General features: G+C 63.3%; 111 protein-coding genes, 4 tRNA genes, 2 pseudogenes and 1 riboswitch (2 of these 118 running past the window's edge). Of the genes and pseudogenes, 39 read left to right on the forward strand and 78 right to left on the reverse strand.

Translation table 11 applies throughout. The annotated features are described in order from the left end of the window. Positions 1-49, forward strand: partial view of an MIT C-terminal domain-containing protein gene (locus VDQ28_RS18150; protein ID WP_323037264.1) — the 3' portion only. It extends 500 nt beyond the left edge of the window; 49 of the gene's 549 nt are visible here — the last part of the coding sequence; its start codon lies beyond the left edge, outside the window; the stop codon is at positions 47-49. Positions 50-198: 149 nt separating this feature from the next. Here the strand turns inward: VDQ28_RS18150 and VDQ28_RS18155 are convergent, their stop codons facing one another. The 4 genes from VDQ28_RS18155 to VDQ28_RS18170 all read right to left on the reverse strand — a co-directional run bounded on the left by VDQ28_RS18155 (position 199) and on the right by VDQ28_RS18170 (position 4827). Next, positions 199-1068 carry an OST-HTH/LOTUS domain-containing protein gene (locus tag VDQ28_RS18155; RefSeq protein ID WP_323037265.1) on the reverse strand — a complete coding sequence of 290 codons (870 nt, stop codon included), beginning with the start codon at positions 1066-1068 and terminating at the stop codon, positions 199-201. Positions 1069-1241: 173 nt separating this feature from the next. Then, on the reverse strand, positions 1242-2060 hold the full coding sequence (locus tag VDQ28_RS18160; RefSeq protein ID WP_323037266.1) for a GH25 family lysozyme: 819 nt from the start codon (positions 2058-2060) through the stop codon (positions 1242-1244). Between the two features lie 715 nt (positions 2061-2775). Next, the gene (locus VDQ28_RS18165; RefSeq protein WP_323037267.1) at positions 2776-3858 is read right to left on the reverse strand and encodes an NAD(P)/FAD-dependent oxidoreductase; all 1083 of its coding nucleotides are present in this window, start codon (positions 3856-3858) and stop codon (positions 2776-2778) included. A gap of 87 nt (positions 3859-3945) precedes the next feature. Continuing rightward, positions 3946-4827 carry a pirin family protein gene (locus tag VDQ28_RS18170; protein ID WP_323037268.1) on the reverse strand — a complete coding sequence of 294 codons (882 nt, stop codon included), beginning with the start codon at positions 4825-4827 and terminating at the stop codon, positions 3946-3948. A 104-nt stretch (positions 4828-4931) separates the two neighbouring features. On the opposite strand from VDQ28_RS18170, the gene VDQ28_RS18175 reads away from it, so the two are divergent. Further along, on the forward strand, positions 4932-5885 hold the full coding sequence (locus VDQ28_RS18175) for a LysR family transcriptional regulator (protein ID WP_323037269.1): 954 nt from the start codon (positions 4932-4934) through the stop codon (positions 5883-5885). A 382-nt stretch (positions 5886-6267) separates the two neighbouring features. Here VDQ28_RS18175 and VDQ28_RS18180 read toward each other — a convergent pair whose 3' ends face one another. The 5 genes from VDQ28_RS18180 to VDQ28_RS18200 form a co-directional block, all read right to left on the reverse strand. Further along, positions 6268-6681, reverse strand: coding sequence for a response regulator (locus VDQ28_RS18180; protein ID WP_323037270.1), 414 nt, complete (start codon positions 6679-6681; stop codon positions 6268-6270). Between the two features lie 18 nt (positions 6682-6699). Beyond that, positions 6700-6930 (reverse strand): hypothetical protein, encoded by a 231-nt coding sequence (locus VDQ28_RS18185; RefSeq protein WP_323037271.1) that lies wholly within the window; start codon positions 6928-6930, stop codon positions 6700-6702. 83 nt (positions 6931-7013) lie between these two features. Continuing rightward, positions 7014-7397, reverse strand: coding sequence for a response regulator (locus tag VDQ28_RS18190; RefSeq protein ID WP_323037272.1), 384 nt, complete (start codon positions 7395-7397; stop codon positions 7014-7016). Continuing rightward, on the reverse strand, positions 7384-7797 hold the full coding sequence (locus VDQ28_RS18195) for a MarR family winged helix-turn-helix transcriptional regulator (protein WP_323037273.1): 414 nt from the start codon (positions 7795-7797) through the stop codon (positions 7384-7386). The genes VDQ28_RS18190 and VDQ28_RS18195 overlap by 14 nt, the downstream gene beginning before the upstream one ends. A 128-nt stretch (positions 7798-7925) precedes the next feature. After that, positions 7926-9872 (reverse strand): hybrid sensor histidine kinase/response regulator, encoded by a 1947-nt coding sequence (locus VDQ28_RS18200; RefSeq protein WP_323037274.1) that lies wholly within the window; start codon positions 9870-9872, stop codon positions 7926-7928. A gap of 135 nt (positions 9873-10007) precedes the next feature. Between VDQ28_RS18200 and VDQ28_RS18205 the strand changes: the two genes are divergently transcribed. Next, positions 10008-10412: a hypothetical protein gene (locus VDQ28_RS18205; protein WP_323037275.1), complete on the forward strand. Its 405-nt coding sequence runs from the start codon at positions 10008-10010 to the stop codon at positions 10410-10412. Positions 10413-10840: 428 nt separating this feature from the next. Here the strand turns inward: VDQ28_RS18205 and VDQ28_RS22680 are convergent, their stop codons facing one another. After that, the gene (locus VDQ28_RS22680) at positions 10841-11389 is read right to left on the reverse strand and encodes a hypothetical protein (RefSeq protein WP_416349401.1); all 549 of its coding nucleotides are present in this window, start codon (positions 11387-11389) and stop codon (positions 10841-10843) included. Beyond that, the gene (locus VDQ28_RS18210) at positions 11296-13182 is read right to left on the reverse strand and encodes an adenosylcobalamin-dependent ribonucleoside-diphosphate reductase (protein ID WP_416349402.1); all 1887 of its coding nucleotides are present in this window, start codon (positions 13180-13182) and stop codon (positions 11296-11298) included. Before VDQ28_RS18210 ends, VDQ28_RS22680 begins: the two co-directional genes overlap by 94 nt. A gap of 123 nt (positions 13183-13305) precedes the next feature. On the opposite strand from VDQ28_RS18210, the gene VDQ28_RS18215 reads away from it, so the two are divergent. Together VDQ28_RS18215 and VDQ28_RS18220 are read left to right on the forward strand one after the other, a co-directional pair. Then, entirely contained in the window at positions 13306-13731 is a 426-nt protein-coding gene (locus VDQ28_RS18215; protein ID WP_323037276.1) for a DUF1489 domain-containing protein, read from the forward strand. A gap of 77 nt (positions 13732-13808) precedes the next feature. Next, the gene (locus VDQ28_RS18220) at positions 13809-14555 is read left to right on the forward strand and encodes an SDR family oxidoreductase (RefSeq protein ID WP_323037277.1); all 747 of its coding nucleotides are present in this window, start codon (positions 13809-13811) and stop codon (positions 14553-14555) included. 120 nt (positions 14556-14675) lie between these two features. Here VDQ28_RS18220 and VDQ28_RS18225 read toward each other — a convergent pair whose 3' ends face one another. The 4 genes from VDQ28_RS18225 to hisS are packed head-to-tail and all read right to left on the reverse strand — an operon-like array spanning position 14676 to position 18651. Further along, entirely contained in the window at positions 14676-15338 is a 663-nt protein-coding gene (locus tag VDQ28_RS18225; protein WP_323037278.1) for an HAD-IA family hydrolase, read from the reverse strand. Next, positions 15339-16034: an ATP phosphoribosyltransferase gene (gene hisG, locus VDQ28_RS18230; RefSeq protein WP_323037279.1), complete on the reverse strand. Its 696-nt coding sequence runs from the start codon at positions 16032-16034 to the stop codon at positions 15339-15341. It abuts the gene before it with no gap. Then, a complete protein-coding gene (locus tag VDQ28_RS18235) occupies positions 16031-17158 on the reverse strand; it encodes an ATP phosphoribosyltransferase regulatory subunit (RefSeq protein WP_323037280.1) in 1128 nt (375 codons plus the stop codon). Before VDQ28_RS18235 ends, hisG begins: the two co-directional genes overlap by 4 nt. After that, positions 17158-18651 carry a histidine--tRNA ligase gene (gene hisS / locus VDQ28_RS18240; protein WP_323037281.1) on the reverse strand — a complete coding sequence of 498 codons (1494 nt, stop codon included), beginning with the start codon at positions 18649-18651 and terminating at the stop codon, positions 17158-17160. Before hisS ends, VDQ28_RS18235 begins: the two co-directional genes overlap by 1 nt. 188 nt (positions 18652-18839) lie before the next feature. On the opposite strand from hisS, the gene VDQ28_RS18245 reads away from it, so the two are divergent. Next, positions 18840-18971 carry a hypothetical protein gene (locus tag VDQ28_RS18245; protein ID WP_323037282.1) on the forward strand — a complete coding sequence of 44 codons (132 nt, stop codon included), beginning with the start codon at positions 18840-18842 and terminating at the stop codon, positions 18969-18971. 425 nt (positions 18972-19396) lie between these two features. Beyond that, complete coding sequence (locus VDQ28_RS18250; RefSeq protein WP_323037283.1) at positions 19397-19711, forward strand: DUF6455 family protein; 315 nt, start codon at positions 19397-19399, stop codon at positions 19709-19711. 108 nt (positions 19712-19819) lie between these two features. Here the strand turns inward: VDQ28_RS18250 and groL are convergent, their stop codons facing one another. Both groL and VDQ28_RS18260 read right to left on the reverse strand, forming a co-directional pair. After that, entirely contained in the window at positions 19820-21469 is a 1650-nt protein-coding gene (gene groL / locus VDQ28_RS18255; RefSeq protein WP_323037284.1) for a chaperonin GroEL, read from the reverse strand. Between the two features lie 51 nt (positions 21470-21520). After that, positions 21521-21808 (reverse strand): co-chaperone GroES, encoded by a 288-nt coding sequence (locus VDQ28_RS18260; RefSeq protein WP_323037285.1) that lies wholly within the window; start codon positions 21806-21808, stop codon positions 21521-21523. Positions 21809-22024: 216 nt separating this feature from the next. Between VDQ28_RS18260 and VDQ28_RS18265 the strand changes: the two genes are divergently transcribed. From VDQ28_RS18265 to VDQ28_RS18280, 4 genes are all read left to right on the forward strand, one after another. Further along, positions 22025-22486, forward strand: coding sequence for a hypothetical protein (locus tag VDQ28_RS18265; protein WP_323037286.1), 462 nt, complete (start codon positions 22025-22027; stop codon positions 22484-22486). 177 nt (positions 22487-22663) lie between these two features. Further along, positions 22664-23158, forward strand: a complete 495-nt coding sequence (locus tag VDQ28_RS18270) for a protein-tyrosine phosphatase family protein (protein WP_323037287.1) — start codon at positions 22664-22666, stop codon at positions 23156-23158. After that, positions 23155-23448, forward strand: coding sequence for a hypothetical protein (locus VDQ28_RS18275; protein ID WP_323037288.1), 294 nt, complete (start codon positions 23155-23157; stop codon positions 23446-23448). The genes VDQ28_RS18270 and VDQ28_RS18275 overlap by 4 nt, the downstream gene beginning before the upstream one ends. Beyond that, a complete protein-coding gene (locus tag VDQ28_RS18280; protein WP_323037289.1) occupies positions 23429-24292 on the forward strand; it encodes an amidohydrolase in 864 nt (287 codons plus the stop codon). Before VDQ28_RS18275 ends, VDQ28_RS18280 begins: the two co-directional genes overlap by 20 nt. Positions 24293-24416: 124 nt before the next feature. On the opposite strand, the gene VDQ28_RS18285 is transcribed toward VDQ28_RS18280, so the two are convergent. Then, a complete protein-coding gene (locus VDQ28_RS18285; protein ID WP_323037290.1) occupies positions 24417-25088 on the reverse strand; it encodes a DUF2161 domain-containing phosphodiesterase in 672 nt (223 codons plus the stop codon). 119 nt (positions 25089-25207) lie between these two features. Here VDQ28_RS18285 and VDQ28_RS18290 point away from each other — a divergent pair, with 119 nt between their 5' ends. After that, positions 25208-26128: a manganese-dependent inorganic pyrophosphatase gene (locus tag VDQ28_RS18290; protein ID WP_323037291.1), complete on the forward strand. Its 921-nt coding sequence runs from the start codon at positions 25208-25210 to the stop codon at positions 26126-26128. A gap of 119 nt (positions 26129-26247) precedes the next feature. Here the strand turns inward: VDQ28_RS18290 and VDQ28_RS18295 are convergent, their stop codons facing one another. Next, complete coding sequence (locus tag VDQ28_RS18295; protein ID WP_323037292.1) at positions 26248-27486, reverse strand: aminopeptidase; 1239 nt, start codon at positions 27484-27486, stop codon at positions 26248-26250. A 107-nt stretch (positions 27487-27593) separates the two neighbouring features. Between VDQ28_RS18295 and VDQ28_RS18300 the strand changes: the two genes are divergently transcribed. Continuing rightward, positions 27594-28475 (forward strand): TIGR01459 family HAD-type hydrolase, encoded by an 882-nt coding sequence (locus tag VDQ28_RS18300; RefSeq protein WP_323037293.1) that lies wholly within the window; start codon positions 27594-27596, stop codon positions 28473-28475. Positions 28476-28727: 252 nt separating this feature from the next. Then, positions 28728-28862: a hypothetical protein gene (locus tag VDQ28_RS18305; RefSeq protein WP_323037294.1), complete on the forward strand. Its 135-nt coding sequence runs from the start codon at positions 28728-28730 to the stop codon at positions 28860-28862. A 268-nt stretch (positions 28863-29130) separates the two neighbouring features. Here VDQ28_RS18305 and VDQ28_RS18310 read toward each other — a convergent pair. Beyond that, a tRNA-Leu gene (locus tag VDQ28_RS18310) sits at positions 29131-29214 on the reverse strand. A gap of 131 nt (positions 29215-29345) precedes the next feature. Here VDQ28_RS18310 and VDQ28_RS18315 point away from each other — a divergent pair. After that, positions 29346-29864 carry a Hint domain-containing protein gene (locus VDQ28_RS18315; RefSeq protein ID WP_323037295.1) on the forward strand — a complete coding sequence of 173 codons (519 nt, stop codon included), beginning with the start codon at positions 29346-29348 and terminating at the stop codon, positions 29862-29864. Here the strand turns inward: VDQ28_RS18315 and VDQ28_RS18320 are convergent. Then, the gene (locus tag VDQ28_RS18320) at positions 29861-31426 is read right to left on the reverse strand and encodes an NAD(P)H-hydrate dehydratase (RefSeq protein ID WP_323037296.1); all 1566 of its coding nucleotides are present in this window, start codon (positions 31424-31426) and stop codon (positions 29861-29863) included. The genes VDQ28_RS18315 and VDQ28_RS18320 overlap by 4 nt on opposite strands. A gap of 191 nt (positions 31427-31617) precedes the next feature. Between VDQ28_RS18320 and VDQ28_RS18325 the strand changes: the two genes are divergently transcribed. The 4 genes from VDQ28_RS18325 to VDQ28_RS18340 all read left to right on the forward strand — a co-directional run bounded on the left by VDQ28_RS18325 (position 31618) and on the right by VDQ28_RS18340 (position 34924). After that, complete coding sequence (locus VDQ28_RS18325; RefSeq protein WP_323037297.1) at positions 31618-31956, forward strand: P-II family nitrogen regulator; 339 nt, start codon at positions 31618-31620, stop codon at positions 31954-31956. Between the two features lie 38 nt (positions 31957-31994). Beyond that, entirely contained in the window at positions 31995-33401 is a 1407-nt protein-coding gene (glnA, locus tag VDQ28_RS18330; protein WP_323037298.1) for a type I glutamate--ammonia ligase, read from the forward strand. Between the two features lie 139 nt (positions 33402-33540). Continuing rightward, the gene (locus VDQ28_RS18335) at positions 33541-33951 is read left to right on the forward strand and encodes a hypothetical protein (RefSeq protein ID WP_323037299.1); all 411 of its coding nucleotides are present in this window, start codon (positions 33541-33543) and stop codon (positions 33949-33951) included. 124 nt (positions 33952-34075) lie between these two features. Then, complete coding sequence (locus tag VDQ28_RS18340; RefSeq protein ID WP_323037300.1) at positions 34076-34924, forward strand: hypothetical protein; 849 nt, start codon at positions 34076-34078, stop codon at positions 34922-34924. Between the two features lie 63 nt (positions 34925-34987). Here the strand turns inward: VDQ28_RS18340 and VDQ28_RS18345 are convergent. Together VDQ28_RS18345 and VDQ28_RS18350 are read right to left on the reverse strand one after the other, a co-directional pair. After that, positions 34988-38715 (reverse strand): annotated as a pseudogene (locus tag VDQ28_RS18345) (efflux RND transporter permease subunit). A gap of 4 nt (positions 38716-38719) precedes the next feature. Then, complete coding sequence (locus VDQ28_RS18350) at positions 38720-39856, reverse strand: efflux RND transporter periplasmic adaptor subunit (protein WP_323037301.1); 1137 nt, start codon at positions 39854-39856, stop codon at positions 38720-38722. Positions 39857-40252: 396 nt separating this feature from the next. On the opposite strand from VDQ28_RS18350, the gene VDQ28_RS18355 reads away from it, so the two are divergent. From VDQ28_RS18355 to VDQ28_RS18370, 4 genes are all read left to right on the forward strand, one after another. Continuing rightward, positions 40253-40912 (forward strand): hypothetical protein, encoded by a 660-nt coding sequence (locus tag VDQ28_RS18355; RefSeq protein WP_323037302.1) that lies wholly within the window; start codon positions 40253-40255, stop codon positions 40910-40912. Positions 40913-40950: 38 nt separating this feature from the next. Continuing rightward, positions 40951-42255 carry a PQQ-binding-like beta-propeller repeat protein gene (locus VDQ28_RS18360; protein WP_323037303.1) on the forward strand — a complete coding sequence of 435 codons (1305 nt, stop codon included), beginning with the start codon at positions 40951-40953 and terminating at the stop codon, positions 42253-42255. Positions 42256-42339: 84 nt separating this feature from the next. After that, the gene (gene der / locus VDQ28_RS18365) at positions 42340-43815 is read left to right on the forward strand and encodes a ribosome biogenesis GTPase Der (protein ID WP_323037304.1); all 1476 of its coding nucleotides are present in this window, start codon (positions 42340-42342) and stop codon (positions 43813-43815) included. Between the two features lie 131 nt (positions 43816-43946). After that, entirely contained in the window at positions 43947-44201 is a 255-nt protein-coding gene (locus VDQ28_RS18370) for a DUF6455 family protein (protein WP_323037305.1), read from the forward strand. On the opposite strand, the gene lpxB is transcribed toward VDQ28_RS18370, so the two are convergent. The 13 genes from lpxB to pyrH form a co-directional block, all read right to left on the reverse strand. Beyond that, positions 44198-45403 carry a lipid-A-disaccharide synthase gene (gene lpxB / locus VDQ28_RS18375; RefSeq protein WP_323037306.1) on the reverse strand — a complete coding sequence of 402 codons (1206 nt, stop codon included), beginning with the start codon at positions 45401-45403 and terminating at the stop codon, positions 44198-44200. The two genes, VDQ28_RS18370 and lpxB, sit on opposite strands and share 4 nt — an antisense overlap. Further along, on the reverse strand, positions 45400-46212 hold the full coding sequence (locus VDQ28_RS18380; protein ID WP_323037307.1) for an LpxI family protein: 813 nt from the start codon (positions 46210-46212) through the stop codon (positions 45400-45402). The genes lpxB and VDQ28_RS18380 overlap by 4 nt, the downstream gene beginning before the upstream one ends. Next, complete coding sequence (lpxA, locus tag VDQ28_RS18385) at positions 46209-47006, reverse strand: acyl-ACP--UDP-N-acetylglucosamine O-acyltransferase (RefSeq protein WP_323037308.1); 798 nt, start codon at positions 47004-47006, stop codon at positions 46209-46211. Before lpxA ends, VDQ28_RS18380 begins: the two co-directional genes overlap by 4 nt. A gap of 3 nt (positions 47007-47009) precedes the next feature. Next, positions 47010-47495, reverse strand: coding sequence for a 3-hydroxyacyl-ACP dehydratase FabZ (gene fabZ / locus VDQ28_RS18390; protein ID WP_323037309.1), 486 nt, complete (start codon positions 47493-47495; stop codon positions 47010-47012). A 90-nt stretch (positions 47496-47585) separates the two neighbouring features. Next, positions 47586-48182 carry an OmpH family outer membrane protein gene (locus VDQ28_RS18395; protein WP_323037310.1) on the reverse strand — a complete coding sequence of 199 codons (597 nt, stop codon included), beginning with the start codon at positions 48180-48182 and terminating at the stop codon, positions 47586-47588. Next, on the reverse strand, positions 48182-50428 hold the full coding sequence (gene bamA, locus VDQ28_RS18400; RefSeq protein ID WP_323037311.1) for an outer membrane protein assembly factor BamA: 2247 nt from the start codon (positions 50426-50428) through the stop codon (positions 48182-48184). Before bamA ends, VDQ28_RS18395 begins: the two co-directional genes overlap by 1 nt. Positions 50429-50715: 287 nt before the next feature. Further along, on the reverse strand, positions 50716-50886 hold the full coding sequence (locus tag VDQ28_RS18405) for a hypothetical protein (RefSeq protein WP_323037312.1): 171 nt from the start codon (positions 50884-50886) through the stop codon (positions 50716-50718). Positions 50887-51003: 117 nt separating this feature from the next. Next, positions 51004-52329, reverse strand: a complete 1326-nt coding sequence (gene rseP, locus VDQ28_RS18410) for an RIP metalloprotease RseP (protein WP_323037313.1) — start codon at positions 52327-52329, stop codon at positions 51004-51006. A 19-nt stretch (positions 52330-52348) separates the two neighbouring features. Then, entirely contained in the window at positions 52349-53527 is a 1179-nt protein-coding gene (gene dxr, locus VDQ28_RS18415; RefSeq protein WP_323037314.1) for a 1-deoxy-D-xylulose-5-phosphate reductoisomerase, read from the reverse strand. Further along, on the reverse strand, positions 53527-54321 hold the full coding sequence (locus VDQ28_RS18420) for a phosphatidate cytidylyltransferase (RefSeq protein WP_323037315.1): 795 nt from the start codon (positions 54319-54321) through the stop codon (positions 53527-53529). The genes dxr and VDQ28_RS18420 overlap by 1 nt, the downstream gene beginning before the upstream one ends. 2 nt (positions 54322-54323) lie before the next feature. Then, the gene (uppS, locus tag VDQ28_RS18425; RefSeq protein ID WP_323037316.1) at positions 54324-55034 is read right to left on the reverse strand and encodes a polyprenyl diphosphate synthase; all 711 of its coding nucleotides are present in this window, start codon (positions 55032-55034) and stop codon (positions 54324-54326) included. A gap of 51 nt (positions 55035-55085) precedes the next feature. Continuing rightward, positions 55086-55649, reverse strand: coding sequence for a ribosome recycling factor (gene frr, locus VDQ28_RS18430; protein WP_323037317.1), 564 nt, complete (start codon positions 55647-55649; stop codon positions 55086-55088). A 168-nt stretch (positions 55650-55817) separates the two neighbouring features. Beyond that, complete coding sequence (pyrH, locus tag VDQ28_RS18435; RefSeq protein WP_323037318.1) at positions 55818-56543, reverse strand: UMP kinase; 726 nt, start codon at positions 56541-56543, stop codon at positions 55818-55820. 139 nt (positions 56544-56682) lie between these two features. Between pyrH and miaA the strand changes: the two genes are divergently transcribed. Both miaA and VDQ28_RS18445 read left to right on the forward strand, forming a co-directional pair. After that, a complete protein-coding gene (miaA, locus tag VDQ28_RS18440) occupies positions 56683-57582 on the forward strand; it encodes a tRNA (adenosine(37)-N6)-dimethylallyltransferase MiaA (protein ID WP_323037319.1) in 900 nt (299 codons plus the stop codon). Positions 57583-57717: 135 nt separating this feature from the next. After that, a complete protein-coding gene (locus VDQ28_RS18445; protein ID WP_323037320.1) occupies positions 57718-58551 on the forward strand; it encodes an AraC family transcriptional regulator in 834 nt (277 codons plus the stop codon). Between the two features lie 9 nt (positions 58552-58560). Here VDQ28_RS18445 and VDQ28_RS18450 read toward each other — a convergent pair whose 3' ends face one another. Beyond that, complete coding sequence (locus tag VDQ28_RS18450; protein ID WP_323037321.1) at positions 58561-59151, reverse strand: lytic transglycosylase domain-containing protein; 591 nt, start codon at positions 59149-59151, stop codon at positions 58561-58563. A 202-nt stretch (positions 59152-59353) separates the two neighbouring features. Here VDQ28_RS18450 and ssb point away from each other — a divergent pair, with 202 nt between their 5' ends. Both ssb and VDQ28_RS18460 read left to right on the forward strand, forming a co-directional pair. After that, positions 59354-59872, forward strand: a complete 519-nt coding sequence (gene ssb, locus VDQ28_RS18455) for a single-stranded DNA-binding protein (RefSeq protein WP_323037322.1) — start codon at positions 59354-59356, stop codon at positions 59870-59872. Positions 59873-59951: 79 nt separating this feature from the next. Further along, positions 59952-60025, forward strand: a tRNA-Gly gene (locus VDQ28_RS18460). An 82-nt stretch (positions 60026-60107) separates the two neighbouring features. On the opposite strand, the gene VDQ28_RS18465 is transcribed toward VDQ28_RS18460, so the two are convergent. From VDQ28_RS18465 to VDQ28_RS18585, 25 genes are all read right to left on the reverse strand, one after another. After that, entirely contained in the window at positions 60108-60515 is a 408-nt protein-coding gene (locus VDQ28_RS18465) for an acyl-CoA thioesterase (RefSeq protein WP_323037323.1), read from the reverse strand. Then, entirely contained in the window at positions 60512-60895 is a 384-nt protein-coding gene (locus VDQ28_RS18470) for a hypothetical protein (protein ID WP_323037324.1), read from the reverse strand. The genes VDQ28_RS18465 and VDQ28_RS18470 overlap by 4 nt, the downstream gene beginning before the upstream one ends. Positions 60896-60941: 46 nt before the next feature. Beyond that, complete coding sequence (gene recN, locus VDQ28_RS18475) at positions 60942-62591, reverse strand: DNA repair protein RecN (protein ID WP_323037325.1); 1650 nt, start codon at positions 62589-62591, stop codon at positions 60942-60944. A 24-nt stretch (positions 62592-62615) separates the two neighbouring features. Next, a complete protein-coding gene (locus tag VDQ28_RS18480; RefSeq protein ID WP_416349434.1) occupies positions 62616-63461 on the reverse strand; it encodes an outer membrane protein assembly factor BamD in 846 nt (281 codons plus the stop codon). Positions 63462-63652: 191 nt separating this feature from the next. After that, positions 63653-64588, reverse strand: a complete 936-nt coding sequence (gene lpxC, locus VDQ28_RS18485) for a UDP-3-O-acyl-N-acetylglucosamine deacetylase (protein ID WP_323037326.1) — start codon at positions 64586-64588, stop codon at positions 63653-63655. Between the two features lie 235 nt (positions 64589-64823). Continuing rightward, on the reverse strand, positions 64824-66611 hold the full coding sequence (gene ftsZ, locus VDQ28_RS18490) for a cell division protein FtsZ (RefSeq protein ID WP_323037327.1): 1788 nt from the start codon (positions 66609-66611) through the stop codon (positions 64824-64826). 211 nt (positions 66612-66822) lie between these two features. After that, on the reverse strand, positions 66823-68157 hold the full coding sequence (gene ftsA / locus VDQ28_RS18495) for a cell division protein FtsA (RefSeq protein WP_323037328.1): 1335 nt from the start codon (positions 68155-68157) through the stop codon (positions 66823-66825). Beyond that, the gene (locus VDQ28_RS18500; protein ID WP_323037329.1) at positions 68154-69533 is read right to left on the reverse strand and encodes a cell division protein FtsQ/DivIB; all 1380 of its coding nucleotides are present in this window, start codon (positions 69531-69533) and stop codon (positions 68154-68156) included. Before VDQ28_RS18500 ends, ftsA begins: the two co-directional genes overlap by 4 nt. After that, complete coding sequence (locus tag VDQ28_RS18505) at positions 69521-70399, reverse strand: D-alanine--D-alanine ligase (protein ID WP_323037330.1); 879 nt, start codon at positions 70397-70399, stop codon at positions 69521-69523. The genes VDQ28_RS18500 and VDQ28_RS18505 overlap by 13 nt, the downstream gene beginning before the upstream one ends. Positions 70400-70535: 136 nt before the next feature. Continuing rightward, complete coding sequence (murB, locus tag VDQ28_RS18510; protein WP_323037331.1) at positions 70536-71474, reverse strand: UDP-N-acetylmuramate dehydrogenase; 939 nt, start codon at positions 71472-71474, stop codon at positions 70536-70538. A gap of 42 nt (positions 71475-71516) precedes the next feature. Continuing rightward, complete coding sequence (locus VDQ28_RS18515) at positions 71517-71801, reverse strand: hypothetical protein (RefSeq protein WP_323037332.1); 285 nt, start codon at positions 71799-71801, stop codon at positions 71517-71519. Positions 71802-71861: 60 nt separating this feature from the next. Further along, positions 71862-72131, reverse strand: a complete 270-nt coding sequence (locus VDQ28_RS18520; protein WP_323037333.1) for a hypothetical protein — start codon at positions 72129-72131, stop codon at positions 71862-71864. Beyond that, the gene (gene murC, locus VDQ28_RS18525) at positions 72128-73540 is read right to left on the reverse strand and encodes a UDP-N-acetylmuramate--L-alanine ligase (RefSeq protein WP_323037334.1); all 1413 of its coding nucleotides are present in this window, start codon (positions 73538-73540) and stop codon (positions 72128-72130) included. Before murC ends, VDQ28_RS18520 begins: the two co-directional genes overlap by 4 nt. A gap of 12 nt (positions 73541-73552) precedes the next feature. Next, positions 73553-74668 (reverse strand): UDP-N-acetylglucosamine--N-acetylmuramyl-(pentapeptide) pyrophosphoryl-undecaprenol N-acetylglucosamine transferase, encoded by a 1116-nt coding sequence (locus VDQ28_RS18530; RefSeq protein WP_323037335.1) that lies wholly within the window; start codon positions 74666-74668, stop codon positions 73553-73555. Then, the gene (locus tag VDQ28_RS18535) at positions 74668-75834 is read right to left on the reverse strand and encodes a putative peptidoglycan glycosyltransferase FtsW (RefSeq protein WP_323037336.1); all 1167 of its coding nucleotides are present in this window, start codon (positions 75832-75834) and stop codon (positions 74668-74670) included. The genes VDQ28_RS18530 and VDQ28_RS18535 overlap by 1 nt, the downstream gene beginning before the upstream one ends. Positions 75835-75941: 107 nt before the next feature. Next, a complete protein-coding gene (gene rarD, locus VDQ28_RS18540) occupies positions 75942-76850 on the reverse strand; it encodes an EamA family transporter RarD (RefSeq protein WP_323037337.1) in 909 nt (302 codons plus the stop codon). 119 nt (positions 76851-76969) lie between these two features. Beyond that, positions 76970-78358, reverse strand: a complete 1389-nt coding sequence (gene murD, locus VDQ28_RS18545; protein WP_323037338.1) for a UDP-N-acetylmuramoyl-L-alanine--D-glutamate ligase — start codon at positions 78356-78358, stop codon at positions 76970-76972. Between the two features lie 84 nt (positions 78359-78442). Continuing rightward, a tRNA-Asp gene (locus VDQ28_RS18550) sits at positions 78443-78519 on the reverse strand. 559 nt (positions 78520-79078) lie between these two features. Continuing rightward, a tRNA-Asp gene (locus VDQ28_RS18555) sits at positions 79079-79155 on the reverse strand. 65 nt (positions 79156-79220) lie between these two features. Beyond that, positions 79221-79988 (reverse strand): CDP-diacylglycerol--serine O-phosphatidyltransferase, encoded by a 768-nt coding sequence (gene pssA / locus VDQ28_RS18560; protein WP_323037339.1) that lies wholly within the window; start codon positions 79986-79988, stop codon positions 79221-79223. Between the two features lie 3 nt (positions 79989-79991). Then, positions 79992-80690 carry a phosphatidylserine decarboxylase gene (locus VDQ28_RS18565; protein WP_323037340.1) on the reverse strand — a complete coding sequence of 233 codons (699 nt, stop codon included), beginning with the start codon at positions 80688-80690 and terminating at the stop codon, positions 79992-79994. Positions 80691-80808: 118 nt separating this feature from the next. Continuing rightward, positions 80809-81396, reverse strand: a complete 588-nt coding sequence (locus VDQ28_RS18570; protein WP_323037341.1) for a d(CMP) kinase — start codon at positions 81394-81396, stop codon at positions 80809-80811. 220 nt (positions 81397-81616) lie between these two features. Then, complete coding sequence (locus VDQ28_RS18575; RefSeq protein ID WP_323037342.1) at positions 81617-82117, reverse strand: hypothetical protein; 501 nt, start codon at positions 82115-82117, stop codon at positions 81617-81619. Further along, on the reverse strand, positions 82117-83463 hold the full coding sequence (gene aroA / locus VDQ28_RS18580; protein WP_323038155.1) for a 3-phosphoshikimate 1-carboxyvinyltransferase: 1347 nt from the start codon (positions 83461-83463) through the stop codon (positions 82117-82119). The genes VDQ28_RS18575 and aroA overlap by 1 nt, the downstream gene beginning before the upstream one ends. An 81-nt stretch (positions 83464-83544) precedes the next feature. Continuing rightward, positions 83545-84399, reverse strand: coding sequence for a 2-oxo acid dehydrogenase subunit E2 (locus VDQ28_RS18585; RefSeq protein ID WP_323037343.1), 855 nt, complete (start codon positions 84397-84399; stop codon positions 83545-83547). A 274-nt stretch (positions 84400-84673) separates the two neighbouring features. Here VDQ28_RS18585 and VDQ28_RS18590 point away from each other — a divergent pair, with 274 nt between their 5' ends. Next, on the forward strand, positions 84674-85276 hold the full coding sequence (locus VDQ28_RS18590; protein WP_323038156.1) for a LysE family translocator: 603 nt from the start codon (positions 84674-84676) through the stop codon (positions 85274-85276). Between the two features lie 51 nt (positions 85277-85327). Here the strand turns inward: VDQ28_RS18590 and rpoH are convergent. After that, positions 85328-86218: pseudogene (gene rpoH / locus VDQ28_RS18595) on the reverse strand (RNA polymerase sigma factor RpoH). Between the two features lie 149 nt (positions 86219-86367). Next, the gene (locus VDQ28_RS18600) at positions 86368-87588 is read right to left on the reverse strand and encodes a cupin domain-containing protein (protein WP_323037344.1); all 1221 of its coding nucleotides are present in this window, start codon (positions 87586-87588) and stop codon (positions 86368-86370) included. Positions 87589-88034: 446 nt separating this feature from the next. Between VDQ28_RS18600 and VDQ28_RS18605 the strand changes: the two genes are divergently transcribed. After that, positions 88035-89360, forward strand: a complete 1326-nt coding sequence (locus tag VDQ28_RS18605; RefSeq protein WP_323037345.1) for a hypothetical protein — start codon at positions 88035-88037, stop codon at positions 89358-89360. 164 nt (positions 89361-89524) lie between these two features. Then, positions 89525-89905 carry a hypothetical protein gene (locus VDQ28_RS18610; RefSeq protein WP_323037346.1) on the forward strand — a complete coding sequence of 127 codons (381 nt, stop codon included), beginning with the start codon at positions 89525-89527 and terminating at the stop codon, positions 89903-89905. A gap of 96 nt (positions 89906-90001) precedes the next feature. Here VDQ28_RS18610 and VDQ28_RS18615 read toward each other — a convergent pair whose 3' ends face one another. Continuing rightward, a complete protein-coding gene (locus VDQ28_RS18615; RefSeq protein ID WP_323038157.1) occupies positions 90002-91042 on the reverse strand; it encodes an RluA family pseudouridine synthase in 1041 nt (346 codons plus the stop codon). Here VDQ28_RS18615 and VDQ28_RS18620 point away from each other — a divergent pair. After that, complete coding sequence (locus VDQ28_RS18620) at positions 91041-91340, forward strand: DUF6476 family protein (protein WP_323037347.1); 300 nt, start codon at positions 91041-91043, stop codon at positions 91338-91340. The two genes, VDQ28_RS18615 and VDQ28_RS18620, sit on opposite strands and share 2 nt — an antisense overlap. Before the next feature lie 140 nt (positions 91341-91480). Beyond that, positions 91481-92227, forward strand: coding sequence for a helix-turn-helix transcriptional regulator (locus tag VDQ28_RS18625; protein ID WP_323037348.1), 747 nt, complete (start codon positions 91481-91483; stop codon positions 92225-92227). A 326-nt stretch (positions 92228-92553) separates the two neighbouring features. On the opposite strand, the gene trmB is transcribed toward VDQ28_RS18625, so the two are convergent. Continuing rightward, complete coding sequence (gene trmB / locus VDQ28_RS18630) at positions 92554-93282, reverse strand: tRNA (guanine(46)-N(7))-methyltransferase TrmB (RefSeq protein WP_323037349.1); 729 nt, start codon at positions 93280-93282, stop codon at positions 92554-92556. Between the two features lie 46 nt (positions 93283-93328). Beyond that, positions 93329-93775 carry a DMT family transporter gene (locus VDQ28_RS18635; protein ID WP_323037350.1) on the reverse strand — a complete coding sequence of 149 codons (447 nt, stop codon included), beginning with the start codon at positions 93773-93775 and terminating at the stop codon, positions 93329-93331. A 131-nt stretch (positions 93776-93906) separates the two neighbouring features. Between VDQ28_RS18635 and VDQ28_RS18640 the strand changes: the two genes are divergently transcribed. After that, positions 93907-94206: a DUF6958 family protein gene (locus VDQ28_RS18640; protein ID WP_323037351.1), complete on the forward strand. Its 300-nt coding sequence runs from the start codon at positions 93907-93909 to the stop codon at positions 94204-94206. Positions 94207-94299: 93 nt separating this feature from the next. Here the strand turns inward: VDQ28_RS18640 and metK are convergent, their stop codons facing one another. The 4 genes from metK to ybeY all read right to left on the reverse strand — a co-directional run bounded on the left by metK (position 94300) and on the right by ybeY (position 98600). Next, a complete protein-coding gene (gene metK / locus VDQ28_RS18645) occupies positions 94300-95481 on the reverse strand; it encodes a methionine adenosyltransferase (protein ID WP_323037352.1) in 1182 nt (393 codons plus the stop codon). Between the two features lie 8 nt (positions 95482-95489). Further along, positions 95490-95537: riboswitch (SAM-SAH riboswitch) on the reverse strand. A gap of 48 nt (positions 95538-95585) precedes the next feature. Continuing rightward, positions 95586-97127 carry an apolipoprotein N-acyltransferase gene (gene lnt, locus VDQ28_RS18650; RefSeq protein ID WP_323037353.1) on the reverse strand — a complete coding sequence of 514 codons (1542 nt, stop codon included), beginning with the start codon at positions 97125-97127 and terminating at the stop codon, positions 95586-95588. Positions 97128-97129: 2 nt separating this feature from the next. Next, the gene (locus tag VDQ28_RS18655; RefSeq protein WP_323037354.1) at positions 97130-98038 is read right to left on the reverse strand and encodes a transporter associated domain-containing protein; all 909 of its coding nucleotides are present in this window, start codon (positions 98036-98038) and stop codon (positions 97130-97132) included. Between the two features lie 19 nt (positions 98039-98057). Then, positions 98058-98600 (reverse strand): rRNA maturation RNase YbeY, encoded by a 543-nt coding sequence (gene ybeY, locus VDQ28_RS18660; RefSeq protein WP_323037355.1) that lies wholly within the window; start codon positions 98598-98600, stop codon positions 98058-98060. A 101-nt stretch (positions 98601-98701) separates the two neighbouring features. Between ybeY and VDQ28_RS18665 the strand changes: the two genes are divergently transcribed. Beyond that, on the forward strand, positions 98702-99523 hold the full coding sequence (locus VDQ28_RS18665; protein ID WP_323037356.1) for a hypothetical protein: 822 nt from the start codon (positions 98702-98704) through the stop codon (positions 99521-99523). Then, positions 99523-100167 (forward strand): Fe2+-dependent dioxygenase, encoded by a 645-nt coding sequence (locus VDQ28_RS18670; protein ID WP_323037357.1) that lies wholly within the window; start codon positions 99523-99525, stop codon positions 100165-100167. Before VDQ28_RS18665 ends, VDQ28_RS18670 begins: the two co-directional genes overlap by 1 nt. A gap of 137 nt (positions 100168-100304) precedes the next feature. On the opposite strand, the gene VDQ28_RS18675 is transcribed toward VDQ28_RS18670, so the two are convergent. The 6 genes from VDQ28_RS18675 to irrA all read right to left on the reverse strand — a co-directional run bounded on the left by VDQ28_RS18675 (position 100305) and on the right by irrA (position 105415). Next, positions 100305-101312, reverse strand: a complete 1008-nt coding sequence (locus VDQ28_RS18675) for a PhoH family protein (RefSeq protein WP_416349403.1) — start codon at positions 101310-101312, stop codon at positions 100305-100307. 185 nt (positions 101313-101497) lie between these two features. After that, entirely contained in the window at positions 101498-101839 is a 342-nt protein-coding gene (locus tag VDQ28_RS18680; RefSeq protein WP_323037359.1) for a hypothetical protein, read from the reverse strand. Between the two features lie 20 nt (positions 101840-101859). Further along, complete coding sequence (locus tag VDQ28_RS18685) at positions 101860-102444, reverse strand: OmpA family protein (RefSeq protein WP_323037360.1); 585 nt, start codon at positions 102442-102444, stop codon at positions 101860-101862. 229 nt (positions 102445-102673) lie between these two features. Next, complete coding sequence (miaB, locus tag VDQ28_RS18690) at positions 102674-103996, reverse strand: tRNA (N6-isopentenyl adenosine(37)-C2)-methylthiotransferase MiaB (RefSeq protein ID WP_323037361.1); 1323 nt, start codon at positions 103994-103996, stop codon at positions 102674-102676. Between the two features lie 185 nt (positions 103997-104181). Then, on the reverse strand, positions 104182-104961 hold the full coding sequence (locus tag VDQ28_RS18695; protein ID WP_323037362.1) for a 23S rRNA (adenine(2030)-N(6))-methyltransferase RlmJ: 780 nt from the start codon (positions 104959-104961) through the stop codon (positions 104182-104184). A 13-nt stretch (positions 104962-104974) separates the two neighbouring features. Continuing rightward, entirely contained in the window at positions 104975-105415 is a 441-nt protein-coding gene (gene irrA, locus VDQ28_RS18700) for an iron response transcriptional regulator IrrA (protein WP_323037363.1), read from the reverse strand. A gap of 146 nt (positions 105416-105561) precedes the next feature. On the opposite strand from irrA, the gene fabA reads away from it, so the two are divergent. From fabA to VDQ28_RS18715, 3 genes are all read left to right on the forward strand, one after another. Then, the gene (gene fabA, locus VDQ28_RS18705; protein ID WP_323037364.1) at positions 105562-106071 is read left to right on the forward strand and encodes a bifunctional 3-hydroxydecanoyl-ACP dehydratase/trans-2-decenoyl-ACP isomerase; all 510 of its coding nucleotides are present in this window, start codon (positions 105562-105564) and stop codon (positions 106069-106071) included. 505 nt (positions 106072-106576) lie between these two features. Then, entirely contained in the window at positions 106577-107806 is a 1230-nt protein-coding gene (fabB, locus tag VDQ28_RS18710) for a beta-ketoacyl-ACP synthase I (RefSeq protein WP_323037365.1), read from the forward strand. Between the two features lie 12 nt (positions 107807-107818). Then, positions 107819-108607 (forward strand): enoyl-ACP reductase FabI, encoded by a 789-nt coding sequence (locus VDQ28_RS18715; RefSeq protein ID WP_323037366.1) that lies wholly within the window; start codon positions 107819-107821, stop codon positions 108605-108607. Positions 108608-108947: 340 nt separating this feature from the next. Here the strand turns inward: VDQ28_RS18715 and VDQ28_RS18720 are convergent, their stop codons facing one another. Beyond that, positions 108948-110183 carry a hypothetical protein gene (locus VDQ28_RS18720; RefSeq protein WP_323037367.1) on the reverse strand — a complete coding sequence of 412 codons (1236 nt, stop codon included), beginning with the start codon at positions 110181-110183 and terminating at the stop codon, positions 108948-108950. 379 nt (positions 110184-110562) lie between these two features. Between VDQ28_RS18720 and mbfA the strand changes: the two genes are divergently transcribed. Beyond that, positions 110563-111047: the beginning of an iron exporter MbfA gene (gene mbfA / locus VDQ28_RS18725; protein WP_323037368.1), read on the forward strand. The gene runs 493 nt beyond the window's last position; only the first 485 of its 978 coding nucleotides appear in the window; the start codon lies at positions 110563-110565; its stop codon lies beyond the right edge, outside the window.

The raw sequence follows: 111047 nt of genomic DNA on the forward strand, positions 1-111047 counted from the left end.
GGACCATCGCATGTTGAAGGGTTTCTATGTGACGTATGTGAGGCAGTAGGCGACCCACAGCGAACCTTGGCCGTCACATCAAACGCTGCAGCGCAGCGTCTTCAAAGCGGACTTTCGTGGAATGATCCGTCGCCACGCTGCAGCCTCCCATTGGCGGCCGTGGGATGACGCATAGCAATTAGGCGACGCCAGCGTAATTTAAGGCGACTTCGCGGGACGCTCCTTCTCCCGATAACAGGCAGTGCGTCGTCCATCCATTTCAAAGTACCGAAGTTCTAAAATATGCGTCTCATGCACGACCTGCCGCCAACTTGCGCATTCATACTTGGCAGGTAGTTCCTCGGGGTACCGCTTGGCTACCCATCTTCCCGCCTCAGCGACAGATGCCCACCCATCGACCGCCAGTGCATCGAAGGCTTCTCGCAAGGCGTTTACGATGCCCGAGGCATCGCAATTTACGTTTCCATCGCGGGAAATACCGTTGACGACTAAGTCTATGACCTCATCGGACTGCAAGGCCTCAGACATCGCCTGCCGCGTTTTCACCAGTGTTACCGCCCATTCCCGAAGTTGTCCAAGATGTTGGTCGATGTGGGCGTATGCGGTGATCAATGTTTCTTGCGCGCCACGGCATCCATCCGAGCTCGCAATGTCATGTTGATCGATAAAGTGGTGAACCAGAGTGTTCCGCAGACGCACCAATTCTTTCAATTCACTCTCGACCCGGACGAACTCTGCGGCCGGTAAGCCAAGCTTAATCTGCATGGCGAACCAATTGACGTTCTCAGGGGAGTTGGTTTCCGTCCCTTCGTTGGGGTCGATTTCACCCGCAACGAAATACGATCCAAGGAGTTCGCCAACCAAGGTGCCCAGTGTCTTAAGGGCTGTGCCGTCGATCTGCGTGGACCGTGCCTGTTCCAAGCTATTCATCGGCCCCGAGAGCTTATGATCCACGACCATGGCTTTGATCAGCCGCTCAACCTGTTGCAGCCGTAACATGCATCGCCCCAGCAAACGCTGAACGTCGCGCTGAAGTGTCCGCAGTTCATCGTCGTTTGACATCGTCATCGTACAATCCGGTCTCAGGCCCACTAACATCAACCATATTCCGACCCGAGATGCGATGCAGCTTGTCATTCTGCCATTCGTGCAGAGCGCAGCGTTTTCGGCGCTCGGAGGTTGGCCGGCGGCGGGAACATAGCCAAAGCCAACCACGTCGCGGGGTTAGCCCGTAGGTCAGTTCAGCGCTGCCGACGGGCCGCCAGCCAGAGGTCCCACGCCGCCATATCGCCCGCGAAAGCATTGAGGTCGCTCTGACCCGCCACACCAGGGACGACACCGGTTCCACTGTATTGCCAGAAGCTCCAGTGTTCACCGGGATACCGTGTCGAGGGATGGTCGGCGACCGCGCGCAGCCAGAACTCGACAGTCTCAAGGGTGCCGAGATCGTTGTCTTGGTAGAAATCCGGCGTGACATAGACAACTGGCGCTGTGCCGTAATGCGCTGTAATCATGCGGGCAAAGGTCTCGATGTCGGCGCGGATCTGCGACGGTGGGGGCCGCAGCCGGCAGGTGGGCGAGTGGTTGTTCCATTCCATGTCCAACACCGGCGGCAGATCACCGGGAACGCGCGGCACGTTGGCAATGAACCAGCGCGCCTGCTCGGCGATGTCACGACACGGGTAATAGAAATGATAGGCGCCCACTGGCACGCCTGCCTCCCGCGCGCTTCGCGCGTTGAGCCCATATCCCGGGTCGAGCCGGTCGCCGCCCTCGGTCGCCTTCAGCCAGGCAAACCGCACACCGGCAGCCCGGGCGGCGACGAAGTCGATCAGCCCGTTATACCGCGCGGCGTCGATGCCGTGGACCGCGTAGTGGGCCGGTGTGAGGCCGGTCCAGTCGTGCGGATCCGTGTCGCCAAACTGCGCGGGAATCCCCGGTGCGCGATAATCACCGGCGTTGAGCACCCGCGGTGCAAGAAGGCCCGGCACCGAGGATTGCCCGCCGCCGCAGCCCACAAGCGCCAACACCAAGGCTAAAAGTGTGAAGATCTTCGTCATCCGCGTCACCAACCCCGTCTGCATGCCCGGGCCACAATCGCATGATGGCCCCGAATTGGATCGTCGAGCATGCCGCCGCCGATTGCAACCAGATCGGCCCTCCCGTCAGCGAGGATTGTCTCGGCCTGTGATCCGGTCAGGATCATGCCGACAACAGCGATCGTCACACCGTCCTCCCTCCAAACATCGGCCGAGACCCCAGTCCCACATCCCGGTGCCACGGGCGGTGGCGAGGTGATGGGCGAAACTTTGGCGAGGGCGTTGCAAACACCAATCACAGGTGAACGGCAGGGGTTTGTGGCGTCAGAACTGTTGGCTGCCGCAAACCCGACGTTGTATCGTCACCGCCCGTTGCGGCCTTTCATCACCGCCTCAAGATGCTGCGATGCGGCCCGTCGAAGCGGCCATTGGTGCGCGGTGCAGCATTTTGTCGGCCAGAACGTCGGTCTGGCGGGACGACGCTGACACCGATGTTCTGGGCGCGAAGGACCGCTTTTATAACTATGTGACTACGGCAAAAATTCGGGCGGTGAAATGCCGCCATTTGAAGCGCACTTCCCTGCTTCTCAGCGAAAAGTCGAGGTGAATGGCGTCGGAGTTCGTGTTTATGACAGTCGTCATTCCTCATGGGCATGGGAAGAATCGAAGGATCCAAGCGACCTTGTCCAGATCGCGACGTGGTCGCTTGGGCTTCGGCGTCATGGTTCGCAGCCGCTCAGGAACGGTTCAGCAGCTTGTTGTATTTCTTCACGAACAGGTCCTCGCCCTTCATTTTGCGCGTCAGGAAGTCCCCGGCGGTGAATAGCCCGAGGAAGGAAGCGCCGCGCTTGGGTCCGAGCGGCACGAGGATCGGTGCTTTCGGCCCCCATGGCTTGTAGGGCTTCATGTCTTCAATCTGCTTGCCCGCGATCAGCCCCTTCAACGTCGCCTTGAGCCACGGCGTCTGACGGCTGGCCGCGACAATGGTCATGGCGTCGCCGGCATCGACCACGTCACCGGCAGCGAATACATTGGGCAGCGACGAGGGGCGCAGCCAGCGATCGACCTTGATCCGGTTCGCGGTGCTTTTCTGTGCCGCGGGCAGAGCCGCCAGCACTTCGGAACTGGCGCGAGAGCCGAGGACGGGGAAGATGAGGTCGAAGGTGTGCTCTGATCCATCCGACAGCGTCAGGCTTCCGGCGTAAGGCTCGGTCAGGCTTTGCAAATTCTCCGCCCTCTTGCCAAGGATCAGCGTCACGCCCGCATCGCGCAGTTTTCGGGCCAGCCCGTCGCCCAGGCTGTGCGGCATGGTGGGGAACAGGCGGTCCAGATCGGAAATCAGCGTGATTTTCTTGCCGGGCATGGCATGGGCGATTTCGCCCGCCAGTTCGGTGCCCACGGCCCCGGCACCGACGATGCCGATGCTGCGCGCCGCCTTCAGTTGGTCGTAAATCCGCCGGTTGGCTTGGCGCAGCCCCTTGATGTCGTCGCCGACGGGTTTGAACGGCATGGCGTTCGACGATCCGGTGGCGACCACGATATGATCCGCCTCGACCCGCTGGCCGTTGTCCAGCGTCACGCCGCCGCCGTCGATGCCACTCGCGCGGGCGCGGATGACGCGGCCGTTTTTCAACAGCTTGTCATAGGGGATCAAACCCTGGTCCAGCAGCGCGGGATCGACAGCGGCGCGGATCATTGCGGGTGCATGCACGAAATGACTGCGCGGCTCGATCAGCGTGATGTCGGCGTCATCGTCGAGCGATTTTGCCAATTGGACGCCAATATAGCCGCCTCCGATGATGGCGATGCGGTTGGACATGAGGGTGTTCCTTGTTATGTGCCCGTCGACGGATGATCCGCTTTGCGGGAAAATTGGTTTGGGTGCGCAGGGACGCGGTGTTGCCGGTCAGCCGGCTGCTGCCGGATAGTTGATCTGGCCGTATGTGCCCGCGCGGAATTCGCGGAAGGCGTCGGTCAGTTCGGCCTCGGTGTTCATCACAAAGGGGCCACGGACCGCCACCGGTTCGCCAATCGGCCTGCCACCGAACAGCAGCACGTCAAGTGGCTCGGCACTTGAGTTGACGAGGTCGATTTCGGTGCCTTCGTCCGCCAGCATGAACGACCGGTGTGCGGCGATTTCCGTGCCACTTACGACAGCGCCCTGGACGGGCAGAAACCCTGCAACGGGCAAACCCTTTGGCAGCGCCACCGTTGCCGACCCCGTGGGTTCGATGCGCACATGCCAGATGAATTCGCTCGAAAAGATTGGGATCGGCGCGGTGCTGCCATTGTAGCTGCCCAACAGCACCTTGAGGTGGCCCCGACCGCCCGGCAAGGCCGCAACCGGCAAGTCTTCGGCGCGGACCGGCAAATATTGGGCAGGTTCCGCCTTGTGTTTGGCGGGCAGGTTGACCCAGAACTGAAAGCTGTGCAGCGTGCCGCCGTTTGTGCGAAGATCCGTGGCGATCATCTCGTCATGCACGATGCCGTTGCCCGCCTTCATCCATTGCACGCCACCGGCGTTGACGGTGCCGTGTCCGCCGGTGCTGTCTGCATGGGTAAGCGCACCTTCGAGAACATAGGTAAAGGTTGCGATGCCCCGGTGCGGATGCGCAAAGGACCCGTCAGGATCGCGCAACTCGCCGGGCGCGATGTCGCGCGGCGGCAAGTGATCGAGCAACATGATCGGCCCCACAAACCGCGTCGCCGCATTGGGCAGGGCACGGGCGATGATGAAGGGCCCGGCCTGATCGGGCTGGACGTCGTGTTGTGAAATAACCTGTTTCATCGGGTGTGTCCTTTTGTTGAGCCTGTTTTAGTCCTTCAAAAGATGAATTAATAATTATATGTTTTGCGGCTCTATATAAGAACTGCTTAACATGTGGGTTGCCTATGAAACTGGATCAACTGAAGGTGCTGCGCGCGGTGGTCGAAACAGGAACGGTCAAACTGGCGGCCGAGGCCCTGAACCGCACGCAGCCTGCGATAAGTCAGGCGCTGAAGGCGCTGGAGCTGCAAACCGGGACCGAACTGTTCGACCGCTCTGGCTATCGGCTGGAACTCACACCGGTTGGCAAGCGGGTCTATCTGCAATCCTTGCGGGTTCTGTCCGAAGCAGAGGATCTGACCGCGTTGATCAAGCATTTCGAGAAAGGCCAGGAGGAGACGATCACCATCGCCCTCGACGCCGCCGCCGATCCGGATATCCTGACGCCCGTGTTGATCGGCGTCCAGGAACGCTTTCCTGACACGCGCGTGATCCTGCAGGCCGAGGTTCTGTCTGGCGCGATTCAGGCGGTGCAATCGGGGGCGGCCGCGCTTGCCGTGGCCCCCGCGATCCAGGTCATGCTGGAAGAGGCAGGTTTCGACTACAGGCCCGTGGGCACATCGGTCATGCGCAACGTCGCGGCGCCGTCGCTTGTCGACGCGATGGGCGCCAGTCGGACACTGACCGACCTTCGGCGGTTCCATCAGATCATCGCGCGCGACAGTGGCCAAGCCTCTGGTTTGCTCGACCGCGAGTTTGGTGTCCAGAAGGGGCAAAGGCGGTGGTATGTCAGTGACCTGCACATGAAAAAACACTTGCTTGCAAGTGGTCTTGGCTGGGGGCGCCTGCCCGAACATTTGATTTCGCAAGAACTGGCGCAGGGCACGCTGCAAGAGATCAAGCTTCCTGATACCCATCTCAGCTTTGACATCGAAATCTTTGCCTTCCGTCAACGCAAGCCCATCACCGGGCCGGTCGCCGCCTTCATCTGGGAGGTTTTCGGGGCAACGTCCCTGTCATTCGACAAACGCGATGGAAAAAAAAGGGCTGACGCAGCATCAGTCCGCGACCAAAACTGACCCTATCGAGGGATGAGACGATGCAGATCGAGCACGAGATCGGCGAAACCAAGGGGCGGTATTCCGTTTCAGGACCGTCGCATGAAGTTCTCGCCGAGCTTTAACGATCATTTTCATGTCTGGTTATGCGAGCGAAGCAACGGTCCATGGCAACGGTTTGCGTCAAGAGGCGATCCGATTGATGACGCCAGTCAGGCAGTCGGAACTGATTGCCGCCGTTGAAAACGCGCTCTCAATTTCGAACGAAATTGAACACAAGCACACGAAGTAGATTTATTCGGCACGCAACGGATCATATAAATTGAGAAGCCATGCGTCGGACCGGAAATTTCTCTACGTTTTCTATCAGTTAAACACCTGATATCCCAAGTTCTTGCCTTTTTTAGCGCGCTATCAGACCAATATCGTCAGAAATCGCATCGACAAAGGCTTGCCGAGGGAATGGTTTGTAGAGCGTCTCACCAACATTGATGCTTCGTGCCTTTGCAATCAGTTCTGCAGTATCCGCCAGAGATCTTGCACCACCCGTAATGAAACGCAGCCGGATTCTCTGATTATAAGGCTGCAATCTCGTGATGGTCGCAATGCCGTTTTCACGTTCCATATGAAGATCGAGGAAGACGATTGCGTTGCTGTCGGAATTGACCAAGGCATCGACCAATTCGTCGCTGCTCGCGAATATCTGAAACTTGTATTCCGTACCGTCGAGAATTTTTCCGATAGTTGATCGGAACTCGGGGTCGTCATCCGTTACGTAAACAGTTGTTTGCACTTGCTTGACCTTTTCAGCCAACATTTTTCATCAGGTGAAATGTCAAGAATGCTGCGCATGCGCAAGGAATGGCGCCGCATCAAGGCACTGCTGACTGTCCCGCTGATTTATGGCGGCAATTTGATCGGAAATACGTGTCAGGCTGATCTCAATGGCTTTGAGGTCAGCGCTTGCATCCGAACGCGTCGCTCTGCCAACCGCACCGAGGAAATGACTGAGACCATTCAGCACATCACGGGTTTCAGCGAGGGCATCTCGTGCAGTTTTATCCATGCGATCTTCTCCAAAGCGTCAACATTCCTTGCTACTAGCAACAATATTGGCGTTAAGCAAGGTTTCTCCGTTATTTTTCCACTTCAAGTTGCTAGAGCTGTCGCTACCGCCTTCAGGAAAGTGGCTTTCCGAAAGGGCTTTTGCAGGAATACGACAGCCCCGCTGATATCCGCGATGGCGGCGGTTGCTTCCAGATCCATGCCGCGCTTGCCGCCCGATATCATGATAATCGGAATCGAATATTCTTGCGACGTAATCGCATCCATGATCGACACAGCGTGATCCTGACCCAACCAGAAATCAATGATGGCGAGGTCGAAGGACCCTCCCTCCGACAGGTTTTGTGTCGCGACCTTTGCGTCATCGGCCTCGGTTACATCGAAGTTGTCAGGCGATAGAAACGCGGCGATGACCGCTCGCATTTCGGGATCGTCTTCGACGAGCAAAACTCGTTTACGGTCGGTCAACGCTACGGCCCCCGAAATTCAAGGTAAGGGAGCGAACAGAGTTGATGAACTGGGTTTGATCGTCAAGAGGAAGGGCACGAATACGCTCTGCGGCACCCAAAATCGGGTCCTTTGCCAGGGTTGCGATGCCCTGTTTCGTCAACGCGATCGTGTTGGTGCGCGCGTCCTCGCGGCTGGTTTTTTGGCTCACCAGATTGCGGTTTTCCAGCGTTGCGACGGCGCGGGTCACCGGCGCGCGCGTCAACCCCAGATACTGAGCAATCCAGCGAACCTCGCAGCGGTCGTCGGGCATCCGCGCCAAATAGCGCAGGATTGACCATTGCAACGGCTGAATGGCCGACGAGTTCTTTTCCGGGTAAATATCGCGGACAAACCGTTCGAGCAAAACGATTGCAGCCATCAGTCGTTTGTCATCTACGTCTTGTTGCATGCCACCAAGCTGCGAAACCCAAGTCAAGCACCATAGGCACACGAATTCGGGCTTGGTGCAAGTTCATTGTTACTAGCAAGGAAACACCCCCCCGGTCATCAATCGGGTTCGCCTGTTCCAACCAGCACTTTGGACAGCGCATTGAGCAAGTCTGCGCGTCTGACGGGCTTCATCAAATGGATATCGGACGGCGCAAATTCATGGTCTTGTTCCGTCTCCTGTCGCGTGTAGCCCGTCAGGCAAATGCACGGCAGGTCTGCATCTATGCGCCGAAGGGCCGTGATCAAGGCGGGCCCCTGAAGATTGCCGGGCATCACCACATCGGTCAAAACGAGGTCAAATGGCCTATTATCCTTGAACACCTGCAAGGCCTCGTCGCCATTCCGGGCGGTCGTGACCAAATACCCGGCACTTTCCAGAATACGTTTCACAATACGCATGACCTCCGCTTCATCTTCGACATAGAGGATCCTGTTGCGCGCCATGGCAGGATGAACCGGCACAGCGTCATCAGCTTTGATGGCAACCGCGCCTTGATCCACGGCTTTGAAATAGAGTTTGAACGTGGTTCCGACACCGATTTCAGACGTGACGCGGATCGCACCGCCAGACTGGGCGATAAAGCCCTGCACCATGGAAAGCCCCAGACCAGACCCCTGGCCCGCAGGTTTCTCGGTGTAGAATGGCTCGAAGATCACGTCGAACTTGCCCTCTGGAATGCCGTGACCGGTATCGCTGACGGCCAGCACGACATACTGACCCGCCGCGACCCCCTCCATCGCCACAGAACCGGGATCGTCTCCAACACGGATGTTGCTGGTTTCTATGGTGATTTTGCCGCCGTCCGGCATCGCATCGCGGGCATTGAGGAGGAGGTTGATCAGCGCGTTCTCAAGGGATGTCGCATCCAGTTCAACATCCCACAGCCCCTCGGCAGATATATTCTCGATGGTGATCGTCTCGGGAAGAACGCGGGCGGCCCAGTCCATTGTGTGTTGAATGCGCTCGCTCAAATTGAGGCGTTTTGGCTCAAGATGGGCTTGCTGGGAAAAGCTGAGCAGGCTTCGCGTCAGATCGGCCCCCCGCAAGGTCGCCTTGATCGCCGCTTGCACCAGCCCGCGCATGTCGTCCTTGCGACTGTCCTCAAGGCTCAATTCGAGATTGCCAAGGATGATGGCCAGCAAGTTGTTGAAATCATGCGCCACCCCGCCGGTCAACGTGCCGATGGCCTCGATCCGTTGTGATTGACGCAGGCGCATCTCGGCCAGCCGCAGGTCCGTCAGGTCAATGCTGGTGCCAACATTCTCAATGTGCTTGCCGTTTTCATCCAGGTTGGGTTCTTCGATGACGCGGATATACCGGATCTCGCCATCGGGGCGCACCCCGCGGAATTCGAAGATCTGGGGCTGACCCGTGGCCAGCCGCTGAATTGCCTCCAGAACGAGCGGCTGATCGTCGCGGTGTATGTAGAACAGGTTCGGCGTGAACCCTGCTGTCCGCGCTCGGAATTCGTCGGGGGTCAGGCCGAAATGTGCGGCGTGCTGATCGGAACAATAGGTGCAATTGCCAGTCGCGACATCAAAGGTGAAGTGGCCAAGGCCCGCAATGCGAACCGCCGTATTCAGCCGCTTTTCGCTTTCGGCAACCTTGATCGCCTTTTTTTCATTCTCTGACAGCTCTTTTTGCAGCGATGTTTCAAGGCCTCTCTCAATCTCGCGAAGCGCCTTGATACTGGAATCGCGCTGATCTCTCAATCGCCCGAGCCAGACACCAATCAGCATGAAGAACACCGACGCCAAGACAACCTGCCTCAAATCCGTCGACAACAATTGCGACCCCAGCACGGCAACATGTGCGTGAACCAGAACGGCCACAGTTATCATTCCGGCAAGAAAGCCGGCGTATGTTCCGCCCATGGAACCCGCAATGGCAACCGCTATGCCGAGGAGTAAAAACGGAATGGGTATCCAAAATTCCCAAGCATATCCGGCCTCGATGACAAGAGCCGTGATGACGGCGGGCAGGACCCAGGCAATGTTCTTCATCAAAGTGCTATCCGCACAAAACAACCCATTCAAACGCAACTCCCAACTGACGTCACCAAGGTTCGTTTAGATAGTTGAAACGAGAGTGCCACAACTACGATGTGCAGCAGATATCGTGAAACACGATGGCCCGAAATGCAACCGATCAGAGAAGCGGCCTTGCGATTCGTGCATGCTGACGTTGAAGAAAACGAAGCAAACTTATCGGCCTCAGATAGTGCAACTTTGACCACAGCCATTGTCATTTTGCGAAGTGATGGCCCGGTTTCGGAGACTGCGCCCCAACAGATAGGGCGCATTCAAGAACTCCTCGACACCCTTCTGGCTCAGGAAACGCTCGGAGAACGCGGCGTTTTTGATCGGATCAATGATCCCGATCTCGGCGCAATCGGCAAAGTTAAAACGGTTCCAATTCTGTGGGAAAGCGGCGCTTGTATCAATCAGATCCGGCAGCATTTCCAGAAGGTTCTCATCATGCGGGACCTGCTGCTCGCGCGCCTGGATGCAGAAGATCAAATCGCCTGGACGAAAGTCGCATGACGCCCTGAACCCATCGGCAAGGCCGGGCCGTCAGGTAGAGCAACCACCGGGACCAAGTTTCGGCCAAATTCCCCAGAACAAGAGCAAGCAAACCCCGCAGGTATTCCTGTGGGGTTTATTTTTGCAAAAAATGCCAAAATCCTACGAACCGAAGGCGGAGTTTCCTGAGAAAGGAACGGAAAAATCCATTGCTTCGAATAACCTGATGAAGCTTCCCCAACAAACGTCACCAATAATTTGTCCTGCACCCACTTGCGGGCCTATATTGCAAGGCAAGGCATATCAGGAACCATACCTGAGAACGGCGGACAAAATCCGCCGCGATAAGTGCTTTTTGCCAAATAGCCGCCGTTAAGTTGTGAAATGGCCGCTCTTAGCCTGTGATGGCCAAACTTAGGTTGTCAACACACACACCCGCTCGAACCTACTCACCCGCATTTTGAATGCCCGCAGGCGCGGCAGGTCATGCAGCCTTCGATCATCACCAATTCATACGCCCCACACGACGGACAGGCCGCCGCCCGCGACCCGCCGGTCGAGGCCTTGGGGTCTGATTTCAACCCCAATCCGGCCCCTTCGATGAAGCCGATCGCCACCAGATGTTCCTCGATCACGCCGCCAATCGCGGCCAGGATCGAGGGTATGTATTTGCCCTGCATCCAGGCTCCGCCGCGCGGGTCGAACACGGCCTTCAACTCCTCGACGACAAACGACACATCGCCGCCGCGCCGGAACACCGCCGAAATCATCCGCGTCAGCGCCACGGTCCAGGCGTAATGCTCCATGTTTTTCGAGTTGATGAACACCTCGAACGGCTGCCGCCGCCCGCCGACCACCACGTCATTCACCGTGATATAAATCGCGTGCTCGCTGACCGGCCATTTCAGCTTATAGGTCTGCCCCTCCAGCGCCTCGGGCCGCGCAAGGGGTTCCGAGAGATAGATGACGTCGCCATGGGGTTGATTGGGGGCCGACATGTCTTTGGCGATGACGTCCGGGGCGGCGCTTTGGATCCGCTCTGAAACCGAACTCCCGGTGAACTTCGGCTTTTCGCCGAAACCGTCAACACACTCCCCGTCACCGCATTCGGCCGGTAGGTCGTGCAGCCCTTGCAGCCCATATCCCAGGCCGCCAGATAGACGTCCTTGAACGCCTCGAAGGAGATATCCTCGGGGCAGTTGATGGTCTTGGAGATCGACGAATCCACCCATTTCTGCGCCGCCGCCTGCATTTTCACATGGTCCAGCGGGTCCAGCGATTGCGCCGAGACAAAGTAGTCCGGCAGCGGCGCGTCCCCGAATTTCTGCCGCCACAGGGCCACGGCATAATCCACGACCTCCTCCTCGGTGCGCGAGCCATCCTTTTGCAAAACCTTGCGTTTATAGGCGTAGGCAAACACCGGCTCGATCCCCGAACTGACGTTGCCGGCATAAAGGCTGATGGTGCCCGTCGGCGCAATCGAGGTCAGCAAGGCGTTGCGGATGCCATGCTCGCGCACCAGATCGCGCACATCGCCATCCATGCCCAGCATGGTGCCCGAGGCCAGATAGTTCTCGGCGTCAAACAGCGGAAACGCGCCCTTTTCGCGCGCCAGATCGACCGAGGCCAGATAGGCCGCGCGTGCAATCGCCTTCATCCAGACCTCGGTCTGCGCCACGGCCTCGTCCGAGCCATAGCGCAGGCCCACCATCAGCAGCGCATCCGCCAGACCCGTTACGCCCAGCCCGATGCGCCGCTTGGCCTGCGCCTCGGCTTCTTGTTGCGGCAGCGGGAAACGGCTGGCATCAACCACATTGTCCATCATCCGCACGGCGGTGGCGACCAGCTCGGTCAGCTCGGTTTCATCAACCTGCGCGCCGGTCTCGAACGCGTTTTGCACCAGCCGCGACAGGTTGATCGACCCCAGCAGACACGCGCCGTAAGGGGGCAACGGCTGCTCGCCGCAGGGGTTGGTCGCGGCGATGGTTTCCACATAGGCAAGGTTGTTCGCGGCATTGATCCGGTCGATGAAAATCACGCCGGGTTCAGCAAAATCATAGGTCGCCTGCATGATCCGGTTCCACAGATCGCGCGCCTGAACCGTGCGATAAATCCGCCCCTCGAACACCAGATCCCAGGCGGCGTTGGTCTTGACGGCCTCCATGAACGGATCGGTGATCAGCACCGACAGGTTGAACATGCGCAGCCGCGCGCTGTCCTGTTTCGCGGCGATGAACGCCTCGACATCCGGGTGATCGCAACGCATCGTTGCCATCATCGCCCCGCGCCGCGACCCCGCCGACATGATCGTGCGGCACATCGCGTCCCAGACATCCATGAAGCTCAACGGCCCCGAGGCATCGGCGGCAACCCCGGAAACCGGCGCACCCTTGGGGCGTATCGTGCTGAAATCATAGCCAATTCCACCGCCCTGCTGCATCGTCAGCGCGGCCTCCTTGAGCATCTCGAAAATGCCGCCCATGCTGTCGGGGATCGTGCCCATGACGAAACAGTTGAACAGGGTGACCGAGCGCCCGGTGCCCGCCCCGGCCAGGATGCGTCCGGCCGGCAGAAAGCGAAAATCCTCGAGCGCGCCATAGAACCGGTCTTCCCAGACCTGCGGCTCCCCCTCGACCGAGGCCAGCGCCCGCGCCACGCGCCGCCAGCTGTCTTGCAGGGTTGCATCCAGCGGCTGGCCGTCGGCATTCTTGAACCGGTATTTCATGTCCCAGATTTGTTCGGCGATCGGGGCGGCAAAACGGCTCGCGGTATCGCGCACACTGGGGCTCATGGCGGTGTTCCTGACTGACCTGCGGAAAGAAGAACAAACATAGTCCAGCGGTCGCGCCGGGTCAACGGAGCGGAAACAACATTGCCCCTTGATCCCGCGGCCCGGCGCATCACATAAGGCGGCATGAGCGTGAACATCATCAAACTCTGCGTCGGCGCGGACGGTGTCGAGGATTTGCTCGACTGGCAGGCCTCGGCGCGGGCCAAAGGCGCCGATGGTTTGCCGCGCCACATCACCCGCATGACGCCCAAACGCCGCGACGAAGTGCTGGACGGCGGCTCGCTCTATTGGGTGTTCAAGGGTCAGGTTCTGGCCCGGCAACGCATCCTGCGGCTCGATCCGGTGACCGGCGAGGATGGGATCAACCGCTGCGCCATCGTGCTGGACCCCGAGGTTCACCGCACCGAACCCGCACCCCGCCGCCCGTTCCAGGGCTGGCGCTACCTGAACGACGCCGACACGCCGCGCGACCTGCCGAAAAAGCGCGCGGGCGACGATACCCTGCCCCCCGGCATGGCCGAGGCCTTGGCGGAATTCGGCCTGCATTAGGCGGCCATTGCTCCAGATCAACGCCGCACCCTGCCATTTGTGATGCTCTACAGGCAGAGCAAAACAGGAGACAGGCCATGCACCGGATCGACCCCAAAGACCTCAAACTCATCGTCACCGGCGGTGCCCAGGGCATTGGCGCGGCGACTGTTCGCATGCTCGCCGCCCAAGGGGCCAAGGTGTTGATTGCCGACATTCTGGACGACAAGGGCGAAGCCCTCGCCGCCGAGACCGGCGCGCTGTATTGCCACCTCGATGTCACCAAAGCCAGCGACTGGACCCGTGCCGTGGCCGAGGCCGAGCACGCCTTTGGCGGCGTCAACGCCTTGTTCAACAACGCCGGCATCCTCGGTCTGGGCACCGTCCTCAGCACAACGCCCAAAGATTTCGCCCGCGTCCTCGACATCAACCTGACCGGCGCGTTTCTGGGCATCCATATCACCGCACCGGCCATTGCCAAGGCCGGCGGCGGCGCGATCGTCAACACCTCCTCCACCGCCGGCCTGATGGGCTACGGCGGGCTTGCGGCCTATACCGCCTCGAAATGGGGCCTGCGCGGCCTCACCAAAGCCGCCGCCCTCGACCTGGCACCGCAGGGCATTCGCATCGCCTCGATCCATCCCGGTGGCGTGCGCACGCCGATGACCGAAGGGTTCGGCGATGAGACAACCCAGAACCAGCCGATCCCCCGCTTTGCCGAGCCCGAAGAAATCGCCCGCATGGTGCGCTTCATCCTGTGCGAAGCGAGCTTCTCGACCGGTAGCGAATTCGTGGCCGACGGCGGCACGGTCACCGGCCAGATCCTGACCGCACCAGACGCCTGACCAGCCCCAAGCCTACGATGGGGTGATTGACAAACCCTAAATCGCCCCCCTCATCTTGCCAAAAATACTCTGGGGGGTGAATTCGGCATCGCCGAAGAGGGGGGCAAAGCCCCCCTAACCTCAGGGCTGCCCGCGCAGCAACAGCGGCATCAGCGCCTGTGCCAGCGCCATCGCCCCGCCGGGCTGGTACTGCCACGCGAGCCAACCGCGCCTCTCGGCGGCATCGGTGTTGCGCGCCTGATCGTCAATCAGCAGGATTTCCGCCGCCTCCAGCCCCAGCGCCGCCTCGATCCGGGCGTAGAAATCGACGTCCGGCTTCATCACCCCCATCTCCCCCGAGGCAAAGATCGCGTCCACCGTGTCGGCCCAGCCGCCCTCGGTCGCGATAAACCGCAAGCGGCGCGGGTCGTTATTGGTCGCCATGACCTGCGTCACGCCCACGCGGTCCACCTGATCAATCAGCCGTTTCAGGTCGTCATCGGGCTCATGCTCGGCGACAAACCACATCTCCAGCAGATCCTCGGCATCGCCCTCAAAGCCCGTCTCGCGCACCCAGGCCTCCAGCCGGTCCAGAATATCCTCTGTGCCGGTCATCAGCGCGCGCGGATCATGGCCGAACACGCGCTGCGCCAGATCCGCCGTCTCGATGCCGAATTCCGCCGCCATCCGGTGCTGCCAGCGAAACAGCCCATCCGCCCCCGCAACCCCGGCGCGGTTCAGCACCCCGTCGAAATCCCAGGCAATCGCTCGGATGTTCTCGATCCCCTCCAACGGCTCCGCCATTCAGACCCCCAACCCGGCCCGCAGGCGCGACAAAATGCGCAGCGCCTCGGCATCCCAGTCGGCGGCCAGCGCCCGGAACAGCGTGGCCTGCGAGCGTAAAATCGGCTCGATATCCAATATTTTCAAATGGTTCGCCCGCAGAGTTTCCCCGGTCGAGGTGATATCCGCCACCGCTTCGGCGGTCAGGTTGCGGATCGTGCCCTCGGTCGCGCCCTGACTGTCCACCAGTTGATAATCCGCCACCCCCTGCTTGCGCAAAAAGTCACGCACCAGCCGGTGATATTTCGTGGCAATCCGCAGCCGGAACCCGTGATCGGCGCGAAACGCCGCCGCCACCGCGTCCAGATCGTCCAGGGTTTCCACATCGACCCACGCCTCGGGCACCGCAAGGATCAGATCAGCCTGACCAAAACCCATTTCCGCCAGAACCTCGACCTGGGCCGCCGGGTCGGCCAGTTTTTCCTGCACCAGATCGGTGCCGGTGACCCCCAGATGCAGCCGCCCCGCCGCCATCTCGCGCGGAATTTCCGAGGCCGACAGCAGCACCAGATCGACCCCCTCGACCCCGTCCACGGCGCCCGAATATTCCCGCTCGGCCCCGGTGCGGCGCATGGTGATGCCGCGCGCCGCGAACCAGTCGAAACTCTGCTCCATCAGACGGCCTTTCGACGGCACGCCGATCTTCACCCGGCTCATGCGCGCCCCTCCAGATCCACCAAAAGGGCCGGACGGATCACGCCGCCCACCGCCGGGATCGAGCGCCCCTGCCCCAGCACCGCGGTCAGCGCATCATAGCGCCCGCCACTGGCCACCGGCGGCAGGTCCGCACGGTTCTCGGCCGAGAAGCCAAACACAAACCCGTCATAATATTCCAGCGTGGTGCGCCCGTAACTGGCCTCGAAATCCAGCGCGCCCAGGTCCACAGCATGCGCCGACAGCGCGGTCAGACGCTGCTCGAACAGGTCCAGCGACGGCGTGATCCACGGCATTTCGGCGGCAAATCCCCGCATCTGCGCCAGTGCCTTGGGCGCTTTGTCGGCGACGCTCAACAGCGCCTCCAGCCCGTCCACCAGATCGCCCGGAATCGCCATCGTCGCCGCATCCTCGGCCAATCGCGCCATGCGCGCCTCAACCTCGTCGCGGCTGCGCAGGCCGATCTGCGGCAGATCGCAGCCCACCGCCTCACCGGCCGCCAGACGCGCCAGCAAATCCGCGCGGCCCTTTGGCATCGGCGCGCGCCCCGCGAACCGCTCCAGCAAGGCGCGAAACCGCGCAGGCCGCCACAGATGCCGCATCAAGGCCGCCTTGCGCGTGTCCGAGGTCGGCAGACCCGCCACCGCCGCCCGCAAGATGCCGATGTCGCCCGTCGAGGCCCGCAATCCGCGCCCCGCCAACAGCCGCGCGAACAGCGCGAACACCTCGGCATCGGCGCGCAACGGCTGCTCGCGGTCGAACACCTCGTAGCCGACCTGCAAATATTCCGAGGCCCGCGCCCCGCCCAGCCCCTCCTGCTTGCGAAACACCTCGCCCAGATAGCAATAGCGCGCCGGCTCCGCACCCTGCGCCATATGCGCCTGCACCACCGGCACGGTAAAATCCGGGCGCAGCATCATCTCGCCCAGGCTGGGGTCCTGCGTGACATAGGCCCGCGCGCGAATATCCTCGCCATACAGATCCAGCAGCGTCTCGGCGGGCTGCAAGATCGCCGCCTCGACCGGCACCGCGCCCCAGGTCTGGAACGCGCCAAACAGCCGCTGCCCCTCGGCCCGCGCCGCCTGCACCGCCCCGTTCGTCGACACCGCCATCACAGGGGCCGCCATCACAGAGGATCGTCCAGCATCGCCTGCACCGTCTTGACCAGATCAGCGCGCGCCACCTCGACCTGCGCGGGCCGCGCCTTCCATTCCTCAAGACTGGCGCTCTCGGCAATCTTCGCGCCCAGAATCAGGTTCTTGACCTGAATGACCCCCGCGGCCGCCTCATCCGAGCCCTGGATGATCGCCACCGGCGAGCCGCGTTTATCCGCGTATTTCAACTGGTTGCCAAAGTTCTTCGGGTTGCCCAGATAGACCTCGGCCCGAATGCCCGCGCGCCGCAACTCGCCGACCATCGCCTGATATTCGGCCATGCGCGCCTTATCCATCACCGTCACCACCACCGGGCCTTGCACAGTTTCCGCGCCGCGCCCCTTGGCGGTCAGCGCCGCCAGCAAGCGATCCACACCAATGGACACCCCGGTCGCCGGCACCACCTGCCCGGTAAAGCGCTTGACCAGATCGTCATAGCGCCCACCCCCGGCAACCGAGCCAAACTGCTTTTTGCGCCCCTTCTCGTCGAGGATTTCGAACGTCAATTCCGCCTCATACACCGGCCCGGTATAATAGCCCAAACCGCGCACCACCGAGGGGTCAATGACGATCCGGTCGGGCCCGTATCCCTGCGCCTCCAGCAACCGCGCCATCTCCTCCAACTCCGCGACACCCTCAGCGCCGATCACCGAGGCCCCGACCAACCCGCGCAACACCGCGCAGGTTTCGGCCCCGCTGTCACGCCGCGCCGCGGTGAACGCCAGCACGATATCCGCCGCCGCATCCGGCAACCCCGCGCCCTTGGTGAAATCGCCGCTCTCATCCTTGCGCCCCGCGCCCAGCAAGGCCCGCACGCCCTCCTCGCCCAGCCGGTCCAGCTTGTCGATGGCGCGCAACACGATGCCGCGCTCCTCCGCGAACCGCTCTGGCTCGGACGGGTCCAACACCCCCGCCGCCTCCATCACCCCGTTGAGCACCTTGCGGTTGTTGATCCGCACGACATAGTCGCCGCCGAGCCCCAGATCCTCGAACACATCCGACAGCATCGCGCAAATCTCGGCATCCGCCGCGACCGTCGAGGCCCCCACCGTATCCGCATCACACTGATAAAACTGCCGAAACCGCCCCGGCCCCGGCTTTTCATTGCGCCACACCGGCCCCATCGCATAACGACGGTAAGGCGAGGGCAGATCATTGCGATACTGCGCCGCCACCCGCGCCAAAGGCGCCGTCAGGTCATAGCGCAGCGCCAGCCAATCCTTGTCATCCTCCTCTTGCCAGGCAAAAACCCCGGCATTCGGGCGATCCACATCCGGCAGGAATTTGCCAAGCGCCTCAACGGTTTCCACGGCGCTGGTCTCCAGCGGATCAAAGCCATAGCGATGATACACCGCCGCGATCCGCGCCAACATCTCGTTGCGCGCAGTGACCTCGGGGCCAAAATAATCGCGAAACCCCTTGGGGGTCTCGGCACGGGTGCGGCGGGGGGCTTTGGCTTTGCTCATGGATCCGGTCCTGAAACTGTCGCGCGTGGTCTAGCCCAAGCGCCCCGAAGGGGCAAGAACCCGCCGTAAAACCCAGATTGACGCCTTGCTTTTGCCGCGCCATTGTACCCCGATGACCGACCGCATCGCCCAGCTCGAAGAAAAAAATCGCCCACCTCACCCGCACGGTCGAGGATCTGTCCGATATCGTGCGCGACCAAGGCACCCTCCTTGACGCCATCACCCGCCGCACCCGCGCCCTGATGGAGCGCGAGGCCGAACGCGAGGCCGACAGCGGCACCGCCGTCCCCCTCGCCGATCAACGCCCACCCCACTGGTAGCGCCCCGTCTTCATCTTGCCAAAAATACTCATCTTTCTGGCCACCCGCCGAACGCTGGGGCTGGATGGCTGCGCGATGAAAGCGTGCCGGAACGACGGCAAGACGGCAAGACGCGCAGCGCCATGCGTCTGGTCCGGGGCCAATACCAGCGGCGAAACCATCGAGACCCAAGCCCAGGGCCGCACCCTGACGCCGCCTGCCCGGATGCCCACCCAATCGCATCTCTTACGGCACAAAAAGCGATCTTGCGACAAAAAAACTCGCGCCAAACGAGCGCTCGGCGGGGAACACAGACTGACGGCATTTTAATGCTTACTTTAAATTCATCTTTATTTGTGGTACGATCGACTCCCGTGAGTCACCAGTAGCTCGGCCAGTCTCAAAGCCAGTCGCAAAGCCAGACACCCGCTATGAAAATTGCAGACATGTCCCGCAAAACCTCTCCGCCGCCCAAGGGCAAATTCTTCGCACCTGATCCTGAGTCAAAATTGCTGATGTGGGACATGGTGCGCGCGATGGATATCGACCTCGCCGCCGCTCTGCGCACCAACACGTTGCCAGTCGCAACACTCAGCGCAATGATGCAGGCCTGTAACAGCTGCCCAGAGCCCAAGCTCTGCGCCGTGTTTCTGGACCGTCGCGACGGTCACACCGACCAGGCGCCATCCTTCTGCCCCAACGGCACACGGCTAGCCGCGCTGCGCGGGTCAACTGCAAAGACAGAGATTTCCACCGAATAGACGACGCGGCAAACCGCAGCCGGCGCGTGAGCGCCCCTCGTGGCATAAGCGCATGAAAAAAGGGGCAGCCAACCGGCTGCCCCTTTCCCTGTGCCTTATGGCGCATGATTACATCATGCCGCCCATGCCGCCCATGCCGCCCATGTCCGGCATACCGCCGCCGCCGCCCTGGCCCTTCGGCTCTGGCTTGTCGGCGATCATGGCTTCGGTCGTGACCAACAGGCCGGCGATCGAGGCTGCATCTTCCAGCGCGTGACGCGTCACTTTGGCCGGGTCGATCACACCAAAGGCAAACATGTCGCCATATTCTTCGGTCTGCGCGTTGAAGCCAAAGTTCAGGTCGGTCGACTCACGGACCTTGCCCGCAACAACCGCACCGTCAACGCCTGCGTTATCGGCGATCTGACGCAGCGGCGCTTCAAGCGCGCGGCGCACGATGGTGATACCTGCGGTCTGGTCGCTGTTGTCGCCGGTCAGGCCGATCAGACCTTTTGCCGCCTGAACCAGAGCCACGCCACCGCCAACGATCACGCCTTCCTGCACGGCCGCACGGGTCGCGTTCAGGGCGTCATCAACGCGGTCCTTGCGCTCTTTCACTTCGGTTTCGGTCATGCCACCGACGCGGATCACCGCAACACCGCCAGCCAGCTTGGCCAGACGCTCTTGCAGCTTTTCCTTGTCGTAGTCGGACGTGGTCTCTTCGATCTGCTGACGGATCTGCGAAACACGCGACTCGATCTCGGCCTTTTCGCCAGCGCCATCAATGATGGTGGTGGTGTCCTTGTTGATCGAGATCTTCTTGGCGGTGCCAAGCATGTCCAGCGTCACCGACTCCAGCTTCATGCCCAGATCTTCCGAGATCACCTGACCACCGGTCAGGATCGCGATGTCCTGCAACATCGCCTTGCGACGGTCGCCAAAGCCCGGCGCCTTGACGGCCGCGATCTTCAGACCACCGCGCAGCTTGTTGACCACGAGGGTCGCCAGCGCTTCGCCTTCGACATCTTCAGCAATGATCAGCAGCGGCTTTTGCGACTGGATGACAGCCTCGAGCAGCGGCACCATCGCCTGCAGCGACGACAGCTTCTTTTCGTGCAGCAGGATGTAGCAATCTTCCAGATCCGCAACCATCTTGTCCGGGTTGGTCACGAAGTAAGGCGACAGGTAGCCACGGTCGAACTGCATGCCCTCGACGACTTCGACCTCGGTATCCATGCCTTTGTTTTCTTCGACGGTGATCACACCCTCGTTGCCGACCTTCTGCATCGCATCCGCGATGAAACGGCCGATCTGCGCCTCACCGTTGGCCGAGATGGTGCCAACCTGAGCCACTTCGTCGCTGTCCTTGACCGGACGCGACATCTTGCGGATCGCCGCGACGACATTGGCGGTCGCCGTGTCGATGCCGCGCTTGAGGTCCATCGGGTTCATGCCCGCCGCGACGGCTTTCATGCCCTCGCGCACGATGGCCTGCGCCAGAACCGTGGCGGTCGTGGTGCCGTCGCCGGCTTCGTCATTGGTGCGGCTGGCCACTTCCTTGACCATCTGCGCGCCCATGTTCTCGAACTTGTCGGACAGCTCGATCTCCTTGGCAACGGTCACGCCGTCCTTGGTGATGCGCGGTGCGCCGAACGATTTGTCGATGACCACGTTGCGGCCCTTGGGGCCCAGGGTCACCTTGACGGCATCCGCCAGAATGTTGACGCCCTTGAGCATCTTGTTGCGGGCTTCGGTGCCGAATTTTACTTCTTTAGCCATGTTGGAGGCTCCTTGAATTTTGTGTCAGAAAGGAAAGGCAGTCCGGTCGGATCAGGAGATCACGCCCAGAATGTCGCTTTCTTTCATGATCAGCAGCTCTTCACCCTCGAGGGTGATTTCGGTGCCGGACCATTTGCCGAACAGGACGCGGTTGCCAACGGCAACGTCCATCGCAATGCGATCGCCGTCCTCGTCACGCAGGCCGGTGCCAACGGCAACGATTTCGCCCTCGGCGGGCTTTTCCTTGGCCAACTCAGGGATGATCAAACCACCCTTGGTTTTCTCATCGCTTGCGACGCGGCGGACCAGAACACGGTCTTGAAGGGGCTGAAAGGCCATCTGTGAACACTCCCTAGTTTCCAGAGCAAAATTTCTTAGCACTCGCCTTGGGTGAGTGCTAACGAGCCTGAAATAGGCAGCCCTCCGGCGCGTGTCAACAGCCCTTGCGGCTATTATTTTTTCGCCATCGCCACAGAACAGTCTCACTTTTGTCACGAAGTGGCACGATTACGACGAAAAACCCAACTCAACTCGGGAAAAAGCCGGAGGGTGGCCATGTTTGCCTCACATATTTTATCGTTCTGGCGTCGTGACAGCGGCGCTGTCACCGTTGATTGGGTGGTCCTGACGGCCGCGGTCGTCGGGATTGGCCTTGCCAGCGCGGCGGCAGTGCGCACCGGGACCACGGCACTGGGCAATGACATCCAGACCAGCCTTGACAGCGCCTCGGTCGCCACCCTGGACCTGTCGGGAACCGGCGGCACGGTTGGCGTCGCCGCCGATCAATGCCCGTCGGATTGGACCGATCAGGTGTCATCCCTTTACGGCACCGATGTGGCCGACCTGGAAAGCGATGTCGAGTTTTACGACACCCTCAGCGACGCGGAATTGATCAACTCGCTCGACCGTTACACGCGCGAGGGCGGCTTTGGCGTCCGCAACAACGAAGACAACGTGCAGACCATCAGCTGCGTTCTGGCCGGGCGCGGCATCTCGGTGGATGTCCGCGTGCTCTGACGCGTCCCATTTCACCCTCCTCCGACCCTTTGCGATCGCCCCCACAGGGGGCGCTGCCCCACCGCGCCAGATGGCATCGGCGCGCCATCCGGGGCCGCCCGCGTGAAAAACTGGCCCGCGCCCGGCTTTCGCGCTATACCACGCGGCAATCCCCGATCCGCCCCCTCAGGACGCACAATGCCCGACCCTTTCGTCATCACCCCGTTGCCCGTCGGCCAAGGGACCTTGGCGCTCTGCCCACTGCCGGGGCGTCTGGGCGATTTTCCCGGTGACATGGCGCAAATCCTGCGCTTTGCGCCCGACCTGATCCTCTCGCTGACCCAGGATGCCGAACGCTCGGCCCATGGTGCGGCCACCCTGCCGGACCAGATCACCCGGGCCGGGATCGTCTGGCACCCGTTTCCGATCCCCGATTTCGGCATCCCGCCCGCCGATGCCGACTGGTCCGCGGCCGCCAACGCCGCCACGAAAATCCTTGCCAAGGGCGGGCGGGTTCTGGTCCATTGTCGCGGCGGGCTTGGCCGCTCGGGCATGGTCGCGCTGCGGCTGATGATCGAGCACGGCGAAGCGCCCGACGACGCCCTCACACGGCTGCGCGCGGTGCGGCCCGGCGCGGTCGAAACCGCCGCGCAACACCGCTGGGCGCGCAGCCCGGCCCGGAGCCACCCATGACCGACCTGCACCGCCAGATGATCCAGTGGCGCCAAGACCTGCACCGCCACCCGGAATTCGGCTTTCAGGAACATCGCACCGCCGCTTTCGTCGCCAGAACCCTGCGACACATGGGCCTCGACGTGGCCGAAGGCATAGGCGGCACCGGCGTTGTCGCCACCCTCAAACGCGGCACCTCGAACCGGGCGATTGCCCTGCGCGCCGATATGGACGCGCTGCACATCACCGAGTTCGACGGGTGCCGACTACGCCTCGACCACGCCCGGCCTGATGCACGCCTGCGGCCATGACGGCCACACCGCCATGTTGCTGGGTGCAGCGCAGGTTCTGGCGCAAGAGGGCGGCTTTGACGGCACCTTGCGCTTTGTCTTTCAACCCGCCGAGGAATGGGGGCGCGGCGCACAGGCCCTGCTCGATGACGGGCTGATGACCCGGTTTCCCTTTGACGAGATTTTCGGCCTGCACAACATGCCCGGCCTGCCCGTCGGTCATTTCGAAACCCGCCCCGGCCCGCTCATGTCCGCCGAGGATATTTTCGAGATCACCCTGACCGGGCAAGGCGGCCATGCCTCGCGCCCGCATCTGATTCGCGAGGCGATGGTGCCCGCCTGCGCCCTGGTGCTGGAGCTGCAAACCATTGTCGCCCGACGCCTCGACCCGGCCGAGATCGCCGTGGTCTCGGTCACCGAATTGCTGACCGACGGCATCCGCAACGCCCTGCCCGGCAGCGCCCGCATTCTGGGCGATTGCCGCAGCTTTCAGCCACAGGTTTCAGCCCGGATCGAGGCCGAGATGCGCCGCATCGCCGCCGGGATCGCCGCCGCGCATGGGCTGGATGTCAGCCTGCGCTACGACCGCGAATTCGTGCCCTTGGTGAATGACCCCGACCTCGCCGCCGCCATGCTGGCCGCCTCTGCGACCGTCTCCAAAGCCGCCGAAATGCGCCCGACGCCGATGACCGCCTCCGAGGATTTCGCCCGGTTTCTCGATCATGTGCCGGGCTGTTTTGGCTATATCGGCAACGGCACAAACTCCGCACCCCTGCACAACCCGCGCTATGATTTCAACGACGCCGCCCTGATGCATGGCGTCGCCGTTCATACCGCCATCGCGCGGGCGCGTTTGCCCGTATGAGCGCGCGACAAACCTTTCCACCGGGTTAACGCTGCACGCCAAGGCATTGATATCGCTCGATCCGCCCGCTGTCCCCCCGTGGGACAAAGCGTGGGACAAACCGTGGGACATTTTGCGGGACAAATCACACCTCCGGCAGCGCCCCATCCCAATCCACCAGGCCTTTCCGGCCCTCCTCGGTCAGAAAATAGACGCCCTTCTCCACCCGTTTGAACCAGCCATAATGATTGTCCGCCATCAACCGCGTCGCCACTGGAACCCCGGTATCCTTGGCCACCGCCGCCCCTTTTGACGGCCCATATTCCGCCAGATACGCCGCACATCGCAGCGCATCCTGACGATACCCCGTCACGATTCCATGCCGCGTCGCCCCGCCCGCATTCGGATCGCCTTGGCGGCGCTCGAACTCCGCCTCGATCCGTCTGCGGCGCGGTTTCGAAGCGCGCGGATGATACGGCCCCGGCTCCGCCAGAACCTCGACAAACCCATCCCGCGACCGCACCGTCATCAACCCCAGAGAAAGCCGCCGACACAGCGCCGTATTATCCTTCAGCATCCGCGTCGCCGCCGCCCCCTCGGGCCGCAAAACCGCCAGATAGACCTGCGGCGTGATTTTCAGCCGCTCGATCCCCTGATGATAGAGGGTCAGCGAGAATTTCAGCTTCATCTCGACAATCACCGGCACCGCGCCGCCCATCGCCACCAGATCGGCCGCGCCAATCTCGCCCTTCACGGCCAGACCACGCGCCACGAAATACGCCTTGAGGGGGGGGTATAGATCGGATTCACGCTGCATCGGGCCACGTTAGCGACCAACAGGACCGCTCGACAAGACCCAACCGTTGCCCGCCCCCTTTTCTCGCGCCGCACGCTTGCCTATAAGCCGGGCAAACCTCAACCTTGATGGATGCTCTCATGACCACGCTCGTCTTCGGCCACAAATCCCCCGACACCAACTCCACCGGATCGCCGCTGATCTGGGCGTGGTATCTCAGCGAGGTTCAGGGAACCCCGGCGCGCGCCGTCCTGCTGGGCGAGCCCAACACCGAGGCCGCCTTCATGCTGCGCCGCTGGGGGCTGGAAAAGCCTGAGATCATCACGGACGTCGAACCGGGGCAGAAAGTCGTCATCGTCGATACCAACAACCCGGCCGAGCTGCCCGCCGGCATCAACGCCGCCGATATCCGCGCGATCATCGACCATCACAAACTGGTCGGCGGGCTGGAAACCAAGGGGCCGATCGACATCACCATCCGCCCGCTGGCCTGCACGGCGACGATCCTGCATGATCTGATGGGCGACGCGGTGAAAACCGCGCCCGAGGGTATCAAAGGCGCGATGTTGTCGTGCATCCTGTCGGACACGCTGGAATTCCGCAGCCCGACCACCACCGACCACGACCGCGCGGTGGCCGAAAGTCTGGCCGCAGATCTGGGCGTGTCGATCCCGGACCTGGCCCGCGCGTTGTTCGAGGCGAAATCCGACGTCTCGGCCTTCTCGGATGCGGACTTGCTGCGCATGGACAGCAAGGAATACACCGTCGCGGGCAAGGAGTTGCGGGTCTCGGTGCTGGAAACCACGGCGCCCAAACTGCTGCTGGACCGCAAAGCCAGCCTGATGGCGGCCATGGAGGGCGTTGCCAAAGAGGACGGCGCGGATCAGGTGTTGTTGTTCGTGATCGACATCCTCAACGAGGAAGCCACCCTGTTGGTGCCCAACGATCTGGTCAAGCAATTCGCCGAGAAAAGCTTTGGCGTGACGGTGTCGGGTGACACGGTGGTCTTGCCGGGTGTCATGAGCCGCAAGAAGCAGATCATCCCGTCGCTGACCTTGTGACTTGAGGGGGGCCGGTGCTCAGGGGCATCGAGCCCCTTCGCACCGTGGGGGGCGCGGCCCCCCATCGGCCTGCGGCCTCCCCCCCCGGGATATTTTCGGAACAAAGACAGGCGGGCGGGTTATGACGCCCAGGCGCCTTTGCGCATCACCGGGATGCGCGTGCCGTCCTGGGTGATCCCGTCGACATCGATCTGGTTCGAGCCGATCATCCAGTCGATATGGATGGCGCTGTCATTGCCGCCGCGGCGGGCGACTTCGGCGCTGTCCATGGTTTCGCCGCCTTGGAAGCAGGTGGCGTAGCACTGGCCCAGAGCGATGTGGCTGGCGGCATTTTCATCGAACAGGGTGTTGTAGAACAACAGGCCCGATTGCGAGATCGGCGAGGCATGGGGCACCAGCGCCACCTCGCCCAGGCGGCGTGCGCCTTCGTCGGTGTCGAGGACTTTGCGCAACACGGCCTCGCCGGTGCGGGCCTGGGCCTGGGTGATGACGCCGTCCTTGAAGGTGACGGCGATGTCTTGGATCAGCGTGCCCTGGTGCGACAGGGGTTTCGTGGCGCTGACCGTGCCGTTGACGCGAAATTTATGCGGCGTGGTGAAAACCTCCTCCGAGGGGATGTTCGGGTTGCAGACGATGCCGTTTTGCGACCGGGTGGCGCCGCCGAGCCATTTGTGCCCCTCGGCCAGCCCGACTGTCAGATCGGTGCCCGGGCCGGTGAAATGCAGTGCCGCGAAGTCTTGACCGTCGAGCCAGGCCGAGCGGCGGCCCAATTCCGTGTTATGCGCGTTCCAGCTTTCGACGGCGTTGTCGTCGCTGACCCGCGAGGCGGCAAAGATCGCCTCGGCCAGGCGGTGAACGGCTGCGTCTTCGGGCAAGTCCGGCGACACCAGTTTTGCCCAGGCAGGGTCAGGATAGGCGACAATCGTCCAGTTGGTGGCAAAGCGCGTGATGCGTTCGCGCGCGGGCGTATAGGCAACGGCCATCGCCTTGTTGGCGCGCGCAACCTTGTCAGGGTCCTGGCTGGACAACAGCATCGGGTCGCCACCCGCCACCGCCAGCCGTGCCGCCCCCTGATCATAGGCCTGCGCCATCCCGTCGAACAGCCAGCCGGCAGCGCGATCAAACCCGGCGTCGTGGCCATGTTGATAGCGCGCCAGCGTCATCTGGTCATCCGAGAGGATCGGCGTGACCAGCCCTGCGCCAGCCTTGTAGGCGTGTTCGACAATCTTGCGCACCAGGGGCAGCGCCGTCACCGGGGCGGTCAGGATCAGATCCTGGCCCGGTTGCAGATTCAGGCCGGTGCGCACGGCCACTTCGGCCAGACGGTCGAGCTTGACGGGATCAACAGGGTTTTGCATGGCGGGCCTTCTCTTGCTTTCGCGCAAAGATTGCGTCTCGTGGAGGGGCAAGATAGACGGGCCTACGCCACGGTCAACGCCCATCGGGGCCTATCGGGAGAGAAACTGTGACCCAATTGATTTCCAGCCTCGACGAGATTTCAGCCCCGTATGATGTGCTTTACTGTGATCTGTGGGGCTGCCTGCACAACGGCAAAGCCTTGTTCCCCGAAGCGGTTTCGGCCTTGCAGGCCTTTCGGCGCAAAGGTGGAGCCGTGGTTTTGCTGACCAACGCGCCGCGCACGCACCACGCGGTGCGCAAACGGCTGGACGCCATGGGATTGCCGCTGGATGCCTATGACGTGATCGCCGCATCGGGGGATGCAACCCAGGAGGCGATGCTGACCGGTGCGGCGGGGCGCAAGCTGTGGCACCTTGGGCCGGGCAAGGACGACGATCTGTTCGAGATCATCCCCGAGTGGCTGCGCGATCAGCCACCGATCGAGCGTGTTGAACTGCAGGAGGCCGAGGGCATCATCTGCACCGGGCCATTCGATGAATTCAACGAGACGCCGGACGACTATCGGGCACGGTTCCTGCTGGCCAAGACCAAGGGGCTGACGATGCTCAACGCCAATCCGGATCTGGTCGTAGATTTTGGCGCGACGCAAATCTTCTGCGCCGGGGCCTTGGCCGAGCTCTACGCCGAGATGGGCGGCGAGGTCCTGTCCTTCGGCAAACCGCATCCGCCGATCTATGATTTTGCGCGGCGCCAATTGGCCGCCAAGGGCATCACCTGTGACACCAACTCGGTGCTGGCGATTGGCGACGGGGTGCGCACCGATATACGCGGGGCGCGCGGCGAGGGCATCGACGCGGTGTTCGTGACAGGTGGGCTTGAGGCGCATCGGTTTGGCGACGATCCGGCCACGCCGGACATGGGCCTGTTGACGGCATGGCTGGAGGCCGAAGATCTGCATCCGCGGTATTCCATGGGTCGTTTGCGCTGACGGCACGTTCAATGGCTTGGCCGACAGAAACCACGCTTATGCCAAAGTGCGCTTGGCGGTGGTCAACAAACCCATGCGCAGGCCGCGTGCCCTCGAGAACCCGCTGACCTTGTCGTCATGTCAAAGGCGCCGGGCCGGTTTTGGCTGGCCCACCGCCTGCGGCAAGATCGAGAGCAACAGGGGCGCCGTCGGCAAGACAGTGCCGCCAACAGAAAACCTCTTTGCCGTGGTCAAAGCCATGGTCTCTGAGGCGTGGTCGCAGCGCTTGGCGCAATCGTTCATTTTGGCGAGCACCAGATCAGGATCATCAAGCCACGCGCGGAAACCACGCTGGCCCGGCTGGAGGCGACGCGCAACCCAGCGGCCAGTCGCGCCGGTGTGCGCTAAATCATCGACGTGGCGCGCCAGAAAACCGTGTTGCGAGATCAGCCTGCCCGTCGCGATGCGTCAAACTCCGGCGCGGTGGCAGAAAAACCGGATCCAGCCCCGCAGCCCCTCGCAAACCGTTGGAAAATATGGGAAAGCGGTCAGATCCCGCGGTCGCGCATGGCCCGGAAACCGGCCTTTACAGGGCGCGGTGGCCACCATCGGACAGAGGGTGCCAGACCTGCCAATTTTGACCTGATATTCAATGCGTTAAGGGGTAATCAAGACGTGGTGCGGGTGAAGGGACTCGAACCCCCACGCCAAAGGCGCCAGAACCTAAATCTGGTGCGTCTACCAGTTCCGCCACACCCGCACGCACGCCTCATAGCAAGTGGAAAGCGCCGTGGCGAGAGCAAAATGTCGCGAAAAAATACGCGCGATGTCATATTTGGGCCATGATTGGTGCCAATATGGAAACAACGAGTTTTTTTCAGGGTGTCCACAATGTTGCAGCAGTTCCTCACCTCGCTTGATCCTGTCATCCCGCTGGTTGGCGCGCGCTCACGGCCCACCGGCCTTGTCGCGGGCACGTTGATCCGCACCTCGGCGGGTGAATTTCCCGTTGAGTATCTGCTGGCAGGGGATCTCATCGAGACCGCCGGGAATGGCATCGTCGAATTGCGCGGCACCTCCCTGATCGAAGCGCGCGAGGTCGATGTCGTGATGATCCCCGCCTCGGCGATGGGCGACCCGCTGGCCCGCCCGGCGCATGGTCTGGTGGTGCCGATCAACCAGCAAGTTCTGGTTCACGACTGGCGCGCGCAAGTTCTGTATGGGCAAGACGCGATGCTGACGCCGGCGTCGTCGCTGGTCGATGATGTGCAGGTGATCCGGCAGACCCGCGCCCGCCTGCGCCTGATCCGGCTGCATTTCGATGCGCCACAGGTGATCTGGGCGGACGGGCTGCAAGTTGCCAGCGCCAAGACATGCGCGCCGCAGATCCACCCCGGATTGCTGCATTAAAGCCCGCGAAGCACCTGCGGAATCTGATCCGGAAGGTCCTCGGCGATCAGGCCGGGGCCAAAGCGCCGCGCGGCCTCGACATGCAGCCAGGCACCCACGCTCGCGGCCTCGAACGACGGAACACCACGCGCCAGAAGCCCGGTGATCACCCCCGCCAGAACATCGCCCGCGCCCGCCGTGGCCAACCACGGCACCGCCCGGTCATAGGCCGCCGCGTGAACCGCGCACCGGCCCGATGGCGCGGCAATGACGGTATCGGCACCCTTCAAGAGCACCGTGCAACCGGCCCGTTTCGCGGCCGCGCGCACCGCCTCCACTTTGGAAAACGGCCCGTCTGACACGGGGACTTGCGCCAAATCCGGAAACAATCGGCGGAACTCGCCCCCATGCGGGGTCAGCACGCAGCGGTCGTGCAGCAACGACCAGAGCGCGCCGGGGTCCTCGGCAAACACCGTCAAGGCGTCGGCATCGAGCACCACGGCGCGGCGCACGCACGCCTGTGAACCCGTTGCGCTCAACGCCGCCGCGACCAAACCACGCGCGCGGGTCAGCCCCAGCCCCGGCCCCAGGCAGAGCGTCGCAATCCGCGCGTCGCGCAAGGTCTCGATCAGCGCCTCGGGCCCGTCGAGCCGGTGCAACATCACCGCATCCAGCCGCGCGGCATTCTCCTGCAACGCCGCGGCCGGAACACCCAGCGTCACCAACCCCGCACCGACCCGCAAAGCCGCCCGCGCCGCCAGTCGCGCCGCGCCGCCCCTGGCCACGCCCCCCGACAGGATCAGCGCGTGGCCGTGGTCGTATTTGTGGCCGCTCGCCTTGCGCAACCAGCGCGAGACATCGTCGCCGACCAGGTCCACAATCGCCGGGTCACCGAGGTCTTTGGCGGGTCGGTCCGGCAGCCCGATATCGACCACACACACCGCGCCGCAGAGTGCCGGCCCCTCGGCCAGATAATGACCCAGTTTGGCGCGGTGAAAGCTCACCGTCAGATCGGCGCGCAAACCGCAGCCCCGATCCTGACCGGTATCCGCACAAAGCCCCGACGGAATATCCACCGCCACCACCTTCGGGGGCGCGGGGTGGTGGCGTAACCACTGGCTTGCGTCGTGCAACGCTTGGCGCAGGTCGCCGGGCAGATCGCGCGTCAGGCCGGTGCCGAACAGCGCGTCGATGATCAGATCCGGCGACTTGTCCTGTAATGCGCCGATGATACCGCTCGACGGGTCCTTGAGTGCCGAAACCGTGCCCAATTCGGACCACCGCGCAAAGTTCGTGCTCGCGTCCGGCGGCAGGCGCGCGCCATCGCCATAAAGGAGGACCGAGACCCGCCAGCCGCGGTCGCACAACAGCCGCGCAATGACAAACCCGTCGCCGCCGTTGTTGCCCGGACCACACAAGACCACCGCGAAACCGGGGCTGGAAAGCTGTGGCCATGCCGCGCCTAGCGCGGCAACGACCCCGGCCCCGGCGCGCTCCATCAGCGTCGCACCAAGCACGGCCCCCGACTCGATGGCCGCCGTCTCAACCGCGCGCATTTGGGCCGATGTCAGTATTTCGGTCATTTCACAGCTCTCTGCCTTCAATTTTCGCACGTTTTGCAGGCGTTTTGCCCAAAAATTAGGCACAAACACAGTTTTCTGGCGGAGAAACCCGGAACCCCCCGCCATCGCCGAGGCTAATTGATTGTCGCTGCGGTGTGAACGTGATCTTTGGGCAGCAATCCGGAAACAAGCCCAGCGGCGGAGGTCAGCGCATGAAGAAAATCGAAGCCATCATCAAGCCGTTCAAGCTCGACGAGGTCAAGGAAGCCCTTCAGGACATTGGAATCCAGGGACTTTCGGTCATCGAGGTCAAGGGGTTCGGTCGCCAGAAAGGCCATACGGAATTGTATCGCGGTGCGGAATATGTTGTCGACTTTCTGCCCAAGGTCAAAATCGAGGTGGTCTTGAACGACGACATGGTTGATCCCGCGATCGAAGCCATCATCGCCGCCGCGCGCACCGACAAGATCGGCGACGGCAAGATTTTTGTCTCACCGGTCGAACAGGTTATCCGCATTCGAACAGGGGAAACCGGCGAAGACGCCGTTTGATCCACCACGCCACGACATCAGAAATTCAGGGGACATCCATGAGCGTTGAATCGGTTCTCAACACCATCCAGGAAGAAGGCGTCGAGTACGTCGACATCCGTTTTACCGACCCAAAAGGCAAATTGCAGCACGTCACGATGGCTGTCGATCTGGTCGACGAGGATTTCCTCGAAGAAGGCCTGATGTTTGACGGCTCGTCGATTGCCGGCTGGAAATCCATTGACCAGTCCGACATGAAACTCATGCCCGATCTGGACAGCGCCTATCTCGACCCGTTCTATGCCGAAAAGACCCTCTGTCTGCATTGCAACGTCGTCGAGCCGGACACCGGCGAGGCCTATTCGCGCGACCCGCGCAGCACCGCGCTCAAGGCCGAGGCCTATCTCAAGGCATCGGGCATCGGCGACACGTCGTATTTCGGCCCCGAGGCGGAATTCTTCATGTTCGACGACGTGCGCTATTCGGTCACGCCGCAAAAGGTCAGCTATTCGATCGACGCGGAATCCGCGGCCTGGAACACCGACACCCACTTCGACGGCGGCAATCAGGCGCATCGCGCCGGGTTCAAGGGGGCCTATTTCCCGGTCAACCCGATTGACGACGGGCAGGACATCCGTTCGGAAATGCTGTCGACGATGAAGGCGATCGGCATGCGGATCGACAAGCACCACCACGAGGTGGCGACCTGTCAGCACGAGTTGGGTCTGGTGTTCGGTGGTCTGACCGAGCAAGCCGACAACATCCAGAAATACAAATACATCATCCACAACGTGGCCCACGCCTATGGCAAGACCGTGACCTTCATGCCCAAGCCGATGGCGGGCGACAACGGGTCGGGGATGCATGTGAACATGTCGATCTGGAAAGACGGCAAGCCGTTGTTTGCGGGCGATAAATATGCGGACCTCAGCCAGGAGGCGCTGTATTTCATCGGCGGCATCCTGAAGCATGCGAAGGGCTTGAACGCCATCACCAACCCCTCGACCAACAGCTACAAGCGGCTGATCCCCGGGTTCGAGGCCCCCGTGCTGCGCGCCTATTCGGCCCGCAACCGCTCGGGCGCGGTGCGCATCCCATGGACCAAATCACCCAAAGCCAAGCGCGTCGAGGCCCGCTTCCCCGACCCCGCCGCAAACCCCTATCTGGCCTTTGCCGCGCTGTTGATGGCCGGGCTTGACGGGATCAAGAACAAGATCGATCCGGGCCCCGCGTCGGACAAGGACCTGTATGATCTGCCGCCCGAGGAACTGGCCGCGATCCCGACCGTCTGCGGCTCGCTGCGTGAAGCCCTTGAAGAGCTTGAGAAAGATCACGAATTCCTGTTGGCGGGTGACGTGTTCACCAAGGATCAGTTGGACGGCTACATCGCGCTGAAATGGGAAGAGGTTTACGCCTACGAGCACACGCCGCACCCGATCGAATACAAGATGTATTACAGCTGCTGATCCGGCCCGCGTTTGACGTGATCACAACTTGATTGGGGCGCCTTCCACGGCGCCCCTTTTGCGCTATACCAAGGGAAGATGTGCAGGCCGCACGCGGCTTCAGGCCCCGGTGATCTGGGCGAGATGACAGGACCAACGCATGAGCAAATATCACCCTCTCGATGTGCGCCATCCCTCGAACCGTGACCGCGACCGCAACAGCTATTTGCTGGCACCGGCTGACCACTCGACCTATGCGCTGCGCGCGGTCGAGAAACCCGCACAAGCGCCGTCGCGGCGCGGCGCTGATTATCGCAAAAACATCCCCGCGGACCCGGTCGTCGAAACGCCGATAACCGTCCCGGTCGCGCGCGCGGCCCCGCACAACGCGGTGGGCGATCCCTGGGGCAGCCCCAACAGCCCGGTCCTGCCCACCACTGGCGCGCGCCGCAATTGGCTCCCGCGTCTGCTGATCTTCGGTGCCATCGCCTTCGTGATCTTGAAGAACTTCGATCTGATGGATGATGTCAGCCGATTTGTGACCGACCTTCTCTATGAACTGGGGCTCTGAGGGCGCGGTGCGGCAACTGACCCAAACTCGACTAAAACCTTAGGCACAATCCACAAGCCTTGCGTCCGTTCTGGCGTTATCCTTGTCCCGTCGCGCGTCATTGAGTGCAGGCAGGAAGGTCACTATGCGCAGAATACAAGGCGTTGTCGGGGCAACCTTGCTCTATGGGTCCAACGACCCAACACCGGATCTTTTGCCGGTGATGCAATTCCTTGTCGATGATTTGCGGGCCGAAGGGCAGAAAATCGCCAGTTTGCGGCTTGGATCACGTTCGCTGCGTCTGCGCACCGCCGGTTTTGACATTGCGCTGACCCAGGCCTCGGGCCCCATGCCATCAGAGGCCACGACCTGCGTGCGCAGGCTATCGTCAGACACACCGGACGTGGCGCGTGCGCGCATGGTCAGGAACCTGCGCGAGCACCGTCATGCGATGGGTTTCATCCTGCGCCAACGTCGTGCCACAGCCGATGGCGCGCCACCCTTGGCGCAGACCCTGTCCGACCTGGGCCGCCGCTGCCTGTTGCCGGTGTTCGAGGCGGCGCAACCCTGTCTGGTGATCTGGCAGCCGGGTGGGCTGCTGTTCTCAACGGCGGAATTTCTATCCCTGAAGGATGACGCGTTGCTGTCCCTCCCCGAGCGCGAAAATCTGACCGTGATCCAGGCCGGACCACGACGTCAAACACCGCGCCCGATCACCTTGGTCCGCCCGGCGCGCCCCGCCACCGAAACCCGCGCCGAGCGTGCAACCGGTCAAAGCGCCGGGCGCCTGTTTGGCACACCGCAACCGGATCGGCCCCGCGTCTTGCCGCGGCTCGACGTGCATGAGACGCGCCTCAGCGCGGCGTTTCGCCAGACCGCCAGCCGCCCCTCGGAAAGCGTGACGCCTCTGGGACCGCGCATCCGACGGGTTGTCGCCGCAGCGCTTTGGGGCCTGTTACTGCCGCAACTTCTGAGCGGTTGGCTGCCAATCTGACCCGGTGCGCCCATCGCCGAAAACCCGGCGTTTCCACCGCCCCCACCGCCCGTCGCCCGAAACTTATTCAGCGGCGTGCAGAGGGTGCTTTCCCTGTTTTGGACGCGCCTCGGTCGTCGTCTCGGCGGTCTCGGAAACCGGTGCCGCCGGGTCCGCGAGGGGATCCCAGATGATTTCGGCATGGCGGACTTTGCTGGTGCGACGCAAGAGCAAGCGGTCATCGCGCGCCGGCCCCTTTGCCAGCGCCCGTACCCGCGGCGCGATGCCGTGAAAGAAGGCCTCGGTCCAGATCCGGGCCGCCAGCAGCGCCGGTGTCAGGATCAGCGTGAGGATCGTCGAAATCCCCAGGCCGAACACCACCGCCGTCGCCAGGGGTTTCCACCACATCGACGTCGGGCTGTCGATCGTATACCCGCCATTCACAAAGTCGATCGAGATGCCCAGCATCATCGGCGCCAGGCCCGCCATCGTGGTGATGGTGGTCAGCAGAACCGGGCGGATGCGCTGCTCGGCGGTGCGGATGATCGCCTCGAGTCGAGGCATGTAGCGGATGAATTCCTGATAGGTGTCGATCAACACGATGTTGTTGTTCACCACGATCCCGGCCAAGGCCACGACCCCGGTGCCTGTCATGATCACCGAAAACGGCTGCGCCATGATCAACATGCCGATCAGAACCCCGGCGGTCGACAGAACCACCGCGACCAGCACCAGAACCGAGTTGTAAAAGCTGTTGAATTGCGCCAGCAGGATGATGAACATCAGGCCCATCGCCGCCGCAAAGGCCCCGGCAAGGAAATTCTGCGACTCCTGTTGATCCTGCTGTTCGCCGGTCCACTCCCACGAGACCCCGGCGGGCAACGGCGCATCGGTTTCCAGCCATGTGGTCAGCGCCGCGATGCGTTCCGAGGCGGTGACCGGCACCAGATGCAGACCGTCCTCGATCAGCGCCTGACGGGCCTGCGCGGCGGCAGTGGCCGCCTCCGACCCGGCCGCATGGGCGCGGGGGTCGACCTCGGATCGGGGCACCAGACGGACCGGCGCGTTGTCGGCATCCAGCACGCTTACCATCTCAGGGGCGACACCCGCCTTGACATCGAAAAAGCGCTGCTCACCGTAACGGTCGATGATGCCACGCAGGGCGACGGGTTCGCGGCTGACAAAATTCGACAACGGCACCAGGCCCCGGGCGGTTTGCACGCGCAGCGTGTCCAGGGTCGCCAGCAAGCGATCCTCCTCGGGCAGGCGCACGCGGATTTCGATTTCCTCATCAGAGGTCTCAACGCGCATGGTATCCAGCATCAAGCCGCGGGTGATCAACTGGACCATGCCGCCAACCGTGACCACATCGGCCCCGAAACGCCCCGCCGCCGCGGTATCGACCCGGATTTCCCAATCAATACCCGGCAGTGGTCGCGAATCCTCGAGGTCCACCATCCCGCCGACCTCTTGCATCCGGGCACGGACCAGATCGACCGCCTCGCCCAGCTCGGCGAAATCATCCCCTGTCAGACGCAAATGGATTGGCTTGGAGCCCGCCGGACCGCCCGACATGATCATGTATTCAGTAATGATCCCCGGCAGTTGCTGAAATTGAGCCTCCATCCGATCCAGAACGACCTGGCCGCGCAAATTCGGATCATCGCCGCGATCATCCCAATTGACCAATTCGAACTGGATTTGGCCGATGGCATCCCGTGGGGCCTGCCCGCCGCCGGTGTTCGAGTTCAACCCGCCGGACCCGCCAAACGCAAAGCTTGCGGCCACACCCGGTTCATCCAGCACGATCTGTTCTACCTGCTGCAACAGAGCGTCTTTTTCCGCCAAGGACAGGTTGCCACGCGCGCGCACATACACGATGCCCTGCTCTGGTTCGGTGGCGACGAAGAAATCGACGCCGTAGTTATTCTCGCCAAAATAGATGAAGACCTGGTAAACCGAAATCACGATTGCCGCGATGGAGACAAACGGCATCACCGGATTGGCGACGATCAGCCGGGTGAAATGCCCAAACAGCGTGCGCCGCTCGCCCGCCTTGATCGCTTTTGGTTTGGCACGCGGCTTGAGTGCGTTCAGCGTGATCGACATGCCCATTGCGCCCAGGAACATGAGCACCGCCCCCGGCACCAGACGCAGCGGTGAGCCCACCGGCACGGCCTCGGCCAGCGATGGGTCCTGGGCAAAAATCAGACCCGGATTCAGCATGATCAACCCGCCCCCCGCCAGCATCGCCAGCGCCAACAGCATGAAGGGCACCCGCAGCAGCCACGGCAGACGGCGCAGCAGACCTGCGATCTGGTTCAGCCGGCGGGCAATACGCCCGGTCACACCGCCCATGACGGGCAGAAAGATCAGCGCGACAATCAGCGACGAGGCCAGCACGAAAATCAGCGTCACCGGCAACATGCCCATGAACTCGCCCGCCACGCCCGGCCAGAACAGCATCGGCAAGAAGGCGCAGAGCGTCGTCGCGGTCGAGGCCACCACCGGCCAGAACATGCGCTTTGCCGCCGAGACATAGGCCTTCATCGGCCCCTCGCCCTCGTCGATGCGTTTGTCGGCGTATTCTGCGACGACCACCGCACCATCGACCAGCATCCCCACCGCCAGGATCAATCCGAACATGACGATATTCGAGATCGTCACCCCCATGATCCCCAACAGGATGAAGCTGAGCAGGAAGGACGACGGAATCGAGAACCCGACAAGCAGCGCCGAGCGTGTGCCAAGACTGGCGAGCACCACGATCATCACCAGCGCAATCGCCGTCAGCACCGATCCTTCGAGCTGGCTGATCATTGAGCTGACCTGATACGAGCGATCCAGCGCCGGGGTCACGGTGATCGAGTCGCGCAGCTCTTGCGGCCAGCCGGCCACCGTCGCGTCAATCGCGGCACGCACCTGGTCAACCGTGCCGATCAGGTTGAACCCCTTGCGCTTGACCACTTGCAGGGCCAGCGTCGTATGCCCCTCGAACCGAGCGGTGCCGACGCGGTCCTGAAAGGTCATGTGGATCGTCGCCAGATCGCCCAGCGTCACCACGGAATCGCCATTCACCTTGATCGGCAGCGCGTAGATGTCTTGCGGACCCTCGAAACTGCCGGGCAGCGACAAGGAGAACCGCCCGCTCTCGGTTTCGATATCTCCGGCTGCGACCAGTTGGTTGTTGTTGGTCACCGCCTGCAACAATTCCCCGGCGAGACGTTATAGGCCTCCAGCCGCAGCGGGTCGATGATCACCTCGACCATTTCGTCGCGCGTCCCCGCGACATCCGCCGAGAGCACGGCGTCAATGCCTTCGATCGCGGTTTCCAGATCACGCGCAGCGCGCAGCAGGGTGCGTTCCGGCACGTCGCCCGACACCGCGATGATCACGATCGGGAATTCGGAAAAGTTGAATTCGTTGATCGAATAACTATCCGCCCCTTCGGGGAAATTGTTGGCGGCGCGTCCCATGCGGTCGCGCACATCGGCGATGACGGCGGTCTTGTCCCAATCGAATTCAAATTGTAGCACGACGCTGGCGTAGCCTTGCCGCGCGGTGCCGGTCATGTCGGTCAAGCCATCGAGCCCGGCCAGTTCCTGTTCCATCGGGCGCACCAGCAGGGTTTCGGCATCGGTGGCCGAGATCCCGCCGAACGGCACCGAGATGAACAGCGCGGGCACTTCGATATCCGGCTCACCCTCTTTGGGCAGGCTGGTATAGGCCAGCACCCCGGCGGCGAGGGTCAGGAAAATGAACGCCAGAACCATGCGCGCGCGATGGGCAGCCCAGTCGATTATGCCCAGCATACGATCAATCCTCGCCCCGGCGCGTGACACGCACTTCGATTCCGTCGGTCACATATTCCTGACCAACCACGATGACATCCGCCTGAGCGGGCAAGCCCGAAACCCAGAACCCCTGCGGCGCGTCGCGCAACACCGTGACCGGCGCAAAGAAGGTGCGGTTCTCGTCATCGACCAACCGCAAGCCCAGAGCGCCGTCATTGTTGATGGTCAGCGCCGAGCCGGGCACCAGATGCCCGCGCGTCGCGGTGGCGGCGATCAGCATGTCGGCACTCATCCCGTCGCGAATCGTCAAATCCGGGTTCGGCACGGTGATTTCAACGCGGAAGGTGCGCGTGGCCGGGTCCGAGGACCGCGACAGGAAGGTCACCTGCCCGATGACCTCCTCGCCATTCGACAACCGCGCGCCCGCCATCGCCCCGACTGCCAGCCGGTCGATCTGGGTTTCCGCGGCAAAGCCGACCACCAGAATCGGGTCCAGCTGGATGATCGTGGCGCACAGCCCGCCGGTCGCCAGCAATGAGCCGACTTCGGCTGTGTTGACCTCGAGCACGCCGTCGAAGGGCGCGCGGATCGTCAGCCGTTCCATCTCGGCTAGCGCGGCGGCAACGCCTGCTTGCGCGGCCTCGACACCGGCGCGCGCCGCCTCGAACGCGGCTTCGGCGCTGGAGACACGGTTTTGGGCGCTATAGCCCCCTTCGGACAACCGCGTGGTGGTGGTCAAATTGATCTCGGCTTCGCTGAGTCGCGCCTGGGCTTCAATCACCCGCGCCTCGGCCTCGGTCAGGCGCGCGGCGCGGGTGCCGGCGTCGATTTCGCACATGACCGTGCCCTGCGTGATCACACTGCCGCGCAGCAAGGGCTCCGACACGACGGTGCCCGAGGTTTCCGCGCGCACCTCGACCGAGCGCGACGAAGCCGTGCGGCCGCGCAAGACAATCGCGCTTTCCAGATCGCGTTCTTCGAGACGTGCAACCACCACGGCAAACAAACCCGGCGCGGCCCCCTCGGGTGCCGTCTCGACCGCTTGCGCCTGTGCCGGATCAACGCCCGCCCACGCCAGCAGCATCTGCCGCTCCATGACCAGCAAATACAAGACCACAAGCACCAGCGTCGCGGTCATCAGCGGCACAATACGCATCATTCAACCTTCCGTTCAGACCCATTGGAATCCTGGTCTGGATCCCGGCCGTTTTGCAGGGCGACACCCCGCCGCTGACCAAACTCGCACAAGGAGGTCAACGCCGCCTTACCGCGGATTCACACACCCCAAGACTCTATACGCAGCACACGCGGATTGGATTACTCCTGCGGAACCGCGCTGGCAACATCCACGCCCGACCTGCCGCTGCGTAAATGTGAGTTTGTATCACAATTTAACGATCAGCCGGGCGAATTGCACCGAAAAGCGGCAAACCCCCGCCCCAGCGCGGGGTGTAGGCTTGGCAAGCGCCGATCCTTCGCGTTATGAGAGGCGAGAAACCCTGCGACCAGTCGCGGACAATTGGTCCGCGCCCAGAACACCGGACGGAGACCAGACGTGAGCAACCCCGAAAGTTTCATCGACGAGGTGAACGAGGAACTCAAGCGCGACCGGTTGTTCGCCTTGATGCGCAAATACGCGTGGATCGCGGTGCTTGCCGTGCTGGTTCTCGTCGGCGGGGCGGCGTGGAACGAATGGAGCAAAGCCCAGACCCAGGCGCAAGCGCAAGAGTTTGGCGATGCGATCATTTCGGCTCTCGAGCACGAAGACCCTGACGCGCAGCAAACCGCACTGGCTGCAATCCCGGCCGAGGGCGACCGTCAGGGCATCCTGAACCTGTTGCTGGCAGCCACCGAATTGGCCGCCGAGGATCGCCCCGCGGCCCTGGCCGCCTTGGCAAGCGTTGAAAACAATGCCGCCCTGCCGAGCAGCTACCGCCAGATTGCCGCCCTCAAGCGCGTCATCATCGCCGGGGCCGATATCCCGGTGGCAGAGCGCGAACAGATTCTGAGCGGCCTGGCCGCAGCCGGACAGGCGTTTCGTCCGCTGGCGCTAGAGCAACTGGCGCTGCTGGCGATGGAAACCGGTGACACGGCGTCCGCGCTCGCGCAGGCGCAGGCACTCTTGCAAGAACCCGACGTGACGGCGGCCCTGCGCCGCCGCATTGCGCAATTGATTGTCGTCCTGGGCGGCGAGCAACCCAGCGATTTGGGCTGACCACTGCCCGTTCGGGCGGCAACCTTGGGGGAATACCCATGCGAGTCTTGAGAACTCTAGCCTTGATCAGCGTATTTGGCCTTGCGGCGGCCTGCTCGCGCGAGGAAATCCTCGAGGGCGAGCGGGTGGATCTCCGCGCGCCATGGGGCGGCGGTGAAACCGTCGAGAACCGGGCGATGCCGATCAGTCTGCCCGGCCAATCGACCAATGCCAACTGGACACAACGTCAGGGAACGTCCAGCGAGCGTCCCACGCACCCGTCGCTTTCCGCAACCCCGCAATTGGTCTGGTCCACGTCGATTGGCGCGGGCGACAGCCGCCGCGCCCGCCTGACCACCGACCCGGTCGTCGCGGGAAACCGGATTTTCACCCTGGATGCAAACACCCGCGTGCAAGCGACCTCAACCGCCGGTGCGGCGCTGTGGTCGGTTGACCTGCGCCCGGCGCGTGGCGCGCGCGGTTCGGCCTCTGGCGGGGCGCTGGCGGTCTCGGGCAACCGGCTGTTTGTCGCCTCGGCCTATGCCTTTGTTGCGGCGCTGGACATCGAAACCGGCGCTGAACTGTGGCGCGTGGATTTCGACAGCCCGCTGACCGGGTCGCCGGCGGTGCACGGCGACATGGTTTACGTCAGCGCCATCGACTCGACGCTGACCGCGCTCGATGCCGCGACCGGTCGCATTCAATGGACCCTGCCCGGCACCGCGACCCTGTCCACCGTGGCGCGCGGCTCTGCACCCGCCATTGCCGGTGATCTGGTGATCTTCCCGACCCAGGCCGGCGAATTGACCGCCGTCCGCCGCGCCAATGGCGCACGGACCTGGACCAGCGCCGCCGTGGGCCGCCGCACGGGGTCTGCCCTGGCGACCATCTCGGCCATCACCGGCGATCCGGTGGCTGACGGCAACCGCATCTATGCTGCCAACCAATCAGGCCGCACCTTTGCCATGGACGCTGCCACGGGTGCCACGATCTGGAGCATCGAAGAAGGCGCGTATGGTCCGGTCTGGCCGGTCGGCGGCTCGGTGTTCTTCATCAGCGACCAGAACCGCCTGATGCGCGTGGATGCCCGCGACGGCTCGACGATCTGGGCGCAAGACCTGCCGCTTTACACCACCGAACGGGTGCGCCGCCGTCTGGGGATTTTCCCGCAGCACGGCCCGATCCTGGCGGGTGGGCGGCTGTGGGTGGCGTCCGGCAATGGTGAGTTGCGCGGCTTTGATCCGACCTCGGGGCAGCAGACCATCAGCCTGGCAATCCCCGGCGGTGCCGCCTCGGGCCCGATTGTTGCCGGTGGCACGCTTTACGTCCTGGGCCGCAATGGCACGCTGAACGCCTATCGCTGATCCGGTCGTCGGCAGACGCCCGCTTTACAATGACACCGCGTGCGCCTATGTCAGCGCCTTCAATGCGCATACCCGGAGGCCGCCATGAGCTTCACCCTCGCCCTTGTGGGTCGCCCCAACGTGGGGAAATCCACACTCTTCAACCGTCTGGTCGGCAAACGGCTGGCGCTGGTCGATGATCAGCCCGGCGTCACGCGCGACCTGCGCGAAGGCGAGGCCAAGCTGGGCGACCTGCGCTTTACGGTCTATGACACCGCCGGTCTGGAAAACGTCACCGATGACAGCTTGCAAGGCCGGATGCGCCGCCTGACCGAGCGTGCCGTCGAGATGGTCGATGTCTGCCTGTTCATCATCGACGCGCGTGTGGGCATCACCCCCGCCGACGAAATCTTTGCCGACATCCTGCGCCGCCGCGCAAAACATGTGATCCTCGCCGCCAACAAGGCCGAGGGCAACGCCGGGCAAGGCGGATTTCTCGAGGCTTATTCGCTGGGCCTTGGCGAACCGATCCGCCTCTCGGCTGAACATGGCGAGGGCATGGATGAACTCTATCACGTCATGCGCCCGCTTGCCGCCACCTTTGACGAGCGCGCTCAGACCGAGGCCCCCGAAACCGACGTCGCCATCGACGAGGATTCCGAGGCCGACAACACCGAGGGCGGCGAGGAAATCCCCGAGTGGGTTCCGACCCTCAAGCGCCCGCTGCAAGTGGCGGTGATTGGCCTGCCGAACGCCGGAAAATCCACGCTGATCAACCAGATCATCGGCGAGGAGCGCCTGTTGACCGGGCCCGAGGCCGGGATCACCCGCGACTCGATCTCGTTGCCCTTCACCTGGAACGGCACGCCGATGCGGCTGTTCGACACCGCCGGAATGCGGCGCAAGGCGCGGATCACCGACAAGCTGGAAAAGCTGTCGGTGGCGGACGGGCTGCGTGCGGTGAAATTCGCCGAAGTGGTCGTGGTTCTGCTCGACGCGGCCATTCCGTTCGAGACCCAGGACCTGCGCATCGCCGATCTCGCCGAGCGCGAGGGCCGCGCGGTGGTGATTGCCGTCAACAAATGGGACATCGAGGACGACAAGCAGGACAAGCTGAAGGCGTTGCTGGAAACATTCGAGCGCACCTTGCCGCAGCTGCGCGGCGCGCCGCTGATCACCATTTCCGCCAAGACCGGGCGCGGCATGGACCGTCTGCACGACGCCATCCTCCGCGCGCATACCATCTGGAACCGCCGCGTCGCGACCTCGCGGTTGAACAACTGGCTCTCGGTGATGACCGAGGCGCACCCGCCCCCCGCGCCGGGTGGCCGCCGCGTCAAACTGCGCTACATGACGCAAGCCAAGACCCGGCCGCCGGGATTCGTGATCAAATGCTCGCATCCCGATGAGCTGCCCAAGAGCTATGAGCGCTATCTGGTCAACGGGTTGCGCGCGAGTTTCGACATGCCGGGCACACCGATTCGGATTTATTTGCGCGGACAGGGTGATGAAAACCCCTATAAGAACCGCACGAAAACCCAGCCCTCACGGTTGAAAAAGCACAAGAAGCCCGATCATTAGGCCAGCAGTGTCGATCTGGCGTTTCGTGCCCACGGTCGTTGCATGTGCAATAGTTTGATCCAGATCAATGTTTGATGCCTCTTTCTGCCGCATGATGAATGTCAAATCCATCATTGCAGGAGCATCGGACCATGGGACTTTTTGACAAACTCGATCGCCACGGCGATTTGATGCATCGCATGGCCGCAACCGTGAATTCGGATGTTGCCGAGGCTATTCAGCGCGGTCGCATCAGCGGCAGCGACATTCGCAACGCCGTGTTTGCCTGTGTCGGGTGCGAAGGTGGCGCGCAATGCCCGGATTGGCTCGACGCCCATCCCGACGGTGCCGAGGACACGCCCGACTATTGCCGCAACCGCGACATGCTCAATCGCATCAAAGCTTAATCGCGGTCCGACAGATCATTCCCGTTGGGTGCCGCCCCGAGTGCCGAGAGCACGGCACGGGCGGCGCGCAAACCGGGAGACTCGCCGCCGCGACCCAAGCGGGTCATGGTGGTTGTCATGGCGTCCAGCTGCACCTGTCGTTTGCTGTCCTCGACCAGCAGGGCCATCAACGCCGGGGCAATGGCCTCGGGCGTGCAGTTTTTTCCAATGAATTCCGGCACATGGCGCGTCTCTGAGACCAGATTGACCAAGGTCACCGTGTCCACTTTGAGCATCCGGGAAATGATGGCTTGCGACAGCGCACTCAGGCGATACGCGATGACCATGGGCGTGCCTGCGGCTGCCAGTTCCAGTGACACCGTCCCCGAGGCGGCCAGTGCCACATCTGCCGCCCGGAATACCGCGCGTTTCTGGCGGCCATAGACCTGCGCAGAAGTTTGCCGTGGGTCGAGGATGATCGGCCGTTGCGGCCAATCGCGCGTCAACCCCGTCACCAGATCGGTCACGTTGGCGGTCGTCGGGATCACCATGCGCGCGGTCGGCTGCGCGGCGACAAGGGGCGCGAGCGCCCTCGCAAAGATCGGCAACAGCCGCGTCACCTCGCCCCGGCGCGAGCCGGGCAGGACCAGAATCAGCGGCCCTTCGCCCTGCCCCAACAGGTCTTTGCGACAGGACGCGGCCTCCTCGGCGCTGGCCTGCGGTTGGGCCACAATCGGATGCCCGACAAAATCGCACCCCATTCCGGCGGCGGTCATCAGCGGTGGCTCGAACGGCAGCAGCGCCAAGACGTGATCGACCACGCGCGCCATTTTCACCGCACGCCCCGGCCGCCACGCCCAGACCGAGGGCGCGACGTAATGCACGGTTTTCAACGCCGGGTTCGCCGCCTTGGCCAGGGCCAACACCCGCAGGCAGAAATCCGGGCTGTCGATGGTCACCACCACATCCGGCGCTTCACGCGCGATTGCAGCAGCGGTCTCGCGGATACGGCGTTTGAGGTGGAAATATTTGGGCAGGATCTCGGCGAGCCCCATGATCGACAACTCATCCATCGGGAACAGGCTGGTCAGGCCGCGATCCTGCATCAGCGCGCCCCCGACCCCGGCAAAGCGGATCCGGGGTTGCAGGCTGCGCAATCCGTCCATCAGCGCCGCGCCCAAGGCATCGCCCGAGGCTTCGCCAGCGATCAGGAACGCCTTCATGGCACCGCCCAGAGCGCCATGTCGGCCGCATCCGCCGCCGCCACCACCGCCGCACGATCCAGCACCAGCACATGCCCGGCTTGCAGACAGATCGCGCTCAGGCCTGCCGCTTTTGCCGCCGGAATCGTCGCCGGGCCGATGGTTGGCAGATCGGCGCGCAGATCCTGCCCGGCCTTGCTGCGTTTCACGAACACGCCGCCGGTTTGCGGCGTGCGGGTCGGGCGGTGGCGCGCGACATCGGCCAGCATCGCATCTGTGCCAAACACCGCCTCGATGGCCAGACACAGCCCGGACGCCACCACACAGCCCTGCCCGACGTCAACCGCGGCCATTGCCGCCAATATCGCCTGACCGCGCTCGGCATCGGCGGCCTCCTGGACGCTTGGCGCGCGGGCCGTCAGCACCCCGCCCGAGACCAGCAGCGACGGCGCGAGATCCGACAGGCCGACGACCTCGAGATCGAAGGACTCGATCACGCCGATCACCCAGCGCAGGGCCGCATCGTCCCCCCCGGCCAGCGCGGCGACCATCCCCGGCACCAGCCCGGCGGTCTCGCGGTCAAACAGCGCGGGGTCCATGATCGGGCGGTGGATCGCGCCGGCCAGAACGACCTGACGGATGCCGCTGTCGCCAAGATGGCGCAAGAACGGCACCAGACGCTCGAACCGGAACCGGGTGTCGACCGCCAAACCCTCGGGCATGACCCCCTCGGGCGCACAGACCATCGGCCCCGACCCCTGGCCCGACAGCGCGCGCACCAAGGCCCTTGGCAGGTCACCCGCCCCGGCAATGAGCGCTATGCGGCTCATTTTGGCGTCAGGAACGAGCGCCCGGATTCCGCGAGAATGAAATCGGTGATCTCGCGCACATGCGTGCTCTCGGTTTCGTCGGCCAAGCGCCGCGCCCGGTCCATGAACGTGCCCTCACCCTGCGCCAGCATCTGATAGGCCGCGCGCAAGGCGGTGATCTCTGCACGCTCCACACCGCGCCGCTTCAGCCCGATCAGGTTCAACCCCTCAAGATCGCCGCGCGGGGCCTGCACCAAGCCGTGCGGCATCACATCATTGGTGACCATCGTCACCGCGCCGATAATCGCGCCATGACCGATCCGCACCCATTGATGAATGCCCGACAGCCCGCCGATGATCACGTCATCACCAATCACGCAATGCCCGGCGACCGCCGCCTGATTGGCCAGAATGACCCGGTTGCCGACCTGCGCATCATGGCCGACATGCGCGCCGGTCATGAACAGGCAATCGTCGCCGACCCGCGTGATGCCGCCGCCACCCTCGGTGCCGGTGTTCAGCGTGGCACCCTCGCGGATGCGGCAGCGCTTGCCGACCACCAACCGCGTGCGCTCGCCACGAAATTTCAGATCCTGCGGGACCTCGCCCACGCAAGCAAAGGGAAACACCACGGTGTCATCGCCGATCTCGGTCCAGCCCGTGATCACGGCGTGCGATTTCAGCTCGACGCCCGCCCCCAACGTGACCTCGGGCCCAATGATCGAAAACGGCCCGATCTTGCAGGCGGGACCAAGGGTCGCGCCCTCGTCGATGACCGCCGAAGGGTGGATCTGCGCGCTGGGATGGATCGCCATGCCTCAGGCCTTTGCGCCAAGGTCAATCATCGCCATGAATTCGGCCTCGGCGGCCATTTCGCCATTGACCGTGGCGCGGCCATCGAACTTCCAGATCTTGGACGAGCCGCGCAAGACCTTGACCTCGAGCTCCAGCACATCACCCGGCACGACCTTGCGGCGGAACTTGGCTTTGTCGATCGACATGAAATAGACCAGCGGGTTCTTGTCGACCAGATCGAGGGACAGGCCCACCAAAACCGCCGACGTCTGCGCCAGCGCTTCGATGATGGTGACCCCCGGCATGATCGGCGCGCCGGGAAAGTGACCTTGGAAATGCGGCTCGTTGAAGGTGACGTTCTTGATCCCGACCGCAGATTTGTGCACGGCGATGTCGCGCACCTTGTCGACCAGCAAAAACGGATACCGATGAGGAATGATGCGCATGATCAGAGACAGATCGGCGCTTGTCGTCTCGGACCAGTCGCGGGGTTGTGCAGTATCGGACATTGTGGTCTCCGCTTTCGTGTCAGGGTCGGGCATGGCACCCCGTTGGAACAAGCAGTAACAAGTCCATCCGGCAGCGACAAGTCGCCGCGCTCAGGGTTGTTGCGTCGGGGTGTCGGGGGCGGGATCCGGGTCTGGTGCCGACGCCCGATAGGCTGCATCCAGGCGTGCAATCGCCTGATCGGTGATATCAAGGTTTTCCGACCACAGAACCATGATCTCGGGCCGCATCAGGCCAACGATGCCCTCTTCGGTCATCATTTGGTCCAGAACCGGCAACGCGGCGTCAAAAAAGGCTTGCACCGAGGCCTCGGCCTGACGCGCCAGATCGGCGCTGCGTTGGCTGCGCTCGGCGCGGATTTCGGTGACCCGGGCGTCAAAAGCCTCCGCCCTCAGGCGGAACTCCTCGGGTGGCAGGGTTTGGCGCAGGTCGGTCAACTCGCGCTCCTCGGCAATCAACTGATCGGCCAAAACCTCGTTTTCGGCGCTCAACTGGCGCTCTGCTTCGGCGTTTCGCGCCAGGATCTCTTGTCCCAACATCGTGCCTTGCAGCAGACGGTCCGCATCCAGAATACGAAAGGGCAGTTGCGGCACCGATTGCTGGGTCTGCGCGACGGCTGGCAAGGATGCAACAACGGGGACGCAAACCAGCGCCCCCGTTATCAGGATCGACCTTAGAGCCTGACGCATCAGAACCTGCTGGCCATCGTCAGATCAAAGCGGCGGACCCGGTCATAGCTTTCGACTTGCAACGGCGTCGCAAAGTTGAACCGCAGCGGGCCAAAGGGCGAACCCCAGTACACAGCCAAGCCAGCGGTTGCCCGAACGCTGCCCGAGTCGCCGACCACGTCCGCCGTTGCCGCGTCTACGTCCCAGAGCGAGCCAACATCGAGGAACAACCCCCCGTGGATATTGTACTCAGCCGGAAGCCCCAGCGGGAACTCCGCTTCAAAGCGGGCAACATAGTAGAAGTTGCCGCCAAGGCCGTTTCGCGCCCCATTGGCGCCATAGCCAACCGGACCCATGCCATAAGGCTCAAAGCCACGCATCTGCTCGCTCGACAGGTTGAAGCGCTCGGTAATGAGGCTTGGATCCGACGAGTGGAAGGCCGCACCGGCCTCGAATTCGGCGCGCAATGTCACGTCGCCATTCAACACACGCTGCTGATAGCCCGCCATGAGGGTGCTGCGGGCCCAGCGGCGATCGCCACCAAGACCGGCGATGTCGGTGCCAAAGCGGAACACATAGCCGCGATCCGGGTCAGGGCCGTTTCGACGCGTGTCGAACGTATAGGTTGCCCCAATCGACGACGTCAGGTAGGTGCCGTGATCCATCAGCAACCGTGGCGATACCGAGAGAAGCGGCGTTGGCGCCTGAGTCACGTCAATCGCCGTGCGCGAAATCGAGTTGCGGACGCTCAACCGGCCATACTCACTGACCGGGAATGTCAGGGACGGACTGAACTGCAGCGACGAGGTTGCGAAACGCGTGCCGTCACCGGTGCTTCCGCTCGCAGAAGGCGTGGTTCGGCTCAAACCCACATCCAGCCCCAGCGCCAGATCCCGACCGAGCAACGCCGGCTCGACAAAGCTGAACGACAAGCTGCGCGCGTCGGATACCGTCGAAAGCTCGACCGACAGACGCTGGCCGCGCCCCATGAAGTTGGACTCGCTATAGTTGATGTTTCCACCCACCCCGCCAGTGCCATAGCTCAGACCAAAGCCCAATGATCCGGTCGTGGTTTCCTCGACCTGGACATCGACCACGGCCTGCTCTGGGCTCGACCCGCCAACCGGGTTGACCTGAACATCCGAGAAATAGCCGGTCGCCCGAATCCGGGCCGCAGCCTCGCGAAGTTCGCGCGGGTTGAGAGGGTCACCCTCAGCCACCCGGAACTGACGGCGGATCACCTGGTCCTGGGTCGTGGCGTTGCCTTGAATGTCGATGCGCTCGATAAAGACCCGATCACCACGGACAAGCGCAAACACCACGTCAATCATGCCGGTGCGTTCATTGCGCGTCAGACGCGGCTCTGCGCGGACAAACCGCTGGCCCGATTCGTAGCCAACGCGTTCAACTTGTTGGATGAGCGATTCCAGGATCGTCGGCGTGAACAGATCGCCGGTCCGATCCGTCATCGAGGCTTGATAGGCTGCCGGATCAATCCCCGAAATCTCGGAGACCACCGTGACCGCACCCAGACGGTATTGCTGCCCCTCGCGAATCGTGAAGGTCACATAGGCGCCGTCCCGCTCGCGCGACAACTCGGTCACGCCGGACAGGACTTGAACGTCCAGAAAGCCGCGCGACAGATAGAAATCCTGCAACGCCTGACGGTCACGAGCGACACGCTGCTCGTTGAAGTTATCCGACTGGAACAAGACGCTCAGACGCCCGGCCTGCGTTGACTCGAGTGCGTCGCGCAAACGACGCTCGGAAAAGCTGCGGTTGCCGACAAACGAGATCCGCTCGACCTGAACGACGGCACCTTCGGCGATCTGATAGACCACGTCGACACGGCCACCGGTACGCTCGATCAACTGCGGCGTCACGCTGGCCGACAGACGGCCACGTTGGGCGTAGAGCTCGGCAATGGTATTGGCATCGGCTTCAACCTGCGCCGGTGAATAGACCCCACCGGCACGCGACTGAAGCACTTCGCGGATGTCGTCATCATTGATTCGGCGGTTCCCCTCGATGCTCAACCGATTGATCAGCGGGTATTCCTGCACGCTGATCACCAGTCGGTTGCCGCTGGGTGCGAAATCGACCGTGCGGAAAAAGCCCGTCCCCGCGACTCGCTGATAGGCTGCGTTCAACTCACCGGCTGATATGCTGCGATTGCGAGCGATTCTTGCGAATCCCGCGATCGTGTCATCATCAATCAGCTGGTTTCCCTCAACGACGATGGTTGCAAAGCGATAGGTCTGCGCCATCGCTCCACTCGAAAAACCAACGGAAATCGCTGATATGAAAAGGAAAGTCGCTGCATATCCTTTCGCCGAGCGCGCTGCCCGCGAAAGATAATGTGCAGGACGGTTCGCGACATCTACGCGCATCCCCAAGCCCCATGTGTTACCGCACTTATTTTCATTCTGAGTATCGGTGCCAGCCCGGAATGTCAAAAGATTGCGTGCCTTGCGTGGCACATTAGGCAACATGTGGTGTTTCGATGCATCGCGTTTTGGGATTCAGGCGGGAATCCGCCGTGCCATTGCCGAAATCAAAGTCCGAAACCCGGATCATGGAGTGGCGCCGAATCCACGGGCAGCAATCCGACGAATTCACTGGCGATCACCAAACCTGTCAGAATTGCCAGCGTGAACCACAGCTTGTCCGACGACAAAAAATAAATCGTGCGCAATCCGTGCACTGATGGAAAGATGTGTTGCATGACGCCGCTCCGCCTTCTTGGGTGCTAACCCGTAGTCTGGCGTCTGAACGTGGCGTGAATGCGGCAGGTTGCGGGCCGCGATCGGGCGTTTTCAGAGAATTCGCCCGACCTCACCCCTCAGCACAGCAAATCATTGCCCAAGGCGAACAGCATCAACGCGCCCAACAGCACCAGGCCGGTGGTCATCAAGGCACCCATGACACGGTCGCTGGGCGGCTTGCCGACCAGCGCCTCATAGGCGTGAAACACCAGATGCCCGCCGTCCAGAATCGGGATCGGGAACAGGTTGAGCAAGCCGACGGCGGTCGAGAGCACGGCGATGAACCAGATGAACGACGCGACCCCGTCCGAGGCCATCGCGGCCGATGTCGTGGCAATACCCACCGGACCGGACAGGTTGCAGGTGCTGATCGCGCCCGTCACCATATGATACAAACCCGAAATCGAACGGCTCACGATATTGCCGATCTCATTGACGGCGGCTGGCACGGCCTCGGTGATGGACACGCCGCGCACCGGGTGATCAAAGAATGTTCCGCTTTGCAGACCGATCAACCAGCGCGTCTCGAACCCGCCATCGGGCAGCGGCAGATCGGTGCGGCGCGGCGTCAGGCTGACCTCCAGCTCGGACCCGTCGCGCCACAAGCGCAGCGCCACCGCCTCGCCATTCGCCGCATCAACCAAAGGTGGCAACTGTCGGAACGCATAGACCGGCTCGCCGTTGACCGACAGGACCACATCACCGGTCTCCATTCCCGCGTCGCGCGCTGCCGATTGCAGCGCAATCCCCATCGCCCGCGCCGGTATCGGGTGCGGTCCGGTAACATCCATCGTTTGTCCAGCGCGTTCAACGGTATAGGTCACGCTGGGCGATGGCTCCAACCCGTCCGCCAAGCGATAATAATCCGCCAGATCCGCAACCGGCTGGCCGTTGACACGGGTGATCAGATCGCCCTCGATCAGGTCCATGGTCCCGGGCATGGCATGGATCGCGCCGACGCGCGGCGCGTCATCGGGCACGCCCTGAACCATCATGAACCCCGCGAACACGATGATCGAGAAGATGAAATTGAAGGCCGGTCCGGCAAAAATCGTCGCGGCGCGTGCCCAGAGCGGGGCGCCGTGCATGGTGTGGCGGCGCTGCTGGGCGTCAAGATCCGACATCACCGCGTCATCCGCCGCCGATGACGCGGCATTCGCATCGCCCAGAAATTTCACATAACCGCCGAACGGCAAGGCCGCGACCTGCCATTTGGTGCCACGCCGATCGACCCGGCTGAACAGCACCGGGCCAAACCCCAGCGAGAACACCTCGGCATGGATGCCCGACCAGCGCCCGACGATATAGTGTCCGTATTCATGGACCGTCACGATGATCGACAGCGCCACGACAAAGGCCGCGAGGGTGAAGAACAGATTGCCGAATTCGGGCAGAAACCCCATAACCGATACCTTCTTTTCGTCAGGCGGCGCCGCGGCACCGTGAATTTGCAACCTCGCCGGCAAGCTGGCGCGCCTCGGTATCCATGGCCAGAACCTCGGCCAAGGACCCCGGAGACCGCGTCAGCGATGCGCGCGAGGCAAAGCGCGAGAGCGTTTCCTCGACGACCGGCGCCATGTCGGTAAAGCCGATCTTTCTGGCAATAAAATGGTCAAGCGCGATTTCTTTTGCCGCGTTGAACACTGCCCCCGCCGCGCCGCCGGTGCGCATGACCACATCGGCCAGCGCCAGCGCCGGAAAACGCGCCAGATCAGGCGCCGCGAAATCCAGCCGCCCCAGTTTCGCCAGATCGAGCCGCGCAACCGGCAGATCGGCGCGCGCGGGCCAGTTCAGCGCATAGCCAATCGGGTGGCGCATGTCGGGAGCACCCAGATGCCCCATCACCGCCCCATCCGCAAAGGCAACCAGCGCATGAACCGCCGATTGCGGGTGGATCAGGACCTTGATCTTTTCAGCCGGAAGGCCGAAGAATTCATGCGCCTCAATCACTTCCATCGCTTTGTTGAACATCGAGGCGCTGTCGATGGTGATCCGCTGACCCATGTCCCAATTCGGATGCTTGCCCGCGTCATCCGGCGTGGCGCGCGCCAAATCCGCCAGCGGCCAGTCGCGCAACCCCCCGCCCGAGGCGGTCAGGGTCACGGTTTCAACCGCCGCGATATCCTCACCGACCAGCGCCTGAAACACAGCGGAATGCTCGGAATCCACCGGCAGGATCGTGGCACCATGCCGCGCGGCCTCGGCCAGCAACAGACGTCCCGCCGTCACCAGGCTCTCTTTGTTGGCCAGCGCCACGGTTGTGCCCTGCGACAAGGCGGCGAACCCCGGCGCCAGCCCGGCCGCGCCGACAATCGCCGACATGATCCAGTCCGCCGGGCGCAATCCGGCCTCGGCCACGGCCTCGCACCCGGCGGCAACCTCGATCCCGGTGCCCGCCAAGGCGGCTTGCAGATCGGCCAGACAGTCGTCAAACGCCGTCACCGCAATCTCGGCGCGATGCGCGATCGCGGCTTGCGCCAAGCGCGAGACGTTGCGCCCCCCGGTCAGCGCCACAACCTGAATGTCGTCGCGGCGCGCCAGCAGATCCAATGTGCTTTGACCGACCGACCCGGTCGCCCCAAAAACCGAAACCCGCCGCATCAGCCCGCCAATCCGCTGAACGCGCCCAGCATCGCCAGGATCAGCGCCAGCGAGGCCACGGCGATCAGCGCGTCAAACCGATCCAGCACGCCGCCGTGACCGGGGATCAGGTTCGAGCTGTCCTTGACGCCCATGCGCCGCTTGATGAAGCTTTCCGCGATATCCCCCAACTGCCCCGCCAGTGCCAGCAGCGCGGAAACCGGGACAACGACCCAGGACAGATCCATGAGGACCGCGAAGGTCACCCCGACCAGCGCCGCGCAAATCCAGCCTGCGACGGTGCCGGACCAGGTTTTCTTGGGGCTGATCCGGGGCCAGAATTTCGGCCCGCCCAGAATGCGGCCGGCGAAATAGCCCGCCACATCCGAGGCAATCACAATGCCGACCAGCCACAGCACGAACCCCAGCCCGAAGGCGTCGCGCAGCACGATCAGCCCGTGTCCGGCGAACAGGATCATCAGCAGATAAGCACCGAAAATCCCTTTGTCGCGGGTCAGACGCATCGACAGGACGACAGCCCCCAGCGCCAGTCCGGCCAATGACAACCAGCCGCCCAGCGTGAAGGACAACACGCCCACCAGGATCGCCGTGGACACGCCATGCGCCTCGGCGCGGCCCTGCGGCGCGTCGGGTTGCATCATGGCGTAAAGCTCCCAGGCCATCAGGCCGGACAGGGCAATTGCCAGCGCGGCAAACACCACGCCGCCCCACCAGATCGCAAACGCCCCGACCGCGACCATGACAATCGCCGACAGAACCCGCGCCTTCAGATCCGAGAAATTCGCACTTGCCACGCTCAGACCCCGCCAAACCGCCGGTCACGATCTCCGAACCGGCTCAGGATTTCGGCCAGAACTTCGGGTGTGAAGTCGGGCCACAGAACCGGGGTGAATTCGAATTCGGCATACGCCGCTTGCCAGAGCAGAAAATTGGACACCCGCGTCTCGCCAGAGGTGCGGATCACCAGATCAGGGTCGGGCAGATCGGCACTGTCCAAAGCCGCGTCCACCGTGCCCTCGGTGATGTCGCCGGGCGACAACTCCCCGGCGGCGACCCGCTCGGCAATGCGGCGCGTGGCGCGCATCAGCTCGTCGCGGCCACCGTAATTGATCGCCACCGTCAGGTTCAACCGGCTGTTGCCCGCGGTCTGCGCCTCGATCCACGCCATCAGGTCTTGCAGCTTTTGGTCCAGCCGGGCGCGATCGCCGACAAACCGCATCCGCACCCCCTCGGCTGACAGCGCCTTCGCCTCGCGCTGGATATAGCGCGCAAACAGCCCCATGATGCCCAGAACTTCTTCGGTCGAGCGCTTCCAGTTCTCGGTCGAAAACGCGTAGATCGTCAGGTATTCAATACCAAGATCGGGCGCCGCACGGACCACTTCCTTGACCCGTTCGGCACCCTTGCGATGCCCGACCAGCCGCGGCCAGCCCTTGCTCGTCGCCCAGCGACCATTGCCGTCCATGATGATCGCCACATGTCGAGGCGTGCCGGGCGCACTGGCCATGGGAACTCCGTTCACAAAATATCCACCGATGTCCGCCCGCAAAATGACGGGTCAGACCTGCATGATCTCGGCTTGCTTCTCTTCCAAGGTCTTGTCAATTTTCGCAATATGCGCGTTGGTCAGCTCCTGCACCTCGGATTCCCAGAATTTCTGGTCATCCTCGGACATGCCCGCCGCTTTGGCCTTTTTGATCTGGTCCATGCCATCGCGGCGCACGTTGCGCACGGCAACCCGCGCGTTTTCGGCATAGCCGCCCGCCACTTTGGTCAATTCGCGGCGGCGTTCCTCGTTCAGCTCGGGAATCGGCAGCATGATGATCGTGCCATTCAGCTGCGGGTTGATCCCCAGCCCGGAATCGCGGATCGCTTTTTCGACCTTCTGCACCATCGACTTGTCCCAGACGTTGATCGTCACCATGCGGGACTCGGGCACGTTGATGGTGCCCACCTGATTGATCGGGGTCAGCTGGCCGTAGGATTCGACCATGATCGGCTCCAGCATCGACCCCGAGGCGCGTCCGGTCCGCAAACTTGCCAATTCCGTCCGCAGCGCAGTAATGGCCCCGTCCATGCGGCGGCTCAGATCGTCACTGTCAATTTCGATTTCGTCAGACATGGCTGTTCTCTTTGTCTCGTTCTCGGCCTCGCCCATCTGGCGGCGGCACAGGATATTCGCCCGCATCAGGCTCTGTTGAAAAGGGGTCTAAACCGTAGGGCGTAAAAAAGAAACACCCAAGCGTGTGCGCTTGGCGCGAAGACGCCGGTTGGCCAACGGCGGATTCCGTCAGTCCGAAACGCGGGTATAGGTGCCCTCGCCGCGCAAAATGCCCTGAAACCCGCCCGGCTCATCCAATGAGAACACGATGATCGGCAGATCGTTGTCGCGTGCCAGAGCAATCGCGCTGGCGTCCATCACATTCAGATGTTTGGCCAGAACCTCATCATAGCTCACATGATCATAGCGCACCGCATCGGCGTGTTTGACCGGGTCCTTGTCGTAGACGCCATCCACCTTGGTGCCCTTGAAAATCGCCTCGCAGGCCATTTCCGAGGCGCGCAGCGTCGCCGCCGTATCCGTGGTGAAATACGGGTTGCCGGTGCCCGCGGCAAAAATGCACACGCGCTTTTTCTCAAGGTGGCGCACGGCACGACGACGGATATAGGGCTCGCAGACCTGATCCATCGGAATCGCCGAGATGACGCGGGTGTGGATGCCCAGTTCTTCCAGCGCCGACTGCATGGCCAGCGCGTTCATCACCGTCGCCAACATGCCCATGTAATCGGCGGTCGTGCGCTCCATCCCCTGCGCGCTGCCCTGCAAGCCGCGAAAGATATTGCCGCCGCCGATCACCATGCAGATCTCGACGCCCAGATCATGCACCGATTTCACTTCGCGTGCGATGCGTTGCACGGTTGGCGGATGCAGCCCGTATCCCTGATCGCCCATCAGGGCCTCACCGGAAATCTTGAGCATGACGCGGTTATAGGTGACGGGGGTAAGGTCGGTCATTGGGGCCTTTCCTTGCCATGCGCCATCACCGGGCGGGCCGGGCGTGCAGCAGCAAACGGAGGGTGGTTTCAATCCGGCGCAAAATGTCGGAAAACCGCCCCGAGTTCAACGTCAATATCACCCGGATCGCGCTTAAGTCATGCCAATCTCCGCTTTGCCCCTGCCCGACGCTGACCGCCCGGTGTTGATTGCCGGGCCAACGGCCAGCGGCAAATCGGCGCTGGCGATGCGGATCGCGCTGGATCAGGGGCGGCTCATCGTGAATGCCGATGCGTTGCAGGTTCATGCCGCGTGGCGGGTGCTCAGCGCGCGGCCAACGGTCGCGGATGAGGCGCGCGTGCCGCATCACCTTTATGGGCATGTCCCGCGCGAGGCCGAGTATTCCGTGGGCCACTGGCTGCGCGAGGTGGCGCAGATCCTGAAAACCCACGCCAATCCGGTGATCATCGGCGGCACCGGCCTCTATTTCGCGGCCCTCACCGAGGGGCTGGCGCAGATCCCCGCAACCCCGCCCGAGATTCGCGCAGAGGCCGATGCGCTTTTGTCCGGGCAGGGGTTGGAGCCCCTCCTGAAAGCCCTCGACCCCGCAACCTTGGCGCGCATCGACACCCGCAACCCGGCCCGCGTCCAGCGCGCCTGGGAGGTGCAGCGCGCCACCGGCACCGGGCTGGCCGCCTGGCAGGATCGAACCGGCGCGCCGCTGCTGCCCTTGTCGCGGGTCACGGCTTTGGTGCTGATGCCCGAGCGCGCTTGGCTCAACGCCCGAATCGATCAGCGATTCGCCGCCATGATCGAGGACGGCGCGCTGGACGAAGCCCGCGCCGCCCTGCCCCATTGGCCCGACACGGCGGGCACGCCAACCGCGCCCTTGTGGACCCGCGCCATCGGTGCGCCGGATCTGGTTGCCCATCTCAAACACCAGATATCGTTGCCCGAGGCCATGGACTCCGCAACATTGGCCACAAGGCAATACGCCAAACGGCAGCGCAGCTGGTTCCGAAACCGGATGAAAGCCTGGCAGAACATCGCCCTGCCCTGACATCTCAGAGTCTCTTTTCTGCAACGCCCGCGGCTTGATCCAGGCCGCAATCACAGAGTCGTGCGTTTAGGGCTTGGGGTCTTCGCGCCCGCTTCCTAATCTGTGGTTTCCGCTGCCACGGACAAGAAAAGACAGATGACAATTATCCCCGAGACCCCCTCGCAATTGCGGCTGACGCCGATCTCACGGCTGGCCGCTGGCGGCCGCTGGCGCGTCGAGGCGATGCGCGCCCTGCGCGAACCGGTGCTGCTGTGGTTCACCCAAGGCCAAGGCCGGATCACCGTTGCCGGAACCACGCGCGGCTATGGCCCCAACCACGCGGTGTTCATTCCGCCGGGCATCATGCACGGGTTCGAGGTTGCGCCGCGCGTGCAGGGCTCGGTGGTGTTTTTTGGCCGCAATCACGGGCTGACGCTGCCGCAGGTGCCGAAATTCCTGCGCCCGCGCGACCCGATCTCGCAAAAGGAACTGCTGGCAACGCTGGAGAATATCCAGCGCGAGTTGGAAACGACCCGCGCCGGATCGCAGCAAGCTGCAAAGCACCATCTGGGGCTGCTGGGCGTTTGGCTGGATCGTCAACTCGAGCGCGAACGCAATTTCGAACCCTTGATGCCCCGCCCTGCCGCCGCACAGCGCCTTGTTGCGCGCTACTCGGCGCTGCTGGAACGTGATTTCCGCTCCAACCCTTCGGTTGCCGATTACGCGACGGCATTGGGCGTCACGCCGACCCATTTGACCCGTGTGTGCCGCGCGACCTGCGGCAAGGGCGCGCATCAACTGCTGGAAGAGCGGATCTTGTTCGAAGCCCGGCGGCTGCTGACGGAAACCCGGATGCCGATCAAGGATGTCGCCGGGGTTCTGGGCTATAACTCGGCGGGGTATTTCACCCGCTCGTTCCAGAAAAGCGCGGGCATGACCCCCTCGGCGTTCCGCAAGAAGCCTGCCTCCACGGTGGTGCCGCTGCTCTGACCAAAGGGGTTAGCCGGCGCCCATGACAACACGCACATAATGCGTGGTTTCCTCAAAGGGCGGCACGCCATTGTGCCGCTCGACCGCGCCCGGCCCGGCATTGTAGGCCGCCAGCGCCAGCCGCCAATCGCCAAACTGGTCATACATCATCCGCAAATAGCGCGCGCCGCCGTCCAGGTTCTGATGCGGATCGTCGGGGTTCACGCCCAACTGCGCCGCGGTGCCCGGCATCAACTGCGCCAGGCCGCGCGCCCCGGCGGTCGAAACAGCGCCCGGGTTCCAGCGGCTTTCCTGATTGACCAGTCGAAAAAACAAATCGACCGGCACGCCATGACGCTCGGCGGCAGCCCGGGCCGAGGGCAGGAATTCACTGCGCCGACTGCCGGAATAGGCCACAACCGGGACCACGGCCTCGCCGGAGGAGGCCGAATACTGACGCGCCAGACGCGTATCCATCACCCGGGTCTGAATGCGGAAATTGTCGCGGCTGCTGCCGGACGCGCCGCCCGACGCCAGTCGTAGACCACTGGCCATCGCCGCCTGTGTTGTCATCGCGGCGACAACCAGTGCCGTCGCCGAGCCAATCAACGCTTTGCGCATACTCAAACCCCCAGAATCCCCACCAAGACATCCCCATCTTTGGCCGAACCATACGCCCAAATTCCGGGTTTTCCAAGACGCCAGTGCCCACCGCGCCCGAACTCTGGCAAGGCGCCGCCGATTAAACCGTTTTCCAACCCTTCTCTGGTGGTGTACCCAAAGACCCAACAGATTCGATATTGGTTACAGACGGAGAAACGTCATGGCGGGTTCCATCAACAAGGTCATCCTGATTGGCAATCTCGGGGCAGACCCCGAGGTGCGCACCTTTGCAAACGGTGGCAAGGTCGTGAACCTGCGACTCGCGACTTCCGAAACCTGGCGCGACAAGGCCTCGGGCGAGCGGCGTGAGCGCACGGAGTGGCACTCGGTGGCGATCTTCAACGAGGCTTTGGGCCGCATCGCCGAGCAATACCTGAAAAAGGGCTCGACGGTCTATGTCGAGGGCCAGCTGGAAACCCGCAAATGGCAGGACCAATCCGGCGCGGACCGCTATTCGACCGAAGTCGTCCTGCGGCCCTTCAATGGCAACCTGACCATGCTGGGTGGCCGCGGTGGCGCGGGCGGTGGCGGCGATTACAACGATCCGCAGGGCGGCGGCGACGGCTACAGCGGCGGGCGTGGCAGCGCATCGGGCGGCGGTTCGGGCGGCAGTCGGGGCGGTTCTGGCGCTGGCGGCTACAGCGGCCCGTCGGACATGGACGACGAAATCCCGTTCTGAAGCCAGAACAAAGCCCGTACCACAGCGCGTGGAACGGGCTTGACGTGCTGCTGCCGCGGGTCTAGATCGTGCAGCCAAGGCGGGTGTAGCTCAATGGTAGAGCTTTTGCTTCCCAAGCAAGTGACGAGGGTTCGATTCCCTTCACCCGCTCCAATTTTCCACAGATCACAAACCCTGACGCCGGGACACCAGCGGCCCTTTGCCAAGGGCCGATCGGGTGGTTCTGCGGTTGGATCTATTCGGCAGGCACCGGTCTTGGCCGCCCGTTCAGATCAATCGCCACATAGGTGAACATCGCCTCGGTGACCTTCTCCCGGCGACCATCGGCAAAGCGCAGCGCCCAGGCCTCGATCATCACGCCCATGGACGAACGCCCGACCCGCTCGATCCGGCCATAGATGCACATCACATCGCCCACCTTCACCGGCCGGATGAATTTCATCGCATCCAGCGCCACCGTGGTCACCCGCCCCTTGGCGCGCTGACCTGCGATGATTCCGCTGGCAATGTCCATCTGGCTCAGCACCCAGCCGCCAAAAATGTCACCGTTGATATTCACATCCGACGGCATCGCCTGAATGCGCAGGGTCAGGTCTCCCTGTGGGCCGGTCTCGTCGCCGGTGGTCCTGGCGGCCTTGCTCATAGCGTCATGATCTGCGCCGTGGAGTCGAGATAGGCATAGCTGCACCGGACCTCGATCGACTGGCCGCCGCGCTGCACGCGCAACATCACGTCGCGCGATGTCGGCAGGCCGCCTGCCCCCACGACTTCGTGCGTGCCGACCACGCCCTGCACGTCGAACCCCGCCCTGCGGCCCGCGTCAAGACAGGCGGTTTCGGCGGCGCTGGCGCTGGCCCCGGCAGGCGCGGGCAAGGCCGCCGGGGCGCTCGTGGCACCGCTGCCGGTCGTTGCGGAAAACGGGTTCGTGAACCGGCTGCCGCCCCGATAATCCGGAATATCCATGCAGCCTGCCAGCATCGAACATGCCGCCAAAACCCCGATTGTCACTGCTGTTCTTGTCATGTTTTGCCTCTGTCTTCTGAGACCAACCGAGGGATCCCGCCTGGCATTACGCGCCGATCAGCGCCCGGGCCGCGCCGCGCGCCGCCTCGGTTATCGTATCACCCGCGAGCATTCGTGCAATCTCGTCAATGCGGTCGTCTGTCGAAAGTGGCAACACTTCGCTAAGCGTCTGCCCTGCGACCACCGATTTCTGCACCCGCCAATGGTGCGCGCCCAAGGCGGCAACCTGCGGGCTATGCGTGACCACCAAAATCTGCGTGCCCTCGGCCAACGCCCGCAAGCGGCGTCCAACGGCATCCGCCGTGGCCCCGCCGACACCGCGGTCGATTTCGTCAAAAATCAGCGTCAGCCCGGCATTGCCACGGCTCAGGCAGACCTTGAGCGCCAGCAGAAACCGCGACAACTCGCCGCCCGAGGCGATCTTGTTGAGCGCCCCCGCCGGGGCACCCGGGTTCGTCGCGACCTCGAAGGTCACCGCATCCGCGCCCTCGGGTCCGGGGCCTGCGGGCGCGATCACGGTCTGAAACACCGCGCGTTCCATCTTCAGCGGGGCCAATTCGCGCGCCATCGCCTGATCCAGCCCGATCGCCGCCGCCGTGCGCGCCTGTGTCAACGCCGCGCAGGCGGATTTGAACGCCTTCTCCGCCTCGGCCTCGGCTTTGGCCAGGGCCGCCATGCCGCTGTCGCCCGCATCCAGCGCCGCCAGACGGTCGCGCAGATCGCGGGCATGATCGCCAAGCGCATCGGCCATGACGCCATGCTTGCGCGCCAGTCCGCGCAGGGCGAACAGCCGTTCCTCGACCTGTTCCAGGGTCGCGGGGTCGGTGTCCATCGCGTCGAGGCAGTCGTCAATCGCGTGTTGCGCCTCGCCCAAATCCGTCAGCACGCGCTGCAACGCCTCCAGCGCCGCATCCAGCCGCCCGTCGACACCGTCCACCGCGCCTTCCAGCCAGCGCAAGGCATCGAGGCTCAACCGTTCTGCGCCCTCGTCGCCCAGGGCCTGCCGGGCGCGCGCGACATCCTCGCGCAGGCGCGTCGCGGCCTGCATGAAACGGCGGCGCGTGTCCAGTTCCGCCTCTTCGCCGCGTTGCGGGTCAAGCGTGTCCAACTCCTTGACCGCGTGACGCAAATAGTCTTCCTCACTGCGCAAACCCGCCAGGCGTTCCTCGGCGGTGACCCGTGCGCGGCGGGCCTCGGACACCGCCCGCCATGCGCCGCGCACCGCCGCCAGAACCGCCTCGACTTCGGCATAGGTATCAAGCAGTTGACGGTGCCCACGCGGGTTCAGGAGTCCGCGATCATCATGCTGACCGTGCAACTCGACCAACGTATCGGACAACGCGCGCAGCACCTCACCCGAGGCCCGGCGGTCGTTGATCCACGCGGTTTTGCGGCCCTCGGCGGTGTTGACGCGGCGCAGGATCACCTCGCCGTCGCTGGGGATTCCGGCATCCTCGAGAACCGCGCGACCGGGGTGATCGGGGCCCAGCTCGAACACCGCCTCCACCTCGCCTTGCGCGGCGCCTTGCCGCACCAGATCGGCCCGCCCGCGCCAGCCCAGCACAAAGCCGAGCGAGTCCAGCAGAATGGATTTCCCCGCGCCGGTCTCGCCGGTCAGCACATTGAGACCCGGCTGAAAATCCAATTCCAGCCGGTCGATCAGCAGCATATCGCGGATCGACAATGTGCGCAGCATAGCCCGCCCCGTTTCCTGTCTGCCTTAGATCCAGTCGCCGCGGACCGTGCGGCGGTAAATCTCGCGCAGCCAGTTTTCGCCGGTCGCGTCCGCGGACAAACCAGCCCGGTTCAGCAGCGCGTAGCTGTCTTCATAGAAGGGGTTGCTGCGGAAGTTGTGGCCCAGGATCGCGCCCGCCGTCTGCGCTTCCGAGCGCAGGCCCAACGCCAGATAGCTTTCGACCAGACGATGCAACGCCTCAGGGGTGTGCGTGGTGGTCTGATATTGCTCCACCACCGCCCGGAACCGATTGACCGCTGCCGAATAATTGCCACGGCTCAGATAATAGCGTCCGATTTCCATCTCTTTGGCCGCCAGGCGATCATAGGCCAGATCGAATTTCAGCACCGCCGAGCGGGCATATTCGGTGTTGGGGTATTCCTCGATCACATAGCGCAGATAGCGCAAGGCCTGAAAGGTCAGCCCCTGATCGCGGCCGACATCCTCGATCTGATCGTAATAGGTCAAGGCGACGATATAAGCCGCCCAGGCCGCATCCGGGTCGCCGGGGTATTGATCGAGGAAGCGTTGCGCCGTTGCGCGGGCCTCGTCATATTGGCGACTGCGGTGCAGCGCATAAGCCTGCATCACGATCGAGCGACGCGCCCAATCGGTATAGGGATAGATCCGCTCCACTTCGCGGAAATAGCGCAGGGCGCCTTCTGGGCGCGCGCTGGTTTCCAGCACATACTCGCCACGCTCAAAGATCTCTTGCGCGGTATAATTATCCAGTGGCTCATCGGTGCGGACGCGGTCCGAACACGAAGCCAGTGCCAACACCAATACCCCTGCAACCGCAAGCGTCGTCAGTTTGCGCCCGGCACCCAGCATCGCATTCCCCATCATTGGTTCGTCCCCTTGGCTCTGCCAAACACTGGCACGCCGAATCCCCACCGCCTCAAGACGGATGTTGCCGGATTTCGTAACACAGATGCAAAGGCTGCGCAAAACGCCTTTGCGCAAATTTCCGCAACACAGCAAACTGTGACACAGGCGCGTCGGAGCGACGGAAATTCGTGACGTCAGGTGACCGCGGCGTGGCGCGCCAGGTCCTTGGCACTGACGCCGGCGCCGGGCATGGAATGCGCGCGCGCACCGCCCACGGCAACCCATTCATACGCCAGAGGGTCCGCCAACAAGGCGCGCACCAGACGTCCGGTCAACGTGTGCCCCGCGCGATGCCCGACGTAGCGCCCCAGGATCGGCGCGCCCGCCACGGCCAGATCGCCCATCGCGTCCAGCATCTTGTGACGCACCGGCTCGTTGGCGCGACGCAAGCCGCCGGGGCTGAGGATCAGGTCCCCCTCGACCACCACGGCATTCTCATAGGTGCCACCCAGCGCAAGCCCGTTGGCGCGCATGAAATCGACATCCGACTGGCGGCAGAAGGTGCGGCAATCGCTGAGTTCGCGCACGAAGGTGCCGTTGCACAACTCCAGTTCCAACTGCTGATGACCGATTGCGGCATCGGGAAAATCAATCTCGAAGGCGATGGACAACTGATCGGCGGGCTCCAGCCGGGCCCAGGCGTCATTCATCCGGACTTCGACGGTGCGCAGCACATTCAGCGCCAGCAACGGCGCATCTTGCGCCACCATGCCCACCGCGACAAACGCGGTGACAAAAGCCTGAGACGAGCCGTCCAGGATTGGAACCTCGGGGCCATCCAGCGTGATCAAGGCGTTGTGAATGCCGCACCCCGCCAGAGCGGCCATCAGGTGCTCGATGGTGGATACGGTCACGCCATGGCGGTTACCGATCTTGGTGCACAGGCTGGCCTCGATCAACGCATCCGGGCCAACCACGACCCGCCGCTCATCCGCCGTGCCATTCAGGTCCGTCCGCTCGAACACGATGCCATGCCCGGCCGGTGCCGGATGCACGTCAAGGCTCACCGGGACACCCGAATGTAGGGCGACTCCAGCAAAACGCACTGTGGTTTGAAGGGTGGTCTGCACTGCTCTGCCAACCTGTTTATGAACTCTTAATCGTATGTAGAAAGCAGCGGGATGTTTCACAAATCACGCTTTGTAACACGATGTAACAGACATCTCACGGATGCGCGAGTTTCCGCGCATATTCCCGCAAACGACTACAATTCATTGTATATAAACAGAAAAGAACCGGCTTTCACCGGTTCTCTCGCTGATTTTCAGGCGCAGGATGTGATCGAAATCCGACGCTTTGTGACCGTCAATTCGCCTGGCGACGCAGGAACGCCGGGATCTCGATCCGGTCTTGCGAGGCGCGTTGCTGAGGCTCGTCGTCATAGGCATGGACCGGCGGCTGAACGCGTGCGCTTGGTGCCGGCGCTTCTGCATGGCTGCCGGCCATCCGGTGAATCAAACCGCCAAGGCCACGACGCGGCTGTGGTTGTGGCTGTGGTTGCGGCTCCATGCGCTGCTGCGGTTGCGCCGGGCGCGGTTCATAACGCGGCTCCTGCCGAGCGGCCTGGCGCGGGTCATGATAGCGATCATCGTGACGCGACTCCGGGGCTTCGGGCTGCTTCAGCACGGCATTGCGCAGACGGGCCAGGGTTTCCGCCGAGGGTTGACCCGCGACACGCTCACGCTGCGGCGCAGTGAATTGCGTGGCCTCGTCGATCCGTGGCTGCGGCTGTTGCTGCGCCTGCGGTGCGGGGTTTTGACGCGGCGTGTTCAACACAACGGTCGGACGCGGGGTCGCGGCTTCGGTGCCCAGCACGTCATCCAGATCGAACTCGTCCTGCTGGGGTTGCTGCGCCTGATACGCCGGGCGTGCCTGCTGCGGGGCGGAGTGCGCTGCCGGAGCATAAGCGTGCTGGCGCGCATCCGCGTGCATGTCACGCTGCGGTTCGGCACGAGCGGCCTCGCGACGCGGCTCGAACAACGGCGCGGGCTCGGCTTCGGGCTCGTGATATTGCTCGGGCTCGTAGCCATGCTCGGGCTCGGGCTGGGCTGCGGGCACGTCAGCGGGATGCGCGGCCAGTGGCTCGGCCAGACGGCGACGCTGCACGTCCAACGATTGCGCGTCATGCGCGGCCTCGATGCCGGTGGCGACGACCGAGACCCGAATCGAGCCCTCCATCGTCAGGTCCAGAGTCGAGCCGACGATGATATTCGCCTCGGGATCGACCTTTTCACGGATCAGGTTGGCGGCTTCGTCCAATTCATAGAGCGTCAGATCATTGCCGCCGGTGATGTTGATCAACACACCGCGCGCGCCATGCAGGCTGATTTCATCCAGCAGCGGGTTGGCGATGGCCTTCTCGGCGGCCTGACGCGCCCGGTCTTCGCCACTGGCTTCGCCGGTGCCCATCATGGCCTTGCCCATCTCGTCCATCACCGCGCGCACGTCGGCAAAGTCGAGGTTGATCATGCCCGGACGCACCATCAGATCGGTGACACCCTTGACGCCCTGATACAGCACGTCGTCGGCCATCGCGAACGCTTCGGTAAAGGTCGTGCGCTCATTGGCCAGACGGAACAGGTTCTGGTTCGGAATGATGATCAGCGTATCGACGACCTTTTGCAGGGCTTCGACACCCTCCTCGGCCTGACGCATGCGCTTGGCACCCTCAAAGGCAAACGGCTTGGTGACCACACCGACGGTCAGCACACCCAGTTCGCGCGCGGCCTGCGCGATGATCGGCGCAGCGCCGGTGCCGGTGCCGCCGCCCATGCCCGCCGTGATGAAGCACATATGCGCCCCGGCCAGATGGTCGATGATCTCTTCCAGCGTTTCTTCGGCCGCCGAAGCCCCGACCGTCGGGCGCGCCCCGGCCCCCAGACCCTCGGTCACCTTGACGCCCAACTGGATACGCGAGCGCGCCTTGGATTGTTGCAGGGCTTGCGCATCGGTGTTGGCGACGACGAATTCGACCCCTTCGAGGTTTTGTTCGATCATGTTGTTGACGGCGTTACCGCCAGCGCCACCCACGCCAAACACCGTGATCCGGGGAGTCAGATCCATCTTGTCGTTTTCGATAAAAGTAAGTGCCATTGCCTGTTCCGCCTGTGCCTGCCGGTTTGCCTTGCCCGAGGTATCGGTTGGTCGTCCGGTCGTTGCTGATTTGCTCGATTTTTCAGTGATTCTAACGTGCCTCTTCGGGGTCGTCACCTAAAAAACGAATCACATCACCCAGAATGACGGAAAAAACGCCATGATTCCCGCTTCTTCTTCTGTCCGGGGTGAAGATTGATCCATTTTCCGCCTACCAATTGTCCTTGAACCATTTCATCGCCCGTTTCAGCGGGCGCGTTGCAAAGCGTTGCGCGGGGATATCGAAATCCCACCACTCGTCTTGCGGACAGGCCGCGAACTGGCACAGCCCGACGATCGCGGCAAAGGCCGGACCGGTCGCTGCCTGCGGCAGACCCTGCACCCGGATCGGCCGCCCCAGCCGCACCTGCTGGCCCAGGATTTTCGCCGCCAGGCCATCGAGGCCCGGGATCTGACTGGCCCCGCCGGTCAGCACGATCTGCTGGCTTGGCAGATGATCGAACCCCGCCACGTCGAGCCGCGCGCGCACCTCTTCCAGGATTTCCTCGACCCGCGGGCGCATGATGCCGATCAACTCGCTGCGGGTGATGGTGCGGCGGTCCTTGTCCCAATCGCCGCTGTCGCCGCCGATCTCGATGATTTCGCGGTCATCCCGGCCGGTCGCCTGAACCCCGCCGTAATAGGTCTTGATCCGCTCGGCCGTCGAATAGGGGATCTGCAAGCCCTTGGCGATGTCGCCGGTGATGTGATCGCCGCCCAACCGCACGGTGTCGGCATATATCATGTGTTTCTTGATGAAGATCGAGATGCCCGTGGCCCCGCCGCCCAGGTCGATGGCGGCGGCACCCAGTTCCTGCTCATCCTCGACCAGCGCCGAACGACCCGCCACATAGGGCGCAGCCGCCATGCCCGCGACCTCGACATCGCAGCGCTTCAGGCAATGGATCAGGTTTTGCACCACATCCGCATCGACGCTGAGCATATGCATGTCGCAGCCCAACTGGTGCCCCGCCTGCCCGCGCGGATCGGCCAGCCCGGTGCGATGGTCCAACAGGAAATTCACCGGCTGCGCGTGCAGCACCTCGCGCCCCGAGCCCAATTGCGGCACGTCACAGGCCGAGAGAACCCGCGCGATATCCTCTTCCGAGACGCGATCCCCTTCGACCTCGACCATGCCCTCCAGCCCGTAAGACCGCGTATCGCCGCCCGCGAAGCACAAGATCGCGTGGTCCACACGGGTCTGCGCCATCTTTTGCGCGGTCTGCAACGCCGTGCGCACCGCGCGCTCGGTTTCCTGCATCGCCGCGATCTCGCCGAACCGGATCCCGCGCGAGCGCGTGGTGCCCGCACCGATCACCCGGAACGCCGCCTGCCCGGCCAAAGCGCCCACGCCCGAACCCTCGGCCGGCCCCTCGGAAACCCCGAATTTCAAGATCAGACAGGCCACTTTGAAGGTGCCGATATCCAGCACGGCGATGGAGCCGCGTTGCATGGCCTGTTGGCGCATACTGCGCATTGCACGTTGGGATTGATATAGGTCGGTCATCGGTTTTGAGCTCCGCTGGACTCTCGTCTGATCCGGTTGAGTTCGTCCATCGCTTCGGGCGACAGACGCAGGGTGGGACGCGTCGGATTGCGCAGGTCCAGGACCTGCACATCGCGCGCCAGTAAATCTTGTGCACCGTTCAGGGCGATTGCGCGTTCCAGCGCGCCGAGGGCGCCATCCGCGGGCAGCAGGATGCGTTGATCGCGATCCAGAACCACATTCCAACGCCGCTCGCCGACCCGCTCCAAGCCGCGAAGCCGCGACCGGATCGGGGCCGCGGCCGCCCATAGCAGATGCGCCTCGGCAATGGCCTCGGGCGCGCCGATCCCGGCAATCAGCGGCAGATCGGGGCGCGCGGCCCGGCTGGCCAGACGCGCAACCCGGTTGCCCTGGGCATCCAGCAGATCCAGCCCGGTTCCGTTGCGCCAGATCATCGCGGGCAAGCGCTCGTCGATCACCACCTCCAGCACACCCGACCGGACCTGCAACGACGCCGTCTCTACTGCATCCAGCGCCTCGGCCGTGGCCCGCAGCGCGGGCAGGTCCAGTTGAAACGACGAAATCGGAAACTCGATGGCCAAGAGCTGCGCCACGCCCTGCGCCACTTCCGGCGAGCGGGAGTGCACGGTGATCCCCGTCACCTGGAACTGCGGCCGGTTCTCGATTGCCGTGCGCACCGATACGAAGCCATCAACCAACGAGGCGCGCCGCGATTCATCCGCCAGCCAGCCACCGACCAACAGCACCATCAGCAAGATCGGCAGACCGACGCGCACGAAATGGCGCACCGTCGGCGTCAGCCACAGCCGATTCAGTCGATAGCTCAGGCGGCTGGGCGACGGATCCGCCGGGCGCGCGGTTTCCAGCGGGATCGTAGCCATCGCCGGCCAGCCTTCGTCGGGTTGCGCCGCGCCGGCCTGGCGTGGCGCCGCGGCGATGGATCCGGCGTGGGTTTGTCCGGCGTAGAGGTGTCCGATCGCCGCCGCACCCTGCGTCGAGCTGGCGAAATTCGTCAGCGACTGACGAATGCCGGGGCGATCCGCCGCCTGTCCGCGCGGCAAAGGGTGCGCGGGTTGGGCCGTCTGGTCAGACCGCGCCGGGGCGTGCCCGCGTGGTCTTGGCGTGAATTGCACCGACGGGAGCACGCCGAAATCATCCAACGTGTCGCCCTCATCCCGTGGCGCGGGTGGCCAGGACGCGGGCAAAGGCTCGCATTCCCAGCGCGCCGCCAAAGGCACTGTCGCCGTCACCGTCGGCTCTGGCCCGGGCTGGGCGATCTCGATCGGGTCCGGCCATTCCCAGCGTCCGTGCGGGTCCACCGGGCGGGCGTTGCGCGTCAGGGGCGGCATGGTCTTGTCGCGGATCACCGTGGACACGAGGCATCCTCCACCAACCAATGCACCAACTCGGGAAACGAAATCCCGCAGACCGCCGCTTGTTCCGGGCTCAGCGACGTCGGCGTCATGCCGGGCTGGGTGTTCGTCTCCAGCAGGACCAACCCGTCCAGACCGCGCGCCTCATCCCAGCGGAAATCGGTGCGGCTCAGGCCCCGGCAACCCAACGCCTGATGCGCCCGCAGTGCATAGTCCAGACAGGCGTCGAAAATCTCGGCGGGCAACTCGGCGGGCACCACATGCCGCGAGCCGCCGACCTTGTATTTCGCGTCATAATCATACCAGCCCTCGGTGAGGATATCCGTCACCGTCAGCGCCCGGTCGCCCAACACGCTGGCGGTCAACTCGCGCCCCGGCGCAAAGGCCTCGACCATCACCACCTCGGGCATGGCGTCATCCAGTTGCGGCGGGCCGTTGTTTTCATCGGCGACCATCCACACCCCGACCGAGGACCCCTCGTTATACGGCTTGACCACATAGGGCGGCGTCAACACATGGCGCGCGCGCACCTCGGCCTTGCAGGCCAAGCGGCTCTCGACCACCGGCAAACCCGCAGCGCGGTAAATATCCTTGGTGCGCTGCTTGTCCATCGCCAGCGCCGACGACAACACGCCCGAATGCGTATAGCGGATGCCCAGCCATTCCAGCAGGCCCTGCACCGCGCCATCCTCGCCCCAGCGGCCATGCAAGGCGTTGAACACCACATCGGGGCGTAGCGCGGCAAGCCGCTGCGCAAGGTCGCGCCCTGCGTCCACTTCGACGACCGTATAGCCTGCCTCACGCAGCGCGGCGGCGCACATGCGCCCGCTGGATAAAGACACCTCGCGCTCGGCCGAGATGCCACCCATAATAACCGCCACTGTGGAGGATGCCCTGCTCGACATACCCACCAACACTGCCTCTTTCAGGGCTTTTCGCCCCAATTATTCGTTATCGACCAGTCGTCTTATTGGTTTTGCCCGGTCGCGCAGATCTTGTGCCTGCTCAGTTCTGCGGTGTGACCTGTTCGCCCACGCGCATGATTTCCCATTCTAGCGAAATCCCGCTGTTTTGGAACACCCTTTTTCGCACTTCTTCGCCCAAACCCTCCAGATCGGCCGCGCTGGCCCCGCCGGTGTTGACCAAAAAGTTCGGATGCATAGGCGACATCTGCGCCCCGCCCCGCACCGCGCCGCGCATTCCGGCGGCGTCGATCACCGCCCAGGCTTTCAACTCATGCGTGTCATCGGCCTGCCCGGTTGACGAAAACCCCGCCGGATTGCGAAAGGTCGAGCCCGCCGTGCGATCCTTGGTCGGCTGCGTCGCGTCGCGCTTGGCCAGTTGCTCGGCCATCCGGGCTTCCAGCGTGGCCGGGTCACCCGACGGCGCGCGAAATGTCGCGGCCACCACCACCGCGCCCTCGGGCAGATCCGACTGTCGATAGCGCAGATTGAGCGCCTCGGCGGCCAACACCTGCGGCGTGCCATCACGCAAGATAACGCGGATGCTCTCCAACCGATCCGCTACATACTGTCCATAACAGCCCGCATTCATCCGCACCGCGCCGCCGATCGACCCGGGGATCGTGCGCAGGAATGTCAGGTCCAGACCCGCCTCGGCCGCCTTGCGCGCCACATGCGCATCCAGCGCCGCACTGCCCGCCGTCACCCGGTCGCCGTCGATCTCGATGCCATTGAACCCGCGCCCGAGGCGAATCACCACCGCCCGGATGCCCCCGTCGCGCACGATCAGGTTCGACCCCACGCCCATCGGAAACACCGGAACCGCCGGATCCAGCGCCGCCAGAAACTGCGCCAGATCCGCCTCGTCGGCGGGCAGAAACAGCCAATCCGCCGGACCACCGACCCGCAGCCAGGTCAGCCCGTCCAGCGGGCGATTCGCGGTCAACGAGCCGCGCACGGGAATTGCAAAAATGTCACTCATGCCGCTTCGTAGCGCGCCCGCCGACACCTGTCCAGCGCGCGCCTATTCCTTCGGAGAGGCATCGTTACCGCGCCCGAAATACCACGCAACCAGCCCGACAACCCCGCTACCCAAGGCCGCCGGGAACACGAAGATGAGCGCCGTGATGGAATATCCCAGTCCGTCAAAGCCCTGCTTTCGCGCGCCGACCACCAGCAGGAACCCCGCCAACCCGACAAGGATCCCGCCACTGATCATCGCGACACGGGGCGCAAAGACCCGCGCCACGATGCCGCCGAACACCACGCCGATGACCAGCGCTCCGAACACCAAGACGACTATTTCCACGCTTCACTCCGCAGTTTTCGGCAAAATTCGCCCCGAACTATGAGCGATTCGCGTGAAAAATCAATCTTGGCGGCGAAACCGTGACAGGATCGTCCCCAGCACCAGCCCTGATGTGGTGGGCACGGACCAAAACAGGACCATCATTGCGTAGCCGGGACCATTCTCGCCGCCGAACAGCAGCGCTGCGGGCACCAGCAAAAACCCGGCCAGCGCGACGAACAGCGCAAAAACCATGGCCGCGCGGGGCGAGGCGCGGCGCGCCAGCAAGACCCCCGCGATCAGGCCAAGAATGGCCCAGATCGCCGCGTCCCAAAACGGCAAGCCGGTCATGGCTTGGCCAACTGGGCGGGCAGCCCCTGCGCCCAGGCCGAAATCGTGCCCGCGCCAAGGCAGACCACGATATCGCCGGATTTCGCCTCGCGCAGCACCAGGGCCGCAAGATCCTCGGCCGAGCCGATCGCCGTGGCGCTGGGGTGGCCCTGCGCCTGGATGGCCGCGACCAGCGTGTCGCGATCCGCCCCCGGAACCGGGTCTTCGCCCGCCGCATAAACCTCGGCAATCGCCACCACATCTGCCCCCGCAAAACAGGTCGTGAAATCGGCAAACAAGGCGTGAAGGCGCGAGTAGCGATGCGGCTGATGCACGGCGATCACCCGCGCCCCCGGCTCCACCGATTGCCGCGCGGCCTTGAGCACGGCGGCGATCTCGACCGGGTGATGTCCGTAATCATCGATAATGGTCACACCATCGACCTCGCCCACGCGCGTAAATCGCCGCCCGACCCCCTGAAACCCGGCCAGAGCGGCGCGGATATCGGTGTCCGACATGCCCAGTTCCAGCCCCACGGCCACCGCCGAAAGCGCATTCGAGACATTGTGATCGCCCGGCATCGGCAATGTCAGACTTTCAATTATCCGACTATTTGCCCCCTGTTTCACCCGGATATCAAAGTGGGCCTGTCCCTTTTTATACGTCAGACCTCTGGCCTGCACATCAGCCTCATCCCCGAACCCAAAACTGACCATCCGCCGATTGCGCAGGCGTTTTGCCAGAGCCGCGACCTCGGGGTGGTCGATGCACAGCACCGCCAGCCCATAAAACGGGATACGCCCGACAAAAGCATCGAACCCGGCGCGCAGGGCGTCGAAACTGCCCCAATGCTCCATATGTTCGGGGTCGATATTGGTCACCACCGCGATATGCGTCGGCAGCAGGTTGAACGAGCCGTCGCTCTCATCGGCTTCGACCACCATCCAATCGCCACTGCCCGCCCGCGCGTTCGAGCCATAGGCGTGCAGCACGCCGCCGTTGATCACCGTCGGGTCAAATCCGCCCGAATCCAGCATGGCGGCCATCATCGTCGTGGTTGTCGTCTTGCCATGCGTCCCCGCCACCGAGATCGTCCGGCGCAGGCGCATCAACTCGGCCAGCATTTCGGCCCGGCGCACCACCGGCAGGCCGCGCGCCACCGCCTCGGCCATCTCCGGGTTGCTCGGCTTGATTGCGGTGGACGCGACAATCACCGCCGCCTCGCCGATATTCGCCGCCGCATGCCCGACATGGATCACCGCCCCCAGCGAGGCCAAACGGTCGGTGATCGCACTGGCTTTGGCATCGGATCCCTGCACGCGAAACCCCGCGCCCAGCAGGATCTCGGCAATGCCGGACATGCCGATCCCGCCAATGCCGATGAAATGCAAAGGCCCAAGGCCCGGCGGCAACAAGGTGGAAACGCTCATACGCGGTCGCTTTCAGGCAGAGGGTGGACCGGCGAGACGTTCGGCAACATCCGCCAAACGCATCGCGGCATCCGGAAGCCCAAGCGTGGTGGCGGCCTGCGCCATACGGCTGGCGGCATCCGGCGTGGTCAGGATCATCTCGATCTGTTCGGCCAACGCCTCGGGGGTGAACTGGCTTTCGGGCATCAGCACCGCGGCCCCGGCCTCGACCAACCCGCGCGCATTGGCGGTTTGTTCGTCGCGCACCGCCGCCGCATAGGGCACCAGGATCGCCGGGCGGCCGATCACCGTCAGATCCGCCACGGTCGAGGCCCCGGCCCGCGCGATCACCAGTTGCGCCTCGGAAAACCGGCGCGGCACATCGGCGAAAAACGAGTCCACCTCGGCCGGAATATCCGCCGCGTCATAGGCCATATACACCCGCTCCAGATCCTCTGGCCGCGCTTGCTGGGCCACGCGCAGATGCCGGCGCAAGTGGTCCGGCAGCAGGGCAATCGCCGCTGGCACCACGTCCGACAGGATCCGCGCGCCTTGCGAGCCGCCGATCACCACCAGGCTCATCGGGTAGTCGCCCGGCGCAATATACGGCGCCGCCGCCTTGTCGCGCACCGCAGCGCGCACAGGATTGCCGGTGTGCAGCCCCTCGACGCCACTGGGCAATTCTGTTGGCCAAGTGCCGCAGGCAACCGCCGAAACGCGCGGCGCAAAGATTTGGTTCACCCGGCCCAGGACGCCATTCTGTTCATGGATCAGGCGTGGGACGCGCAGCACCCAGGCCGCGCCAATGGCCGGAATTGACGGATAACCACCGAACCCGGCAACCACCGCCGGGCGGTCCAGCACCATTGACGTGATCGCCGAGGCCATGCCACCCAGCACGCGAAACGGCACCACAAGTTTAGCCAAAGCGCCACCGCGCGCGAAAGTCGCCGACGAGACGACGCGCCGCTCGACCGCCTCGGGGAATGCGCTGGAATATTGCGCACCCCGGGCATCGGTCGACAAGACCACCCGCCAGCCACGCGCCAGCAATTCCTCGGCCAAGGCCTGCGCGGGGAACATATGCCCCCCCGTCCCGCCAGCCGCAATCACCGCCAGAGGGGGTCTTTTCGCCCTGTTCGAAGCCATCAACGCCCCCGTGTCAGCATGATATCCTGAATTCCACCCTGCGGGCGGGTCCGCGTCAGGGCAAGCAACATGCCCAGCATAATCCCCATTGCCAACAAAGACGAGCCACCTTGGCTGATGAACGGCAAAGTCATGCCTTTGGCCGGCAGCAAGCGCACCGCCACACCCATGTTGATCATCGCCTGCGCCGAAACCATCGCCACCAACCCGGCCCCGGCCAACCGCGTGAACGGATCGCGTTCGCGGGTCAGGCGTGACAGGGCGCGCAAGCAGATGACGGCATAAAGGGCAATGATGAAGGCCACCAGAATGAAGCCATATTCCTCGGCCGCGACGGCAATCACAAAGTCGGTATGCGCGTCCGGCAGCTGCCATTTCACCTGACCTTCGCCCACGCCCATGCCAAACAAACCGCCCTCCTGAATGGCCGATGTGGCATAGCCCAATTGCGAGCGCGCATCGACTTCGGCGGCCAGATAGCCGTCAATGCGGCGCGCGAAATGCTCCGAGCTGTGATAGGCGAAGACGCCCCCCATGCTCGCAAGTCCCGCCAGCCCGAGGATCACGAACATCGGTGCGCCCGAGATGAAATACATCACCCCCCAGCCGAACAGGATCAACACGGATTGGCCGAAATCGGGCTGCAAAACCAGCAGGAACACGGTTGCCAACACCACGGCCAGCGACAGCGATTTGCCCGGCGGCCCGTTCAACGCCTGCCCCGAGGCCAACAGCCACGCCGCCGCCACTGCCAGACACGGTTTCACGAACTCCGAGGGCTGGATGGTGGTAAAGCCAAAGCTGAGCCAGCGCACCGCCCCCTTGCCAAAATCGCTGCCGATGAAGGGCAAGGCGGCCAGCGTGACAAAGCCGATGCCAAACCCCAACACGCCCCAGCGCCGGATGGTTTCGGGCGACTGCATCGACACCACGAACATCACCAACATCGACATCGCCGCATACAAGGTGTGACGCTGGAAATAGTAGAACGGCGAGACATGGTTGCGCGCGGCCAAGGGTGGCGACGACGCCAGCGCCAGCAACAGGCCAACGCCCACCAGCAACAAGACGCACGAGATCGTCCAGCGATCGACCGTCCGCCACCAACGCGACAAAACCGGTTCGCCCGAGTAGACGGGCATGGTGCCATGGACCATTTCTGTCATGTGAGACTGCTCTCTATGCCTGTGTTTCGCCCGTTTTCCGGGTCTGAACGGCAGTCTAACGCGAATGCGCACGCAAAGCCAGAGTCTTGCAGCGCGCTCTTTCGCCGCTATCCGGCGCGCAGCCGCCGCCGCCGCTGCACCAGCAGATCCGCCGAATACAGCGCCAACGCCAACCAGATCACCGGAAACGCCACCCGTTTCGCGCCCTCGAACGGCTCTCCGAACACCAGCACCGCGATCAGGAACACGAAAGTCGGCGCGATATACTGCATCAAGCCAATGGTCGTCAGCCGCAACTGCTTGGCACCATTGGCATACAGCATCAGAGGCACCGCCGTCACCACACCGCAGCCGATCAGCAAGACAGCATCCAGAACGCCGGTCGCCCCAAAACGCAGATCACCCTGCCACCACAACCACAGCACATATCCCACGCCAATCGGACTCAACAGGATCACCTCCAGCGTGAACCCCTGGTTCGGACCAATCGGCAACGCCCGCTTGAACAACGCGTAAAATCCCCAACTGAGGGTCAAGGACAGCGATAGTAACGGCAGACTGCCGGCCTCCCAGGTCAACAGCGCCACCGCCGCCCCCGCCAACGCCACCGACGCCCATTGCGCCCGCGTCAGGGTTTCGCGCAGGATCACAGCGCCCAGAAAGATCGAGAACAGCGGGTTGATGTAATAGCCCAATGCCGCATCCAGCACCCGCCCGGATTGGATCGCATAAAGATACACGCCCCAATTGACCGATACCAACGCCGCCGTCAGCCCCGCCATCGCCAACAGTCGTGGCGACACGATTGCCGCGCGCAAATCCGCGGTGCGCCCCAAAGCCAGCAAGACCAACAGCGCGACCGGCACCGCCCAGATCACGCGATGCACCAGAACTTCGGGCAGCGGTATGTGATTGAGCAAATGCAGATACAGCGGCAAGGCACCCCATATCAAATAGGCTGCCAAGGCCAGTAAAAATCCTCTCAGACTATCGCCGCCGTGACCGTGACTGCTCATCCACCCACCCCGTCTTTGTTCACCAAAATATCCTGGGGGGTGAATTGGCCGCAGGCCAAGAGGGGGGCAAAGCCCCACCCCTTTTTCACATCTCCAATAGGCATTTACCCACGAGGCACTTACCCACGCGGCAACCCCTGCACAAGTGCGGTAAAATGCTCGCCCCGTTTTTCGAAATTCGGGTATTGATCGAAACTCGCCGCCGCCGGGGCCAGCAACACGACCTCCCCGGCCTCCGCCTCGCCCGCCGCACGCGCAACCGCCTGATCCATCGTTTCGCAAATCTCATACGGCACGGCACCAAGCTGCAAGGCAAAATCGCGCGCCGAGTGACCGATCAGATAGGCTTTCGCCACCGAGGCCAGATACGGCACCAGCCCGGCAATCCCGCCCTCCTTGCCAAGCCCCCCGGCGATCCACCGGATGCGGGGAAAGGCTTGCAACGCCTTGGCGGCACTATCCACATTCGTCGCCTTGGAATCGTTCACATACCGCACGCCGCCAATCTCGGCCACCAACTGGCTCCGATGCGGCAGGCCGGCAAAACTGGCCAATCCCGCCTCGATCTGACGCGGGGCAACCCCCAGACTGCGCAGCGCCGCATAGGCCGCACAGGCATTCTGATGATTATGCGCGCCGGGCAATCCGGCCATCGGACGCAGATCAATCGACGCCACCTGCCGCCCGCTACGCCACTCCGCCAGAAACCCCTTGCGCGCAAAGACGCTCCAGCCCGCGCCCTGCAATTTCTGCCCCGAGGACACCCGGATCACCCGCGCATCCTGCGGCCCCTCGCCCAGTTGCATCGCCAGATTGCGCCCCTCGACCTCGTCGACGCCAATCACCGCGCGGGTCGGCGCCCCCTCCGAGAACAGCCGCCGTTTGGCCGCGAAATAACCACCCATCCCGCCGTGCCGATCCAGATGATCCGGCGACAGATTGGTGAAGATCGCCACATCCGGGGCCAGATGCCGCGCCAGATCGGTCTGATAACTGCTCAACTCCAACACCACGACGCCATCCTCGCCGGGCAGATCAATCGCCAGAACGCCGGTGCCGATGTTGCCCGCCATGACGACCTCGCGCCCGGCCTCCGCCAGCAAATGCGCGATCAGCGCCGTGGTGGTCGATTTGCCGTTCGACCCGGTGACGCAAATGACCTTGGGCGGGAAGTCGTCGGCGGCCAAGGTGCGAAAGAAAAGCCCGATGTCGTTGTCCACCGGGATGCCCTGCACAAGGGCGGCCGCGATCACCGGATGCGGCGCCGGGTACAGATGCGGAATGCCCGGAGAGGTGATCAAGGCCGCCAATCCGTCCAGCGCGCCGTGCCGGGTCAGGTCTATGGGCGCAAACCCCGCCGCCTCGGCCTTGGCCCGCCCCTCGGGGCTGTCGTCCCAGGCACAAACCTCGGCACCGCCCGCCGCCAGTGCCGCACAAGTCGCCAGCCCCGACCGGCCCAGCCCCAGAACACCAACGCGTGCGCCCTCAAACCCTTGAACGGTAATCATTTTTTCCCCTGCACAGATTGCGTGCCTCCCAGAGTATCCGAGAGGGCCGCCAAGCGGAAGGGCCAGACCAAAGGCAGGGAAAAATGGCGCGGTTGACGGGGCTCGAACCCGCGACCCCCGGCGTGACAGGCCGGTACTCTAACCAACTGAGCTACAACCGCGCGTGAGCCGTCAATTAGGCGAAGCGCCGGGGGGCGTCAAGGATTAAAAGCGCGCACCGTGACGCTTTGTCATCCCCAAGACGCCAGGCGAATTGGAATTTCGCGCCGGCGCTCCGCCCCGCGAGGCTAGGCCACTTGCGCCAAATGTCAGCCGCTGCCGCATCCCGGGCCAAAAGCCGCGCCCCACGATCTGGCCTCTGTGGGGAAACCCCGGTGTTGAACGAACCCTTCGGCAGGCCACGCGCCGTTATGTGAAGCAAGGTGCGTGCAAGCACACACCCTACCCTCTGTGGACACGGAGCGCGCGGACGTCACCTCGGATCATCGCCCCTGCGCCAACATAACGCCCTCACGCGCCTTCATCTTGCCAAAAATACTCACCTCAAGGCCACACCCCGCACACTCGGCCGAGCATTCCGCCGTCGGGCGGCCACTCTTGACATCAGGTAAACGCTTCCATCCAAGCCCTTGATTTCACAAGCCCACCATTGTGTCCCACAGGGGGACACCCCAGCAGACGTCATGAAAAAAGGCCCCACAAAGGGGGCCTGAAATCAAGTGGCGCGGTTGACGGGACTCGAACCCGCGACCCCCGGCGTGACAGGCCGGTACTCTAACCAACTGAGCTACAACCGCGCGATGACCGGGGGATATCCGCCCGCCGCCGGGTCGTCAAGCGCGAAAAGCGCGCAACTGTCAGCTCAGGTCAGCGCCCGTCGATGCGCCCAGCTTCCCTGCGCCAGAACCACGAGATAGGCGAGATCCGTCAACAACAAGACCGTCCACGGCCGCATTGCCAGCGCCCCGGCAAACACACCGACGCCGAGCAGGACCCAGATCGCGCGGTTTCGCGGTACGGCCAGCCCCTTCGGCGAGGGGGTTGGGAGCCGCGAAATCATCAGCAGCCCGATCATGCCGACATAAAGCGCAACCGCAATCGGCCATTGCCGCATATCGACCCAATCCGCCAGCGAGACGTAAACCGGCAAAAGGGCCAACATCGCGCCTGCGGGTGCGGGAACACCGACGAAATGCGCGCGACCCGGTGGTGGAGGCGCATCGCGATTGACGTTGAACCGCGCCAGACGAAGGCACGCGCAGATCACATAGACCAGCACGAACAACCACCCCAACCCGGGCAACCCTTGCAGCACAAAATGATAGACAAAAATCCCGGGTGCCACGCCGAAACAGACGAAATCGCTGAGTGAATCCAATTCGGCCCCAAAGGAGCTTTCGGCATTCAACTTGCGCGCCAACAGCCCGTCGATTCCGTCGATGATCGCCGCCAAAACCAACAGCGCCGCGGCGACCTGATACGAATCTTGCAGCACATAGCGGATGGATGTCAGCCCCGCGCTGAGCCCCAGCAGCGTGACCAGATTGGGGAGCAATTGCACCAGCGGCAACGACCGGCGGTCCGCGCTGGCGGTGTCACTCTCGGTCGGTTGCGTCTGCGGATCGGTCATGGCCTAGCGAACCTCTGCCAGGCGCGCCGTTTCATCTGATGCAAGATCCGCCAACACGGTTTCTCCGGCAACCATGGTTTGCCCCAACGAGACCAATGGATGCACACCGTCGGGCAGGTAAACATCCAACCGCGACCCAAATCGGATCATGCCAAACCGTTCCCCCGTTTCCAGCACATCACCGGGCTTCACGTCGCAAACGATTCGGCGCGCGACCAATCCGGCGATTTGCACCACGGCGATTTTGCGCCCATCCGCCATGTCTATGGCGACGGAGTTGCGCTCATTGTCGCTGCTGGCTTTGTCCAGAGATGCATTGAAGAACTTTCCCGGGCGGTAAGAGACGGCACTGACAGTCCCGGCGATTGGCGCGCGATTCACATGACAGTTAAACACGTTCATGAAGACGCTCACGCGCATCATGGGGTCCGTGCCCATGCCCAATTCAACGGGCGGGACGGCGGGTTCGATCAGCGAAATCACACCGTCAGCGGGGCTGATCAACAAGCCCGCGCGTTGCGGCGTATGCCGTTCAGGATCCCGGAAAAAATAATAGCACCAGACGGTCAGAACCACGCCAATCCATCCCAGCGGCTGCCAGATCAGAAAGAGCACCAAGGTCACGGCGGCAAAAATTCCGATAAAGGGATACCCTTCGCGGTGGACGGGTTTGATCACGGTCGAAAGCATCGAGTCTGACATCGGAATTCCTGATTGAGGTCTGCGCGATTGCTATAGCCCCTTTCCCGCACAACGCAAAGCACCTCGTGCCGGGCTTCACCTTGGCACGAGATATTTAACGTCGCGTGAATATTGCGCCTCAGGTGGCGCGAATGGCGTTTACGGTGGCAATGGCGCGGGCAATGGCCGCCTCGGTATCCAGCGCCGAGGTGTCGATGATCACCGCGTCAGCCGCCGGTTTCAACGGCGCATCGGCGCGGTTCCTGTCGCGCTCATCGCGCGCGATCACATCGGCGAGGACCTCTGCCTCATTGCCGCCGACTTCCAGCCAACGACGATGTGCCCGGACTTCGGGGCTGGCGGTGATAAACAGTTTCACCGGTGCATCGGGGCAAATAACCGTGCCAATGTCACGACCGTCCAGAACCGCGCCGCCCTCGCGGGCCGCAAATGCACGTTGGAAATCAAGGAGTGCGGCGCGGACCTCTGGTATCACGGCGACCTTGCTGGCGGCCTCGCTGGCGGCCATGGACCGCAAATCATCACGTTGCAGATCCTCGGTGGTCAGGGTGCGCGCGGCGACAATCGGATCGCCGCCCTTCGCGCCCACGGCCCGGTACAACAACCCCGTGTCAAGATGCGCCAAGCCAAACTGCGCGGCCAGGGCCCGGCTGATCGTCCCTTTGCCCGCCGCCGCCGGACCATCCACCGCCACTGTAAATGTCATCGTGCTCTCCCGTCAGGCTGCTGGGCTCATGTTTCGGTTTGATGCCTCGAAAGCCCACCCCGATGCAAGCCGTGCGAGGGCCGCCAGACCGGTTTTCGGGTTGGGAGGACAATGGCTGCAATTGACGTGTTCCAATTGTCAGACGTTGTAAATGTTCTATCCAGTGATCAAACCGCGAAGGTTTCTTGTCAAGAATGTTGGAAAAGTGAAATCCCAGCCGTCACACGCGGCCCGCCCAGCGCCGCCAGCTTTGACGTGCGGCCAGTATCACACCAAGCGCCAACGCCACGAATTTGGCGCTGGTGAAGGTGCTCGCGCGCAGGATTTCGGCAGGCTCCACCCAATCCGGGCCTGCCGTGAGCATCGCTTGAACCGCAGCGTTCTCGCCCCAATCCAGCGCCACATAGGTCATAGCCGTCAGCACGCAGACCATGCCGAAAACACCGGAAAACGGGCGCATCCACCAGGTCAGCGTCAAACCGATCAAGGTCGAGAACACCATATCCGCCCAGAAAACCGGCCCCTGCGCCAAGGCAAACCCTTCGGGGGACAGGGCGCGCAAATAGTCGCGCGCCTCGCCCAGAGAGTACCCAAAGGCGCGAAAATCAAGGGGAATTTCGCCTGTGGCGTGGTGCATCAACTGGCCGCTCAGATAGAGGCCAAGATAGGCATAAACCGCCAACGTCAGCAGCGGCAGCCCCCAGTTGATCGCCCCGCGCATCAGGGTTTATCGCGGGCGATGGTTGCGCCGAGCCCCGCCATCAACGGCTCGAAACTCGGGAATGACGTGGCGATCGGCCCGCCGTCATCGACCGAAATCGGGGCCTCGGACACCAGACCCAGGACCAGAAACGACATTGCGATCCGGTGGTCCAGACGGCTCTCGGTCACCGCACCACCCGGCACGCGGTCCATGCCGTAGACGGTGAACACGTCATCCTCTTCCTCGATCCGCACGCCACAGGCCTCGAGGCCGCGGGCCATCGCGTCGATCCGGTCGCTTTCCTTGACGCGCAGCTCTTTGACGCCGCGCATGATGGTTTTGCCCTTGGCGCAGGCCGCGACCACCGACAGGATCGGGAACTCGTCAATCATCGAGGCCGCACGCTCGGACGGGGTTTCGAGACCGCGCAACTCTGGCGAATAACGCACCCGCAGATCGGCGACCGGCTCTCCGCCCTCTTCGCGCACGTTTTCAAACTGGATATCCGCGCCCATTTCCAACAGCGTCACATAAAGCCCGTCGCGCGTCGGGTTGCGGCTGACGCCCGGCACGGTGATGTCCGACCCGGGCACGATTACCGCCGCGCAGACCGGAAACGCCGCCGAGGACGGATCGCGCGGCACGGCGACGGTCTGCCCGGTCAACTCGGGCTGGCCGGTCAGCGTGATCACGCGGCCCTCGGCTGTATCCTCGACCGACACCTGCGCCCCAAAGCCGCGCAACATGCGCTCGGTGTGGTCGCGGGTCGCCTCGGGTTCAATCACAACGGTCTCGCCCGGCGCATTCAACCCCGCCAGAAGCACCGCCGATTTGACCTGCGCCGAGGGCACCGGCAAGACATAGCGCACCGGTACCGGGTTCGCGGCCCCGACCACCGTCATCGGCAATCGCCCGCCATCGCGGCCCACTGCTTGCGTGCCGAACAGGGCCAGCGGATCGGTCACCCGGCCCATCGGTCGCTTGTTCAGGCTGGCGTCGCCGGTGAAGGTGGCACAGATCGGCGTGGTCGCCATTGCCCCCATGATCAGGCGCACACCGGTGCCCGAATTGCCGCAGTCGATCACATGATCCGGCTCGGCGAATCCACCGACGCCGACGCCCTGCACCGTCCAGGTGCCCAGCCCCTCGCGGGTCACCGTCGCGCCAAAGGCGCGCATGGCGGCGGCGGTGTCCAGCACGTCCTGACCTTCCAGCAAGCCCGTCACACGGGTTTCGCCGATCGACAAGGCACCAAGAATCAATGCCCGGTGACTGATCGACTTGTCGCCGGGCACCTCGGCCACGCCGGTCAAAGGACCAGAGGCGCGGGCGGTCATCGGAATGGGGGTGCCGTGTGCGGACATGGAAACCTCGGGCTGGCTGGTAAAACTGCCCGCCTGATAGCGCAGCCGATCCGCGCCGTCCATCGCGTTCAGGCGCGCGGGTTATCCGCCAACCGCCGAGGCCTCGAACGCGTCGAGGCCGGCACCCGCTTCCAGAGTGTCGATCAGATGCGCGATGAAGCGCGCTGCCGGGCCGCCGTCGACCACCGCGTGATCGATTGCAACCACCAGATTCAGCATCTCGGCCTCGCGCGGTTCGCCGTCGGCGCCGGGCCGCAACACCCTGGAGATCGAGCCCACCGTCACGATCAACGGCCATGGCCCCGAGATGACCGCCCAGCCGGTGACGCCGAGCTCACCGAACATGCCCACCGACGTCACATTGATCGTTCCGATCATCCGCTTGCGCAGCACCGGGCTGCGGCGAAGCAACCACCAGACCACCGCGCGCAGCGGACGGGGCAATCGCGCCAAGATGTTGGCCTGTCGCGACAGCCGGTCGTTGGCCAGCGTGATGCCACGCAGCTCGGCCTCTTGCGCCGCGCGCAGCTGATCATGGATCGCGCGCAGCGGCGCTCGGTTGGCGGCGCGCATGATCATCGAGGCCGGGACTTGCGTGCCGTCGGGCAACATGCGCTCGACGATGGTCGACACGTCCATATCTTCGAACTCGGTCAAGGACCGGCCGGTGCGCACCGCATGAACCTGCGGAAATGTGGCAACGGCGCGGGCGGTGCCGTGGACGATGAACGCCGTCATCGACGGTGGCGGTAGCCCACGCGCTACAAGCGCCTGCATGCGGGCGCGAACTTCGGTGACCTCCACCTGCACGATGCCGTGGACGTGCTCATGGTGGTGCCCTTCCCGGAGGATGTCGAGGATCACCTCGCGGTGGCGTGGCATCCGCGCGACGCGGCGTGCATTGGTTCCACCCGCTGGTTCATACGCTTGCGTCATCCGTACCCCGTCGCACCCCATCCGCTATCGAGAATGCGCTCTTGATGCGGCCGTTGTCGAGTTGGCAAGCGCGCAGGGGGCCTCGCAACGGCGCGGCTGTTCAGGGGAATGCGCAGATCCCCGGCGATCGCGCCCAGTGCGCAAGTCACCCGCGCGCCCGGTGGCCGTGATGGCGACCGACCTGCGGCTTCTGAACAAGATTTGCAGGCCGTGACAACCCCTGCTAGTCGAGGGCGATGCCAACCCCTGTCATTCCCCAGGTTTCGCCATGCCCATTCCTCACGACCTGTTACTCGCGCTGATCCTGTATGCCTTTGTGTCGTCGATCACGCCGGGCCCGAACAACCTGATGTTGCTGGCGTCGGGGGTCAATTTCGGATTTCGCCGAACAATTCCGCATATGCTTGGCATTGGCGGCGGTTTTACGGTGATGGTGGGCATCGTTGGGGTGGGCCTTGCCGGGCTGTTCCTCGCATACCCGCCCGCGCGTCTGACCCTGACGATCGTGTCGATCCTCTATCTGGTCTGGCTGGCATGGAAAATCGCGAATGCCGCGCCACCGAGCCACGCGGCAACAGCGGCAGGAAAGCCGCTCGGCTTTTTGCAGGCCGCGGCATTTCAGTGGGTAAACCCCAAGGCATGGACCATGGCGTTGACGGCCAACACGCTCTATGCCCCGAACGCCGACTGGCCGTCGGTGCTGGCAGTGGCGGCGGCGTTCGGGGCGGTCAACCTGCCCAGCGTGTCCTGCTGGGCGCTGATGGGAACCATGATGCGCGGTGTCCTGCGTGACCCCAAACGTTTGCGCCTGTTCAACTGGACGATGGCCGCGCTGTTGGTGGCCACGCTCTGGCCGGTGCTGCGCAACGCCGTGTAGGGTGCGTGCTTGCACGCACCATCCCGCACCGGCAAACCACAGCCGCCGGGTTTATGCCGTCGCCATGCCTTTCTCGGCCGCAATCTCGCGCATCCGCGTCTGCAGCTTTTCGAAGGCCCGCACCTCGATCTGACGGATCCGCTCGCGGCTCACATCATAGCGCGATGACAGTTCCTCCAGCGTGACCGCCGGTTCCGCCAGTTTCCGCTCGGTCAGGATGTCGCGCTCGCGCTCATTGAGCACATCCATCGCCTCCATCAACATTGCCTGACGCGCTTCGAATTCGTCGCGCTCGGCATAGTCGCCGGCTTGATCGGCGTCGTCGTCCTGCAACCAGTCCTGCCAACTCGACCCGCCCTCTTCGCCGCCCACCGTGATGTTCAGCGACGCGTCCGATCCGGCAAGCCGGCGGTTCATGCTGACCACCTCTTGTTCCGTCACCGACAGATCCTCGGCCAGTCTGGCCACGTTTTCCGGGCGCAGATCACCCTCTTCAATCGCGCCAATCCGGGCCTTGGCCTTGCGCAGGTTGAAGAACAGCTTTTTTTGCGCGCTGGTGGTGCCCAGCTTCACCATCGACCACGACCGCAGCACATATTCCTAAATCGAGGCGCGGATCCACCACATCGCATAGGTCGCCAGCCGGAACCCTTTTTCCGGGTCAAACCGCTTGACCGCCTGCATCAGACCCACATTCGCCTCCGAGATCACCTCGGCTTGCGGCAGGCCATAGCCGCGATAGCCCATGGCGATCTTGGCGGCCAGGCGCAGATGGCTGGTCACCAGTTTATGCGCAGCACCCGTGTCCTGGTCTTCGACCCAGCGTTTGGCGAGCATGTATTCTTCTTCAGGCTCCAGCATCGGAAAACGCCGGATTTCCTGCAAATAGCGGTTCAACCCCTGCTCAGGGCTCGGGGCGGGAAGTCGAGTGTAGTCGGCCATGATCTCTCCTTCAAATACCGGCAAGAAAGCACCTAGGACCGCCCGCGTGGTTTTTCAACGACGCAGCCTGTCCTTGATGGGTTACAAAATGTTTAACGCGCGAGACCTGGGTTTCCGTCGGTCGCCACGCCAATTCCTGTGTCCGGGCCTCAGACCCGAAACATCACGCCCTCGCGCACCAGACGTCGGGCCAGCACCGCTTGCCCGGCCTCGTCCAGATCGCCGGGCAGATCGCCAACGGTGAATTGCGGCAAGGTCATCGCCGCGCGCAGCGATTCTTCGGCAAAGCCGGGAAAGGCGATCTCGGCACCATAGACTTCGAGGATCACCTCCTCCGCATCGCCCTTGGCGCGGCGCGACAGCGTGTAAATCAGCCCCGGCCGCACCGAGACGGCACAGCCCGCGCCAATCGCATCGGCGGCGTTGCTTTGCAGGAACTGCCCCGGCACGACAGGCAAACGGCGGCGGCGGAATTCATGGGCAAACCCGTCCAGCGTGCGCTGCGGATCGCAACCCTCGACGGCGCGCGCCATCAAGGCCGCAAACGTCTCCAGAGCCCCGGCCTTGTCGAACCCGTCATTGGCAAAGCCCGGCGGGATCGAGGCCCGCAAGGCCGGGTCCTGCAAAGCGCGCTCGACAATCGCCTCAACCAGCACATCCACCCAACGCGAGGCCAGAAGCCCGGTGGTGATATGCAGCGATACCTCATCGGTGGCGATCGCGTCATGCACCACGCCGCGCGGAATATAGGCCATATCGCCGGCGTTCAGCACAAAGGTCTCGATCACCTTGCCCGCCTGGAAGGTCTTGGGATCAAATGCCTGACTGCGCAGCGGCAATTCCAGCGGCGACTCATAGATTTTCCAGGTCTTCGAGCCATGCGCCTGCAAGACGATCACGTCATGCGAATCATAATGGGTCTTGAAGCCCTGCGCATTGTCAGGTGTCAGATAGATGTTGGTTTGCAAATCGCAACTGAACACGGTCTCGAGTGAGCGGCAATAGGACGACAATTTCGGCAAGCTGCGGTGGAGCTGCGGCAAGATCACCGTGCTGCCGCGCGCGAATTGGTAGGACACGCGCACCGGGTCCACATACCCGTTGGGCATGGTAAAGTCGTCAACATCAATCCCGTTGCCGTTGTTGACCAACTGCAGATTGGCGCTTGGCACCATCGTCTGCGTGATCACATGATCAATATCTTCGATGGTCAGCAGATCGCGGTAATAGTCGGGCTGGTCACGTTTGATAACCAGATGCTTTTTCTCGAAATATTCCGCGAAAAACGTCTCGGGTGAGACGGGAGATATGGCCCGCGCGAAATCATGCACCACCGCCCCGGCGCCCTTGTCCTTCACAGCATCTTTCATCGTCGCTCTCCGTTTTCTCAGCCCGATCCGCGCGTGACCTCATGGCGGCCCCCTATGCGCCTTGGATGCACACGCATCGTTGCATTGGATAACACTTGGCGGCGTCGCGCAATGCCCGAAAATGGGCGATCACTTGCAGGCGTCGGCATGGTCGTTTCGCTCGACCCCAGGTCTCGATGCGCCCGGACCGGCGCAAACGCCGCCCGGTTCCGCACTCGCCTGACGCGCCGCGCGGCATCGCGCCAATTTGGAACCATTCAAAAATATTGACCGAAAAGCACGTTTCGCCTTATGATGTAGCATATTTGCGACATATATAGATAGGTGAGCCAATGTCAGATGATGAGCCAACCAAGAAAAAGGGATCGTTGTCTGATAAAGACATCACGACCCGCACATCCCTTGGGCGCCGGGCGTTTATTTCCACGGCCGTAGGCGGCGCGGCAATGCTCGCCAGCACACAGGCGAAGGCCATCACCGACTCTGATGGTGGCGCGAACGCCGACCCGGCGGGCGCTGGTCGCGGAAGCGGTGGACGATCCGGCCTCACCGACTCCGACAGCGGCGCAAGCGCTGACCCGGCGGGCAATGGGCGCGGTGGCGGCGGCAGCAGCCGTTCCGGCCTCACCGACTCGGATAGCGGTGCAAGTGCTGACCCGGCGGGCAACGGGCGCGGTGGCGGAGGCAGCAGCCGCTCCGGCCTCACCGACTCGGATAGCGGTGCAAGTGCTGACCCGGCGGGCAACGGGCGTGGTGGCGGAAGCCGCTCCGGCCTCACCGACTCAGACAGCGGCGCAAGCGCTGACCCGGCGGGCAATGGGCGCGGTGGCGGCGGCAGCAGCCGTTCCGGCCTCACCGACTCGGATAGCGGCGCAAGCGCTGACCCGGCGGGCAATGGGCGCGGTGGCGGCGGCAGCAGCCGATCCGGCCTCACCGACTCAGACAGCGGCGCAAGTGCCGACCCGGCGGGCAATGGGCGCGGTGGTGGCGGCAGCAGCCGTTCCGGCCTCACCGACTCGGATAGCGGCGCAAGTGCCGACCCGGCGGGCAATGGGCGCGGTGGCGGCGGCAGCAGCCGTTCCGGCCTCACCGACTCGGATAGCGGCGCAAGCGCTGACCCGGCGGGCAATGGGCGCGGTGGCGGCCGTTCAGGCCTGACGGACTCCGACAGCGGCGCAAGCGCTGACCCGGCGGGCAATGGGCGCGGTGGTGGCCGTTCAGGCCTGACGGACTCGGATTCGGGGTCCTTTGCCGACCCGGCAGGCAATGGGCGTGGTGGCAGCAGCCGTTCCGGCCTCACCGACTCGGACAGCGGCGCAAGCGCCGACCCGGCGGGCAACGGACGTGGCGGCGGCGGCAGTCGTACTGGCCTGACGGACTCGGATTCGGGGACCTTTGCCGACCCGGCGGGCAATGGCCAAGGCGGTCGGCGCACCGGCTTCACCGATTCGGACTCCGGCTCCTTTGCGGATCCGGGCGGCAATGGTCGTGGCTCGGGCCTCACGGACTCGGATCAGGGCAGCTCTGCCGACCCCGCAGGCAATGGTCGAGGGCCGCGCCCACCAAGCGGCGGCGGCGGCGGCGGCAAGCCGGGTGGCGGCCTTCCGCCGGGCAATTCCGGCATCACCGACGCCGATTCCGGGCATTGGGCGGATGCGGCGAGCAATGGTCGCGGTGGCGGACCCAACAGCGGTGGGCGCACATCTGGCCTCACCGATTCCGACGGTGGCCCCTCGGCCGATCCGGGTGGCAACGGACGTCGCGGTCGCTGACCCCGGTACCTCAAGGCTCCAAAGGGCACGGTTTTTCCGTGCCCTTTTTCCATCTGCGGCCTGCGCGCGCATTTCGCACATCATAGCCGCTTGAGATCGTTGACCAAACGGCAACTCTGCGGTTATGCTGATTTTTTAAGTGATCTTATTCCGGAGACTGATTCATGACTGACAAACCCAAAAAAGGATCCATGTCGGATAGCGACATCCAAACGAACCGCGGGCTGGGGCGTCGCGCCTTCATTTTGGGAACTTTTGGCGGCACTGCAGCCCTGGCTGGGTGCGTCAGTACGGGCATCACCGATTCCGATGGTGGCCAATGGGCTGATCCAGCCGGTGGTGGACGCGGTGGCCGACGCGTGTCCGGGATCACCGATTCCGATACCGGATATGGCTCTGACCCGGTCAACAACGGTCGTGGCCGCCGCGGTGCCACCGATTCCGATGTCGGTTACGGTTCTGACCCGGTTGGCCGCGGCCGCACCGGTCGCACCGATAGCGACGGTGGCAGCAACGCCGATCGCGCCGGACATGGCCGCCGTTGAGCGCATCAGCCAAGGCGCGCGCGGTTCAGAACATCACAAATCGGCCCCGCACGGCTTGTCCGCGCGGGGTTTTTGATTGAGATCCCCTATTCCGGCTCAACCCGCCCAACCCAAGGCCATCAACAAATCCCGCATATCCTGCGGCAGTGGTGCTTCAAAACTCAGGCGCTCATCGGAAACCGGGTGTACGAATCCCAGCGTCGCGGCATGCAGCGCCTGACGCGGAAATGTCGCCAAGGCCTCGACACCCGCCGCCGACAGGGCCGCGGGCGACGCTTTGCGCTTGCCGCCATAGACCGGATCGCCAATCAGCCCATGCCCGACATGCGCCATATGCACCCGGATCTGATGCGTGCGCCCGGTTTCCAACCGACACTCCACCAACGAGGCCTGAACCGGCGACCCGAAACTCTCGATTGCCCGCGCCCGCGTCACCGCATGGCGCCCGCGATCAAAGAACACCGCCTGTTTCTGGCGGTCAAAACGATGCCGCTCCAGCCGCGTGGTGATCTTCAACACGCCGCCGGTCTCGAAATTCACGCCCTTGCAGCCGTTCAACCGCGGGTCGCCCGGATCCGGCATGCCATGCACCACCGCCAGATAGCGCCGCTCAGCGGTATGCGCCTCGAATTGCGCGGCCAACCCGTGATGCGCGCGGTCGGTCTTGGCGACCACCAGAAGCCCCGAGGTCTCCTTGTCGATCCGGTGCACAATGCCGGGTCGCTTGGACCCGCCAATCCCCGACAGGGTCTCGCCGCAATGATACAACAAGGCGTTGACCAGCGTCCCGTGCGGCGTACCCGGCGCAGGATGCACCACCATGCCCGCCGGTTTGTCGATGACGATCAACTCGGCATCCTCATAAACCACACTCAGCGGGATGTTTTCGGGCAGCGCGTCCAGATCCTCAGGGGGTTCGACGGTGATAACAAACGCGTCGCCCTCGGCCACTTTCGCCTTGGCGTTGGTGATGATCTCGCCATTCAGACTGACCGCCCCCTCGGCGATCAGCTTGGACAGCCGTGATCGCGACAAGGCCGCTTCCTCTGGCACATCGCGCGCCAAGGCCTTATCAAGGCGGTCGGGCGGGTTCGCGCCAATGACCACGTCGATTTCCAAAGGCAGACCCTCGTCCATGTCCGATTCAGATGACACGACATCCCTCCCGCCTGAGTTGCGGTTCCTGAAATTGCTGGTGACCACCCTTGCGGGGGTGATGATTGTCGGGCTTGTAGCCATCGTTGGCCTGCTTGTCACGCGGCTCGGCACGGCAGCGCCCCTGCCCGAACTGCCCGCCAGCGTGATCCTGCCCCAAGGTGCCACCCCCGCCGCCGTCACCTTTGCCCGCGACTGGCTGGTGGTGGTCACCGAGGCCGGAGAGATCCTGCTCTATGACCGCGACGGCGTGCTGATCAATCAAATGCCGCGCCCCTGAAACGCGGCTCTGGCCCACCCTTGTTCACGACTGCGCCACGGAATTCGCCCACGAGCCTTTGACAAATGTCTATTTTTAGAACAAGTCCCGAGGGAATTGGTTGGCGTTTCCATGAGAGCGACTTGAATTCGAGGTCTCCTATGAACAATGCGGTAGAACTTCAGGAATTCGCCGCGCAACTCCGCACGCATGAGGATCCTTTCTCTGTGTTCCAGAGTTTTATCGAGGACCATGGCGGCAAGGGCTATTTTTACGGCTTCGCGGGTATGAAATCGGATTTCTTGGAGTTCAATTATTCCAAGGCGCTTTTCTCGCATCATACCTATGGCGACGATTGGGCAAAAACCTCGGGCCCCGAACGCGCAATCGACCATGATACAACAATCGCACGCCTGCTTGCGGGTGAGGATTATGTCGAATGGGTGCCCGAGAATATCTCGGAGTACGTGAGTCATTATACCCCCGAACAGCATAAACAAGTGTCATCCGAACACGGCATGGGGCTCAAGTTTGGCTGCTCCATCGCCATAGATCGCAGTGCCTTCGGGCTTTCGGGGATGGGTTTCTGGACGACTGCCGTCACATCTGGCCACGAATTCCGACAGTTGTGGAGCCGGTACGGGGCGCAGATCTGCCAAGGTGCGGCCATGCTTGACATGCATATCCGCAAGGACCAGCCAAATCTCCTGATTGGCCTGACCGCCCGTGAAATCGACTGTATCAGTTGGCTTGCGGCGGGTTTGCGGCCATCCGAAATCTGCTGGAAGCTCCAGATATCCGAAAAAACCTTTGAAAAACACATCTCCAACGCCAAACAGAAACTGAAATCCCGGACCCGTGACAACGCCGTGGCCAAGGCGATCTTATTTGGCCTGATCAAGATGTGATCCGCCGCGACCACCACCTTTTCAACCGACTGCCCGCCATGCGCGCAGAGGTTGTTTTGCCACATGGGGAAAAATCCCCTGTGGCCGCGCCATTTCAAATATGGTCAACACAGAGCGGGATTTAGGGGCCTGTGCCCTGTTATTTGTTGTTTTCGTGAGGCGCTTTTCCAGCAACAGGCTTTTCCCGACCTCTGCCATCCTCGCCCGAGTGAATGCGTTGCAAAACGTCACGACGGAGTGGGATGTCTCACACCACTTGGTGGCAGAGCGTTTAAGCCCTTGGACCTGCCGCAGAGCAGACCCAAAGCACGCCAGCGCCCGTCCTGTCACTCCCGCCGGAATGTCATGTATTGCGGCACCCGCCCCTCGCGCAGCGCCTTTTGCTCATAGCGGGTCGAAAACCAGTCGTCCCACGCCGTGACACTGTCCGACACCAGCGTGAACCCCGCCGCCGGCACCTCTTCCAATGTCTGACGCGCATAGTCGGGGATATCCGTGGCCACCCGAAACTCGGCGCCCGGCGTCATCACCCGGTGCAACGGGGTCAGATGATCCGGCGTCACAAAGCGGCGGCGATGGTGGCGCGCCTTGGGCCAGGGGTCCGGGTAATTCAGGAACACCTTGTCCAGACAGGCATCGGGCAGCACATCGAACAGATCGCGCACGTCACCCGGGTGGATCAACGTGTTCTGCACCGGATTGCGCCGCAGCAGACCCAGCAGCATGGCCACGCCGTTGACGAACGGCTCGCAGCCAATCAACCGCACATCCGGATACCGCCCCGCGATATGCGCCAGATGCTCGCCGCCGCCAAAGCCGATTTCCAACCAGATCGGCCCCGAACCCGGAATATCGGACAGCGCCAAGGTCCGGCGCTCGGGGTTTTCATCCACCGCAACATTGCGCAGCCGCAAGGCCGACAGATCCTGCGACAGATACTCTTTTTGCGTCGGGCGCAGGGTCTTGCCATGCACACGGCCATAGAAATTGCGATGCGTGCGCAGCGCGGTCAACGCGGGATGCGGCGGCAGGTCGGGTTTGCGATTGTCACTCATGGGACGCGGCCATAACTGCCGCAGCGCCGCCATGCAAGAGGCCGCGTTACGCCCGTTGGATCAGAAACAGCCCCAACGCCATCACGCCCAGGCCCGAGGCACGCATCACCGTCAGTGGCCGCACGATCGCACCAAACAGGCCAAACTGGTCGATCAGCGCCGCCGAGATCATCTGCCCCATGAGCACGAAGAACACCGCATTGCCAACGCCGAACCGCGGCGCGACGATGGTGACGGACAGGACATAGAAACAGACCAGCAACCCGGCCAGAAACAGGTGTTTGGGCTGGGTGGTCAGCGCGCTGAACCCAGCGGGGCCCTGCGTCGCCACCATGACCACGATGGCACCGAGCAAGGCGACACAAAACAGCACGACCGCCGCCACGGTGGGCGATCCGATCCGCGCACCCAGTTGCGCATTCAGCGCCGCCAACACCGGAATGCCAATCCCGGCCGCCAACATGATCAACGCGTATCGGACTGTCTCGGGCATCTGGTTCCCCTCTTGCGCTCCGACACCCTGACCCAAGCAAACCCGCCGCGCAAGATCACCCGGCACGGTTTGACAGCGCCGGACAATCGTCGCAGAGTTCGCCGCGCAATCTCCCAAGCCGGGCACATGCCATGAGCCGTCAGACCGATACAATCGAAGTCCAGAACATCAATGCCCCGGATCACATCACCCGCGTTGACCGGGCGAAATACGATGCGATGAAAGCGGCCTTGTTGGCCGTCCTGCCGCGCGAGGCCCCCGGCCTCACGGCGGCCGAGGCCAAAGCCGGGCTCTTGCCGCATCTGGACGACATGGTGTTTCCCGGCGGCGAAAAATCAGGCTGGTGGCTGAAATGCGTGCAACTCGATCTTGAGGCCAAGAACGTGATCAAACGCGCGGATACAAAACCCCTGCGCTGGCACAGGGTATGACCTCATGGAAAAAGGGCAAGGGTTTCCCCTTGCCCTGATCCAAAGCGCCGGCGGCGCGTAGGGTGCGTGCTTGCACGCACCGTCCGTGATCCCTCAAACGCCCGCGCGGAGGGTGTCAATCAGGTCCGTGCGCTCCCAGCTGAAGCCGCCATCGGCCTCGGGCGCGCGCCCGAAGTGGCCATAGGCCGCCGTGCGCGCATAGATCGGCTTGTTCAACTGCAACTTGGTCCGAATCCCGCGCGGCGTCAAATCCATCGCCGTCCGCACCGCACGCTCGATTTGCTCGTCGGGGATCGTGCCGGTGCCATGCGTATCGACATAGATCGACAACGGCTGCGAGACGCCGATGGCATACGACAATTGCAACGTGCAACGCTTGGCCAGGCCCGCCGCAACGATGTTCTTTGCCAGATAGCGCGCCGCATAGGCCGCCGAGCGGTCCACTTTGGTCGGATCCTTGCCCGAGAACGCGCCGCCGCCATGCGGGGCCGCGCCACCATAGGTATCGACGATGATCTTGCGACCGGTCAGGCCCGCGTCGCCATCCGGCCCGCCGATCACGAATTTCCCGGTCGGGTTCACATGCCATTCGGTCGTTGGTGTCAGCCAGCCATCGGGCAACACCTGCCGAATATAGGGCTCGACCACGGCGCGCACGTCACCCGAGGTCATTGTCTCGTCCAGATGCTGCGTGCTCAGGACAATCGACGTGACCTCAACCGGTTTGCCATCGACATAGCGCACCGACAATTGCGATTTCGCATCCGGGCCCAGCACCGCCGCTTCGCCCGATTTGCGCACCTCGGCCAAACGCCGCAGAATCGCGTGGGCGTATTGGATCGGCGCGGGCATCAGCGCCTCGGTCTCGTCGGTGGCATAGCCGAACATGATGCCTTGATCGCCGGCCCCCTCATCCTTGTTGCCGGATGCGTTGACGCCTTGCGCGATATGTGCGGATTGTTCGTGCAACAGGTTGGTGATCTCGACCGTGTCCCAGTGGAACTTGTCTTGCTCATAGCCGATGTCCCGAATGCACTCGCGCACGATCCCGTCGATGCGGCCCATGTATTCCGCCAGTTTGGCTTGGTCCGACAGCCCGACTTCGCCACCGATCACCACGCGGTTGGTGGTGGCAAAGGTCTCGCAGGCGACACGCGCCTCGGGTTCCTGGGCCAAAAACGCATCGAGGATTGAATCCGAAATCCGGTCGCAGACCTTGTCCGGATGCCCCTCGGAAACGGATTCCGAGGTGAAAATATAATTCTTACGACTCATTTGAGGTATGCTCCATTGATTATAACTGCCACGTCAGGAAGCCGTTGTGACAGAATTGACCCGCGCTACCCGTTGCGCGCCCCAAGGTCAATTCTTTTCCCTCGTTACACCCGATGCCGCACGCGGCGCCGCCAAACCCTGGCACCCAGAAAAAGCACCAGGATTGACAGCCCAATCGTCCAGGGCCCATCGCCGACCTGAGCATAAGGCGTCGGTACAAGCGCACCCGGAACCGTGCTGTCCAGAAACCCCCTCTCGCCCAACCCCAAGGACGCGACAATACGTCCCATCGGATCAATCACCGCCGTCACCCCGGTATTGGCAACCCGCACCAACGGCAGGCCGGTTTCCACCGCGCGAAGCTGCGCTTGCGCCAGATGTTGAAAGGGACCACTGCGCGTGCCGAACCAGGCGTCATTGGTGATCTGCAAGATCCAGTCAGGGCGTTCCTCGGTGTGCAGGCTGCGGGCGAACACGGCTTCGTAGCAGATCAGCGGCACCACGCGGCCCGCGGCGCCCAGGTCAATGACCCGCGGCCCCGGACCCGGCGCATAGCCCGACAGAACCCGCGCCGCCAAGCCGCGCCAATCGCCGGGCAGATACGCGACCAGCGGCACATATTCGCCAAACGGCACAAGGTGGTGCTTGTCATATTGCGCCATGATCTGACCCTCGGTGTCGATCATCGCCAGCGAATTGAAATACTGCACAAGCCCGTCTTCGGTGCGCGCGCGCCGGTCCACGCCGAACACCACCGGGGCCTGCGCCGCCTCGGCGATCATGCGCAGCCCGCTGCCCGCGTCGTTCAACAAGAACGGCGCGGCGGATTCGGGCCAGATGACAAGCTGCGGCACGGTTTCGCCGGGGGCTGCGCTCAGGTCCAGATGACGGTTGAAAAACTCCATCACCAGATCAGGCTGCCACTTCAGATGCTGCGGCACATTGGCTTGCACCAGCCGGATCGGCACCCCCGTGCCCAACGGCACCGGCTGCGCCAACCGCGCCGCACCCCAGCCCCAGGCCGACGCCAGCGCCAGAACGCCCGCCCCGGCAACCACACCGGCGCGCAGGATCCGCCCCGCCGCCGCGCGCAAGGCAGCCGTTGCCAAAGCAGCCGCCAGGCCCAGTGCCCAAGCGCTCAACATCAGCGCGCCGCCCAGCGCCGCGCTCTGATCCATCGGCGTGCCGATCCAGATATGGCCGCTCAACGCCCAGGGAAAGCCGGTGAAAATATAGCCGCGCACCGCCTCGAATGCCACAAACGCCCCGGCAAAGGCCCAGACCCGCGCGACCGGCGCGCGGACCGAGGCCGTTGCAAGCCCAGCGGCCACCGCCCAGAACAGCGCCAACCCTCCCGCCATGAAGACCAGCGCAAAAGGCGCCATCCAGCCGTGGCGTTCGGGCTCGATCAGAAAGGGCTCGACAATCCATGCCAGACACAGCGCGAAATGCGCGGTTCCGGCCAACCACCCGGCCCAGAACCCCGCGCGCGCCGAGGTTGACCGCGCCACCAGCGCCATGAGCGCGGCCAACGCCACAACCGTGACAGGCCACGCCCCCCAGGGGGCCTGCCCCAATGCCGCCACGCCGCCCAAACCAAGGGCGATCAACCCGCGCCCGTAGCGCCCGGTCAGGACCGCGCGCACCCTCAGTCGCCGCTGACGCTGTCGCCCGTGCCCGCCAGCCGCAGCCGCAGCCGTTTCACGCGGCGCGGATCGGCCTCGATCACCTCGATCTCATGCCCGGCAGGGAGTGCGATGACTTCGCCACGCGCCGGAACCCGGCCCAGCAGCACAAAGATCAGCCCGCCCAGCGTATCCACTTCGTCGTCGTCGATCCCCTCGGCCAGATCAATGCCCAGTGCCTCGTGCAGATCCTCCAACAACGCGCGCGCCTGAATCAGCCACACACCGGGCGCTTCGGCCTGCCACAAATGTTCGTCCTCGGTGTCGTGTTCATCTTCGATCTGGCCGACGACCTGCTCCAGCAAATCCTCGATGGTGACCAGACCATCCACACCGCCGTATTCGTCAATCACCAGCGCCATATGCATCCGTCCGGCCTGCATTTTCTGCAGCAGGATCACCAATGGCATCGACGGCGGCACAAAGAGCAACGGGCGCAGCAATTCGTCGATCACCAGATCGCCGTTGCGCAGGTCAAACGCCCGGTTCAGCACCAGATCCTTGAGCAACAACAGCCCCATCGGCTTGTCCAGCGTCTCGTGATAGACCGGCAAACGCGAAAACCCGGATTCGCGGAAAATCGCGATCAGGTCATCAATCGTCGTGTCATGCGAGATGGACACGATTTCTGCCTTGGGAACCGCCACATCCGCCACACGCAAACGGCGCAGATTGGCCAAGCCCGGCAAGACCTGCCGCATGGACTCGTTGAGCGCGCGCTCTGCGGGATCCTCGGCCTCGTTGGGCGTGAACGCATCGAACAAGCGACCAAGCAGCCCACGTTGCTGCGTGCTATCGTCCGGACTAGGGTCGGGGTCTTCCGACACATCGAGGGTGTCGGCGGGGCCAGTGCCCGTATGAGAATCGGTCATGGGTCCTTTCCGGGAGCAGTTAATCCAAGGCCGCGACGCCAAGTGGCATCGCTGAGTCGTTCTGTGCATATGGGTCGGCAATCCCCAGTTGCGCAAGGACTGAACGCTCGGTTTCCTCCATCAAAACCGCATCTTCGTCGGTTTGATGGTCATAACCCAGCAAATGCAGCACAGAATGCACGACCAAATGCGTCACATGGTCGCCGGGCGTCTTGTTCTGCGCCCGCGCCTCGTCGAAACACGTCTCATAGGCCAATGCCACGTCGCCCAGCGCCTCGGGGTCCTCGGGCGTGCCCGGCTCGGCAGGGTCCGGCGCGTTACCCGGCGTCTCGGCGCTCAGATCCCATGTCGGCCACGAGAGCACATTGGTCGCGCTGTCCTTGGCACGAAACTGGCTATTCAGTGCCTGGATGCGCTGATCATCACAGGCCAGCACGCTGACCTCGAATGCGGCCGGGTCATAGCCCAGAAACGCAAGGGTCGCCGCACTTGCCCGCGCCACCAAAGTGTTCAGGTCCAACGCGGCCCATCGGGCGTCTGTGATATCAATTTCGACGTGCATGGCCCATGATACCGCCTGCGAAATCCGAACGATAGGGGGATTGACAGGTGCCTGCGTGAATATTATCCGACTATATTACTTGGTTTATTCAGGAGTCACCTATGACCACGCCAACCCGGCCAACACAAGAACCCGCGCGCCCGGCCCGCCGCGTCTCGCCGCGCCCGTTGGCCGCGGCAACCGCCGCCGTTCTCGGGCTTGCGGTGCCCTTGGTGCCCGCGATGGTGCTGGCACCCGCGGCTTTTGCCTCGGAAACCGGCGAAGGTGGTGAGGCCGGTGAGGCCGGCGTTGTGCGCCAAAGCGGCACCGCCGGGTTCCTCGCCGATCTTGGCCTGTTCGAAGCGGCCCACCGGATCGTTGGCACGCTCTATCAACGCGGCGAGTATGCCGAGGCGCTCGAACAACTCCAGGATTCGCACCACGCGTTCTATGACGACATCGAGCCCGCGCTGACCGCCCTTGGCGCGCCCGGCTTTGCCGCCGAAGCCGAAGCCTTCGCCCAGGCCATCGCCGATGAGGTCACCACAGAAATCGCCGCCGCACGCCTCAGCGCCCTGCTGGCCGCCATTGATGCCGCCCGCGACGCCTCTCAGGCCACGCTGGGCGACCGGCTGTTGTCGATGAAATCGCTCCTCGACGTGGCCGCCGCGGATTATGCGGGCGGCGTCGAGAATGGCGTGGTCACCCTGGATCACGAATACCGTGACGCCTGGGGCTTTGTCGAAACCGTGCGCGCCCGCGCGCAACATTTGGCACAGAGCGCAGACCCGGCCACCGCGCAGGCCGGCACCGAAGTGCTGGACCAACTCGCCCCGCTCGCGCCGCTGTTCCCCGATCTGACCGCCACCCAGACCAGTGGCGACCCCGACCTGATCGCCGTCGCCGCCGCCTGGGTCGAAATCATTGCCTTGCGTCACCGCTGATGCCCGTCACGCTTGACCCCTTGCTCACGAAATCCGAGACCACGGTGCTCCACGCCGCGGCCTCGGCGCTGGATTTTGAGGATGGCGCAAGAACCGCGGGCGCCGTGGCGCGCGCCGTCAAAGTCAACCAGCAGGCAACCCCCGGACCCGCCACGCAAGCGGTGCTGGACAAGGTGCAAACCGCGCTGCTGGCAAATCCGGTGTTTCAGGCCATCGCCTACCCGCGCCATTTCGCCGCCTTGATGGTGACGCGCACCGAAGGCGGCGGCCACTACGGGCCGCATGTCGACAACGCGCTGATCGCCGGGGTCCGCGCCGACCTCAGTGTCACGCTGTTCCTGTCAGACCCGGCGCGCTATGACGGCGGCGCGCTGGTGATCTCGGACCGGATCGAGGATCGCGCCTTCAAGCTGCCACAAGGGGCGGCCGTGGTCTATCCGTCGAACACGCTGCATCACGTTGAACCGGTCACTAAGGGCTCTCGATTGGTCGTGGTCGGTTGGGTGCAAAGCTGGGTCCAGGACCCGGCGCAGCGTGAGATCCTGTTCGATCTGTGGCAGGCGATCCAATCCACGCAAGACCCGGACCAGGCGCGGCTCTTGTCGAAATCCCGCTCCAACCTGATCCGCATGTGGGCGCATTGACCCCACGCGGCGACGCCCCGTAGGGTGCGTGCTTGCACGCACCGTCCCTCAAGGCCCCGTAGGGTGCGTGCTTGCACGCACCCTCCCTCAGGGGCCCGTAAGGTGCGTGCAAGCACACACCCTACCACGCCAGACCCTTAGCGCGTTACCTTGGCCTCATAGGTATCATAGGCCGCGACGATCTTGGCCACCAACGGGTGCCGGACCACATCCGCCGCCGTGAAATAATTGAACCCGATCCCCGGAATACCCTTCAGGATCTGCTCGGCGGCGGCCAAACCACTGGTATGCCCGCGCGGCAGATCGACCTGGGTCCGGTCGCCGGTGATCGCCATGCGCGACCCCTCGCCCAGCCGCGTCAGGAACATTTTCATCTGCATCTCGGTGGCGTTCTGCGCCTCATCCAGCACCACAAACGCGCTCGACAAGGTGCGCCCGCGCATGAAGGCCAGCGGCGCGATCTCGATGCGCTTGTCCTCCATCAGCTTGGCCAACATTTTCGACGGGAAAAAGTCGTTCAGCGCGTCATAAAGCGGCTGCATGTAGGGATCGACCTTGTCCTTCATGTCGCCCGGCAGATAGCCCAGCTTTTCCCCCGCCTCCACCGCCGGCCGCGACAGGATGATCTTGTCGACATGCCCCTCGATGAAAAAATTCACCGCCGCCGCCACCGCAATATAGGTCTTGCCGGTCCCCGCCGGACCAATGCCGAAATTCAGCGTCTGCTCGAACAAGGCCCGCGCGTAATCCTGCTGCGCCTTGGTACGCGGCGCCACGGTTTTCTTGCGGGTCTTGATCTCGACCTGTCCACTGCGGAACATTTCCAGCTGATGCTCCGGCTTCTCGCCCGCCGACAGGTTCACCGCCCCGGAAACGTCGCCCTGCTCGACCTCTTTTCCACCCGACAGCCGCGCATAGAGCGCCTTCAGCGCCTCGGCGGCGCGCTCACGCATCGCAAGCTCGCCCATGATGTGCAATTGATTGCCCCGACGCACGATCTGTACGTCCAACTCTTGTTCCAGCTTCACAAGATTGCGGTCATACTCACCGCATAAATCAATCAAGAGACGATTGTCCGCAAATTCCAGCATCGTTTGCTGCGGATCTCCGGACGCCGCCGGAGGAGTCAGCGCGCTGATTCCCAAGTGTCACCTCGTGTTGGTTGGTGGGGTCTAAACCGTTGCCCCATGCTGCCAACTGCGCCGCCGGCACGCAAGCCCGGAAGCCATCGCCAAAGCGCACAATTGACGGTTCACGCCGCTACCAAGAGTTCGCACAAAGCAGAACGGCCCCCGAAAGGGCCGCCCAGTCCGTACACTGCACGCGCGGATCAGGTGCCGCGACGATAGCGCCCGACAGCGACGGTCGGCGGGGCAATGCCCGAGCAAACCGGGTTGCCATATTGATCGAGCCGCGCCGACATATAGCCCTCGACGCCTTCATCGATCATCCAGTGATCACACCCCTGCGGGTCCACCCAGATGCCGGCATCGCGCATGTTCGACAGGTGGTTGGGAACCCCCAAATGGCGGTCCGAGGTGCTATCCTCGTTGTTCCACTCAACCCAGCCATCGCCGCCCCCGGCGTTGTTGTTGGCGGTCCCGGTCGAGCTGACACAGGCCGACAAGGTCAGGGCCGCAGCACCGAGCAAGATGATTTTCGCGGTATTCATTCTGACTTTCCCCCCGGAACTCACTGCACGCACAGCACTTCAACACGACGATTGCGCGCCATGCCCGCTGCCGTGCTGTTCGACGCCACTGGATTCATCGGGCCAAAGCCCCGCACCGTTGCAACCCGACCGCCGCCGGCGGCAATCGCAACGTTCGCCACGACACGCGCCCGATTCTCGGACAGGTTCATGTTGTACTCGAATCCCCCACGCGGGTCGGTGTGACCATAGATCACATAGGCCGTCGCGTTGTTGCCGCGGAAGAACGACATCAACCGCGCCTCTGCACCCGGACGCAAGGCATGGCTCCCGGTTGCGAAAAGCGTGTCGGTGCTTTCCGTCAGGCACACGTTGGTCCGATGACACACCGGACGTCCGTCAGGCGTCCGATTGGGCGTCATATACCCCTCGATGCCGTTGTCGATCACCCAGTGTTCGCACCCATCCGGATCAATCCAGATTGTCGGCACATAGCGTTCCCCGACGATCGTCCGCTGGCGTTGCGCCGCAGCATCGGTCGCCGTCAGACCCGTCAGCATAAGCGCCATGGCAGTGGCACCAGCAATCAGCCGGACAGCTTTGGAAACAGACTTAACCACAGCCATCTTCCTTTTAATTGTTTACCCCCTGGCAAGGCCCTCTGCCGAATCATGCACCCCGAGCAGACGCGGATGCAAAGCAAGAAGACTGCCTACCATGTCGGAAACATTAGCAAACTTGCGCGCGTATGGAAGAGTGATTCCCGGCGAACCACAAGGAATCCGGCCTGTTATCGACGATCGTGGCAATTTTCATGCGGTTGACAGCCGCCAAAACCGCCACAACCGCCGCGACTCACAACAGAACACCATTCAGTGAGTTGGTCATGCTCTCGGTGATTCTGACGCGCCGCAGCATGCCGGGTGCGAGGGCATCATCCGTCACATGAACCGCATGCAGATAGTCCGATTTGCCCACCATTTGCCCCGGCATCCGCGCGGCCTTTTCGAACAATACCGTCACATCGCGCCCGACCATCGACTCTTGCACCATGCGCTGCTGCTGCGTGATCACGGCCTGCAACCTGTGCAGCCGCGCGTTCAAGATGACATCCGGCAGCACCGGGCGCTCCGCCGCGGGCGTCCCCGGCCGCGCCGAATATTTGAACGAAAACGCCGAGTGATAGCCGACCGCGCGCACCAGATCCAGGGTCGCCTCGAAATCCGCGTCATCCTCTCCGGGAAACCCGACGATGAAATCACCCGATACCGCCAGATCGGGCCGCACATCCCGCAACCGCTCCAACACCGCCAGATAGTGCGCAGCCGTATGCTTGCGATTCATCGCCTTCAGGATCTTGTCCGACCCCGACTGCACCGGCAGATGCAGATAGGGCATCAACTTGTCCACCTCGCCATGCGCCGCAATCAGATCGTCGGTCATGTCATTGGGGTGCGAGGTCGTATAGCGGATGCGCCACAGATCCTCGATCTCGGCCAATTCGCGCACCAGACGCGCCAGGGACCAGTCGCGCCCATCCATCCCCTCACCGTGATACCCGTTCACATTCTGGCCCAGCAACGTGATCTCGCGCACGCCCCGCGCCACCAGATCCCGCGCCTCGCGCAAGATCCGCTCGGCCGGACGGCTGACCTCGGCACCGCGCGTGTAGGGCACGACACAAAATGCACAGAACTTGTCGCAGCCTTCCTGAACCGTCAAAAACGCCGCAACCCCGCGCCCGGCACGCGGCCCCTTGGGCAAATGCTCGAACTTGTCCTCCGAGGGGAACTCGGTATCCACCGGCCGCTCGCCCGCGCGCACCGCCGCCTCCATCGCCGGCAGGCGATGATACGTCTGCGGCCCGACCACCAGATCCACCACCGGCGCGCGGCGCATGATCTCCGCCCCCTCGGCCTGCGCCACACAGCCGGCAATGCCGATCTTCAACTCGGGGTTCAGATCCTTCAGCGGCTTCAAGCGGCCCAACTCGGAATAAACCTTTTCCGCCGCCTTCTCGCGAATATGGCAGGTGTTCAACAAGATCATATCGGCGCTTTCGGGCGTGTCCGTCGTCACATATCCCGACGCCCCCATCGCCTCGGCCATGCGCTCGCTGTCATAGACATTCATCTGGCAACCATAGGTCTTGATGAAAAGCTTGCGTGGCTCGGTCATGGCACTATCCTGTCTGGGCTGACCGGGGAAATAGCGCAAACACGCCCGCCCTTCAACGCCAGCCGTCTTTGTTCTTCAAATATCCTGGGGATGAATGGCCGCAGGCCAGAAGGGGCAAAGCCCCTTGAACCCGCACGCCCCAAAGGGCGTGCTCAAAAAACCTCACGCGACGCGTGCCCGCAAGATCACCCCGATTGCGAAAATATCCGGTCCAGACGCGCGGCTTCCTCGGCCAGCCCCCAGGGCGGGTTGATCACAAAAAGCCCCGACCCCACCATCCGATGCCCCTCCCGCGCGGGCGGGAACCGCACTTCGTGGCGCAGGGCGTCGGGATGCGCCTGTCCCAAAGCGCCCAGCATCGGGAAATGACGCCCATCGCTCAGGATCGGATACCACAGCGCGATGATCCCCACATTCCATTTGCGGGCGATCTGCGACACGAAATGCGCCATCTCCGCGTAATCCGAGGCGATCTCGTAGCTGGGATCAATCAGCAGCATCCCGCGGCGCGGCGTGGGTGGGGTCAGCTCATGGGTCTTGGCGAACCCGTCCACCTTATGCACCCGCGCCGAAAAGGGCAGCATCGCCTCGGCCAGGGCCGCGAATTCGCCGGGGTGTTTTTCCGCCAGATGGATCGTATCCTGATCGCGCAGCAAAGCCGTCGCGATCATCGGAGACCCGGGATAGGCCCGCGCCCCATGCGTGGCCCGCGTTTTCGAGAGCGCCCGCCGATAGGGGTGATCCGCCGCAAACGCCGCCTCAAGGCGGTCGATCCCCTGCGCCGCCTCACCGGTTTTCTCGGCCTCCGGCGCGCTGAGATCATAAAGCCCGCGGCCCGCGTGGCTCTCGATATAGGTCAGCGGTTTGTCTTTTTGTGTCAGATACTCCAGCATCCACGCCAGCAACGCATGTTTATGCACGTCCGCGGCGTTCCCGGCATGGTAGAGATGTTGATAGGACAGCATGTTCAGAAAGGCGTCAGGAAGCGCGACGCAGGCGGATCACCACGTCAACCCGCGCCACTTCGCAGCCGTCGGGCGTGGCGGGCAAGCGGCGGAATTCCAGCTCCTCCGAGGGCGCGTCGCTCAGGGTCTGGGTCTCCTCCCAAAAGAAATGCGGGTGATCATCGGTCCGTGTGTCGAAATAGCTGCGCGAAGCGTCTACCGTGATTTCATTCAACAAATCCGCATCCCGAAACGCCCGCAGGGTATTGTAAACCGTCGCCAGCGATACTTTTTCGCCACACTCCAGCGCCGCCGCATACAACCCCTCGGCGGTGACATGGCGATTCTGGCCGTCCCCCATGACCAAGGCCGCCAGCGTCAACCGCTGGCGCGTCGGACGCAAGCCGGCCTGCGACAACCATTGCGTCGCGCAACTCTGGGACTGTTCGGTTTGAGGAGCGAAATCAACAATCATGCCACATCTTATGCGCAGAGCATGCGGGTTTCAATGCTCCTCGCGTGGCCAGCCAGACCGCCCCGAGGCAAGCCGCGACTTGTCAGGCTCAAACCATGAATGATAGACGGGAACAAAGGCTTAGACCCGGGAAAGGACATCGACACATGGCGCAATATCCAACGCAGTTTGACAAAGAGGGCCTTTTGGCCTGTGCCCGAGGCGAACTTTTTGGCCCCGGCAATGCCCAACTGCCCGCGCCGCCGATGCTGATGATGGACCGCATCACCGATGTTTCCGCCGATGGCGGCTTGCACGGCAAGGGCCATATCACCGCCGAGTTCGACATCACGCCCGATCTGTGGTTCTTCGACTGCCATTTTCCCGGCAACCCGATCATGCCCGGCTGCCTCGGCCTCGACGGCTTGTGGCAATTGACCGGCTTCAACCTGGGCTGGCGCGGCTGGCAGGGGCGTGGCTATGCGTTGGGCGTCGGCGAGGTGAAGCTGACCGGCATGGTACGCCCGGACCGCAAGCTGTTGACCTACAAGGTTGATTTCACCAAAGCGATCCAAACTCGCCGCCTGACGATGGGGGTTGCCGACGGGATCGTCGAGGCCGATGGCGAGGTGATCTATGTTGTCAAAGACATGAAGGTCGCGCTGTCCGAGGGCTGAGCCCTCGACCGCTCAAGGGGGGTGGGTTTCGCACCTCAGGACCGCGCTGGCGCGCGGCCTTCGGGCGACCCGGGGGCGCTGCGTGCCGCAGCGCCCAAGTCAGGGGGCTGTCTGCCCCCTCTGGCGCGCAGGCGCGCCATTCACCCCCGAGGATATTTCGCGGAACAAAGACGATGCGCGGGCGGCACAACCAGGATCATGGAGCGCGCAGGGCGTCCATCATCGCGTTCCGCTTGTTTTCGACACCTGCAAGATCGCGCAATCGCCCGAGCACCCGAGATGACGCGTGGTATTTTGAATGCACTCATTGCAGCGACGGGTGTGACTTGCGCGCCGCGCGCCCTGTTGCCGGCCGACACGGGTCCAAGTTCGACCGATAATTCGGCCCATGCCTCTGTTTCGCGCAAGATTGCGGCAACTTGGCATGGTTACCGCCAAAAATATCCGGTAGCTTTTTGGGGAATGGGTCAGTAAAAACCCCTCGCCAAGATAACAGGGAGTTGCCATGCGCCGCGTCGTCATAACCGGGATCGGGATCATCTCGCCCATCGGCAACACTGCCGCCGAAGTTGAAGCCAATCTGCGCGCCGGGAAATCAGGGATCGTTTTCTCGCCCGAATACGCCGAACACGGGTTTCGCAGCCAGGTTCACGGCATGCCGCAAATCGACCTGACCGCGCATATCGACAAGCGCGACCTGCGTTTCATGGGTCCGGGTGCGGCGTATAACTTTCTGTCGATGCAGCACGCCATTGCGGATTCGGGGCTGGAGGAGCGCGATGTCTCGAATGAGCGCACCGGGTTGATCATGGGCTCTGGCGGGCCGTCGACCTCGAATTTCTTCCAAGCGCATCAGATCGTCATCGAGAAAGGCGCGCCCAAGCGGATGGGGCCGTTCATGGTCACGCGCTGCATGTCCTCGACCAACTCGGCCTGCCTGGCGACGCCGTTCAAGATCAAGGGCGTGAATTATTCGATCACCTCGGCCTGCTCGACCTCGGCGCATTGCATCGGCAACGGCGTGGAACAGATCCAGATGGGCAAGCAGGACATCGTCTTTGCCGGCGGCGGTGAGGAACTCGACTGGACCCTGTCATGTCTGTTTGACGCGATGGGTGCGATGTCGTCCAAGTACAACGACACGCCCGAGACCGCCTCACGCACCTTCGACGCCTCGCGCGACGGGTTCGTCATCGCAGGCGGCGGCGGGGTTGTCGTGCTCGAGGAACTCAGCCACGCGCTGGCGCGCGGCGCGAAAATCTACGCCGAAGTCACCGGTTACGGTGCCACCTCGGACGGGCATGACATGGTCGCGCCCTCGGGTGAAGGCGGCGAGCGCTCCATGCGTCTCGCGGTCAGCACCCTGCCCGAAGGCCGCAAGATCACCTATATCAACGCACATGGCACCTCGACCCCTGCCGGCGACGTGACCGAGGTCAAGGCCGTGCGCCGCGTCTTTGGCGAAGGCAAGACGCCGCCGATCGCCTCGACCAAATCGATGACCGGACACTCGCTGGGCGCGACGGGCGTGCATGAGGCGATCTATTCGCTGCTGATGTTGCAGGGCAACTTCATTGCGCCGTCGATCAACATCACCAACCTGGACCCGGAAATCCACGCCGATGAGATTTGCACCGAGTTGCGCGAAAACGTCGAGCATGACAGCGTGCTGTCCAACAGCTTTGGCTTTGGCGGCACGAACGCCACCTTGGTCATGTCAAAATTCGACACATAAGGGGATCAACGCATGGCCGATCTGATGAACGGGAAACGCGGGTTGGTCATGGGTGTGGCCAATGAACGCTCCATCGCCTGGGGCATCGCCAAGGCACTGGCGCATGAGGGGGCCGAACTGGCATTCTCCTATCAAGGCGACGCGTTCGGCAAACGGGTGCAACCGCTTGCCGCCTCGGTCGGGTCGGATTTTCTGGTCGATGTCGACGTGACATCGGATGAAAGCCTTGATGCGGCGTTTGCCGCGCTCAAGGATCGCTGGGGCAGCATCGACTTTCTGGTCCATGCCATCGCCTATTCTGACAAGAACGAGTTAACAGGCCGTTTCACCAACACCAGCCGCGCCAACTTCAAGAATTCGCTGGATATTTCCTGCTATTCCTTCATCGACGTCTCGCGCCGCGCCGCGGAACTCATGCCCAACGGCGGCTCGCTGATCACCCTCACCTACGGCGGATCGAATCGTGTGACGCCGTTCTACAACGTGATGGGCGTCGCCAAAGCCGCCCTGGAGGCCTCGGTCCGCTACCTCGCCAATGACCTCGGGCCACAAGCTGTGCGCGTCAACGCCATCTCACCGGGCCCGATGAAAACGCTGGCCGGGGCGGCCATTGGCGGCGCGCGCAAAACCTACCGCCACACCGAAGCCAACAGCCCGCTGGGCCACAACGCAACTCTCGAGGCCGTGGGCGGTGCCGCCGTGTTCCTGGCATCAGATTACGGCGCCTGCACGACCGGCGACATCCTCATGGTCGACAGCGGCTACCACGTCCTCGGCATGCCGCAACCCGATAACATTTAGGCGACACGACAGCGCTCGCATCCCGCGTTTCGTCGCAAACTCCGACCGACACTTACGAGCGTGCAAATAACATCGCGCCGGGCGCACACCAATCCGGGCGTCCTTGCTCCGCATCGCGGACCTTCGGATTGCGTCACGCCCGTGGCATACGAACCCCGCAAGGCCCACGCGCGCGGACAATCCCCCAGCACCAACGCTCTCCGCCCGTGACGCATCAAAAGCCCCTCGCACCCGATTTCATCTTGCCAAAAATACTCAAAAACCAGCGCCTCACGCCGTCGCCACGACTGCCCCTTCCAAGCCGAACGCGTGCCCAATCCGGCTCGCGCAACAGCTTCGGTCAGCGCCGCCGCCAGACCCGGGCGGGGGCCTCGCCGATTGCATAGGTGATCAGGGTCTGCCCGTCCGGCGAGACCACGACATCGGCATTCGGCTGGGGGAACTCTTGCTCCACCGCGCCTTGACCGAGCCCGACGATCTGCGACACGCCGGACGACCAATGCACGAACAGGCTCTTGCTGTTCGGGATGAGGTGCGCCGCAACGACGCGCGCGTCTTCCACAGCCACAAGGCGGAACACCTGCCGGCCGCTTTCAGTGTCCCAGACCGCCAGATGTCCAGCGTCCTCCAGCGTCAACAGACGGGTGCCATCCGCTGAGAATTGCGCCCATGTAACGTCGCTGACAAAGCCCGTGATCTCCAGATCGGGCGCGGTTGTGCTGGTCCAGGTCTCGATATCGCTCCAGATCCGGATCGTGGGCTCCGCCACCGCCCGGAATGGCCCGTCCTGAAACCCGGCGCGCTCGGGGTTCACCTCCGGCAACGTGGCAAGACGCGCATTTCGGGCATCGAACGCCAGCAATTTCTCATAAGGACCGTACGAACCCGGAAGCTGCACGGGGTCCTCCGAGCATCCAGGCGCCGGACACGGCGCGGTCAGATTGGCGGTCAGCGTACTCAGGGTGAAAGCCCCGGAATCGACCACCAGCAATGTGCCGTCCTCCGACAAACGCAACCCCGCATGCGGGCGCATGGCGTCAACCTCGACGGCGCCGATCACCTCGCCATCCGTGGAATAGATCGGCAGATCCCCGAACTCTTGCGAGACAAAGAACGCCTCGCGGTAGGGCACCAACAAGGCATCCGTGGCCAGCATATCGGCGTCGAACTCAAAACCACCCGTCAACGTGCCGTCGGCGATCAGCCAACTGCGCAATTCGCGGCGGCTATGGGCATAGACCGATGATTGCAACGTGTTCGGATCATAAGGAGCCTGCGCAAAATTGATCTCCAACAGCGCTTGAAATGGCTGATCGAGGTCGGCAATCTGCAACCCGTCGCGGGTGCTCCACACCCGGCCGGCAAACCGCGCCGCCGGGTTCCAGGCGGTTCCCGCGACCAGTTCACCAAGGGGCGAGACGGTAAGCGGCCCGATCACCTCACCCGGCGACAGCTCCAGCTGCCCGACAAGGTGCCATTGGGGCTGGGTCTGCGCCTGCGTTTCGCCGGGCACGAGCGCCCCGGCAGCAATGACATGGGCCAGAAAGAATGACCCGGCGATCCTGTGATGGCCCATACATCCTCCGCGTCAGCATGTCGGGGCCGGAAACCGACTCCCGTGAAGTCCTGATCTGCGCACCCTCATGTAACCACCGAAACAGGCCGCCGGGCAAGACAACTCTGTGTCACGGGACCCAGGATATGCGGCAAACACGCCCGTTCCTCTTGCAAGCCGGCCTCTTCATCTTGCCTTCAAATACTCACCTGTCGCGACGCCACGCCCTAAAGCCGCGCCCAAGCCTGATCGCCAAACCTCTGAAAAGCCGACCCTTTGTCAAGGTCGACTGCCCGCGACGCGCCCTGCACGACGCGCCGCGCGCACCCGCGACCGCGCGCCGCCCCTTGCACCCGGCCCGCCACAGTTTAGAATGGCTCCAAATTGAAAGAGGTGCCCGATGATCCCCGGCTATGGAAATCGCCGTCGTTTCCGCGACTTGTCCGAACAAGAAATTCTGGCCCTCGCCATTTCCTCCGAGGAGGACGACGCCCGGATTTATCGCACCTATGCCGAGCGGCTGCGCGCTGAATTCCCGGCCTCGGCCGCCGTTTTCGATGAGATGGCGGTTGAGGAAGACTCGCATCGCAATCGCTTGATCGACCGCCACAAGAAACGCTTTGGCGAGGTCATCCCCCTGATCCGGCGTGAACATGTTGCCGGGTATTACGCCCGCAAGCCGGTCTGGCTGATGGAAACCATGAGCCTCGAGCAAATCCGCGGCGAGGCCGAGGCCATGGAGCGCCAAGCGCAGTCCTTTTACGAGACCGCCGCCGCCCGCACAACCGACGCCGAGACCCGCAAGCTGCTGGGCGATCTGGCCGCTGCCGAGGCCGCGCATCAGAACACCGCCGGGCGGCTGGAAGAAAAGCATCTGGGCGACGA

The sequence above is a fragment of the Pararhodobacter sp. genome (assembly GCF_034676545.1).
Classification (GTDB): domain Bacteria; phylum Pseudomonadota; class Alphaproteobacteria; order Rhodobacterales; family Rhodobacteraceae; genus Pararhodobacter.

What these genes read in the sequence shown, in the direction of transcription:
- murC (WP_323037334.1), bottom strand. Translation starts at nt 73,540, where the DNA reads ATGAGCGTTTCCACCTTGTTGCCGCCGGGCCTTGGGCCTTTGCATTTC.
- VDQ28_RS18180 (WP_323037270.1), bottom strand. Translation starts at nt 6,681, where the DNA reads ATGTTGGCTGAAAAGGTCAAGCAAGTGCAAACAACTGTTTACGTAACG.
- VDQ28_RS18340 (WP_323037300.1), top strand. Translation starts at nt 34,076, where the DNA reads ATGCGCAGAATACAAGGCGTTGTCGGGGCAACCTTGCTCTATGGGTCC.
- VDQ28_RS18670 (WP_323037357.1), top strand. Translation starts at nt 99,523, where the DNA reads ATGCCCGTCACGCTTGACCCCTTGCTCACGAAATCCGAGACCACGGTG.
- VDQ28_RS18635 (WP_323037350.1), bottom strand. Translation starts at nt 93,775, where the DNA reads ATGCCCGAGACAGTCCGATACGCGTTGATCATGTTGGCGGCCGGGATT.
- VDQ28_RS18165 (WP_323037267.1), bottom strand. Translation starts at nt 3,858, where the DNA reads ATGTCCAACCGCATCGCCATCATCGGAGGCGGCTATATTGGCGTCCAA.
- VDQ28_RS18445 (WP_323037320.1), top strand. Translation starts at nt 57,718, where the DNA reads ATGACAATTATCCCCGAGACCCCCTCGCAATTGCGGCTGACGCCGATC.
- VDQ28_RS18640 (WP_323037351.1), top strand. Translation starts at nt 93,907, where the DNA reads ATGAGCCGTCAGACCGATACAATCGAAGTCCAGAACATCAATGCCCCG.
- ftsA (WP_323037328.1), bottom strand. Translation starts at nt 68,157, where the DNA reads ATGACCGACCTATATCAATCCCAACGTGCAATGCGCAGTATGCGCCAA.
- VDQ28_RS22680 (WP_416349401.1), bottom strand. Translation starts at nt 11,389, where the DNA reads ATGTCGGCCCCCAATCAACCCCATGGCGACGTCATCTATCTCTCGGAA.
- VDQ28_RS18160 (WP_323037266.1), bottom strand. Translation starts at nt 2,060, where the DNA reads ATGACGAAGATCTTCACACTTTTAGCCTTGGTGTTGGCGCTTGTGGGC.
- rarD (WP_323037337.1), bottom strand. Translation starts at nt 76,850, where the DNA reads ATGAGCAGTCACGGTCACGGCGGCGATAGTCTGAGAGGATTTTTACTG.
- dxr (WP_323037314.1), bottom strand. Translation starts at nt 53,527, where the DNA reads ATGCGGCGGGTTTCGGTTTTTGGGGCGACCGGGTCGGTCGGTCAAAGC.
- glnA (WP_323037298.1), top strand. Translation starts at nt 31,995, where the DNA reads ATGAGCGTTGAATCGGTTCTCAACACCATCCAGGAAGAAGGCGTCGAG.
- pyrH (WP_323037318.1), bottom strand. Translation starts at nt 56,543, where the DNA reads ATGACCGACCTTACCCCCGTCACCTATAACCGCGTCATGCTCAAGATT.
- VDQ28_RS18295 (WP_323037292.1), bottom strand. Translation starts at nt 27,486, where the DNA reads ATGCAAAACCCTGTTGATCCCGTCAAGCTCGACCGTCTGGCCGAAGTG.
- VDQ28_RS18260 (WP_323037285.1), bottom strand. Translation starts at nt 21,808, where the DNA reads ATGGCCTTTCAGCCCCTTCAAGACCGTGTTCTGGTCCGCCGCGTCGCA.
- fabZ (WP_323037309.1), bottom strand. Translation starts at nt 47,495, where the DNA reads ATGTCCGATACTGCACAACCCCGCGACTGGTCCGAGACGACAAGCGCC.
- VDQ28_RS18585 (WP_323037343.1), bottom strand. Translation starts at nt 84,399, where the DNA reads ATGACGCAAGCGTATGAACCAGCGGGTGGAACCAATGCACGCCGCGTC.
- bamA (WP_323037311.1), bottom strand. Translation starts at nt 50,428, where the DNA reads ATGGCGCAGACCTATCGCTTTGCAACCATCGTCGTTGAGGGAAACCAG.
- ftsZ (WP_323037327.1), bottom strand. Translation starts at nt 66,611, where the DNA reads ATGGCACTTACTTTTATCGAAAACGACAAGATGGATCTGACTCCCCGG.
- VDQ28_RS18600 (WP_323037344.1), bottom strand. Translation starts at nt 87,588, where the DNA reads ATGAAAGATGCTGTGAAGGACAAGGGCGCCGGGGCGGTGGTGCATGAT.
- VDQ28_RS18275 (WP_323037288.1), top strand. Translation starts at nt 23,155, where the DNA reads ATGACCGACCTGCACCGCCAGATGATCCAGTGGCGCCAAGACCTGCAC.
- VDQ28_RS18695 (WP_323037362.1), bottom strand. Translation starts at nt 104,961, where the DNA reads ATGCTGTCCTATCAACATCTCTACCATGCCGGGAACGCCGCGGACGTG.
- VDQ28_RS18480 (WP_416349434.1), bottom strand. Translation starts at nt 63,461, where the DNA reads ATGCTGGGTGCCGGGCGCAAACTGACGACGCTTGCGGTTGCAGGGGTA.
- VDQ28_RS18250 (WP_323037283.1), top strand. Translation starts at nt 19,397, where the DNA reads ATGTCCCGCAAAACCTCTCCGCCGCCCAAGGGCAAATTCTTCGCACCT.
- murD (WP_323037338.1), bottom strand. Translation starts at nt 78,358, where the DNA reads ATGATTACCGTTCAAGGGTTTGAGGGCGCACGCGTTGGTGTTCTGGGG.
- VDQ28_RS18530 (WP_323037335.1), bottom strand. Translation starts at nt 74,668, where the DNA reads ATGGCTTCGAACAGGGCGAAAAGACCCCCTCTGGCGGTGATTGCGGCT.
- uppS (WP_323037316.1), bottom strand. Translation starts at nt 55,034, where the DNA reads ATGGCCAGTGCGCCCGGCACGCCTCGACATGTGGCGATCATCATGGAC.
- VDQ28_RS18315 (WP_323037295.1), top strand. Translation starts at nt 29,346, where the DNA reads ATGTTGCAGCAGTTCCTCACCTCGCTTGATCCTGTCATCCCGCTGGTT.
- miaA (WP_323037319.1), top strand. Translation starts at nt 56,683, where the DNA reads ATGCCAATCTCCGCTTTGCCCCTGCCCGACGCTGACCGCCCGGTGTTG.
- der (WP_323037304.1), top strand. Translation starts at nt 42,340, where the DNA reads ATGAGCTTCACCCTCGCCCTTGTGGGTCGCCCCAACGTGGGGAAATCC.
- VDQ28_RS18350 (WP_323037301.1), bottom strand. Translation starts at nt 39,856, where the DNA reads ATGATGCGTATTGTGCCGCTGATGACCGCGACGCTGGTGCTTGTGGTC.
- aroA (WP_323038155.1), bottom strand. Translation starts at nt 83,463, where the DNA reads ATGTCCGCACACGGCACCCCCATTCCGATGACCGCCCGCGCCTCTGGT.
- VDQ28_RS18665 (WP_323037356.1), top strand. Translation starts at nt 98,702, where the DNA reads ATGACCACGCCAACCCGGCCAACACAAGAACCCGCGCGCCCGGCCCGC.
- VDQ28_RS18285 (WP_323037290.1), bottom strand. Translation starts at nt 25,088, where the DNA reads ATGCAGCGTGAATCCGATCTATACCCCCCCCTCAAGGCGTATTTCGTG.
- VDQ28_RS18290 (WP_323037291.1), top strand. Translation starts at nt 25,208, where the DNA reads ATGACCACGCTCGTCTTCGGCCACAAATCCCCCGACACCAACTCCACC.
- VDQ28_RS18505 (WP_323037330.1), bottom strand. Translation starts at nt 70,399, where the DNA reads ATGGGTGGCATCTCGGCCGAGCGCGAGGTGTCTTTATCCAGCGGGCGC.
- VDQ28_RS18575 (WP_323037342.1), bottom strand. Translation starts at nt 82,117, where the DNA reads ATGCGCGGGGCGATCAACTGGGGGCTGCCGCTGCTGACGTTGGCGGTT.
- VDQ28_RS18470 (WP_323037324.1), bottom strand. Translation starts at nt 60,895, where the DNA reads ATGACAAGAACAGCAGTGACAATCGGGGTTTTGGCGGCATGTTCGATG.
- VDQ28_RS18320 (WP_323037296.1), bottom strand. Translation starts at nt 31,426, where the DNA reads ATGACCGAAATACTGACATCGGCCCAAATGCGCGCGGTTGAGACGGCG.
- VDQ28_RS18215 (WP_323037276.1), top strand. Translation starts at nt 13,306, where the DNA reads ATGAGCGTGAACATCATCAAACTCTGCGTCGGCGCGGACGGTGTCGAG.
- VDQ28_RS18265 (WP_323037286.1), top strand. Translation starts at nt 22,025, where the DNA reads ATGTTTGCCTCACATATTTTATCGTTCTGGCGTCGTGACAGCGGCGCT.
- VDQ28_RS18450 (WP_323037321.1), bottom strand. Translation starts at nt 59,151, where the DNA reads ATGCGCAAAGCGTTGATTGGCTCGGCGACGGCACTGGTTGTCGCCGCG.
- recN (WP_323037325.1), bottom strand. Translation starts at nt 62,591, where the DNA reads ATGCTGCGCACATTGTCGATCCGCGATATGCTGCTGATCGACCGGCTG.
- VDQ28_RS18210 (WP_416349402.1), bottom strand. Translation starts at nt 13,182, where the DNA reads ATGAGCCCCAGTGTGCGCGATACCGCGAGCCGTTTTGCCGCCCCGATC.
- VDQ28_RS18360 (WP_323037303.1), top strand. Translation starts at nt 40,951, where the DNA reads ATGCGAGTCTTGAGAACTCTAGCCTTGATCAGCGTATTTGGCCTTGCG.
- VDQ28_RS18715 (WP_323037366.1), top strand. Translation starts at nt 107,819, where the DNA reads ATGGCCGATCTGATGAACGGGAAACGCGGGTTGGTCATGGGTGTGGCC.
- VDQ28_RS18465 (WP_323037323.1), bottom strand. Translation starts at nt 60,515, where the DNA reads ATGAGCAAGGCCGCCAGGACCACCGGCGACGAGACCGGCCCACAGGGA.
- VDQ28_RS18565 (WP_323037340.1), bottom strand. Translation starts at nt 80,690, where the DNA reads ATGTCAGACTCGATGCTTTCGACCGTGATCAAACCCGTCCACCGCGAA.
- VDQ28_RS18155 (WP_323037265.1), bottom strand. Translation starts at nt 1,068, where the DNA reads ATGACGATGTCAAACGACGATGAACTGCGGACACTTCAGCGCGACGTT.
- VDQ28_RS18280 (WP_323037289.1), top strand. Translation starts at nt 23,429, where the DNA reads ATGCACGCCTGCGGCCATGACGGCCACACCGCCATGTTGCTGGGTGCA.
- VDQ28_RS18170 (WP_323037268.1), bottom strand. Translation starts at nt 4,827, where the DNA reads ATGAAACAGGTTATTTCACAACACGACGTCCAGCCCGATCAGGCCGGG.
- pssA (WP_323037339.1), bottom strand. Translation starts at nt 79,988, where the DNA reads ATGACCGATCCGCAGACGCAACCGACCGAGAGTGACACCGCCAGCGCG.
- VDQ28_RS18235 (WP_323037280.1), bottom strand. Translation starts at nt 17,158, where the DNA reads ATGGCGGCCCCTGTGATGGCGGTGTCGACGAACGGGGCGGTGCAGGCG.
- lpxB (WP_323037306.1), bottom strand. Translation starts at nt 45,403, where the DNA reads ATGAAGGCGTTCCTGATCGCTGGCGAAGCCTCGGGCGATGCCTTGGGC.
- VDQ28_RS18620 (WP_323037347.1), top strand. Translation starts at nt 91,041, where the DNA reads ATGTCCGATTCAGATGACACGACATCCCTCCCGCCTGAGTTGCGGTTC.
- VDQ28_RS18175 (WP_323037269.1), top strand. Translation starts at nt 4,932, where the DNA reads ATGAAACTGGATCAACTGAAGGTGCTGCGCGCGGTGGTCGAAACAGGA.
- VDQ28_RS18380 (WP_323037307.1), bottom strand. Translation starts at nt 46,212, where the DNA reads ATGAGCCGCATAGCGCTCATTGCCGGGGCGGGTGACCTGCCAAGGGCC.
- frr (WP_323037317.1), bottom strand. Translation starts at nt 55,649, where the DNA reads ATGTCTGACGAAATCGAAATTGACAGTGACGATCTGAGCCGCCGCATG.
- VDQ28_RS18200 (WP_323037274.1), bottom strand. Translation starts at nt 9,872, where the DNA reads ATGAAGAACATTGCCTGGGTCCTGCCCGCCGTCATCACGGCTCTTGTC.
- VDQ28_RS18610 (WP_323037346.1), top strand. Translation starts at nt 89,525, where the DNA reads ATGACTGACAAACCCAAAAAAGGATCCATGTCGGATAGCGACATCCAA.
- VDQ28_RS18570 (WP_323037341.1), bottom strand. Translation starts at nt 81,396, where the DNA reads ATGACATTTACAGTGGCGGTGGATGGTCCGGCGGCGGCGGGCAAAGGG.
- fabA (WP_323037364.1), top strand. Translation starts at nt 105,562, where the DNA reads ATGGCGCAATATCCAACGCAGTTTGACAAAGAGGGCCTTTTGGCCTGT.
- fabB (WP_323037365.1), top strand. Translation starts at nt 106,577, where the DNA reads ATGCGCCGCGTCGTCATAACCGGGATCGGGATCATCTCGCCCATCGGC.
- VDQ28_RS18685 (WP_323037360.1), bottom strand. Translation starts at nt 102,444, where the DNA reads ATGGCTGTGGTTAAGTCTGTTTCCAAAGCTGTCCGGCTGATTGCTGGT.
- hisS (WP_323037281.1), bottom strand. Translation starts at nt 18,651, where the DNA reads ATGAGCAAAGCCAAAGCCCCCCGCCGCACCCGTGCCGAGACCCCCAAG.
- VDQ28_RS18395 (WP_323037310.1), bottom strand. Translation starts at nt 48,182, where the DNA reads ATGCGTCAGGCTCTAAGGTCGATCCTGATAACGGGGGCGCTGGTTTGC.
- murB (WP_323037331.1), bottom strand. Translation starts at nt 71,474, where the DNA reads ATGAGTGACATTTTTGCAATTCCCGTGCGCGGCTCGTTGACCGCGAAT.
- VDQ28_RS18605 (WP_323037345.1), top strand. Translation starts at nt 88,035, where the DNA reads ATGCTCGCCAGCACACAGGCGAAGGCCATCACCGACTCTGATGGTGGC.
- lpxA (WP_323037308.1), bottom strand. Translation starts at nt 47,006, where the DNA reads ATGGCGATCCATCCCAGCGCGCAGATCCACCCTTCGGCGGTCATCGAC.
- VDQ28_RS18405 (WP_323037312.1), bottom strand. Translation starts at nt 50,886, where the DNA reads ATGCAACACATCTTTCCATCAGTGCACGGATTGCGCACGATTTATTTT.
- ssb (WP_323037322.1), top strand. Translation starts at nt 59,354, where the DNA reads ATGGCGGGTTCCATCAACAAGGTCATCCTGATTGGCAATCTCGGGGCA.
- VDQ28_RS18535 (WP_323037336.1), bottom strand. Translation starts at nt 75,834, where the DNA reads ATGACAGAAATGGTCCATGGCACCATGCCCGTCTACTCGGGCGAACCG.
- VDQ28_RS18370 (WP_323037305.1), top strand. Translation starts at nt 43,947, where the DNA reads ATGGGACTTTTTGACAAACTCGATCGCCACGGCGATTTGATGCATCGC.
- VDQ28_RS18225 (WP_323037278.1), bottom strand. Translation starts at nt 15,338, where the DNA reads ATGGCGGAGCCGTTGGAGGGGATCGAGAACATCCGAGCGATTGCCTGG.
- VDQ28_RS18680 (WP_323037359.1), bottom strand. Translation starts at nt 101,839, where the DNA reads ATGAATACCGCGAAAATCATCTTGCTCGGTGCTGCGGCCCTGACCTTG.
- VDQ28_RS18615 (WP_323038157.1), bottom strand. Translation starts at nt 91,042, where the DNA reads ATGGACGAGGGTCTGCCTTTGGAAATCGACGTGGTCATTGGCGCGAAC.
- VDQ28_RS18220 (WP_323037277.1), top strand. Translation starts at nt 13,809, where the DNA reads ATGCACCGGATCGACCCCAAAGACCTCAAACTCATCGTCACCGGCGGT.
- irrA (WP_323037363.1), bottom strand. Translation starts at nt 105,415, where the DNA reads ATGATTGTTGATTTCGCTCCTCAAACCGAACAGTCCCAGAGTTGCGCG.
- VDQ28_RS18185 (WP_323037271.1), bottom strand. Translation starts at nt 6,930, where the DNA reads ATGGATAAAACTGCACGAGATGCCCTCGCTGAAACCCGTGATGTGCTG.
- rseP (WP_323037313.1), bottom strand. Translation starts at nt 52,329, where the DNA reads ATGGGGTTTCTGCCCGAATTCGGCAATCTGTTCTTCACCCTCGCGGCC.
- trmB (WP_323037349.1), bottom strand. Translation starts at nt 93,282, where the DNA reads ATGAGTGACAATCGCAAACCCGACCTGCCGCCGCATCCCGCGTTGACC.
- hisG (WP_323037279.1), bottom strand. Translation starts at nt 16,034, where the DNA reads ATGAGCCGGGTGAAGATCGGCGTGCCGTCGAAAGGCCGTCTGATGGAG.
- VDQ28_RS18205 (WP_323037275.1), top strand. Translation starts at nt 10,008, where the DNA reads ATGCAACCGATCAGAGAAGCGGCCTTGCGATTCGTGCATGCTGACGTT.
- groL (WP_323037284.1), bottom strand. Translation starts at nt 21,469, where the DNA reads ATGGCTAAAGAAGTAAAATTCGGCACCGAAGCCCGCAACAAGATGCTC.
- VDQ28_RS18270 (WP_323037287.1), top strand. Translation starts at nt 22,664, where the DNA reads ATGCCCGACCCTTTCGTCATCACCCCGTTGCCCGTCGGCCAAGGGACC.
- miaB (WP_323037361.1), bottom strand. Translation starts at nt 103,996, where the DNA reads ATGACCGAGCCACGCAAGCTTTTCATCAAGACCTATGGTTGCCAGATG.
- metK (WP_323037352.1), bottom strand. Translation starts at nt 95,481, where the DNA reads ATGAGTCGTAAGAATTATATTTTCACCTCGGAATCCGTTTCCGAGGGG.
- VDQ28_RS18335 (WP_323037299.1), top strand. Translation starts at nt 33,541, where the DNA reads ATGAGCAAATATCACCCTCTCGATGTGCGCCATCCCTCGAACCGTGAC.
- ybeY (WP_323037355.1), bottom strand. Translation starts at nt 98,600, where the DNA reads ATGCACGTCGAAATTGATATCACAGACGCCCGATGGGCCGCGTTGGAC.
- VDQ28_RS18655 (WP_323037354.1), bottom strand. Translation starts at nt 98,038, where the DNA reads ATGACCGATTCTCATACGGGCACTGGCCCCGCCGACACCCTCGATGTG.
- VDQ28_RS18625 (WP_323037348.1), top strand. Translation starts at nt 91,481, where the DNA reads ATGAACAATGCGGTAGAACTTCAGGAATTCGCCGCGCAACTCCGCACG.
- VDQ28_RS18720 (WP_323037367.1), bottom strand. Translation starts at nt 110,183, where the DNA reads ATGGGCCATCACAGGATCGCCGGGTCATTCTTTCTGGCCCATGTCATT.
- VDQ28_RS18520 (WP_323037333.1), bottom strand. Translation starts at nt 72,131, where the DNA reads ATGACCGGCTTGCCGTTTTGGGACGCGGCGATCTGGGCCATTCTTGGC.
- VDQ28_RS18195 (WP_323037273.1), bottom strand. Translation starts at nt 7,797, where the DNA reads ATGGCTGCAATCGTTTTGCTCGAACGGTTTGTCCGCGATATTTACCCG.
- VDQ28_RS18325 (WP_323037297.1), top strand. Translation starts at nt 31,618, where the DNA reads ATGAAGAAAATCGAAGCCATCATCAAGCCGTTCAAGCTCGACGAGGTC.